Source organism: Pseudarthrobacter siccitolerans, assembly GCF_030823375.1.
Classification (GTDB): Bacteria; Actinomycetota; Actinomycetes; order Actinomycetales; family Micrococcaceae; genus Arthrobacter; species Arthrobacter siccitolerans_A.
On sequence record NZ_JAUSXB010000001.1, the window covers coordinates 1080932 to 1196274 of the forward strand.

Annotated in this window: 93 protein-coding genes, 2 tRNA genes, 1 pseudogene and 1 riboswitch (2 of these 97 running past the window's edge); of the genes and pseudogenes, 37 read left to right on the top strand and 59 right to left on the bottom strand. The window is 65.4% G+C overall.

Annotation, left to right across the window (positions count from 1 at the left end; translation table 11 throughout):
• Positions 1 to 538 carry the 3' portion of a DUF2142 domain-containing protein gene (locus QFZ36_RS05120; protein WP_306634432.1) on the top strand. It extends 1109 nt beyond the left edge of the window, so the window shows 538 of its 1647 coding nt (coding positions 1110-1647); its start codon lies off the left edge, out of view; its stop codon occupies positions 536 to 538.
• A gap of 399 nt (positions 539 to 937) precedes the next feature.
• Here the strand turns inward: QFZ36_RS05120 and QFZ36_RS20920 are convergent, their stop codons facing one another.
• From QFZ36_RS20920 to QFZ36_RS05130, 3 genes are all read right to left on the bottom strand, one after another.
• Positions 938 to 1192 (bottom strand): transposase, encoded by a 255-nt coding sequence (locus QFZ36_RS20920; protein WP_373427020.1) that lies wholly within the window; start codon positions 1190 to 1192, stop codon positions 938 to 940.
• Between the two features lie 672 nt (positions 1193 to 1864).
• Positions 1865 to 2092 (bottom strand): hypothetical protein, encoded by a 228-nt coding sequence (locus QFZ36_RS05125; RefSeq protein WP_306634434.1) that lies wholly within the window; start codon positions 2090 to 2092, stop codon positions 1865 to 1867.
• Positions 2093 to 2305: 213 nt separating this feature from the next.
• Positions 2306 to 2782 (bottom strand): GtrA family protein, encoded by a 477-nt coding sequence (locus tag QFZ36_RS05130; RefSeq protein ID WP_306634435.1) that lies wholly within the window; start codon positions 2780 to 2782, stop codon positions 2306 to 2308.
• A gap of 77 nt (positions 2783 to 2859) precedes the next feature.
• Between QFZ36_RS05130 and QFZ36_RS05135 the strand changes: the two genes are divergently transcribed.
• Positions 2860 to 4401: a DUF2142 domain-containing protein gene (locus QFZ36_RS05135; protein ID WP_306634437.1), complete on the top strand. Its 1542-nt coding sequence runs from the start codon at positions 2860 to 2862 to the stop codon at positions 4399 to 4401.
• 84 nt (positions 4402 to 4485) lie between these two features.
• Positions 4486 to 5381 (top strand): annotated as a pseudogene (locus QFZ36_RS05140) (IS982 family transposase).
• 79 nt (positions 5382 to 5460) lie between these two features.
• On the opposite strand, the gene QFZ36_RS05145 reads toward QFZ36_RS05140, so the two are convergent.
• Together QFZ36_RS05145 and glf are read right to left on the bottom strand one after the other, a co-directional pair.
• Positions 5461 to 7431 carry a glycosyltransferase gene (locus QFZ36_RS05145; protein ID WP_306634439.1) on the bottom strand — a complete coding sequence of 657 codons (1971 nt, stop codon included), beginning with the start codon at positions 7429 to 7431 and terminating at the stop codon, positions 5461 to 5463.
• Positions 7428 to 8615 (bottom strand): UDP-galactopyranose mutase, encoded by a 1188-nt coding sequence (gene glf / locus QFZ36_RS05150; RefSeq protein WP_306634441.1) that lies wholly within the window; start codon positions 8613 to 8615, stop codon positions 7428 to 7430. Before glf ends, QFZ36_RS05145 begins: the two co-directional genes overlap by 4 nt.
• Before the next feature lie 302 nt (positions 8616 to 8917).
• Here glf and QFZ36_RS05155 point away from each other — a divergent pair, with 302 nt between their 5' ends.
• Positions 8918 to 13060 carry an FtsK/SpoIIIE domain-containing protein gene (locus QFZ36_RS05155; protein ID WP_306634443.1) on the top strand — a complete coding sequence of 1381 codons (4143 nt, stop codon included), beginning with the start codon at positions 8918 to 8920 and terminating at the stop codon, positions 13058 to 13060.
• Here the strand turns inward: QFZ36_RS05155 and QFZ36_RS05160 are convergent.
• Positions 13017 to 13391, bottom strand: a complete 375-nt coding sequence (locus tag QFZ36_RS05160; RefSeq protein WP_306639111.1) for a hypothetical protein — start codon at positions 13389 to 13391, stop codon at positions 13017 to 13019. The two genes, QFZ36_RS05155 and QFZ36_RS05160, sit on opposite strands and share 44 nt — an antisense overlap.
• A 330-nt stretch (positions 13392 to 13721) precedes the next feature.
• Here QFZ36_RS05160 and QFZ36_RS05165 point away from each other — a divergent pair, with 330 nt between their 5' ends.
• Entirely contained in the window at positions 13722 to 13970 is a 249-nt protein-coding gene (locus tag QFZ36_RS05165; protein WP_015937605.1) for a WhiB family transcriptional regulator, read from the top strand.
• 98 nt (positions 13971 to 14068) lie between these two features.
• On the opposite strand, the gene QFZ36_RS05170 is transcribed toward QFZ36_RS05165, so the two are convergent.
• Genes QFZ36_RS05170 through QFZ36_RS05185 form a run of 4 tightly spaced genes read right to left on the bottom strand, consistent with a single transcriptional unit; the run spans position 14069 to position 22422 of the window.
• On the bottom strand, positions 14069 to 15535 hold the full coding sequence (locus tag QFZ36_RS05170; RefSeq protein WP_306634445.1) for a sensor histidine kinase: 1467 nt from the start codon (positions 15533 to 15535) through the stop codon (positions 14069 to 14071).
• Positions 15536 to 15563: 28 nt separating this feature from the next.
• The gene (locus QFZ36_RS05175; RefSeq protein ID WP_306634449.1) at positions 15564 to 20417 is read right to left on the bottom strand and encodes an NAD-glutamate dehydrogenase; all 4854 of its coding nucleotides are present in this window, start codon (positions 20415 to 20417) and stop codon (positions 15564 to 15566) included.
• A 56-nt stretch (positions 20418 to 20473) separates the two neighbouring features.
• Positions 20474 to 21781, bottom strand: a complete 1308-nt coding sequence (locus QFZ36_RS05180) for an AAA family ATPase (protein WP_306634451.1) — start codon at positions 21779 to 21781, stop codon at positions 20474 to 20476.
• Positions 21778 to 22422 (bottom strand): hypothetical protein, encoded by a 645-nt coding sequence (locus tag QFZ36_RS05185; protein ID WP_306634453.1) that lies wholly within the window; start codon positions 22420 to 22422, stop codon positions 21778 to 21780. The genes QFZ36_RS05180 and QFZ36_RS05185 overlap by 4 nt, the downstream gene beginning before the upstream one ends.
• Positions 22423 to 22576: 154 nt before the next feature.
• On the opposite strand from QFZ36_RS05185, the gene QFZ36_RS05190 reads away from it, so the two are divergent.
• Complete coding sequence (locus QFZ36_RS05190; protein WP_306634455.1) at positions 22577 to 22792, top strand: helix-turn-helix domain-containing protein; 216 nt, start codon at positions 22577 to 22579, stop codon at positions 22790 to 22792.
• Positions 22793 to 22838: 46 nt separating this feature from the next.
• Here QFZ36_RS05190 and QFZ36_RS05195 read toward each other — a convergent pair whose 3' ends face one another.
• Positions 22839 to 23405, bottom strand: coding sequence for a hypothetical protein (locus tag QFZ36_RS05195; protein WP_306634456.1), 567 nt, complete (start codon positions 23403 to 23405; stop codon positions 22839 to 22841).
• 141 nt (positions 23406 to 23546) lie between these two features.
• Here QFZ36_RS05195 and QFZ36_RS05200 point away from each other — a divergent pair, with 141 nt between their 5' ends.
• Positions 23547 to 24377 (top strand): LysM peptidoglycan-binding domain-containing protein, encoded by an 831-nt coding sequence (locus QFZ36_RS05200; RefSeq protein WP_306634458.1) that lies wholly within the window; start codon positions 23547 to 23549, stop codon positions 24375 to 24377.
• A gap of 61 nt (positions 24378 to 24438) precedes the next feature.
• Positions 24439 to 24930 (top strand): Rv3235 family protein, encoded by a 492-nt coding sequence (locus QFZ36_RS05205; RefSeq protein ID WP_306634460.1) that lies wholly within the window; start codon positions 24439 to 24441, stop codon positions 24928 to 24930.
• Positions 24931 to 25046: 116 nt separating this feature from the next.
• Here QFZ36_RS05205 and secA read toward each other — a convergent pair whose 3' ends face one another.
• The 7 genes from secA to mtrA all read right to left on the bottom strand — a co-directional run bounded on the left by secA (position 25047) and on the right by mtrA (position 35277).
• Positions 25047 to 27785 carry a preprotein translocase subunit SecA gene (gene secA, locus QFZ36_RS05210; RefSeq protein WP_306634462.1) on the bottom strand — a complete coding sequence of 913 codons (2739 nt, stop codon included), beginning with the start codon at positions 27783 to 27785 and terminating at the stop codon, positions 25047 to 25049.
• Positions 27786 to 27884: 99 nt separating this feature from the next.
• Positions 27885 to 29096: a winged helix-turn-helix domain-containing protein gene (locus QFZ36_RS05215; RefSeq protein WP_306634463.1), complete on the bottom strand. Its 1212-nt coding sequence runs from the start codon at positions 29094 to 29096 to the stop codon at positions 27885 to 27887.
• Positions 29097 to 29128: 32 nt separating this feature from the next.
• Positions 29129 to 29854 carry a ribosome hibernation-promoting factor, HPF/YfiA family gene (hpf, locus tag QFZ36_RS05220; RefSeq protein WP_306634465.1) on the bottom strand — a complete coding sequence of 242 codons (726 nt, stop codon included), beginning with the start codon at positions 29852 to 29854 and terminating at the stop codon, positions 29129 to 29131.
• Between the two features lie 144 nt (positions 29855 to 29998).
• Complete coding sequence (locus QFZ36_RS05225) at positions 29999 to 30922, bottom strand: ComF family protein (protein ID WP_306634467.1); 924 nt, start codon at positions 30920 to 30922, stop codon at positions 29999 to 30001.
• An 80-nt stretch (positions 30923 to 31002) separates the two neighbouring features.
• Positions 31003 to 32721: an LpqB family beta-propeller domain-containing protein gene (locus QFZ36_RS05230; RefSeq protein ID WP_306634469.1), complete on the bottom strand. Its 1719-nt coding sequence runs from the start codon at positions 32719 to 32721 to the stop codon at positions 31003 to 31005.
• Positions 32718 to 34448, bottom strand: coding sequence for an MtrAB system histidine kinase MtrB (gene mtrB / locus QFZ36_RS05235; RefSeq protein WP_373427070.1), 1731 nt, complete (start codon positions 34446 to 34448; stop codon positions 32718 to 32720). The genes QFZ36_RS05230 and mtrB overlap by 4 nt, the downstream gene beginning before the upstream one ends.
• 154 nt (positions 34449 to 34602) lie before the next feature.
• Positions 34603 to 35277, bottom strand: a complete 675-nt coding sequence (mtrA, locus tag QFZ36_RS05240) for an MtrAB system response regulator MtrA (protein ID WP_306634471.1) — start codon at positions 35275 to 35277, stop codon at positions 34603 to 34605.
• Between the two features lie 182 nt (positions 35278 to 35459).
• Between mtrA and QFZ36_RS05245 the strand changes: the two genes are divergently transcribed.
• From QFZ36_RS05245 to QFZ36_RS05270, 6 genes are read left to right on the top strand one after another with little or no spacing between them, the layout of a single operon-like run.
• Positions 35460 to 36740 carry a DUF7847 domain-containing protein gene (locus QFZ36_RS05245; RefSeq protein WP_306634472.1) on the top strand — a complete coding sequence of 427 codons (1281 nt, stop codon included), beginning with the start codon at positions 35460 to 35462 and terminating at the stop codon, positions 36738 to 36740.
• Positions 36730 to 37377: a DUF4129 domain-containing protein gene (locus tag QFZ36_RS05250; protein ID WP_306634473.1), complete on the top strand. Its 648-nt coding sequence runs from the start codon at positions 36730 to 36732 to the stop codon at positions 37375 to 37377. Before QFZ36_RS05245 ends, QFZ36_RS05250 begins: the two co-directional genes overlap by 11 nt.
• Positions 37374 to 38591, top strand: coding sequence for a DUF4350 domain-containing protein (locus tag QFZ36_RS05255; protein ID WP_306634474.1), 1218 nt, complete (start codon positions 37374 to 37376; stop codon positions 38589 to 38591). The genes QFZ36_RS05250 and QFZ36_RS05255 overlap by 4 nt, the downstream gene beginning before the upstream one ends.
• Positions 38588 to 39628 (top strand): AAA family ATPase, encoded by a 1041-nt coding sequence (locus QFZ36_RS05260; protein WP_306634475.1) that lies wholly within the window; start codon positions 38588 to 38590, stop codon positions 39626 to 39628. The genes QFZ36_RS05255 and QFZ36_RS05260 overlap by 4 nt, the downstream gene beginning before the upstream one ends.
• Positions 39628 to 40920: a DUF58 domain-containing protein gene (locus QFZ36_RS05265; RefSeq protein ID WP_306634477.1), complete on the top strand. Its 1293-nt coding sequence runs from the start codon at positions 39628 to 39630 to the stop codon at positions 40918 to 40920. The genes QFZ36_RS05260 and QFZ36_RS05265 overlap by 1 nt, the downstream gene beginning before the upstream one ends.
• A gap of 47 nt (positions 40921 to 40967) precedes the next feature.
• Positions 40968 to 41681, top strand: a complete 714-nt coding sequence (locus QFZ36_RS05270; RefSeq protein WP_306634479.1) for a DUF4166 domain-containing protein — start codon at positions 40968 to 40970, stop codon at positions 41679 to 41681.
• Positions 41682 to 41685: 4 nt separating this feature from the next.
• On the opposite strand, the gene QFZ36_RS05275 is transcribed toward QFZ36_RS05270, so the two are convergent.
• From QFZ36_RS05275 to QFZ36_RS05315, 9 genes are all read right to left on the bottom strand, one after another.
• Positions 41686 to 42690, bottom strand: a complete 1005-nt coding sequence (locus QFZ36_RS05275; RefSeq protein WP_373427071.1) for a hypothetical protein — start codon at positions 42688 to 42690, stop codon at positions 41686 to 41688.
• Between the two features lie 59 nt (positions 42691 to 42749).
• Positions 42750 to 43157, bottom strand: a complete 408-nt coding sequence (locus QFZ36_RS05280) for a chorismate mutase (RefSeq protein WP_306634482.1) — start codon at positions 43155 to 43157, stop codon at positions 42750 to 42752.
• A gap of 148 nt (positions 43158 to 43305) precedes the next feature.
• Positions 43306 to 45021 (bottom strand): ABC transporter ATP-binding protein, encoded by a 1716-nt coding sequence (locus tag QFZ36_RS05285; RefSeq protein ID WP_306634484.1) that lies wholly within the window; start codon positions 45019 to 45021, stop codon positions 43306 to 43308.
• Entirely contained in the window at positions 45018 to 46019 is a 1002-nt protein-coding gene (locus tag QFZ36_RS05290) for an ABC transporter permease (RefSeq protein WP_306634485.1), read from the bottom strand. Before QFZ36_RS05290 ends, QFZ36_RS05285 begins: the two co-directional genes overlap by 4 nt.
• Positions 46019 to 47101, bottom strand: a complete 1083-nt coding sequence (locus QFZ36_RS05295; protein ID WP_306634487.1) for an ABC transporter permease — start codon at positions 47099 to 47101, stop codon at positions 46019 to 46021. The genes QFZ36_RS05290 and QFZ36_RS05295 overlap by 1 nt, the downstream gene beginning before the upstream one ends.
• Before the next feature lie 96 nt (positions 47102 to 47197).
• On the bottom strand, positions 47198 to 48841 hold the full coding sequence (locus tag QFZ36_RS05300) for an ABC transporter substrate-binding protein (RefSeq protein ID WP_306634488.1): 1644 nt from the start codon (positions 48839 to 48841) through the stop codon (positions 47198 to 47200).
• A gap of 249 nt (positions 48842 to 49090) precedes the next feature.
• A complete protein-coding gene (gene mnmA / locus QFZ36_RS05305) occupies positions 49091 to 50200 on the bottom strand; it encodes a tRNA 2-thiouridine(34) synthase MnmA (RefSeq protein ID WP_373427072.1) in 1110 nt (369 codons plus the stop codon).
• A gap of 169 nt (positions 50201 to 50369) precedes the next feature.
• Positions 50370 to 51599, bottom strand: coding sequence for a cysteine desulfurase family protein (locus tag QFZ36_RS05310; protein WP_306634492.1), 1230 nt, complete (start codon positions 51597 to 51599; stop codon positions 50370 to 50372).
• A gap of 31 nt (positions 51600 to 51630) precedes the next feature.
• Positions 51631 to 52296 carry a helix-turn-helix transcriptional regulator gene (locus tag QFZ36_RS05315; protein ID WP_306634493.1) on the bottom strand — a complete coding sequence of 222 codons (666 nt, stop codon included), beginning with the start codon at positions 52294 to 52296 and terminating at the stop codon, positions 51631 to 51633.
• Positions 52297 to 52384: 88 nt separating this feature from the next.
• Here QFZ36_RS05315 and QFZ36_RS05320 point away from each other — a divergent pair, with 88 nt between their 5' ends.
• Positions 52385 to 52807 carry a hypothetical protein gene (locus QFZ36_RS05320; protein ID WP_306634495.1) on the top strand — a complete coding sequence of 141 codons (423 nt, stop codon included), beginning with the start codon at positions 52385 to 52387 and terminating at the stop codon, positions 52805 to 52807.
• On the opposite strand, the gene QFZ36_RS05325 is transcribed toward QFZ36_RS05320, so the two are convergent.
• A complete protein-coding gene (locus tag QFZ36_RS05325) occupies positions 52804 to 53502 on the bottom strand; it encodes a hypothetical protein (protein ID WP_306634497.1) in 699 nt (232 codons plus the stop codon). The genes QFZ36_RS05320 and QFZ36_RS05325 overlap by 4 nt on opposite strands.
• A 202-nt stretch (positions 53503 to 53704) precedes the next feature.
• Between QFZ36_RS05325 and QFZ36_RS05330 the strand changes: the two genes are divergently transcribed.
• The 4 genes from QFZ36_RS05330 to QFZ36_RS05345 all read left to right on the top strand — a co-directional run bounded on the left by QFZ36_RS05330 (position 53705) and on the right by QFZ36_RS05345 (position 56880).
• On the top strand, positions 53705 to 54646 hold the full coding sequence (locus QFZ36_RS05330; RefSeq protein WP_306634498.1) for a J domain-containing protein: 942 nt from the start codon (positions 53705 to 53707) through the stop codon (positions 54644 to 54646).
• A 22-nt stretch (positions 54647 to 54668) separates the two neighbouring features.
• The gene (locus QFZ36_RS05335) at positions 54669 to 55136 is read left to right on the top strand and encodes a tRNA (cytidine(34)-2'-O)-methyltransferase (protein ID WP_306634501.1); all 468 of its coding nucleotides are present in this window, start codon (positions 54669 to 54671) and stop codon (positions 55134 to 55136) included.
• A gap of 258 nt (positions 55137 to 55394) precedes the next feature.
• A complete protein-coding gene (gene sigK, locus QFZ36_RS05340; RefSeq protein ID WP_306634503.1) occupies positions 55395 to 55985 on the top strand; it encodes an ECF RNA polymerase sigma factor SigK in 591 nt (196 codons plus the stop codon).
• Position 55986: 1 nt separating this feature from the next.
• Entirely contained in the window at positions 55987 to 56880 is an 894-nt protein-coding gene (locus QFZ36_RS05345) for an anti-sigma factor (protein WP_306634505.1), read from the top strand.
• A gap of 96 nt (positions 56881 to 56976) precedes the next feature.
• Here the strand turns inward: QFZ36_RS05345 and QFZ36_RS05350 are convergent, their stop codons facing one another.
• The 4 genes from QFZ36_RS05350 to QFZ36_RS05365 all read right to left on the bottom strand — a co-directional run bounded on the left by QFZ36_RS05350 (position 56977) and on the right by QFZ36_RS05365 (position 61432).
• Positions 56977 to 57756, bottom strand: a complete 780-nt coding sequence (locus QFZ36_RS05350) for a PIG-L deacetylase family protein (protein WP_306634506.1) — start codon at positions 57754 to 57756, stop codon at positions 56977 to 56979.
• A gap of 3 nt (positions 57757 to 57759) precedes the next feature.
• On the bottom strand, positions 57760 to 58713 hold the full coding sequence (locus QFZ36_RS05355; RefSeq protein ID WP_306634508.1) for an electron transfer flavoprotein subunit alpha/FixB family protein: 954 nt from the start codon (positions 58711 to 58713) through the stop codon (positions 57760 to 57762).
• Positions 58714 to 58727: 14 nt separating this feature from the next.
• Positions 58728 to 59528: an electron transfer flavoprotein subunit beta/FixA family protein gene (locus QFZ36_RS05360; protein ID WP_306639114.1), complete on the bottom strand. Its 801-nt coding sequence runs from the start codon at positions 59526 to 59528 to the stop codon at positions 58728 to 58730.
• Positions 59529 to 59782: 254 nt separating this feature from the next.
• The gene (locus tag QFZ36_RS05365; RefSeq protein WP_306634510.1) at positions 59783 to 61432 is read right to left on the bottom strand and encodes a S1C family serine protease; all 1650 of its coding nucleotides are present in this window, start codon (positions 61430 to 61432) and stop codon (positions 59783 to 59785) included.
• A 285-nt stretch (positions 61433 to 61717) separates the two neighbouring features.
• Here QFZ36_RS05365 and QFZ36_RS05370 point away from each other — a divergent pair, with 285 nt between their 5' ends.
• From QFZ36_RS05370 to QFZ36_RS05380, 3 genes are all read left to right on the top strand, one after another.
• Positions 61718 to 63769 carry a TPM domain-containing protein gene (locus QFZ36_RS05370; RefSeq protein ID WP_306634512.1) on the top strand — a complete coding sequence of 684 codons (2052 nt, stop codon included), beginning with the start codon at positions 61718 to 61720 and terminating at the stop codon, positions 63767 to 63769.
• Positions 63770 to 63882: 113 nt separating this feature from the next.
• Positions 63883 to 64674: a PspA/IM30 family protein gene (locus QFZ36_RS05375; protein ID WP_306634513.1), complete on the top strand. Its 792-nt coding sequence runs from the start codon at positions 63883 to 63885 to the stop codon at positions 64672 to 64674.
• A gap of 94 nt (positions 64675 to 64768) precedes the next feature.
• On the top strand, positions 64769 to 66199 hold the full coding sequence (locus QFZ36_RS05380; protein WP_306634515.1) for a cryptochrome/photolyase family protein: 1431 nt from the start codon (positions 64769 to 64771) through the stop codon (positions 66197 to 66199).
• A gap of 55 nt (positions 66200 to 66254) precedes the next feature.
• Here QFZ36_RS05380 and QFZ36_RS05385 read toward each other — a convergent pair whose 3' ends face one another.
• The 5 genes from QFZ36_RS05385 to QFZ36_RS05405 form a co-directional block, all read right to left on the bottom strand.
• A complete protein-coding gene (locus tag QFZ36_RS05385) occupies positions 66255 to 67187 on the bottom strand; it encodes a cytochrome b/b6 domain-containing protein (RefSeq protein ID WP_306634516.1) in 933 nt (310 codons plus the stop codon).
• 139 nt (positions 67188 to 67326) lie between these two features.
• Positions 67327 to 67400: transfer RNA gene (locus QFZ36_RS05390), tRNA-Met, on the bottom strand.
• Positions 67401 to 67717: 317 nt separating this feature from the next.
• Positions 67718 to 67791: transfer RNA gene (locus tag QFZ36_RS05395), tRNA-Met, on the bottom strand.
• Positions 67792 to 67923: 132 nt separating this feature from the next.
• Positions 67924 to 70902, bottom strand: a complete 2979-nt coding sequence (locus QFZ36_RS05400; RefSeq protein ID WP_306639115.1) for a UPF0182 family membrane protein — start codon at positions 70900 to 70902, stop codon at positions 67924 to 67926.
• Positions 70903 to 71036: 134 nt separating this feature from the next.
• Positions 71037 to 72272 (bottom strand): YlbL family protein, encoded by a 1236-nt coding sequence (locus tag QFZ36_RS05405; protein ID WP_306634518.1) that lies wholly within the window; start codon positions 72270 to 72272, stop codon positions 71037 to 71039.
• Between the two features lie 136 nt (positions 72273 to 72408).
• Between QFZ36_RS05405 and QFZ36_RS05410 the strand changes: the two genes are divergently transcribed.
• Positions 72409 to 73884, top strand: coding sequence for a zinc-dependent metalloprotease (locus tag QFZ36_RS05410; RefSeq protein ID WP_306634519.1), 1476 nt, complete (start codon positions 72409 to 72411; stop codon positions 73882 to 73884).
• A 6-nt stretch (positions 73885 to 73890) separates the two neighbouring features.
• Here QFZ36_RS05410 and QFZ36_RS05415 read toward each other — a convergent pair whose 3' ends face one another.
• From QFZ36_RS05415 to nudC, 3 genes are read right to left on the bottom strand one after another with little or no spacing between them, the layout of a single operon-like run.
• Positions 73891 to 74547: a M48 family metallopeptidase gene (locus tag QFZ36_RS05415; protein WP_306634520.1), complete on the bottom strand. Its 657-nt coding sequence runs from the start codon at positions 74545 to 74547 to the stop codon at positions 73891 to 73893.
• Positions 74544 to 76676: an ATP-dependent DNA helicase UvrD2 gene (locus QFZ36_RS05420; protein ID WP_306634521.1), complete on the bottom strand. Its 2133-nt coding sequence runs from the start codon at positions 76674 to 76676 to the stop codon at positions 74544 to 74546. Before QFZ36_RS05420 ends, QFZ36_RS05415 begins: the two co-directional genes overlap by 4 nt.
• 57 nt (positions 76677 to 76733) lie before the next feature.
• A complete protein-coding gene (nudC, locus tag QFZ36_RS05425) occupies positions 76734 to 77756 on the bottom strand; it encodes an NAD(+) diphosphatase (protein ID WP_306634522.1) in 1023 nt (340 codons plus the stop codon).
• 152 nt (positions 77757 to 77908) lie between these two features.
• On the opposite strand from nudC, the gene QFZ36_RS05430 reads away from it, so the two are divergent.
• Complete coding sequence (locus QFZ36_RS05430; protein ID WP_306634523.1) at positions 77909 to 79183, top strand: macrolide 2'-phosphotransferase; 1275 nt, start codon at positions 77909 to 77911, stop codon at positions 79181 to 79183.
• Here the strand turns inward: QFZ36_RS05430 and QFZ36_RS05435 are convergent.
• The 3 genes from QFZ36_RS05435 to QFZ36_RS05445 all read right to left on the bottom strand — a co-directional run bounded on the left by QFZ36_RS05435 (position 79180) and on the right by QFZ36_RS05445 (position 86485).
• Positions 79180 to 82719 (bottom strand): ATP-dependent helicase, encoded by a 3540-nt coding sequence (locus QFZ36_RS05435; RefSeq protein ID WP_306634524.1) that lies wholly within the window; start codon positions 82717 to 82719, stop codon positions 79180 to 79182. The genes QFZ36_RS05430 and QFZ36_RS05435 overlap by 4 nt on opposite strands.
• Positions 82716 to 85964: an ATP-dependent helicase gene (locus tag QFZ36_RS05440; protein WP_373427073.1), complete on the bottom strand. Its 3249-nt coding sequence runs from the start codon at positions 85962 to 85964 to the stop codon at positions 82716 to 82718. Before QFZ36_RS05440 ends, QFZ36_RS05435 begins: the two co-directional genes overlap by 4 nt.
• Before the next feature lie 104 nt (positions 85965 to 86068).
• Positions 86069 to 86485: an MGMT family protein gene (locus tag QFZ36_RS05445; RefSeq protein WP_306634527.1), complete on the bottom strand. Its 417-nt coding sequence runs from the start codon at positions 86483 to 86485 to the stop codon at positions 86069 to 86071.
• Positions 86486 to 86548: 63 nt separating this feature from the next.
• Here QFZ36_RS05445 and QFZ36_RS05450 point away from each other — a divergent pair, with 63 nt between their 5' ends.
• From QFZ36_RS05450 to QFZ36_RS05465, 4 genes are all read left to right on the top strand, one after another.
• Positions 86549 to 87259, top strand: a complete 711-nt coding sequence (locus QFZ36_RS05450) for a 3'-5' exonuclease (protein WP_306634528.1) — start codon at positions 86549 to 86551, stop codon at positions 87257 to 87259.
• A 322-nt stretch (positions 87260 to 87581) separates the two neighbouring features.
• Complete coding sequence (locus QFZ36_RS05455) at positions 87582 to 88532, top strand: ABC transporter substrate-binding protein (protein ID WP_306634530.1); 951 nt, start codon at positions 87582 to 87584, stop codon at positions 88530 to 88532.
• 11 nt (positions 88533 to 88543) lie between these two features.
• Entirely contained in the window at positions 88544 to 89308 is a 765-nt protein-coding gene (locus QFZ36_RS05460) for an amino acid ABC transporter permease (RefSeq protein WP_306634531.1), read from the top strand.
• Positions 89305 to 90042: an amino acid ABC transporter ATP-binding protein gene (locus QFZ36_RS05465; RefSeq protein ID WP_306634532.1), complete on the top strand. Its 738-nt coding sequence runs from the start codon at positions 89305 to 89307 to the stop codon at positions 90040 to 90042. Before QFZ36_RS05460 ends, QFZ36_RS05465 begins: the two co-directional genes overlap by 4 nt.
• A gap of 95 nt (positions 90043 to 90137) precedes the next feature.
• On the opposite strand, the gene hemL is transcribed toward QFZ36_RS05465, so the two are convergent.
• The 10 genes from hemL to hemE form a co-directional block, all read right to left on the bottom strand.
• Positions 90138 to 91469: a glutamate-1-semialdehyde 2,1-aminomutase gene (gene hemL / locus QFZ36_RS05470; RefSeq protein ID WP_306634533.1), complete on the bottom strand. Its 1332-nt coding sequence runs from the start codon at positions 91467 to 91469 to the stop codon at positions 90138 to 90140.
• Positions 91470 to 91498: 29 nt separating this feature from the next.
• Complete coding sequence (locus tag QFZ36_RS05475) at positions 91499 to 92575, bottom strand: LLM class flavin-dependent oxidoreductase (protein ID WP_306634534.1); 1077 nt, start codon at positions 92573 to 92575, stop codon at positions 91499 to 91501.
• The gene (gene hemB / locus QFZ36_RS05480; RefSeq protein WP_306634537.1) at positions 92575 to 93555 is read right to left on the bottom strand and encodes a porphobilinogen synthase; all 981 of its coding nucleotides are present in this window, start codon (positions 93553 to 93555) and stop codon (positions 92575 to 92577) included. The genes QFZ36_RS05475 and hemB overlap by 1 nt, the downstream gene beginning before the upstream one ends.
• Positions 93556 to 93637: 82 nt before the next feature.
• Positions 93638 to 94531, bottom strand: a complete 894-nt coding sequence (locus tag QFZ36_RS05485; RefSeq protein WP_306634538.1) for a uroporphyrinogen-III synthase — start codon at positions 94529 to 94531, stop codon at positions 93638 to 93640.
• A gap of 60 nt (positions 94532 to 94591) precedes the next feature.
• Complete coding sequence (hemC, locus tag QFZ36_RS05490; protein ID WP_306634539.1) at positions 94592 to 95590, bottom strand: hydroxymethylbilane synthase; 999 nt, start codon at positions 95588 to 95590, stop codon at positions 94592 to 94594.
• Complete coding sequence (locus tag QFZ36_RS05495) at positions 95587 to 96855, bottom strand: ferrochelatase (protein WP_306634541.1); 1269 nt, start codon at positions 96853 to 96855, stop codon at positions 95587 to 95589. Before QFZ36_RS05495 ends, hemC begins: the two co-directional genes overlap by 4 nt.
• Positions 96852 to 97553, bottom strand: a complete 702-nt coding sequence (gene hemQ / locus QFZ36_RS05500) for a hydrogen peroxide-dependent heme synthase (protein ID WP_306634543.1) — start codon at positions 97551 to 97553, stop codon at positions 96852 to 96854. The genes QFZ36_RS05495 and hemQ overlap by 4 nt, the downstream gene beginning before the upstream one ends.
• A gap of 112 nt (positions 97554 to 97665) precedes the next feature.
• Positions 97666 to 98652: a hypothetical protein gene (locus QFZ36_RS05505; protein WP_306634545.1), complete on the bottom strand. Its 987-nt coding sequence runs from the start codon at positions 98650 to 98652 to the stop codon at positions 97666 to 97668.
• 105 nt (positions 98653 to 98757) lie between these two features.
• Complete coding sequence (gene hemG / locus QFZ36_RS05510; RefSeq protein WP_306634547.1) at positions 98758 to 100179, bottom strand: protoporphyrinogen oxidase; 1422 nt, start codon at positions 100177 to 100179, stop codon at positions 98758 to 98760.
• Positions 100180 to 100181: 2 nt separating this feature from the next.
• Positions 100182 to 101276: a uroporphyrinogen decarboxylase gene (hemE, locus tag QFZ36_RS05515; protein ID WP_306634549.1), complete on the bottom strand. Its 1095-nt coding sequence runs from the start codon at positions 101274 to 101276 to the stop codon at positions 100182 to 100184.
• 158 nt (positions 101277 to 101434) lie between these two features.
• Between hemE and QFZ36_RS05520 the strand changes: the two genes are divergently transcribed.
• The gene (locus QFZ36_RS05520; protein ID WP_306634551.1) at positions 101435 to 102754 is read left to right on the top strand and encodes a glutamyl-tRNA reductase; all 1320 of its coding nucleotides are present in this window, start codon (positions 101435 to 101437) and stop codon (positions 102752 to 102754) included.
• Between the two features lie 232 nt (positions 102755 to 102986).
• Here QFZ36_RS05520 and moeB read toward each other — a convergent pair whose 3' ends face one another.
• Positions 102987 to 104186, bottom strand: a complete 1200-nt coding sequence (gene moeB / locus QFZ36_RS05525; protein ID WP_306634553.1) for a molybdopterin-synthase adenylyltransferase MoeB — start codon at positions 104184 to 104186, stop codon at positions 102987 to 102989.
• Between the two features lie 84 nt (positions 104187 to 104270).
• Here moeB and QFZ36_RS05530 point away from each other — a divergent pair, with 84 nt between their 5' ends.
• The 3 genes from QFZ36_RS05530 to QFZ36_RS05540 are packed head-to-tail and all read left to right on the top strand — an operon-like array spanning position 104271 to position 105554.
• Positions 104271 to 104936 (top strand): TetR/AcrR family transcriptional regulator, encoded by a 666-nt coding sequence (locus QFZ36_RS05530; protein WP_306634554.1) that lies wholly within the window; start codon positions 104271 to 104273, stop codon positions 104934 to 104936.
• 51 nt (positions 104937 to 104987) lie between these two features.
• The gene (locus tag QFZ36_RS05535) at positions 104988 to 105212 is read left to right on the top strand and encodes a DUF3107 domain-containing protein (RefSeq protein ID WP_306634556.1); all 225 of its coding nucleotides are present in this window, start codon (positions 104988 to 104990) and stop codon (positions 105210 to 105212) included.
• Positions 105213 to 105251: 39 nt separating this feature from the next.
• Entirely contained in the window at positions 105252 to 105554 is a 303-nt protein-coding gene (locus QFZ36_RS05540; protein WP_306634557.1) for a hypothetical protein, read from the top strand.
• A 67-nt stretch (positions 105555 to 105621) separates the two neighbouring features.
• On the opposite strand, the gene QFZ36_RS05545 is transcribed toward QFZ36_RS05540, so the two are convergent.
• From QFZ36_RS05545 to QFZ36_RS05560, 4 genes are all read right to left on the bottom strand, one after another.
• On the bottom strand, positions 105622 to 105960 hold the full coding sequence (locus QFZ36_RS05545) for a 4a-hydroxytetrahydrobiopterin dehydratase (protein WP_306634559.1): 339 nt from the start codon (positions 105958 to 105960) through the stop codon (positions 105622 to 105624).
• A gap of 56 nt (positions 105961 to 106016) precedes the next feature.
• Positions 106017 to 106826, bottom strand: coding sequence for a thiazole synthase (locus QFZ36_RS05550; RefSeq protein ID WP_306634561.1), 810 nt, complete (start codon positions 106824 to 106826; stop codon positions 106017 to 106019).
• Positions 106827 to 106828: 2 nt separating this feature from the next.
• A complete protein-coding gene (thiS, locus tag QFZ36_RS05555) occupies positions 106829 to 107065 on the bottom strand; it encodes a sulfur carrier protein ThiS (protein ID WP_306634564.1) in 237 nt (78 codons plus the stop codon).
• Complete coding sequence (locus tag QFZ36_RS05560; RefSeq protein WP_373427021.1) at positions 107062 to 108441, bottom strand: FAD-dependent oxidoreductase; 1380 nt, start codon at positions 108439 to 108441, stop codon at positions 107062 to 107064. The genes thiS and QFZ36_RS05560 overlap by 4 nt, the downstream gene beginning before the upstream one ends.
• Positions 108436 to 108554, bottom strand: a riboswitch (TPP riboswitch). It overlaps the preceding gene by 6 nt.
• A 27-nt stretch (positions 108555 to 108581) precedes the next feature.
• Here QFZ36_RS05560 and thiE point away from each other — a divergent pair.
• From thiE to QFZ36_RS05580, 4 genes are all read left to right on the top strand, one after another.
• The gene (gene thiE / locus QFZ36_RS05565; RefSeq protein ID WP_306634566.1) at positions 108582 to 109319 is read left to right on the top strand and encodes a thiamine phosphate synthase; all 738 of its coding nucleotides are present in this window, start codon (positions 108582 to 108584) and stop codon (positions 109317 to 109319) included.
• An 84-nt stretch (positions 109320 to 109403) separates the two neighbouring features.
• Complete coding sequence (locus QFZ36_RS05570; protein ID WP_306634568.1) at positions 109404 to 110903, top strand: RNB domain-containing ribonuclease; 1500 nt, start codon at positions 109404 to 109406, stop codon at positions 110901 to 110903.
• A gap of 289 nt (positions 110904 to 111192) precedes the next feature.
• Positions 111193 to 112890: a DEAD/DEAH box helicase gene (locus tag QFZ36_RS05575; protein ID WP_306634570.1), complete on the top strand. Its 1698-nt coding sequence runs from the start codon at positions 111193 to 111195 to the stop codon at positions 112888 to 112890.
• A gap of 8 nt (positions 112891 to 112898) precedes the next feature.
• Positions 112899 to 113771: a DNA-methyltransferase gene (locus QFZ36_RS05580; protein ID WP_306634572.1), complete on the top strand. Its 873-nt coding sequence runs from the start codon at positions 112899 to 112901 to the stop codon at positions 113769 to 113771.
• 65 nt (positions 113772 to 113836) lie between these two features.
• Here the strand turns inward: QFZ36_RS05580 and QFZ36_RS05585 are convergent, their stop codons facing one another.
• Entirely contained in the window at positions 113837 to 114685 is an 849-nt protein-coding gene (locus QFZ36_RS05585; RefSeq protein ID WP_306634574.1) for a PHP domain-containing protein, read from the bottom strand.
• Positions 114686 to 114765: 80 nt separating this feature from the next.
• On the opposite strand from QFZ36_RS05585, the gene QFZ36_RS05590 reads away from it, so the two are divergent.
• Positions 114766 to 115343, top strand: the 5' end (the start) of a protein-coding gene (locus QFZ36_RS05590) for an aminopeptidase P family protein (protein WP_306634575.1). It continues 1003 nt past the right edge of the window; 578 of the gene's 1581 nt are visible here — the first part of the coding sequence; it begins with the start codon at positions 114766 to 114768; the stop codon falls past the right edge of the window.

Here is a 115343-nt window from a genome sequence, read left to right on the forward strand (position 1 = left end):
CCGCAGCTGGACTGGCTACTGGGTGGCATTGGTATTGTTGTATATCGTGCCGGCGCTGTTACAAACTGCACTGTGGCGCTCCATGGGATTCATCTGGCAAGGTCGATACACATTGCCGCTAGTCGTTGTCGTATTCATTACCGTTGGGCTTGGCCTCCGACGACTCCGTTTCGCGAATAGTGACCCAGCTGCAAATATAGCGCGCACGGTATTCTGGCTTATAGGCGGATGCCATACGCTGGCGTTCGTATATGTTCTTCGGCGCTACGTGGTGGGCATCAGCGAGTCCGCGAACTGGCAGACTTTGTTTTCGTCCCCGGATTGGCAACCACCCTTCGGCTGGCTGGTGTTGACCGTGCTCTACCTTGCCGCTACGGCTGCGGGCGTGGAGATATTGTTCCGTTACCTCTACCCTGGGCACAGCCTCTTTAGACGACGGAAGTCGCTGCCAGCCCTTGCCAGTGTCACCGTCGACCAGGTCGCGGCTCGGACTGCCGCCGAGCCGGTTGATTCGGACGTCCGCGCGAACACTGCCTGATTTGCCCATCACAAGTGGGCTGGACATGCGGAGAGGGCTTCCTCGTTTCAGGGTTGACGGTCCGCGCTCGCCGCCCTTGGCCGTGCAGGGTGAAACCCGGGGAGTACCACGGGCAAACGACGCCACAAGCAACTGCTTTTGCGCCGAATCCCCGGTGTGCAGACTGGTTTAGGGTCTCGGGCGACTTTGGGCCAACCAGATGCCTGTCGCCCTCTGGCCGCCACACTGAAACACGGCCCAGCTCCTCTAAGCCTCGCGAATCACTCGCTCATAGAAACGTAGTTGGCTGGCCCGCTGAAGGAATCGTTCTCGTCGGGCATTGCCGTCTCGGGACTACCTGAAGCAGCAAGCTGCACGGTCGGTGGACTTGTTATCTGGGCCTTCGGGTTAAGGCATGGTTCATCGATTTTGATCCGGTAGGGGCCGGTGACCGCTAGCTGCGAGCAGGCAGCTGATTCTGTGGTTGGGGAAGCTGCGGTAGCCACGGGCGATTCTGCGGGTAGTTTCGATGACTCCGTTGATTGCTCCTGTGGATCTATTCGAGGCGCCTTTCGTGTCGAAATAGGCCAAGATCGCGCTCTTCCATTGCTTGAGTGTGCGGCAAAGGAGGCGACTTCCGGGATCGGCATGTCGAGAACGAGGCGATGACTTCATTCACGAGGTCTCGGCCACGTTCCGCTCTAGCGTGGTAGATGTGGCGGAGCTTCTGGTAGCACTGCCAGGCGAGGGTGACTTCGTAGTCGGGGTCCCCAAGGTGAGTTTCGCGTCCAGCCGGGCGGATTGTTTGTCGGTGAGGCGTCGGCGCCGTGTCGATCTGCAGCGGCCTGCGGATGCCGTAGAGCGGATCTCCCTTGCGGCCGGTGGCACATCGCTGACACTGCTGAACCCTGCGGCGGACTTCATCGACCATGGCTGAACCTCGCTTGACGACGAAAGGCGTCCTGAACAGTGATGGCTTCGGGCAGTTCGTCGCGGATCGCGTTCGCGTACCCGGGGAAGGGATCCAGTGCCGCCGTTTTGATCCCGGCGTGACGATGTGCGACGAGACATCTCGTCGACGCCGAGCGCATTCACCCTGACACGCCGCCCGTGATGCCGATGCGTCTCGTGGCCTCTGCCTTGATGCGTCCCAGACATTGTGCCAGGAAACGCAGAACTGGTGCGCCAGGGCTGAGTCCGAGGTGTCGAGACGCTGCAGCGCCTCGGTCGCCCGCCCGACTGCCCTGGCGGTCGGTTTCCCCCGCGGTCCAGCCAGCGGATGCTCCTCACTGATGGTGTTTCCCCGGGCAGTCCGGGTCCCGCGCCACCATACCCGCTTGGCCCACATCAGCCGCACCGGCCTACCGAAACAGGCAATGTCATGACGCCGGGCCTGCCGGAGTCCGTGGCCGACCGCGGCGACTCCGGCACTCCGGCGAAGTCCCCGGTCTCGACGCCCAGAACCATGCCGGCCTCGGTTGCCGTGACGGAGCGAAGGTGGATGCCCTCGACAAGGAGGAGAGTATCGGCGCGCGTGCACCAGCGGCCACCGGAACAAGACCTAGAGTTATTCATGTCAGGGGTTTCTTTTGGGTATTGGTTTTGCTTGGTAGCTACCAATCCAAGAGGCCCTGACCTCTTTCCATCCGGCCCACGCCAGCAGCACGCCGCGCGGGCGCGCCTTAGACAGCTCTAACCATGGCCATCTGCGATGAGCCTGTTATCCGCTATCGCAAACGACTGCTGTTTTCGTTGAGGTACATCTTCGGGTTTGCCAAGACGGTCCAATTAAGACTTTCTGGAGCTTTCGCTGCTCTTGAAAATCCAGTGACGGTAAAGAAAATAGTTCCAGACCGTGGTCAGGATAGTTGAAGTCGCCTTGCCCACCATGTACGACCACCCCAACGTGTCAAAGCCTGTCACGATAACGTCGCTCACCAGAATGTTTACGACTACCAACAGGACATATTTCATCGCGCTAATGCCGCGGTTGTTGGTCGCCTGGAAGGTAAAAATGCGCTGGAGCAAGAAATTGAAGATAAGGCTGACGACAAAAGCAACTGGTGTTGCAATCCAGAGCTCGACCCCAAGAAACTCGTGGAGGAAGACAAGAAGGCCCAGATCCAAGGCAAAAGAGAGGCCCCCGACGACGAGGAACCTGACCACTGAAGATGCAACGATCCAGCGCACCCATGCCCGTGCCCGCGGGTAGTTAGGCTCCTCATCCTCGCGTGGTTCTGACGCACGCAACGGTGAACTCGGCATTTGTGGTGGTCCTCTCCCGGACGAAACGGAGAATCCCGACAATCAGCAGCCGACCTCCAAGTAAGGTTAAAACTATCATGCGAACTTCCCTACTCCTCAGGCCAGCACCCAGCCTCCAGGCTGTCCGTGTTCGTCCTGGACAGCTACGTGTCCTTTTCCTTGCCTGGCTTCTCATCGGCGCGGCCGGCACCATATGGTGTTTCGCATCGCCGTTGATGTCCATACCGGACGAGCCTGCCCACACAGTTAAGGCCGCTGCGGTCGCTCGCGGACAGCTAAGCGGAACCAGCTCCGGAATACAGGGGGAGCCTTTATCGGTCCAGGTGCCAGGTTTCATCGCACAACTTCACAGGTACAGTTGCTTCGCTCAGCATTCAGACATCACCCCTGCCTGTTCGCCGACCATCGACGCTTCAGACCGTGGTTGGACTACAGCAAAGACCTCCGCGGGTAACTACAACCCCGTTTACTACGGCATTGTAGGCATCGGCAGCCGTGGACTAAGTGGAGAGCCGGCCCTGTATGCGATGCGGCTTATTAGTACGTGGGTAACTGCCTTCTTCCTGGCATCCGTCGTAAGCGCGGCATCGTCGCTGCGTAGATTCCAGCTGCCAGTCATAGCTGTGGGGGTATCACTAACCCCCGCAGTCCTGTTTTTGGCCGGCTCCATAAATCCCAACGCCATCGAGATAGGCGCCACCGCCGCGCTTTTCATGAACTTGTGTGCCATCTTCGAGCAGTCAGCCGGCAAAATCAGAATTCACACCCTGAACGTGGCCACCGGCGCATTGTCCGGGATGCTACTTGCCAACACCCGGCCGTTGGCGCTTGTGTGGCTGTGCCTGGCGGCCCTGGCCGCACTACTCTGCTACGGATTCCCTGCTCTCCTCCGGGCCCTCAAGGATTGGCGGTTCGTCACAGCCCTCGGATCAGTTTTCCTGTCATGTCTCTTTGCCTTGTGGTGGATCGTTTCTGCGAAGAGTTTTGACAGCCTTCTGGCTGGCCCACCAATGCCAGGTGACCAGGCGGCACTGGCTATGCTGGACAAATCAATAGGATTCATGGTCGAGTACGTCGGGGTGCTGGGTTGGCTCGACACCATGCCGCCTGCGGGAACGCTTTACGCGTGGGTGCTTGGGTTCGGGGTTTTGCTTTTCCTGGCTTTTACAGCCCGCCCCGTTCGTGCACGATGGGTCATGTTACTGATGGTGATCGCAGTGATCGCGGTCCCGACGGTGTTGCAGGCATCCTCAAGCGAGAAACTTGGATGGATTTGGCAGGGCCGATACGCCCTAGCGATGGTGCTTACCATGCTTCTGGCTGCAGGTGTAGCGGCAAGATTCCGGCCATTCAGGATTACGCCTTGGCGGAAGTCTGCTATCCGATGGGGCGTTATACTCGGAGTCCTTGCCCACCTATACGTCTTCCTTGAAGGCCTCCGACGCTACACCGTAGGCATTCACGGTCTGTATATCAACTGGGGCGAGATGTTCGAGCCTCAGTGGCAACCGCCATTTTCCTGGCAAGGTCTAACAGTCGCATACGTTTTGGTCCTCTCGGTTGCGGGCGTCTGTCTTTACCGACTGCTGACGGTCAGAGGGACCCAGGCCGCCGCTTGAATACGGCCTCTGGATGAGTAATTCCTAATGCCCGGGACGGTGGGGAGGCTTTTAAAGTAAGGCGGAGAGTGTTAAACCCGGTATGTGAACCCCGAACTAAACACTCTCCTGACCACACTCTATGTCCTTCTCACCGACCGTGTCCGGCCTGATCTTGGCGTGTCCCGGGACCGGCGGCCCGGGCGCAAGCCCGGGCTATCCGGAGCTGCTCTGCCTGGCGGTGGCACAGCAACTGCTCGGATACTCCTCCGAAACCAGGTGGATCAGATATGCCCGGACGCACCTGACCGGGATGTTCCCCGGCATCCCGCAGCAATCCGGCTACAACAAACGCCTCCGGGCCGCCGGGACGCTGATCTCCGCGACCATCACGGCCCTGGCCAAGGACACCCCGTCCTGGCATGACGTACTTCGACTGGTCGATTCGTCCCCGCTGCCCTGCGGGATGTCACGGGAGACCGTCAAACGCAGCGATCTTGCCGGGCATGCCGGCTACGGCTATTGCGCGTCGCACTCGCGTTTTTCTGGGGCTTCCGCCTGTACCTGATCATTACCCCTGAAGGAATGCCGGTCATCTGGGGCCTGGCGAACCCGAAAGTCGGGGAACGCGAGGTCACCCAGGCCCTCCTGGAAAAGGACCATCATCTCGTCCGCGCCGGCCAGGTCATCTTGGGCGACAAAGGCTTCGCCGGCAAGGATTTTGAACGGTTCATCACCGAGGACCTCGGCGCCCACCTCATCAGACCCGACCGCAAGGACGAGAAGCCACGCTTCGGCAAACTCGGCGGCATCCAGCAATGGATCGAATCAGTCTTTGACGCCCTCAAAGGCCAACTCACCCTCGAAGAACACGGTGGGCGCACCTTGAAGGCGTCAAAGCACGCGTCGCTGCACGGCTCCTGGCCCTCGCCGCCGGCATCTGGCACAACTGGCTCACCGGCGCGCCCCGCAAACGCTCCCTGGTCGCCTACGACCACTAAATCCAATAGGACTTAATCATCTAGTGAGACGCGAAGTGCCTATGGCGCAAGGTACTTCGCGTCTCGAGGCCGCTAGGGTTCAGCGACCCAGTCCGAAGCTTCCGCGCCAAGCCTCCATTGAGACCAAATCCGGGAGTGCCGACCGGTAATCTTCGGCCAGCGCGTCCCAATTCTTATACAGCCCGGCGTGCTGAAGGGCCGATTCGCTCAGCATGGCCTTCAGCTTTTTAGGATCACGCTTGTACCATGAGGCGGCTGTCCCCTCGGCATTGGAAACCACGACGGAGTCGAACTGTGCCGTGCGGAACCAGCGGTTGTCCACGTGGGCAAGGTAAGCCTGTGGGCGCTCAAGCGAGGCAACGGATGGCTGCCTTAGCAGCTGCCGGGCCACCGTTGCCAGGCCCCACTTGACCATGTCCTTTTTGGCCGGCATCTGGCTGTCGGTCTGCCTCGAAAGTCCCGCCCCCAGGGAAGGCGCAGGGAAATCGTCTATGTCTTCATGCAGCTGTGCATCGGGAAAGGACTCCCGCAGCTTGTTGATGCTTGCCAGCTTGGAGGCAAGGGACGGGTGCAGATGGCTTGGACCTGTCATCAGGTCGGACCTCGCCGTCAGCCGGTTCTGCGCAGTGAAGTACTGAAGCGAAACGAGGTGTTTGACGTCTTCCTGGAAAGATTCCCGCAGCACGGAGCCGCCTTTTGGATGGGGGCTGTGCAGGAGGGCAGTTATCAGGCGGTTGCGGTTATGAAAATATGCCTGCCAGCCGACCAGGTCGTCTTTATCGATCCATGAGATGTGCCAGAGTGCCGCCCCAGGCAAGGACACAGTCCGATAACCGGCTGCGCGGGCCCTCAAACCGTATTCCGAGTCGTCCCATTTAATGAACAAGGGCAATGGAAGGCCAATGTCGCGTATGACAGACGTGGGAATGAGGCACATCCACCAGCCGTTGTAATCGACGTCGACGCGCCTGTGCAGCCATGGGGTCTGCCGGAGGTTCGACACACTGAAATCGTGCCGCATCTGCATGTCCTGATGCGGCTGGCTTGGGGAGAACCGCCGAGAATCAATCGTCTCGCCCATGGAATACAAAGTACTGCGGCTGTACAGGTCAAACATGTGTCCACCCACAATCGTGGGCTTCCGGCACCGGCCGGAGAAAGCCATCATGCGCAGGACGCTTTCGGGCTCCATCACAACGTCGTCATCCAGAAGCAAAACGTAGTCGCTGCCGTTTTCGACGGCTTCATACATTCCCCGGGCGAATCCTCCCGAACCACCGAGGTTCGCTTGGTTGATCACTCTAAGTTTGGGTCCGATGAGGGCCGCGACTTCCGCAAAGCCGGGTTGGTCGGCAACCTTTTGAGTGCCCTGATCAACGATCAACACTTCCCGGGCCGCTTCAAGCGCTTCCGGATGTTCTGCCAGAGCCCGGACGTTGGCAAGGCAGAAATCCGGTTTGTTCATTGTGGTGATCTGAATGGTCACTGATTCAAAGGGCCGCTCCGCCGGCGCCCCCTCCCAGCGGGCCTCACCAAGAATAAGGTCACCCCGGCTTGAGGCCAGATCGAACCAATACCATCCGCCGTCCCCAAACGGTTTGATGGAAAGGTTGAATTCAGTTCTTGCGTCGCCGTCAACCCGCGCACCATCAACACGTTGAATGGTGCCGCGCGCGTTTGATTTGTAGACGGTGATGGAACCGTGGCCGGAGGTCTCAACGACCAGGCGAACCTCACGGAGATGTGTCCATCTGCGCCAGTAACTTGCCGGGAACGCGTTGAAATAGGTCCCCAGCGAGATTTGCTCCCCTGAGCGCACCCTCATGGAAAAACGGGACAACAAGTCGTCGAAGTGGACCTCCCGTTGACTGGAGCCCACAAGATGCAGCTTTTCCTCTTCGCGTTTGGGATTCCGCGCAGACTCATCGCTTTCCCGGAAACGTATGCCTGCCGCCGGGCCGGGGTCCGCGTAGAGCGACATTGTGTCAACTCCGGACTCCGGCGGGAATATAACCCGCTGGAGTGTCGCCCAGCCCGGCGAGTCGCTCATGCGTCCACGCCTCCGCTTTCCAGCTTTACGCCGCTTTCGAAGTGCGGCCGGATCTTGTTGTCGAACATACTGAGGGCCGAGCCGATAGCCATGTGCATGTCCAGGTATTTGTAGGTTCCCAGCCGGCCACCGAACAGGACGTCGTTCTCCGCCGCCGCGAGGTCACGGTATTTGAGCAGCCGTTCCCGGTCCGCCGTCGCATTGACCGGGTAATAGGGCTCGTCACCCTTCTCGGCGAAACGCGAAAACTCACGCATAATGACGGTCTTTTCCGTCTGGTACTCGCGCTCCGGGTGGAAGTGGCGCGGCTCAATGACGCGGGTGTAGGGCACTTCGGCGTCGTTGTAGTTGACCACTGACGTGCCTTGGAAGTCACCCACGCTGAGGATTTCTTCTTCGAAGTCAATCGTTCGCCAAGAAAGGTCACCCTCGGCGTAGTCGAAGTACCGGTCCACCGGTCCCGTGTAGACCACCGGGATATTTCCGACAACCTTGTTCTTGCTGTATTCATGCGACTCGTCGAAGAAGTCAGTGTTCAGCCGCACCTCTATGTTGGGGTGCTCTGCCATCTTTTCGATCCAGGCCGTGTAGCCGTTGGTGGGCAGGCCTTCGTACTTGTCATTGAAGTAGCGGTTGTCGTAGTTGTAGCGCACGGGAAGCCGCGAGATGATGCCGGCGGGCAGGTCCTTAGGGTCCGTCTGCCACTGCTTGCCGGTGTAGTGCTTGATGAATGCCTCGTACAGGGGGCGGCCGATCAGCTGGATGCCCTTGTCATTGAGGTTCTGGGGATCAGTTCCTGCGAGTTCGCCCGCCTGCTCCTGGATGAGGTCCCTCGCCTCGCCGGGCGTGAGGTTGGCACGGAAGAACTGGTTGATGGTCGCCAGGTTGATCGGCAGGGAATAAACCTCGCCCTTGTGCACACCGTAGACCTTGTGCACGTAGTTGGTGAAGGTGGTGAACCTGTTGACGTACTCCCACACCCGCTCGTTGGAGGTGTGGAAAAGGTGGGCGCCGTACCGGTGGATCTCAATACCGGTCTGCTCTTCCTTTTCGCTGTAGGCATTGCCCCCGATGTGGTGGCGGCGGTCGATGACAACCACCTTCAAGCCGAGCTCAGTAGCGGCCTGTTCTGCGATTGTCAGGCCAAAAAAGCCGGACCCTACGATGACAAGGTCAGCGGTCACAAAATCTCCTGGTTTGAATGCGGGCAGCGCAATGGTGCGCATTGTCTGCTGCTCTAGCCTACCCGAGGCATCGCGGCGCACGTCTAATCGGGCCACAGCCCCTGCCCACCCAGAAGGTCCGTCTTTACGCCACAGCAAGGACAATTTTCGAGTCCTGCAGTTGTCGCCCGGCGGGGCGCCGGGGCCTGTTTGTCGCGATCTTGACCGAGCATCGCCGGGGATTTCCACATACGGAAACCCATCCGGGTACCGGGCCGGCCCACTGAGTAGCGTGAGTTCAAAGGCCGTGAGGATCTGTACCTATGAAATTCCATTGCACCCTCGTCCGCAGCACGGGATCCGGATTGCAGGAGCCACCCCTGGAACTCACCGTCCAGGCTCCAGAAGGCGCCGCCGGCTCCGACATCCAAATCCAACTGACGCGTCGGTTCGGGACCGGAGCCGTCTCAACCTGCGGCAAGGACCTGGGCTCTCTCAGTGTTGGTACGGCGCCGCTAGTTAACGGGGCAGTGCTGGTGGACGGGGCCTCCCATCCGGGAGCCAGAAAACTCCGACGGCGGGTTCCCACTGACGGTGCCCGCCTGGCCCTTGCAGTCCACAGCGGCGTCGGCGCCGGCACTGTGGTGCCCTTACACCGCGGCTCGTACACCATAGGCCGGAGCGGCACGCGCATAGTGATCCCCGACCCCGAACTCTCCAGGGAACACGCTCGCCTCGATGTCACCGAAACGGACATCATGATCATCGACGTTGACAGCGCCAACGGAATTATCGTCGACGGCGAGAGGGTAAGAAATGCCGCTATTTCCACGGACTCGGTCATCCGCTGCGGGAACACAACGATGTCGCTGGTGCTGATGGACATGCCGGAAAATGCACTCGCCAATGCCGGAATGTCGACGCAACAGCCCCTCATCGTCGCCGGCCGGGCGGAGACAGGCAACCGTGCCATGCTCATCCTCACGGCGGCCCTTCCGTTGCTGATTGGGGTAGGACTTGCCGTGGTCACGGGCATGTGGATGTTCCTCGCGTTTTCGGCCGCCTCGGCGGTATCCGTCCTTGTGCCCCTCGCCACCGGACGCAGCCAGCGCCGTGACCTTGCCAAAGCTGTTGCTGCCGCCGTGGCAGAAGACCGGAAACGACGACGGGGTGCGGGACCATCGCTGGCACGCCTGGTTCTGGCCGGTCGTCAGCAGCAAAGCAGCAAGAAGCAGGGCGGCCAAACGCAGGTTGCCCCGGCATCGTGCGCTGAAGGGGGCGGCGTTTGGCTGCGGCTCGGCGAGGCTCCACAACCGGCGAACGTGACGGTTGAGCCAGCTTCCTCGCCTGTTAGTGTTCCCACCGCGGGCATCGTCCCCGTAGTTTTGGATCCGGGAGTGCCCAAGACAACGTTTCGCGGACCAGGTGTCGTGGTTGACGGCCTGGTCCGTTCCCTCGTGATGCAGCTCGCAGGCTACCCCAGGGCCCGCGGCACCCACATCCTCCTGGTGGGCGCGTCCGGTCGGCTTCCTCTGGGCGCGCGGTACCTGCGGGGCGCCACACTCACCACTTCCCACGACGAGGCACGCCAGATTCTGGCCGAAGTCGTCGAGCCCAAACAACAGCACCAGGGTGTCCTTATCTTGCTGGGAGCTTCCAAGGCACAGGACGACGACGTCACGGCGGCTACGGCCGCAGGGCTTGGTTGGCAGGTCCTTCAGTTCCTCCCCGCCGGCGGAGGAAGTGACGGCACCTGGGAGGTGCAGCTTTCCGAGCGGACCTCCGCCCTTCGGAGCCCGGCAGGTGACGTTGATTTCGTCCCGGATCTGGCCCCGGAAGCAGTCTTCAATGATTTCTGCCGGAAGCTTGCAGGACAACCTGATCCGCCTGGCCCGGGACCCAAGGCTGTCCCCGCCTACTGCTCGCTTCAGGAACTGCTGCCGCTCTCTCCGGACAGCATCGCTGCCCGATGGCATGCGAGCGCCAATACACGGGCACTAAAAGTTCCACTCGGGGTCGGTACAACCGGAACGCGCAGCCTTGACCTCAACGCAGACGGCCCCCATCTGCTGGTTGCTGGCACCACGGGCTCCGGCAAGTCAGAACTGCTCCGCACCCTCACCCTGGCCTTGGCCCTCACCCATCCCCCGGATCGGGTGAACTTCCTTTTTGTTGATTTCAAGGGCGGGTCCGGGTTGGGCCCCTTGGCCGAACTGGTCCATTGCGTCGGCCTGCTGACCGACCTGTCCACCTACGAACTCGAACGGACCCTGGCCTCACTCAGGGCCGAGATCAGGCTGCGCGAGGAAGCACTGGCGGCCGCACAGGTGCCCGATCTCGCTGCCTACAGGTCTACTGCGGCTTCGCGCGGCTTCCCGCTCCCCCATCTGGTCATCGTCATCGATGAATTCAGGATGCTCGTTGATGATGCACCGGAGGCACTGCGCGAACTGATGCGTATCGCAGCGATCGGCCGTTCGCTGGGAATCCACCTGGTTATGGCCACTCAACGGCCGCAGGGATCCGTGACGGCGGACATCCGGGCCAATGTCACCTCCAGCATTGCCCTCAGGGTGCAATCCGACATGGAGTCCAGCGACATCATCAACACCAAAGACGCAGCCGGCATCAGCGTGGGCACACCCGGGCGGGCTTTCCTGGCGCGGGGCACCGAAGCGCCGCAGGAATTTCAGACAGCATCAATCGGGACGGCTCCTGACGGATCCTGCCAAGCAGGCGTTGTTACGGTGCTCTCCGCCGTCGAGTGGCTGGCATCGCAGGGAGCTGGGCGTACAGGCAGTGTCGGCGCCAGGAGAGAGTACAGGGCGAGGCAGCAGACACCTGCCCAGGCTGCCCACCCCTCGGTTGCGATGGTTCAGCACCTGTGGCACGAGCAGAAGGGACAGATGCCTCGCCGACCGGTGGCGGCTCCCCTGCCTTCGACCCTGCAGGCCCCGCACAACAAGGCATCACTGACCCCGCCGGGCAGCGGCGGAGGCACCGGATGGTTTACTGAACTCGGCCTGATGGATCGCCCGGAACAGCAAGAAGTCGCGCCCCTGGTCTGGAAGCCCGCCGAGCACAGCCATCTGGCTCTGGTGGGCGGCCCGTCTTCCGGCGCACCGCAGGCCCTTGAACTCGGTGTCGCCCGGTTGATTCTCGGCCCGGTGGAGGCACACGGTTACCTACTGGACGCAGGCGGCACTTTCCTTAGCCTGGCCAATTCGGGACACATCGGAGCGCACGTGGGGCCCCAAGAATTGAGGAGGGCTGTCCGTGTGCTGGAGCGACTGAAACAGGAAATGGCCCATCGGCTAAGCCAGGGTGGCACGAAGGGCGAGACCCCACTGATTCTCGCCATTTCCGGATGGGGATCATGGATATCCGCGTTGCGGGCAGGGCCCTTGGCCTGGGCCGAAGACCTCGTCCAGGACCTTGTCCGCGACGGCAGCCGGGCGGACATCGTGGTGATGATCGCGGGCGACAGGGAACTTGTCAGTTCCCGCACGTTCGCTTCGCTTCCGAACCGCCTCTACTTCCCCACCGGCTCCAATCCGGACAGCCGGATAGCCTGGCCCCGCATGCCGGCAACGCCCGAACTCAAGGGACGCGCCGTAGCCTTCGGCCCAGTCTCCGGCGGCGGCCCGGCCGTTTGCCAGCTCTACAATCCGGATCCCCAAACCTTCTGGAAGCCCGGCTTCGATGGAGAAAAGGCCCCGGAAAAACGTCCCTTCCGTGTCGAGCAACTTCCGGCGCTCGTGCCGGCGGCCGGGATCAGTTCGGCCGAAACAACCTCTGCGACATACCCCCTCGACTCTCCAGAGGAGACCAAAACGGCGGCTGGCACCAGCCCGTCAAGCAGCAGCAAGGCATACCGGCTCCTGCTTGGCATTGGCGGTGACGAGCTCGAGCCGGCATCCGTCAGGATTCCGGACGGAGACGTGCTCACAGTCCTGGGCGGACCCGGCTCAGGGAAAACGAACTTCCTGCAGGCGCTGCCGTTGATGAATCCGGCAGGCGGGCCATGGCTCCGTGCCGAGGGCGAAAGCGACCCCGATAACTTCTGGGAGCAAGAGTTGGCGGCGGCAGCGGCTGGCGGGATGCAACGAGGCACCGTGGCGCTGGTGGATGACGCCGATCTCCTCCCCGCCGAAACCCTGCAGCACCTCTCGGAATTAAATGCGTTGGGAGCCGCAGTGGTGGTAACGGCCAGTTACAGCCCGTTGCTCCTGCAGCGCGTGCCGCTGGTTATGAAGTCCCGCGCGTCGGGCAACGGAGTGCTGCTCGCACCCCGTTCACTGCCGGATGGCGACCTCTTTGGAATCAGGTTCGAAGTGGAGGCCAATCCCCCACCTGGTAGAGGCGTGCTGATCTCCCAAGGATCGGCACGAAGTATCCAGGTGGGCTTGGCCGCCGAGCCGGTCAGAGGGCCGGTGTCGAACTCCCCGTACGGGAGGCGAACCTGATGACCTTGTTCTGGAAGAGAAGCACAATCGCAGTGAAGGCCGGGACCAGCATCGCCAGCCCGGCCAGCGGGAGGCCTGCGCTCATAGTAGGAAAGCCGATGGTAAGGACGAACAGCTGCGCCACCAGGGCGGCGGCCCGGGTCCACCGGTATCCCCGGTAGAGAAAAAGTGAAACGGCGTACAGCCAGGCCGAGAATGCCAGCAGCAGTCCCAGCGTGAACACGGCCCCCCAGAACGAAAGAACCGGACTTCCTGACACAAGTTGATACCCGTACCACGCGGCTGCGGCCAACAGTGCAGTTGCCTCGGCGGCGACGATCACTGCCACCACGAGGACAGCGGGTGGACGCGCCCCGCCAGCCGGCTGCTCCGGCCCTGTCCCCCCCGCTGGAGTTTGGGGGTCGGCAGGGTTTTCCGGAGGTCTTGACACACTGGCACCCTACCGGACATAGTCGGACAGTGGTGAGGCCCAGTACCGCCACTGTGATGCATCGCTCAGCGTTCCGGGGATTTCAAGCCTTATTACCCCTTGTTTACACAGCGTTAACATGACAGGCTTGATTCAGATGACCAACGGGGCCCTGCCGGGCCCCTTTCCTTTGTAGCTACTAGTGAATAATTTCACAAAGGGCACTTCCCAGAAATGGAGCAACTGATCAGCATGGATTGGCGTAACCGCGCAGCGTGCCTCGAAAAGGACCCGGAACTGTTTTTCCCCGTTGGAAACACAGGCCCGGCGCTCCTGCAGATCGAGGAAGCCAAAAGCGTCTGCCGCCGGTGTCCGGTCGTGGACACCTGCCTGCAGTGGGCTCTTGAGTCGGGCCAGGATGCCGGTGTATGGGGCGGCATGAGCGAAGACGAGCGCCGCGCCCTGAAGCGCCGGGCAGCACGCGCCCGCCGGGCCTCCTGATCCCGCAAGGCACCGAACGGCTCGCTGAAGAGATTTAAAGCGAAGGCCCTGGCCGCAACCCGCAAGGGTTTGCCGCCAGGGCCTTTTGCTGTCTCCTGCTACCTGGCCGCCAGGCTCAGCCGGATCTGGACGGCAGTGCCGCCACCTTCACGCGGGAGCCACTGTATGCTCCCGCCAAGCTCGCTGGTCACCAGCGTGCGGACAATCTGCAGCCCGAGGCCCTCCACGTGGGGCGTCTCGGGAAGGCCCACACCGTCGTCGGCAATGGTCACGGTGAGCTCCTCGCCGTCGTCCCCTTCGGAGCGGTCAGCCAGGAGCCACACAGTTCCCGCCCGCCCCTCAAGGCCGTGCTCCACAGCGTTGGTGACGAGTTCATTGATGACGAGCGCCAGCGGAGTGGCGAAATCACTCGGCAGCTCTCCGAACAGGCCCGAACGCTCGGTCCGGACCTGCTGCGATGGCGAAGCAACTTCCGCCGAAAGCCGGAACTGCCGGCCGATCAGCTCGTCAAAATCCACGCTCTGCGTAAGGCCCTGCGACAGGGTTTCGTGAACCAGCGCAATGGTCGCCACCCGGCGCATCGCCTGCTCCAGCCCCTGTTTCGCCTCGTCGCTCACCATCCGGCGGGACTGCATCCGCAACAGCGCGGCAACGGTCTGCAGGTTGTTCTTGACCCGGTGGTGGATTTCGCGGATGGTCGCATCCTTGGTCACGAGCTCCATCTCGCGCCGCCGGAGTTCGGACACGTCGCGGCAGAGGACCAGCGCCCCGAAGCGCTGCTGCTCATCACGCAACGGGATGGCCCGGAGTGACAGGCTCACACCCCGGGACTCGATCTCGCTGCGCCACGGCATCCGGCCGGTGACCACCAGGGGCAGCGTTTCGTCCACCATCCGGCGGTCTTTCAGCAGGCTTGCCGTGACCTCGGCCAACGAGCGCCCCTCCAGCGATTCCCCGTCACCGAGGCGCCGGAAGGCGGAAACGCCGTTGGGGCTGGCGTACTGCACTATGCCCTCGGCGTCGAGCCTGATGAGCCCGTCCCCCACGCGGGGGGCGCCGCGGCGTGAACCGGTAGGCGAGGCGAAGTCCGGCCACAGCCCCAGGGTGCCCATCCGCAGCAGGTCATAGGCACACTGCCGGTACGTCAGCTCAAGCCGGGAAGGCATGCGCGAACTCGAAAGGTCCATATGCGTGGTGACAACGGCCAGGGTACGCCCGTTCCGGACCATGGGAACGGCCTCCACCCGAAGCGCCATGTCGCTGCTCCAGTTGGTTTCGCTGGAGCGCTCAATGGAGCGGCTGTCCCACGCCTTGTCCACCAGCGGCTGGAGGTCCGAGCGGATGGGGTCCCCCACGAAGTCCCCGTGGAACACGGTGTGCGTGGTGGAGGGCCTGACATGGGCCAGCGCCACATACCCGTGGTCCGGGTGGGGGAACCAGAGTGCCAGGTCGGCGAACGCCAGGTCCGCGACCATCTGCCAGTCCCCCACCAGGAGGTGCAGCCATTCGGCATCGCCCGGGCCGAAATCAGCGTGTTCCCTGATAGGGTCCGTAAAGATTGCCACTGCACCTCCATTTGCGACGCAGCACCAGCTAGCGTCGGACGATTGACCTCAAGAGCCTCAATGCTACCGACAGTGAGGCCATATCGTCGGCCTCGAGGGCATTCACCTCATCGAACATGCTCTTCGCCCGGCCCAACTGCTCCGCGTTCTGCGCTTCCCAGTCCTTGAGCCGCGCCTCTGGTGAATCGGCGGCAGCGGTGGCGTCCAGCACCGCCGTCGTCATGTCCGAAACTGTGGAGTACAGGTCATCGCGCAAGGCCGCACGGGCCAGCGCCTGCCACCGGTCCTGCCGCGGCAGGCTGCTGATCCGTTCCAGGAGTGAATCCGCGTGGAAGCGGTTGAAGACGGTGTAGTAGACCGCTGCGATCTCCTCCACCGGGTTCTTGCGAACCCGCGCGATCTTCGCGATGTCCAGCAGGACAAAGCTCTCGAACAGCTCCGCCCACCTCAGTGCCAGCCCTTCGGGCAGATCCCACTCGCGGGCCTTTTCAAGCCACCCGGCAACCCGGTCCCGGTCGTCGCCGCGCAGGTAGTCCAGCAGGCGGGCACGCATCGGGTCCACAAGGGGCTTGAATTCCTCCACAACGTCGGCAATCGGACGAGACACGCTTCCCTGCCCCAGCAACCACCGGACGGCCCGGTCAAGCAACCGCCGGATGTCCAGGTGGACGGTACTCCAGTGCTCGGTGGGGAACGACGCCGGCAGGCTGTTGAGCTCCTCGACCATGGCATCGAACTCGTAGACTTCGCGGAGGGCAACGAACGCTTTCGCCACAGCAACTTCGGAGGCCGATGTCTCTTCCATGGTCCGGAAGGCGAAGGTGATACCGCCGAGGTTGATCATGTCGTTGGCCACCACCGTGGCGATGATTTCGCGGCGCAGCGGATGGGTGTCCAGCTCCGCGTCAAAGCGGTCCCGCAGCTGCTGCGGGAAGTAGGCCCGCAGCGTCTTCCGGAACCACGGATCGTCTGCCAGGTCGCTGTCCCGCAGCGCGGTGGCCAGCTCGATCTTGGCGTAGGCGGCCAGCACGGACAGCTCCGGCGAGGTCAGGCCCTGGCCCTGCTGCAGCCGCTCCTGCAGCTCCGCCGTCGTTGGCAGCGCCTCAAGCTCCCGGTTCAGGTCGGCTTTCTTCTCCAGCCAGTCCATCAGCCGTTCGTAGCTCGGGCTCCACTCGGCCACGCGGGTACGGTCGTTCAGCAGCAGGATGTTCTGGTCGATGTTGTCCTCAAGGACCAGGCGGCCCACCTCGTCGGTCATCGACGCCAGGAAACCGGCCCGCTCTTCCGCGGACAGCTTCCCGGCAGCCACCATCCGGTCCACGAAGATCTTGATATTGACCTCGTGGTCCGAGCAGTCAACGCCGGCAGAGTTGTCGATGGCGTCGGTGTTGAGGATGACCCCCTGCAGCGCCGCCTCAATGCGGCCCCGCTGCGTCATGCCGAGGTTTCCGCCTTCGCCGACCACCTTGACGCGCAGGTCTTTGCCGTCAACGCGGATCGGATCATTGGCCTTGTCCCCCACCGAGGCGTTGGTCTCGGTGCTCGCCTTGACGTAGGTTCCGATGCCGCCGTTGTACAGCAGGTCGGCGGGGGCCAGCAGGATGGCGCGCAGGAGTTCCGGCGGGCTGAGTTCCGTGGTGTCCGCGGGAAGTCCCAGTGCCGCCCGCACCTGGGCCGACACCGGAATCGACTTGGCCTGGCGGGCGAACACGCCCCCGCCTTCACTGATCAGGGATTTGTTGTAGTCGTCCCACGAAGACCTGGACAGTTCGAACAACCGTTGCCGTTCCACGAACGAGGTCTCCTCGTCCGGGTTGGGGTCGAGGAAGATGTGGCGGTGGTCGAACGCCGCGATCAGCCGGATGTGGCGGGAAAGGAGCATGCCGTTGCCGAACACGTCGCCGGACATATCCCCCACACCCACCACGCTGAACGGCTGCGTCTGCGTGTCCAGGTCGAGCTCGCTGAAGTGCCGCTTCACTGATTCCCAGGCACCGCGGGCGGTGATGCCCATGGCCTTGTGGTCGTAGCCCACCGATCCGCCGGAGGCAAAGGCATCCCCCAGCCAGAACCCGTATTCTGCGGCCAGCCCGTTCGCGATGTCCGAGAAGGTTGCGGTTCCCTTGTCGGCCGCCACCACGAGGTAGGAATCGTCGTCGTCGTGCCTGACAACGTCCGACGGCGGCACGAGCCGCTCGCCGTCACCCTCCGTCAGCAGGTTGTCGGTGAGATCGAGCAGGCCGCGGATGAACGTTTTGTAGCTTTCGATGCCTTCAGCCATCCAGGCGGACCGGTCCACGGCAGGATCCGGGAGCTGCTTGGCAAAGAAGCCGCCCTTGGCCCCGGTGGGCACGATTACCGCGTTCTTTACCGTCTGCGCCTTCACCAGGCCAAGGACTTCCGTGCGGAAATCCTCACGCCGGTCGGACCAGCGCAGGCCGCCGCGGGCCACCTTGCCGAACCGGAGGTGGACGCCCTCGACCCTGGGGGCATAGACCCAGATCTCGAACATCGGGCGCGGGAACGGCAGCCCCTTGATCCGGGCAGGATCCAATTTGAAGCTCAGGTGCGGCTTGTACTGGTAGAAGTTGGTCCGGAGCGTGGATTCGATCAGGTTAAGGAAGGTCCGCAGGATCCGGTCGGCGTCCAGGGTGGCCACCTTTTCAATGGCCTCTTCCAGTGCTTCACGGACAGAAGCTTGGGCCTCAACCCGCTGGTCTGCGCTCAGCGAAGGATCGAAGCGCGCGGCGAAAAGCGCACTGAGGCCCCTTGTCACATCCGGGTTCGCGAGCAGGGTGTCCGCCATAAAACCGAAGGAGTTGGTGTTGCCCATCTGGCGCATGTACCGGGCGTAGGCGCGCAGCACCGTAATCTGCCGCCACTGCAGTCCCTCCCGCAGGACCAGCCGGTCAAAGGCGTCGGACTCTGCAGCGCCTGTCACCGCGGCACCGAAGGAATCGGCAAGCAGCTCATTAGTGGCCAACGGATCCACACCGGCGGGGTATTTCAGGCCGAGATCGTACAGGAAGAAGTCGCGGCGGTCCGCGGTCTCGATCTCGAAGGGGCGCTCGTCAAGCACCTCCAGGCCAAGGTTGTGGAAGAAGGGAAGGATCTGGCTCAGGCTCTTCGGCTCCAGCATGTAGAGCTTGACCCGGGCATCCTCCTCCAGCGTTGCCCCCGCCCCTTCGGGGAGGTAGACGTGCACGCCGGGGCGTTCCTGCTTTGCACCTGCCGTCCGTTCTGCGGCCGCACCGTATTTTTCGAAACGGGCGATGTCCTCGAGGGCGTCCTCAACTTCGTAATCCACCCGGTAGCCCGCCGGGAACGCTTCAGACCAGATGGCTGCCAGCTCCTTGGCGCCGGATACTTCCCCGCTTTCGCGCAGGACCTCGGCGATGCCCTCGCTCCAGGAGCGGGCGGCAAGCACCAGGCGCTTTTCCAGTTCCTCGGTGTTGACATGGCTGACGTCCGCGCCCTTGGGCAGGCGGATGCGGAAGAAGAGCCTGGCGAGGGCAGACTCTGTCATCCGCGCTTCGTAGTCAATGGATACCGCTTGGAAGGTTTCCCGCAGTTCCTGCTCAATGCGGAGCCGGACATTGGTGGTGTACCTGTCCCTGGGCAGGTAGACGACAGCGGACATAAAGCGGCCGTAGATGTCGGGCCGCAGGAAGAGCCGGGTTCGCCGGCGCTCCTGCAGTTTCTGGATGCCCAGGGCCGTCGCGGCGAGATCCGGGACCTCAATCTGGAAGAGTTCATCCCGGGGGTAGGTTTCCAGGATGCCGAGGAGGTCCTTGCCGGAGTGGGAGTCCGGCGGGAAGCCAGCGGTGTTCAGGACGGCATCGACTTTTTCCCGGACGATAGGAATGTTGCGGACCGAGCCGGTGTAGGCGCTGGTGGCGAAGAGGCCGATAAAGCGCTGCTCGCCGTTAACATTGCCTGCGGCGTCGAAACTCTTGACGCCGATGTAGTCGAGGTAAGCGGAGCGGTGGACGGTGGAGCGCGAGTTGGCCTTTGTGATGACAAGGGCACGCTTTTCGCGTGCTTTCTTCCTGCCGGTGTCAGTCAGGTGCTGGATGTGCGGTGAGTCCGCGGCGGCGCGCAACAGTCCGAGGCCGCTGTCTTCACGCAGTTCCAGGACGTCTTCCCCGTCCACGTTGACGAGGTCGTATTCGCGGTAGCCGAGAAAAGTGAAGTTGCCGTCGTCGAGCCAGTGCAGGAGGTCTTTCGCCTGGCGCAGCTCGGCGATCTGCGCCGGGTTGGCCACCTTGTCCAGGTTCTCAGCGATCTCCAGCGCCTTCTGGCGCATCTTCGGCCAGTCTTCAACCGCAGCCCGGACATCATTGAGCACCCGTTGCAGGCCTTCCAGGAGCGAGGCCTTGGCTTCGTCCGAGACGCGGTTGATCTCGACGGCGATCCACGACTCCATGTACGAGGCGTTTTCGCCCTGCGCTATCAGGTGGGAAAGGCTGGGCATGGCAGCAGTATCGCCGCTGGAGATGCCGATATGGGAGGGTACCTTGTTGACCTTCACCAAGGCGCCGGTTTCCCTGTTGCGGGCGGCAACAAACAGAGGGTGGACCACCAGCTTGATGGCCGCGTGCTGGCGGACCAGTTCTGCGTTGACGGAATCAACGAGGAAGGGCATGTCGTCAGTGACAACAAAGACCACGCTGCTGTCTTCCTCATCAGCAATGGAGATCTTCGCCTGGCCGGGGTTCCGGATGGAAGCAAGGTCCCGGTGCTTTTCCGCCCGGGCGGCCAGCACATCCCCGGGGTAGCCCCGGGCGTCCTCTTCGGCCAGGTGCTCATAGTAGTCCCCGAGAAAGCCTTCATGGCCTTCAATGGAAAGGGGCTGATCCTCCACGCTGGATCCAGACGACATCGACAAACGCCTCCATCACAAGTCTTGGCTGCATCGTCGCAGCTCTTACGGCGAGCCTAGTCTTTTAGTTTCCGCCTTGCTGTGGAAGAAAATACAGAGGTTTTCGATTTTTGCTGGGCGGGTGCACAAACGAGTTCGGCGATGGCCCGTCGAAGCGGAGAATCCGGTGCGGCCTCGAGCAGCAGTGAGCCTCCGAGCAGCGCCGCATCCGCCGCCGCTCCGTCATCCGGCAGGAAGGCTTTGATCTCGGAAGCCGGACCGTACCGCGCCCAGGCGTCCCGCAGTTGCCGCTCAGGACCCCGGCCCACGGATGAGGAGCGAACCTTATTCATCACGACGACGGGTGCGGCCTGCGGTACCGCAGCCTCAAGCTCCGCGAGGCCGCGTACAAGTCGCGGTACTCCTACAGGATCCGCGGCGCCGACGGCGTAGACGGTGTCCGCGAGCTCAAGCGAACGCAGGGTAGCCGCGTTCCGCCGGGGAGCCATGGTGTCAAAACTGAGTTCCTCGTCAGCTTCGAGGCAGAAGCCGGTGTCCACCACAACAACCTCGGCAATCTGCCTGGCACGCTCAAGCACCAAGGCCAAGGCCGATGCGCGCAGTTCGGTCCAGCGATCCGCCCGGGTGATCCCGGTAAGCACCCGGAAGGAACCCAGTTTTGTGGCAACAGGAGTGGCCACTTTCTTCAACGCCTTCGCATCCAGCAGGCCCTGGTCGGCGAGCCTGCAGGCCTGGGCGAGGCCAGCGGATTCGTCCATGAGGCCCAGCACCGCGGCGATGCTCGCCCCGTAGCTGTCGGCATCGACGAGGAGGACCGTCTTTCCTTCAGCGGCCAACTCACCGGCGATATTGGCTGCAAGGATTGTCCGGCCCGGTGATCCCGCTGGCCCCCAAACTGCGACGATTTGCCCGGGCCCAGGCTCGTCGGGCCTCGTCCCGGTATCCGCTTCAACGGTGGCGAGGGCCGCGCCGGGATCGGCCGGGGAGCTGCGGTGCGCTCCCCGCGGTCCGCCCCCGGTAAGGAGGGCCACCGCCTCGGCAATCCTGTCCGACAGCACCGCGGATTCCACCCCCGTCAAAGCTGAGGCCACTCCTATCCCACGCAGTCTCGCAGCTTCCTCAACGGAGTCGGTCAGGGCGATCACGGCCACGCCCACCGCGCCCAGCCGGTCAACGAGGGAGGCGGTGAGATCCTCGGATCCATCGGCTACCACCGCCGCCCGCGCGAGACCGCTTTGGCACGCTGCCAGCAGTTCTGTGAGTTCCGCGCATCTCCGCACCACTGTCACTGGTCCATGCAGGCGTTCGAGCCCGCCGACCAGGTCCTCGCGGCTCTGGCCGACGGTGACGACGGGAATGCTCATCGGGTTCCGCCCCCTGGGTTCCAGACCACGGAAATTTTCGCTTCGTTGGCCTGTGCGCCGAGCAGGGCGGGCATCCGGGTGTCTTCGACGAGCACCATCAGGACGGTGGTCCGGGACGACCCGAGGGCAGTGGTCCCTTCAGCGACCTCCGCTATCTCAGCACCGGGGAGAAGGAGTTTCGGTTCACTGAATCCATTCCGGGCGTCGGGCTGGGCCACCCAGACGTCTACCCTGGCGCCGGGAACCGCCTGGGCCGGCAGCGCCTCTTCAATGTTCAGGGCAACGGGCTTGCGGTCAAGTTCGTCCACTGAGCCGAGGCTGGCCCGCGGAACGAGTTGGTCCTTGCCGATCCTTTGCACGGCAACAACGCCTTCCGGCAACCCCGACTCGGCGGTAATGTACTGGGACTCGGTCTCACCCAGCCTGACCTTGGCGCGGATTACGTTCTCTGAAGTGAGTTTTTCGCCCACCGCGATGCCGTCCCGGGCAGCATAGACCTCTGTGGTCCGGTCCGCGCTGCCCACCAGGAAAACGACACCCGCCACTGAGGCCAGCACCAGGAGGACACCTACCAGCAGGCGGGGATCCTTCCAGGAAGGTTGTTTCAACCTGGCCGCCGTGGCAGATGACTCAGGAACCATTACCTTTTCTCCCCCCAATGTGCACCGGGTAACACGTTTTGCCCCGACTCCCCATTGTTGCGGCAGGGGCCTTGGAACAAAAGCCAAAAATACAAACAAGATCAAATTGTGGATAACGCCAGCAAAGTGCATCCAGCGGTGGCAAAATGGTTGCATGCCCAGGTTTCTTACGCTTGCAGACGTCGCGGAGCAGCTCCAGATCAATTCCCCGGCTGCCTACGCCCTGGTGCGGAGCGGCGAGCTCAAGGCTATCCAGGTGGGTGGGCGCGGCCAGTGGCGGGTCGAGGAAAAGATGCTTGAGCAGTACATCGAAGAACGCTATGCGGAGGCCAGCCGGATGATCCAGCAGTCCAAGTCGAAGTCTGTCTGACTCCTCCTTACGCCGCTTCCCGCCCGAACTGGCAGCTTCCTGGACCTCACCCGGCTGTCGGGAAGGACTGGATGGCCGCCAGGGCAGTGAATGGAATGGTGGCAACCTGGCTGACTTGATGGTTGCGCCGCACCTCACCGGGATTGAGGACGGCGAGGTCAAGATAGTCCTTCCCAACACGGTCAATCACCCCGGCCAACCGCACAGACCCCGAGGCGTTTCCCACCAGTACCGTGAGTTCCGCCCGGTCCCTGGCCATGCCGCGCAAGGCGTGGTTGAGCCCCAAACGCTTGCGGACTGAGGACGTTTCCGTGACCGAGATCCTGCCCAGTCCCACGTACCGTGTTGCGGCTGCATAAGGAATAAGGATTTGGTGCTGTTCCTCCTGCAGGACCAGGGCATCTCCGCCGGCATGCATCAGTGCGCCTGTAAACGACTCCCCCGACGCCAGGTAGACGGTGAGCCGGCAGCCGAACACCGCGCGCAGCCGGTCCGCGAGCTCCAGGCCGACCAACTCCGCCCTCGCCCGCTCGTTAATCTCCGCGTCCACGGCCAGCCGGTCCGCCTCGGTGAATTGGCTTTCCAGGTCATTGAAGAGTGCATCCCAGCGCATCCGGCCAGCGTAAAGCGCGATTACCGCCTGGTCAACGCACCCGACTTTTTCTCTCCAACGTCTGGACAAAGAAAGAGAGAACAGAGCAAACTGAGACTAGTTACGACAAACAACATCAAAGTGCATCAAAAGGGACAACTGATGGCAAAGAAAGCTGGATCGAATACTTGGACGGATGCCATCAGCGCTGTGGCCATCCTGCTGCTTGGTGTACTGCTCTTTGTTGTCGGCGCCGGTTTGCTTGAGCAATGGCAGAAGTCCGGGGTTGGTCGCCAGGGACTCCAGGCAGAGGACCTGCTGGCAGCAGCGGCAGCAGTCAGCGGAGCGCTCCTGGTTGGCTGGTGGTTTCTGTCCCTGCTTCTGGCCGGAGCCTCAACTGTTCTGGACCGGATGGGCAAAATTCGCGCCGCTGCTGCAACGCGCAGGCTGTCCCCGGCATTTATGCAGCGGCTTGTTCTTGCCGCCCTCTCGGTCCAACTGGTGGCGGGGCCAGCCGCGCATGCAGATACGGCGGGTCCGGGACCGGAGTGGGCCCCCACCCAACAGCGCGTATCAACCGCCCCGGCGGATCCTGGAACCGGCACCGGCTCAGCAGGTCCCGAAGATGGTGGAGATAGCACCGACCCGCGGATAGCCCATCAGCCGCTTGAGGAAGCCCTGAAGGACAACGCAGCCGCCCCGTCCACAGTTGAGCCGGGCTGGCAGCCTGCCGCCCCGGTGGTCAGTCCAGGGCTCCTGGTGGCTCCCGCGTCGCGCAGCGTCGATAGCGCCGGAATGGGAGCCGCATCCGTGACGGTCCTCTCCGGGGACACATTGTGGGACATCGCCGCATCGGCCATCGGGCCGGGAGCAACAGATATGGAGGTCGCTCTGGAGTGGCCGCGATGGTTCGAGGCCAACCGTGCCATCATCGGCCAGAATCCCGATGCGCTGCTTCCGGGGCAAATTCTTCAGCCGCCGTCCGCGAAATAACCACGGGCCGGGCTCGCAAGAATCCCGGCGCTAACTACCACCGCAAACTAAGGGGAAAGCAATGACTGCAGTGACACCGATCAGGGCCGGACAGCGACCTGGCAGGGCCGAGGATCCGCCGCCCCGGCATGGGGTGCCGGTTCCTGGCCGCGGCTTAGCGCCACTCGAAACGAGAACTCCTGCAGGTTTGCGGCCCGTTGATGAGCTGTCCGAGGTGCGTGCCATCACCCGCGGGACGGTTCAGGCCGCCATGGAAGTCCTGGCGGGAATCCGCCCGGTCCACCAACTGGCCCGCAGGCTTGATCCACGGTGCCTGTCGGCGCTGCAGCACCGCGCCTGCCTGATTCGACGCGAAGCGGCCCGGACCAACAATCCCACTCTGGCACGGCTGCACAGGAATTCCACTGTCCGCTCGGTCCGGGTTTGCGAGGTGGCTGATGGAATTTACGAGGCCAGTGCAGTAGTGATGGACGACGTCCGTGCCCGGGCCGTGGCCGTCCGACTGGAGCGGAGCAAGCAGGTATGGCGCGTCACTGAACTTGTCATTGGCTAAGGGACCCGCGTCCCTGGAGCGCTACCGGAACTGCCCCCAAACAGGAGCAGGGCCGGGAAATACATCCCGGCCCTGCTCCTTATTCTTACCTGTCCGCCGGCTTGATCAGCGTGCGGTCAGCGCTTCTTCTTCTTGGCAGGCCGCTTGGCAGCGTCCTGGGCCGCTGCCTTGGCCGGGTTACCCGAACGTCCCGAGGAGCGCGTTTCCACCCGGGTCTGCGTACCGCCGTCCTCGCGGGGAGCCGTGTACTGCAGCTGGGCAGGCTGCGCCGGTGCTTCCAGGCCGGCCGCCCGCACCTGCGGCTCAACGTGCTCTGTGTGCCCGCCCTGGTCGTCCGCAACAACCACGTCCTGGGCAGGAGTGACTTCCACTTCAAGGTTGAAGAGGAAACCAACGCTTTCCTCGCGGATGGCCTCCATCATGCTCTGGAACATGGCGAAGCCCTCACGCTGGTATTCAACGAGCGGGTCACGTTGGGCCATGGCGCGCAGGCCGATGCCCTCCTTGAGGTAGTCCATCTCATAAAGGTGTTCCTGCCATTTGCGCCCGATGACTGACAGGACTACCCGGCGCTCCAGCTCGCGCATGCTCTCGGAGCCGATCGCCTCTTCCCGGGACTGGTACACCAGACGGGCGTCGGACAGCAGCTCTTCCTTCAGCATCTCGACGGTGAGCCTGGACTTTCCACCGGCTTCCTCGATGATCTCTTCAGGTGTGACACTGACGGGGTAGAGCGTTTTGAGGTTGGTCCAGAGCTGGTGGAAGTCCCAGTCGTCGCCGTTGCCTTCCGCCGTGGCAGCGTCGATGAGCGCGGTGATGGTGTCCTCCACAAAGAACTGCACCTTTTCGTGCAGGTCGTCGCCCTCAAGGATCCGGCGGCGGTCGCTGTAGATGGCCTCGCGCTGGCGGTTGAGGACGTCGTCGTACTTCAGGACGTTCTTGCGCTGCTCGGCGTTGCGCCCCTCCACCTGGCCCTGCGCGGAAGCGATGGCGCGCGAGACAAGTTTGGATTCCAGCGCGACGTCGTCCGGCACTGAGCTGTTCATCAGGCGTTCCGCCGCGCCGGAGTTGAAGAGGCGCATGAGGTCGTCGGTAAGCGAAAGGTAGAACCGGGATTCGCCCGGGTCACCTTGACGGCCGGAACGGCCGCGGAGCTGGTTGTCGATGCGCCGGGATTCGTGCCGTTCGGTGCCCAGCACGTACAGGCCGCCCAAGTTCAGGACTTCCTCGTGTTCGTCCTTGACGGACTGCTTTGCACCTTCGAGGGCCTCAGGCCAGGCGGACTCGTACTCCTCCGAGTTCTCTTCCGGGTCGAGGCCGCGCTTTGCCAGCTCGGCCACGGCGGTGAATTCGGCATTGCCGCCGAGCATGATGTCGGTACCGCGGCCGGCCATGTTGGTTGCAACGGTGACGGCGCCCTTGCGGCCCGCCTGGGCCACAATGGCAGCTTCCCGTGCGTGGTTCTTCGCGTTCAGGACCTCGTGGCGGATGCCTTCCTTGGCGAGGAGCCGGGACAAGTATTCGCTTTTCTCGACGCTGGTGGTACCCACGAGCACCGGCTGGCCATTTTCGTGCCGCTCAGCGATGTCCTTGACGACGGCGTCGAACTTAACGGTCTCGTTCTTGAAAACCAGGTCCGCCTGGTCGATCCGCTGCATGTCACGGTTGGTGGGGATAGGCACCACTCCGAGTTTGTAGGTACCCATAAATTCCGCTGCCTCGGTCTCGGCAGTACCGGTCATGCCGGAGAGCTTGTGGTACATGCGGAAGTAGTTCTGCAGCGTCACCGTGGCCAGCGTCTGGTTCTCAGCCTTGATCTCAACGCCCTCTTTGGCCTCAATGGCCTGGTGCATGCCCTCGTTATAGCGGCGGCCGGCGAGGATACGTCCGGTGTGCTCGTCAACGATCAGGACCTCGCCGTCGAGGATGACGTAGTCCTTGTCCCGCTTGAAAAGTTCCTTGGCCTTGATGGCGTTGTTAAGGAACCCGATCAGGGGCGTGTTGGCCGATTCGTACAGGTTCTCGACTCCGAGGTAATCCTCAACCTTTTCGATGCCGCTTTCCAGGACACCGACGGTACGCTTCTTCTCGTCGACCTCGTAATCCTTCTCGGGCTGCAGCCGCAGGACCACCTTGGCGAATTCGCTGTACCAGCGGTTGGTGTCGCCCTGGGCCGGCCCGGAAATGATGAGCGGCGTACGTGCCTCGTCAATGAGGATGGAGTCCACTTCGTCAACGATGGCGAAGTTGTGCCCGCGCTGGACCAGTTCGGCCCTGTCCCAGGCCATGTTGTCGCGGAGGTAATCGAAACCGAATTCGTTGTTGGTGCCGTAAGTGATATCGGCGGCGTACTGCTCGCGCCGGACCGCGGGATCCTGGTTTGAAAGGATGCACCCGCTGGTAAGGCCAAGGAAACGGTACACCCGGCCCATGAGGTCGGACTGGTATTCAGCCAGGTAGTCATTCACCGTGACGACGTGGACACCCTTGCCGGTAAGCGCATTGAGGTAGGCAGGAGCAGTTGCCACCAGGGTCTTGCCTTCACCGGTCTTCATTTCTGCAATGTTGCCCAGGTGCAGCGCGGCGCCGCCCATCAACTGGACATCGAAATGGCGCATGCCCAGGGTGCGTGAAGACGCTTCCCGGACCGCGGCAAAGGCCTCCGGAAGCAGGTCGTCAAGCTTTTCGCCGTCCTGGTGGCGTTCGCGCAGCCGGTCCGTTTCCTCGCGCAGTTCGGCATCCGTGAAGGTCTTGAATGAATCTTCAAGGGCATTGATGGAATCGGCATAGTTCCGCAGTTGCCGGAGGGTTTTCTTGTCACCCGTGCGGAGAAGTTTTTCGATAAGTGATGCCACGTGAAGATGCTCCCAGTCGTTGCCGCCGAATTCTGGCGTTTTTAGTCTACGGGAGAGACACGGGACCGGTGCTTGTTTTCCCTCAGAGCGGACCGCGGGCTATCCGCAGGCCACAGCCCGGCCGAGTTCCCCGGCGAGATCGCCCTGCCGGCAGACCTCCACGCCGGGCAGTCCCAGCCAGTCCGCCATCAGTCGGAGCTCCGCGGCGAGTTCGACGGCGGTGTCCAGCGAGGCGCCAGGCTCGGCAAAGGCGGATCTGGCGAGCAGTGTCCCGCCTGCCCGGTCGGCCTTCAGGTCCACCCGTGCCACTATCCGGTCGCGCAGGAGGAAGGGAAGAACGTAATAGCCGTACCGCCGTTTGTGTTCCGGCGTGTAGATCTCGATCCGGTAGTGGAAGCCGAACAGTTCCTCGAGCCGGCGCCGTTCAAAGACCAGGGAGTCGAACGGGCTCAGCAGGGCCCGGCCCGTCGCACTCCGTGGCATCCTGGCCGCCGAGTGAAGGAAGACTTCACGGTTCCATCCCGTGACAGTCACTGGCTGCAGCCTGCCGGACTCCACCAGATGCTCCACTGACGCCGCCGCGGCTTTGACAGGAGTGCGGAAGTAGTCGGCGAAACACCTGACGGTGCCGATCCCGTGGGCTTCCGCGGCCGCATCAATCAGCCGATGCAGGGCCGGAACGGGGTCAGCTTGCGCCGGCTCCACAATTTGATGGTGGGGAAGCACCCGCGCGGTGAGCGTATACCGCCGCTCAAATTGCTCCGTCCTGGAGGCCGCCGAAACGAGGCCCTCTTCGAAGAGGTGCTCCAGTACCCTCTTGACCGCACTCCAGTTCCAGCCCCAGTTGGCGTTCTGCTTTTCCTCGACATGGCCGATCCTGTCCGCAATCTGGGCGGCAGTCAAAGGGCGTGCCGTCGCCAGCATGTCCAGGATCCGCGCGGAAATAGTGGCGCGGAGGGCGGGATCCATGCTGTGGGCCCCGACCCAGGAGCGTTTCTGCCACAGGCGAAGGTCGGAGAAGTGCTCGGGCCGGATGTAGCTGGCTTCATGCGCCCAGTACTCCATCATGCGCCGCGGGTGGGTGGCCGACATCCGCCGGAGGATACTGCGGTCGTAGTTGCCGAGCCTGGAGAAGAAAGGGAGGAAGTGGCTGCGGGCGAGGACGTTGACGGAATCGATCTGGACAAGCTGGAGCCGGGCAAAGGTCCGGCCCACCGTCCGTGATGACACGGGTCCGGCGGGCCGTCCTTTGTCGAGTCCTTGTGCTGCCAAAGCGATCCGCCGGGCCTGGTCCAGGCTCAGCGTGGCCACATCAGTCCTCTCAATGGATGGTGTTTACCACCCTAGGCGTTGGCTGCTGCGTCGTCAGAACGGTACGCGAGAATTTTTTCTTCAACCAAAGTGTCGCCCGGTTCGCATTCGTGGTCCAGGGTGATGACCCCGTAGGTCCAGCCGCGGCGCCGGTAGACGACAGACGGGGTATTCGTAGCCTTATCCACGAAAAGGTAGAAATCGTGGCCGACAAGTTCCATGTTGTCCACGGCATCGTCGAGCGAAAGCGAGGCGGCCGGGAAGACCTTGCGCCGGATCAGGACCGGAGAATTCCCGGCCGGGATGTCGTTATCGACATCATAGGGAGACTTTTCTGCGGGGGCCGGCGCAACGTCGTCGCGGTGGCTCGCCTCGGCATATATCGGTTCGTTGGCGCTGGCTGGTTCCAGCGTGGCGGTGGCTTCACGGACAGCTTTTGGGGTGTGGCGTCCGTGATGGACCTTCTTGCGGTCCTTGGCACGGCGGAGGCGCTCGAGGAGCTTGTTGTATGCGAGGTCGAATGCAGCGAACTTGTCAGCGGCGCTTGCTTCGGCACGGATCACCGGCCCCCTGCCCAGGACGGTCACTTCAACAGTCAGCTGGTCGCCGGTCTGCCGCGAGTTGGTCTCCTTTGAAACTTTTGCATCGACGCGCTGGACCTTGTCCCCCAGCGACTCAATTTTCGAGATCTTCTCCCCGGCATATTCGCGGAACCGGTCTGAAACTGTCAGATTTCGTCCGCTGATCATAAACTCCATGGTGCCCTCCAAATGACTTCGGTGACACGACGGCAGCACTTCGCTGGGCCGATCTGTTTGACAGTCAAGCCCCTTTCCGAGCCGCCATCGACAGGTACATTCTGTTCTTGGTACCCACCACCGACGTTAGTTCATAGCCATCGGTTATTCATCCTTTCCTGGTTTATTTTTTTCCAAGTCATGCCCCTCTCCCCGGGCTTCAGCGGATGCGGCGCCGGAGCCGGCAGAGTCCGGCGGGCGTGTCGCGGCGAGGACCACCGCGCCTGCCACGACGGCCCCCGCCAAGTGCAGCGCCCGGGCCGCTTCCGAGAGTGTCGCGCCTGTCGTGAGGACGTCGTCGACAATGACGCAGCGGTGGCCGGGCAGCCGTTTCCGGCCCCGCTGGTGGACACGCATGGACCCCCGCACCCGCCGGGCACGGCCGCCACGGTCCAGGCCTTTTTGGCCTCCGGGCAGCTGTAGAACGCCCGTTCCGCTCTTTTCCAGCACGTGCGCCACGCGAAGTTCCGGGAGCTGCCGCGACACCTTCCGCAAGAGCAGGTGGACCGGGCTGAAGCCACGCTTCAGGAACGCTGCGTTGCTGGTGGGCACGGGCACCAGGCAGATCCCCTCCGCGCCGTCCGTTGCTGCTCGAACGGCGCCGGCGAGCGCGCGGCCCAGGCTGTCCCCGAGCTGGTGTTGGCCGTGCCGTTTGAAAGAAAGGAGGGCCTGCGCCAGTTCCTCCCTGTACACGCCTGCGGCCACCACTGGCAACAGCACCGTCCCATCGACGTCCATCAGGGCAGGAGCTCCGCGCTCAGCCCGGAAGGGCTCGTGCGTCAGCCGGCGGATGTTGCGGTCGCAAGCGATGCACAGCGCACGGTCTTCGGCTCCGCAGCACACGCAGTCCACTGGAACAGCGAGCGCGAGGAGGTCCCCGGCTGCGCCCGCAGCCTGATCCACCAGGCGCAGCAAGGCGCTTTGGTGATCGGACCGGTGCCTGGCGGGCCGCTCCGCCGACGGGACGAGGTCCGGATCGACCCGGACGGTCCGGGGTAGCCTGCCCGGCGCCCTAAGTCTGTTGCTCACGGATCAAGCATCTGCCCGGCCGCCCCTGACGGACACGCCATCAAAGGCCTATGTGGACAGGACCGGAAAGAACACCCGGTTCAGCCCGGGAACGACGGATCGATAGGTCCCTTGATCTGCGGCGACCAGCCGTTGCCCAGCCGCTGGAAGACGCCCTCCCCGGACTGGGCGTAGATTTCCTCGGGACCGTTGCCGGCGCTGAGGGCCACGAGTCCCGGCCAGGGGGCCAGTTGCTGCGGCTGCCCCGACGTGAGCGAGAGCAACTCCGGGGTGACGTTCGAACCGGCGGCCCCCTTCATCACGGCAACGGTGGTATCGCTTACCCACACACCCTGGTCCGGTCCGCTTTCGGTGGCCAGCGTAACGGGTGGCGTGAGCTCGCGGGGAGTCCCGTCGCCGCCCCGGATGATGCCGGTTACCTGGACCCGGGTTTTACCGTTTTGCTCGGAAATCACCAGCGCCCGGACTCCCTCGCGGGAGATCCGGAAGTCCTTGACCGTCCGTCCTGCCAGCCAGGCCGGCGTCAGCGTGACCGCGGGTACGGTGGCTCCCTCCGCCACTCCTGTGGGCCGGAACGCAACAACTTCAGTTCCCCCCTCAGCCCCGGGTCCCGCCGACCACAGCCAGCCGTTAAGGCCGAAGGACGGCCGGGTCAGGGTGCTTCGTGTGGTCAGCGCACGTGCAGGTTGGCCGGGGTTGATGCTGTACAGGGTGGTGCGGCTGTCGTTGAGGAAGGCTGCCGTCTGCGATGCCGGGGATTCGGCGGGGAACCGCGGCGCGAGCGAGGACACCGGCTGCATGTCCGGCAGCGGCGAAATCCTGTTGTTCTCATACCGCACGAGCTCGTTGCCGCTCACCGCAATCTGGCGCGACGGCACACTCCTGTCCACTACCGGCGGCAGGACCGAGCCGTTGTCCTCCACCCGGACCAGGTCCTGGTTCGCGCGGAGTTCGACGTTGACCACGTCCGGCTGGCTGCGGAAGGTCAAAGTCAGCTGCATCTGCATTCGCAGCCGGTCTTCGGGCGAAGTATCCGTCAGTTCCTTGGCGGTCAGGTCCACCTGGGCCGCCCCGGAGACAACAGGAACCGACTCCCGGGCCAGCTTGATGCCCGAAGGAAAGGCGCTGGCCACGGCGCCCCGCAGGTACGGCGCGGGCCCTGCGAGCAGTGCACTGGTCATCGCCTTGACGGTCTTGTTCTTGATAAACCAGCGCACGTCCGGGACCGCATACGTAAACGTGGGGTCATAGAAGTAGATGGGGTACGCACCGTAGATCACCTTGAAGGTTTCTTCGGCGATGGCTGTTCCATCCGGCAGGGCCGAAATCCGCCATTGCCCGTCCACCTGGGTGACAGTGACGGGGATTTTTTCGATAGTCCCTTCCGGCGACTGGGTTGCTATCCCGTCGGCATCCACGGTGTAGGCGACGTCGAGCTCGTAGTTGTACACATTTTCGGCCTCGCCGGCCACTACCTTGGCTTCCCGGTAGACGAGGGCACGCTGGTCCGGCTTCCACGAAACGGACGAAGCCTGCGTCAGATACTGGCGCGCCACAGCGTAGTCGTCCTCGTAGCCGCTGCCGGCACGGTAGAAGTAATCGATGATCGTTTCCGGTGACGCCCCGGCCTGCGGCGCAGCCGGCAGGAATACCGGCGCACTGAGGTTGCCCGCGCTGCTCTCACTGCTTTTGCCCACCGGCCCGGACGTGGGAATCCGGGCGCAGCCCGCCAGCAGGGCCAGCAGAAGCACCAGCAATGAAGCCGCCAGCCTGGCCCGCGGTGTACTGCGGCCCGTCATGGGGTCTCCTTCGGGGCGGCCGCCGGAGCAAGCGGAGTGCCGGCCTCAAGGACCAACATGTTCCTGTTGTCTGTTTCGCCAGGAATGATGATGTCCTCCGGTTCCAGCTGCACGGGCGACTTGTCGATTTCTTCCCCCTGGCGCAGGGACAGGGTCAGCCGGAAGTTCGCACCGCTGCCCTTCTTGCCCCATGCCTGCAGCCACCCGTTGTGAAGTTTGGTGTCCTCCATCGCGATGGAGAGCCCGAGGCCACTGCCTCCGGTGGTGCGGGCACGGGCAGGATCTGCCCGCCAGAACCTGTCGAAGACCCGCGCGGCTTCGGCCGGCGCCATGCCAATGCCGTGGTCCCGGACTGCGATCCCGACGGCGGTCTGGCTGGCTGCCACGGTGACTGTCACCGGCTTCCCCTCTCCATGTTCCACAGCGTTGAGGATGAGGTTCCGCAGGATCCGGTCGATCCGTCGGGCATCCATCTCCACGATGACAGCACCGGCCGGTGCACTGAGCAGGATCTCGGAGCCGTACTCGGCGGCGACGGGCGCTGCGCCTTCGATCACGTGGGCCACCACCTGCAGGATGTCTTCCGGTTCGGCGTCGAGCATGGCAACGCCGGCATCGAAGCGGGAGATTTCCAGCAGGTCCGACAGGAGTGACTGGAACCGCTCCACCTGGTTGTACAGGAGTTCTGCGGAACGCTTGTTGATGGGGTCGAAATCATCCCGCGCGTCGTAGAGCACTTCGGCGGCCATCCGGACTGTGGTCAGCGGCGTCCGCAGTTCATGCGACACGTCGGAGACGAAGCGCTGCTGCATCTGGGACAGCGTAGCCAGCTGGGTGATCTGCTCCTGGAGGCTGGCGGCCATGTGGTTAAAGGAGGCACCGAGGCGGGCCACCTCGTCCTCACCCCGGACCACCATCCGCTCCTGCAGCTGGCCGGCGGCGAGTTTTTCGGAGACCATCGCGGCATGGCTCACGGGGCTGACCACATTGTGTGTGACGTACCAGGCGATGGCACCGATCATCAGGACCAGCACCGCTCCGCCGGCCCACAGTACGCTTTGAATTTCGTTGAGGGTCTGCTGGGCGGTGTTGAGGTCGTAGATCAGGTACAGCTCATAAACCGTGCCGTTGAACGTCACCTTGTTTCCGACGGCGATACCGGGACGGTCCTCGGTCCCTACCGGGATGACGGTTGAGGCCCAGTACTGGTCCTTGCCCGATTCCTGGACCGCCTTGCGCAATTCCGGCGGGATAACGCTGACCGTCAGCTGGTCAGAGGCCCGTGACTCCACCCAGCGGTTCCGCGGCTTCGTCTGTTCAGGCATGGCCTCAAAGACGTATCTCCGCTGGATCACCGAGCCGCGCCCCTCCACGGCGTTCAGAGTGTCGTACACCAGGGTGATGACACTGGACTGGTCGGTGACCTGGGCGCCGTCGAACGTGTCCTGCACCTGCTTGACGTTGTAGCGCGTCTCGGACTCCGCCTGGGTCAGCCGCTCCTGGAAGAGGTTGTTGGCGATCTGGTTCGAAAGATAGGCGCCCACCACGGCGAAAGACGTGACGGCCAGGAGCAGGGTAGTGAGGACTGTGCGGAACTGCAGCGACCGGCGCCACCGCTGCTGCAGTGCCCGTCCTATATAGCGGAGTGCCGGGAGGAACCTGCGGAACCCTGTCCACACCAGCCGGGCGACGCGCAGGCTGACAATCAGGGCACGGCGTTGCCAGATCCTGGCCCGGAAGGAAAGCCGCTGCAGGCCTGCAGTGCGGGCATCAGTATGTTCCGGGCCACTGTGGTGCTCCGGCCGGCGGGGCCCGCCTGCGGGATCCGGAGAACTTCCCGCGGTGGGCTCGTTTGCAGGTCCCCCGTGGGGAACTGCGGGGTCAGGCCCCTGCTTTGTAGCCGACACCACGCACCGTTAAGACAACTTCCGGGGCTTCCGGATCCTGCTCGATTTTGGACCGGAGGCGCTGGACATGGACATTGACCAGCCGCGTGTCGGCGGCGTGGCGGTAGCCCCAAACCTGCTCAAGGAGCAGTTCGCGGGTGAACACCTGCCACGGTTTGCGGGCAAGGGCCACCAGGAGATCGAACTCCAGGGGCGTCAGGGAAATCCGCTCGTTGCCCCGGCTCACCGTGTGACCGGCGACGTCGATGGTGATGTCGGCGATCTTCAGCGTTTCGGGGGCCTTCTGGTCGCCGGGACGCAGCCGGGCGCGCACGCGCGCCACGAGTTCGGCGGGTTTGAACGGCTTGGGCACGTAGTCGTCGGCGCCGGATTCAAGCCCGCGGACGACGTCGGAGGTGTCCGACTTGGCGGTCAGCATCACGATGGGCACGTCCGACTCCGCGCGGATCTGCCGGCATACCTCGATGCCATCCACTCCGGGAAGCATAAGGTCCAGCAGGACCAGGTCCGGCCTCGATGAACGGAAAATGTCGAGCGCCTTGGCGCCGTCGCCGCAGAAGACTGGTTCGAAGCCGTCATTGCGAAGAACAATTCCGATCATTTCGGCCAGCGCTTCGTCATCGTCTACCACCAGAATGCGTGCCTTCATAGTTATATATTCCCTTATGAGACAGGCTTTGTCCTGTTCAGGACGTTGCGGCATGGCGGAACGCTAGGTAGGCATGCGGCCGAACTATAGGCTGGGAGCATTGCCGGAGGTTCCCGGTGCCCACCGTTCCGTTGCGGCCGGGCCTGGCTTCAGAGGCACTGGTACAGCGGGAAGGAACACGGGTGTCAGAACAGGATCCGGGCGCGGAGCGGCCCCAGGGCCCGGGCGGGCAGCAGCCCCAGAGGGGCCAGCCGCCCGGGCCAGGCCAGCAACCTGCATGGGGTCAACAGCCACAGTGGGGCCAGCAGCCTGGATGGGGCCAGCAACCTGCATGGGGACAGCAGCAAGGGCAGCAGCCCTGGCGTTCACCCCAGCCTCCCTACCCGGGCTCCCCCTACGGCCAGCCCCGCTACGTGGCGCCGCCTAAACCGGGAATCGTCCCGCTTCGGCCCCTGATGTTCGGTGAGATCCTGGACGGCTCCTTCCAGACAATCCGGCGGAACGCCAAAGCCATGCTCGGCGCTTCCCTCCTCGCCCAGTCGTTCGCTGCGATCCTTGCCGCTGTGATCACGGTCGTGACGGCAACATCGATGGTCTCCATCGAAGCCTGGGCAGAAAGCGCCACCCCGGCTGACTTCGCCTCACTCGGCTTCGGATTCCTGGCCGCCGTCCTGCTGGTTGCAATCCTGACCCTCTTCATCTCGGCTGTCCTCCAGGGAGCCATGGTGGTGCCGGTGGCCCGATCCATCCTCAACCGCCCCACTGGATTCCGGCAGATGTGGATCCTGGCCCGTTCCCGGGCCTGGACGCTGGTCCGCCTGGCCGCGTTGATGATGCTGGCCGGCCTGCTCGCGTTCATACTGCCCGCAGGCGTGGCCGTCGCGGTGATCTCCACCATGGAACGTGCGGGGATCCTGCTCCTCATCCCCCTGATTCCCGCTGTTGTTGCCTTGCTCACCTGGATCTATATCAAGCTGATGGTGGCGCCGGCCGCCGTCGTCATCGAAGAGCTGGGGGCGCTTGAGGCCTTGCGACGATCGTGGTCGCTGACCCGCGCCAACTGGTGGCGGATCTTCGGGATCACCCTGGTGGTCAGCATCCTGGTGGGCATCATCGGGCAGGTGGTCATGATCCCGGTGAGCCTGCTGCCCACGTTCCTCTCCGGTTTCCTCTCACCGCACGCGGGCAGTGAGCAGGACATCACGGTGGCGGTTGCTGTAGGGGTGGCCACTGCCATCGTGGGTGCCCTGGTAGGGGCCGTGGGCTACGCCTTCCAGACGTCGGTGATGGCCTTGATCTACATGGATCTCCGGATGCGCAAGGACGGCCTGGACATCGCACTGCTCCGCCAGCTGGAAACCGGGGCGGATCCGGACGGCATACCGGGCCGCAGCATTGCTGCAACGGGGCCGGGAACGGTTCCCGGAACCGGCCAGGCCGGGGTTTGGCCGGATGTCCGCTGAGTCTCCTCTGCTGCCCACAGCGGAGGAAGCCCGCCGCTGGGCCGCAGAGGAACTGGCCAAATCCGAATACCGGGAAGCTGAGCCTGGCTGGCTCGACTCGCTGTGGCGCGGTTTCCTCGACTGGCTGCGGTCCCTGGACGGGCCACCGGGAAGCGATGCGCCGGTGCCGAGCCCTGTCATTGGGATTGTCATCGCCCTGGTCATTGCCGTTGCCGTAATCCTGGCCCGGCCCCGCCTGAACCCCAAAGCCCGGCAGGCAAAGGAAGTCTTCGAGCCGGACAGCGCACTCACTGCCCCCGGTTACCGGCAGCGCGCAGAAGCTGCTGCTGCGGCCGGGAAGTGGGGGGACGCCGTCGTCGACCGCTTCCGCGCACTGGTCCGTTCGGCCGAAGACCGCATCGTGCTGGAACCCCAGCCGGGCCGGACCGCGGACGAAGCCGCCCTGGCCCTGTCCCGGCCCTTCCCTGCGGAAGCAGCGAGCCTGGATGAAGCGGCCAGGACCTTCGACGCAGTCCGCTACGGAAACTGGGCGGCCGGCAGCCTTGACTATAAGGCCATGACAAGGCTCGACACCGATCTCGAGGCCCGCAAACCCTTACGGCACGATGCGGCGCAGGACGCGGCGGTGCTGCCATGACCGAAGCGGTTCAGGAAGTAGCAGTACCGGAAACCCGGGGAGGCAAAAACACCGGCGCGGACTCCCTGACTGCGGCTGGAGGAAAGCCGTTCCGCTGGCTCCGGCGGCACCGCGGCATGGCGGCCCTGGCGGCCGTGGTTGCCGCCGCGTTGGGCCTGGTCGTCTGGGGGCAACTGGCTCCCAAGGGGGACGGCCTTCCCCTGTCAGTCCACAACCCGGAGCCGGAGGGGGCACGGGCAGTCAGCGAGATCCTCGGCCGCCACGGCGTTAAGGTCACCGACGCCACAAGCTTTGAGGCAGCCATGGCCGGCTTGGCGGACAGCGACTCCCCCACCCTCCTGCTCTACGACAGGGACGGGTTCCTCGATGACGCCCGGCTGCTCGAGCTGGCAGACGCGGCCGGCCGGGTGGTGGTGATTGCGCCCAGGCTGCAGACTCTTGCCATGCTGGACAGCGGTATCAGGCAGGCAGGTGCGGTGCCCGAGTCATCGCCGGTATTGGAGCCCGGCTGTTCCCTGCCGGACGCCGCGGCTGCCGGCCAGGTCACCGGGGAGTCGGGCTTCGTGTACGAAGGCGGGACGTCCTGTTACCGGCCCGCCGGCTCCGCCGCCGGGCTGCTGGCCATCAGCGGCGATGGCCGCGTCACCGTACTGGGCAGTACCGCGGTGCTCAGCAACGAAGGACTCGACCAACTCGGCAACGCGGCCCTCGCGATCCGGACGCTCGGCAGCTCGGCGGACCTGATCTGGTACCTGCCGTCCGTTGCGGACATGGACACCACGGGTTCCCCCCAAACACTCGACGAGCTCGCACCGGACTGGTCGCGCTTCATTGGGCCCTGGCTTGCCCTGGTGGCACTGGCGGCCATCCTGTGGCGGGGCCGGCGGCATGGGCCGCTGGTCTTCGAGCCCCTGCCCGTGGTGGTCAAGGCAGTGGAAACAGCGGAGGGACGGGCCCGCCTGTATCAGGATGCGCACGCCATCGATCGGGCGCGGGACAACCTGCGGGCCGGGACACTGGTGCGGCTGGCAGCGAAACTCCGCCTTGGCCCGGCCGCCACCGCCGATGAAGCTGCGGAGGCGGTGGCCCGGTTTCTGGCCCGCCCCTCCCATGACATCAAGCAGCTCCTTGAAGAACATCCGCGCACCGAGGCACGGCTGGTGACCTGGGCGCGGGAACTGAACACCCTAGAGAAAGAGGTCAGTAGCCGATGAGCGAACAAGGCAGCGGCCCCCGGGTCCTTGATTCCACTGGACACGATTCCACTGGGCACAATTCGAACGGGCATGCGCCGGCTGGGCATGCTTCAGCCCGGCAGGCCCTCCTGGATGTGCGCCATGAGGTGGCCAAAGCAGTGGTGGGTCAGGACGCCACGGTCACGGGCATGCTGATCGCCCTGCTGTCGCAGGGGCATGTGCTGCTGGAAGGTGTGCCCGGAGTGGCCAAGACCCTGCTGGTGCGCTCATTGTCCGCCGCCCTGAGCCTGGACACCAAGAGGGTGCAGTTCACCCCCGACCTGATGCCGGGCGACGTCACCGGATCCCTGGTCTACGACTCGCACACCTCGGAATTCTCGTTCCGGGAGGGTCCCGTGTTCACCAATCTCCTGCTGGCCGACGAAATCAACCGCACACCGCCCAAGACGCAGGCATCACTGCTTGAGGCCATGGAGGAGCGGCAGGTCTCCGTGGACGGCACCTCCCGCCCGCTGCCCTCGCCGTTTCTCGTGGCCGCCACCCAGAACCCGGTGGAGTACGAGGGCACCTATCCGCTTCCCGAGGCACAGCTGGACCGGTTCCTGCTGAAGCTCACCATGCCGCTGCCGGAGCGCCACGACGAGATCGAGGTCATCCGGCGGCACGCCGCTGGCTTTGATCCCCGCGACCTGGCAGGCGCCGGCGTCCGGGCCGTGGCGGGCGCCGCCGATCTCGAGCGCGCGCGGCAGGCGGTGGCCACTGTGGCAGTGGAACCCGAGATCATCGCCTACATCGTGGACCTGGTGCGGGCCACCCGTTCGGCGCCGTCGTTCCAGCTTGGGGTTTCGCCCCGCGGTGCCACGGCCCTGCTGAACACGTCCCGTGCCTGGGCCTGGCTGTCGGGACGGAGCTTTGTCACCCCTGACGACGTCAAGGCCCTGGCGCTGCCCTGCCTGCGGCACCGGGTGACGTTGCAGCCGGAAGCACAGATGGACGGGGTCCGGGTGGATGACGTGCTGGGCAGCATCCTGGCTTCAGTTCCAGTGCCGCGCTGATGGCCATCTCCGGGCGTTTCGTGCTGCTGGTCCTGGTGGGCCTGGTACCGGTCCTGCTGCTGCCCGGCTGGGGTACATTCTTCCTCGTGGCCGGCGGCCTGGCGGCCCTGGCGGCCGTTGACCTGGTCCTGGCCGGTTCCCCGCGCCGGATCCGCATCGTGCGCCGGGAGCTTGGCAACGTGACTTTGCATGGGACCGCCGAGTCCGTACTCACCGTGACCAACGACGGCGGCCGGCGGCTGCGCGGAACGCTCCGCGATGCCTGGCAGCCCTCTGCAGGAGCCCGGCATCCGGTACAGGATCTTGACGTTCCGGCCGATGAAAGCCGCCGGGTAACCGTGCGCCTGCGGCCGATCCGGCGTGGAGACCTCAAGGCACCGCATATCACTGTGCGAAGCTTCGGACCGCTGCTGCTGGCGGCCCGCCAGCGGACCATCGACTGCCCCGGGCTGTTGCGGGTCCTCCCTCCCTTCCATTCCCGGCGGCACCTGCCCTCCAAGCTGCGGAAGCTCCGCGAACTGGACGGCAAGGCTGCAGTGCAGATCAGGGGTGCCGGCACGGAATTCGACTCCCTGCGTGACTACGTCCGCGGCGACGACGTCCGGTCCATCGACTGGCGTGCAACAGCACGGCGCTCCGCGGTGGTGGTGCGCACCTGGCGGCCGGAACGCGACCGCCGCGTTGTGATGCTCCTGGATACATCGCGGACATCCGCAGCGAGGATCGGCGACGAGCCACGGCTGGACACCGGCATGGAAGCCGCCCTGCTCCTGGGTGTCCTCGCCGAACGGGGCGGGGACAGGGTTGATTTCCTGGCGTTCGACCGGCGCACCCGGGCCAGGGCCGGATCAGCGGGTCAGGGCAACCTCCTGGGCCAACTGGTCCAGGCCATGGCGCCGCTGGAAGCCGAACTCATCGAACTGGACTGGCAGGCAATCCCGGCGCAGGTACGCGCCGTATCCGCGCACCGGTCCCTGGTGGTGCTGCTGACCTCACTGGACGGCGGCGCACCCGAGGAAGGCCTGATTCCCACCGCTGCACAACTGGCCCATCAGCATGTTGTGGTGGTGGCAGCGGTGCGGGACCCCCAGCTCGGCCTGATGCTGCAGGAGCGTGACAGTGCCGCCGGCGTCTTCCGGGCAGCCGCCGCCGAACGCTCGCTCCTGCAGCGGGCAGCAGTGACGGCAGAGCTTCGCCGGCAAGGTGTGGAGGTGGTGGACGCAGAGCCGCAGGAACTGCCGCCCCGGCTGGCCGACATGTACATCAGGCTCAAGGCGGCAGGTAGATTGTGAACGTCCGGCAAGCCCCCTGTCCGCCCGCGTCACGAGGAGGTTCCTCCATGAACATTCCCATATACCAGCAGGTCCTCGGACCGGACTACGGCCGGTTGCAGCCCGAACTGCAGGAGTACTTTTCGCTCGCCCCGGGCTCCGGCCAGTACGGTGTGGGCGAAGGGACCTTCGATGTGGTGGGCTGCCGGCAGGACTGGCTGCGTCCCCTGCTGCGGCTCACCGGCGGTGAGGAAGCCTTCTTTCCCGAGTACGGGGAGAACATCCCGTTCCGGATCGAGAACCACGCACACCAGGATCCCTTTGGCCGGTCCAGCCTGACGGCCCGCCGCGAAATCCGGTTTCCCGGGCGCACGCGGATCTTCCAGGACACCACCAGCGGGGCCCGCCGGAACGGGGCACACCAGCTGGTTGATTATGTTGGCCGGTACCGGCGCCTGGTGACGGACCTGAACCTGAGCGTCACGGCGGAGGGACGGCTTCGCGGGGTGTCGGAAGCCTCGAGGCTGTTTCTTGGCCGCCTCCGCATTCCGCTTCCCGCCGCACTGGATGCGAAAGCCTATGCGGAGCAGTGGTGGGACCCGGCCGAAGGAAGCAACGGCAGGCACCGCATCCAGGTCAAGGTGATCCAGCCCCAGATCGGCCTGGTCCTGGTCTATGCGGGCAGCTTTGACTACCGGCTGCGCCCCTACACCGGAGGAAGCTCCGCGCAGAGCTTCCTGCCGCGCTACGCCCAGCCGGACCGCTGGGAAAACCGGGTCTGACGTCCTAGCCCTGCGCCAGCTGGTTCAGCCCGTCCGCTACTTGGGTGAGCCGGCCAAGGACCGCCGTGGCTTGTCCCGGTGTACGGCCGGCGAGTCCCGACGAGGGCGTAACCCGCACGGTGCTTAGCCCCTCAGGGGACAGGCCCAGCTGCCGCCACGGGCGCCACACGGCGTCAACACAGCCAGGGACTTTGGGCAGCGACTCCCCTGCGGCATCCAACACACCGATCCAGAGCCGCTTGCCTGCCTCCGCCGCTCCCGCCAGCTGCTCCCACTGGCGGGAAGTCAAAGCCCTCAGCGGAACAGCAATACCGTCCGCTCCGGCGGCCAGGATCTGTTCGAACGGGGCCTCGACCTCGGGAACGGAGATCACGATCTCCGCGGCACCGGCCGCGCGCAAAGCGTCCAGCACCACCCGCCAGGATTCCCGCGCTTCGGAGGAGGGGACCGCCCGCAGGGTGCGGTAGCCGCTGGCGGTGGGGATCGTGCCGGCCAGTACTGCCGCGACATCGGGCTCATCGATCTGGGCCACCAGCCGGGCACCGGGAACGGCTGCCGCCACCCGGGAGAGGTAGCGGCCCACGCCGGCAGCGAGTGAGGCGGCAAGGTCCCGCCGGGCACCGTAGTCGATCAGGGCACGCTCGCCGTTGTGCAGGTGCAGGCCGGCCGCCAGGCTGAGCGGTCCCACCAGCTGCACTTTGAACTCGGCAGCGGGATTGTCCTCGGCACCGGCTACATCGGCGAGGATGTTGATGTCGGTGGCCAGGGCGGAGGCAGCGCGCCGGAAGTCCTTCCCGGGCCGGTCCACGAGGCGCCAACCGTAGGGCTGCACGTCAACGGCAAGTTCTTCCAGCATGGCGGCGGTGCGTCCCAGGGCGTCTGAGCCGACGCCCCGGTCCGGCAGTTCGGCAAGGAACGGAAGGTGCGGGCTGCCCAGCTCACCCCGGATAATTTTGGCTGCTTCCACCGGGTCTTCCCCCGGCCAGGGGCCCAGGCCGGTGGCCGTCACTTCCTGCGGCGGTGCCGCACCCGCGCCGGTTGCAGGGCCGGGTTCGTGCCGTTCGCCGGTCACGCGAGGGCTGATGCCTGGGGGTGCTGTCCCGAGGCTGCCTGGTGGTCTTCGGCGATTGCCTCGTGATGCCGGATGACCTCGCCGATGATGAAATTCAGGAACTTTTCCGCGAATGCGGGGTCAAGGTGTGCGTCTTCGGCCAGCTTGCGGAGCCTGGCGATCTGCGCCGCCTCGCGGCCGGGGTCGCCGGCGGGGAGCCGGTGGGCAGCCTTGAGGAAGCCCACTTTCTGGGTTGCCTTGAAGCGCTCGGCCAGGAGGTAGACCAGCGTGGCGTCGATGTTGTCGATGCTGGAACGGATGGACAGCAGTTCAGCCATCACCGACTGGTCCACCTGGCCGGCCAGGGAGCTGGCTGAGGGATCGTAGTCGTCGGAGCCAGGAGCGTGAAGGTTGTGCTGCGTCATGGTTCAAGTCTATGGGCAGCCGAAGGAATCAACCGGCTGTTAAGCGCCGGTGCCGGCATTGCGCCGGCACCGGCGCTGGCTTCGGGCCAGCCCCAAGGCCCGCTGCCCGCGTGGCGCAGCGGGCCTTGGCTCGTGGGCCAGTGGTCCGTCAGATACCGAGCAGTGCCCTGTTTTCTTCCCGCCGCCGCGCCTGTTCCTGGGGGTCGGGTACCGGCAGGGAGGCAATCAGCCGCCGCGTATAGTCGTGCTGCGGGTTTCCCATGACCTGGCTGCCGATGCCCTGTTCCACCAGCCTGCCCTTGTACAGCACGCCCACCCACTGGGACAGGATGTCCACCACTGCAAGGTCATGGCTGATGAACAGGCAGGCGAAGCCGAACTCCTGCTGGATGTCCCTGAACAGCTCCAGAACCTTCGCCTGCACCGAAACGTCCAGTGCCGACGTCGGCTCGTCAGCTATCAGCAGACGCGGATTAAGGCTCAGGGCCCGTGCCAATGAGGCCCGTTGGCGCTGCCCGCCGGACAGTTCGTGCGGGTAGCGTCTTGCGTACGACGCCGGCAGCTGGACTGACTCGAGGAGCTCACCAACGCGTTTGCGGGCCTGCGCCGGGCTCGGCTTGGTGTGAATCACCATGGGTTCGGCAATGCATTCTCCGATAGTCAGTTGCGGGTTGAAGGAGGCGGCGGGGTCCTGGAAGACGAAGCCGATGTCCTTGCGGAGCGGTTTGAAGGTCCGCTCCTTCAGGTTGAGCATTTCGTACCCCAGCACCCGGAGGCTGCCGCCCGTGGTCCTGTTCAGCCCGGCGATGGCCCGTCCGATGGTGGTCTTTCCGGACCCGGATTCCCCTACCAGGCCGAAGACCTCTCCCCGGGACACGGTGAAACTCACTCCGTCCACGGCCTTGAAGGCCGGTGTTCCCAGCCTGCCGGGATACTCGATGGTCAGGTTGTTGGCTTCCACGAGGATCTCCTCGTCCTGGTGGGCCCGGCTGGTCAGTCCCTCGGACGCAGAATTGTGCCCCAGGTGCGGCACCGCGGCGAGGAGCTTGCGCGTGTAGTCCTGCCGCGGTTCAGCAAACAGCCTCCGCGCCGGCGCTTCCTCCACCACGTCGCCCTGGTACATCACCACCACACGGTCGGCGAGGTCGGCCACCACGCCCATGTTGTGCGTGATCAGCACAATGGACGTGCCATACTTGTCGCGCAGGTCGCGGAGCAGCTCCAGGATCTCGGCCTGGACTGTGACATCCAGGGCGGTGGTGGGTTCGTCCGCCACGATCAGGCCGGGATTCAGTGCCAGTGCCGCTGCGATGACCACCCGCTGCTTCTGGCCGCCGGAGAACTGGTGGGGATAGTAGTTGACGCGGTGCTCGGGATCGGGGATGCCTACTTTGCGGAGCGCTTCGATGGCGCGGGATTTCGCTTCCTTGCCCGAAACCCTCTTTCCACCGCCGCTGCCCGCATGGGCCCGGATGCCTTCGGCGATCTGCCAGCCCACAGTGAACACCGGGTTCAGTGCCGTGGACGGTTCCTGGAACACCATGGCCACGTCGCGGCCGCGGATCTGGCGCAGCCGCGCGGCGCTGACGCTGATCACGTTGGCCCCGTTAATCAGCACTGTGCCCGAACTGGTGGCGGTCTCGGGAAGCAGGCCCAGGATGGTTTTGGCGGTGACCGTTTTGCCGGACCCCGACTCCCCCACGATCGCCAGCACTTCGCCCTTCCTGACTTCGAGGCTGACATCCTTCACTGCGTGGACATCACCTGAATCGGTAGCGAATGTGACCTTGAGGTGGTCGATGTCGAGAACGGGATGGCCGGCGCCGGCCCCTTGTCCCGGCGGTGGATCGATGTTGACGGTCATGAGTTCCTCACATCTGCTGCGATGGCCGCTGTAGCCACGGACGCCGCGGAGCTGCCGCCGGCGCGTTTGCGGCCACGGAGCCGCGGATCGTTCAGGTCGTTGATGCTCTCGCCCATCAGGGTCAGCCCCACCACCGTCAGCACAATGGCTAAGCCGGGGAACACGCCGGTCCACCAGATACCGGAGGATGCATCGGACAGTGCCTTGTTCAGGTCAAATCCCCATTCGGCTGCGGAGCTTGGCTCGATGCCAAAGCCCAGGAAGCCCAGGCCGGCAAGGGTGAGGATGGCCTCGGAGGCGTTGAGCGTGAAGATCAGAGGCAGGGTCCTGGTGGCGTTGGCGAAGATATGCCGGCCAATGATCCTTGCACTGGAGGCGCCAACAACCTGGGCTGATTCAACGAAGGGCTCGGCCTTAAGCCGAATTGTTTCAGCACGGATCACCCGGAAATACTGTGGGACAAACACTGCCGTGATCGCCAGCCCGCAGGCGAGGATTCCGCCCCAGAAACCGGACTGGCCCTTGTTGATGGCGATGGACATAACGATCGCCACAAGGAGCGTGGGGAATGCGTAAATGGCGTCTGCGATCACCACCAGGATCCGGTCCAGCCAGCCGCCAACATAGCCGCTGATGAGTCCGAGGAATACCCCGAGGAAGATGGACATCAACACGGCAGCCACCAGCACGGCCGCTGCTGTCTGCGATCCCCAGATCACGCGCGACAGGACGTCATAGCCGCCAACAGTTGTGCCCCAGGGATGCTTGCCGCCGGGTTCGGCTTGGGCCGGGAACGAGCCGGCGTCATCGGAAATCTGGGAGTATCCGTAGGGTGCCAGCAGCGGCGCAAATATTGCGGCCACCACAAAAATGACGCACAGCACGACGCCGATGAGTAGCATCGTGCGCTGCAAACCAACGCTTTGGCGGATGTGGGACGCGACCGGCAGCCGGTCAAGCAATGGCTTCTTGGGATGGGGCAGGGCTTCCGTCTTCATCAGTATCTCACCCGCGGATCGATCAGGGCGGCGGCAATATCCACCACGAAATTGGTGACCGCCACAATGACAGCCAGCAGCATCACTATGCCCTGGACGGCCACAAAGTCCCGCGCCGTGAGGTACTGCGCCAGTTGATACCCGAGGCCTTTCCATTCAAAAGTGGTCTCGGTCAGCACTGCGCCGCCGAGCATGAGCGCGATCTGCAAACCCATGACGGTGATGATGGGGATCAGGGCCGGCTTATAGGCGTGCTTGGTGACAAGCCGGTATTCGCTGACTCCGCGGGACCGGCCTGCCTCAACATAATCCTTGCCCAGGGTGCCGATCACGTTAGTGCGGACCAGGCGCAGGAAGACGCCGGCTGTGAGCAAACCCAGCGCGACGGCGGGCAGGACTGCGTGATGGACAATATCGCCAAACGCCGCCAGATCGCTGCTGCGCAGGGCGTCCAGCCAGTAGATGCCGGTGGGCGCTGCCAGCCTGCCCATTGCCAGTTCCGTTGTGGTGGAAGCGCGGCCCGCAACCGGGAACCAGCCCAGGCCCACGGAAAAAATCAGCTTCAGCAGCAGGCCCGCGAAGAAAACGGGGGTGGCATAGGAGAGGATCGCGAACAGCCGCAGGAAGGCGTCGGGAACCTTGTCGCGTTTGTGCGCGGCGAACATCCCCAGCGGAATTCCCACGAGCAGCGCCACCAATAAGGCGTTAACGCTCAGTTCCAGCGTGGCTGCGCCGAAAGTAGCCAGCATCTCAATGACGGGCCGCCCGTCTGAGATGGTCCTGCCAAAGTTGCCCGTGGCGATGTGGCCGAGGTACTCGATGTACTGAATGAAGAGGTTCCGGTCGTAGCCGGCCTGGTGAATCAGCGCGTCAATCTGCTCCTGGGGAAGGCGTCCGCCCTGGGCTGCAGTGATGGGATCGCCGGTGATCCGCATCAGAAAGAAAACCAGGGTGACGAGGATGAATATTGTCGGGAAAATGAGCAGGAAGCGGATCAGGATGTATCTCCCAAGGCCACCTCCCGCGGATTTTGATTTGGCTGGCGCAACCGTTGGCGGCGGCGTATCGATCATTGTGGCCATGCTGTCCCTGCTTGATATGGAAACGACGAGTCTGGGGGCCAACAGGTAGGAGGCAGGACCACTCGGGCCCCGCCTCCTACGCTGGTGTGTTGCTGATTACTTGGAAACGGTGCCCAGCCGGAACTTGAAGGATGCATCCAGCGTGGACTCCACGCCCTTCACGCTGGTCCCGGACACGGCAACCTGCGCGCCCTGCAGCAGAGGCAGCGTGGAGATGTCCTTGGCCAACTGGTTCTGGACGTCCTGGATGGTCTTCTCACGCTCTGATTTGTCGGCGGTGACAAGCTGCTTGGCGATCAGCGCTTCCACATCAGTGTTGGAGTAGTGGTTTTTAAAAAAACCGCCCTTCGGGAACATCGGCGTCAGGTAGTTGTCCGGGTCGCTGAAGTCCGGGAACCAGCCGAGCTGGAAGACCGGGTAGCTGTCCTTCTTGGACGCCGCGTTGTACGTGACCCACTCCGTGGACTGCAGATCCACAGTGAAGAGGCCACTCTTCTCCAGCTGGTCCTTGACCATGGCGTACTCGTCACCTGAGGACTTGCCGTAGTGGTCCGGGTTGTACTGCAGCTTGATATTCACGGGGCTGGTGATACCGGCGTCGGACATGGCTTTCTTGGCCTTGTCCAGGCTGGGCTTGCCCGAGCCGTCCCCGTAGGCCTGCTTGAAGGACTCGTTGGCACCCAGGAAACCCGAGGGGACGTTGGACCACATGGGCAGGTAGGTGCCCTTGTAGACCTGGTCCGAAATAGCTTGGCGGTCCACAAGGTTGGCTGCGGCCTGGCGGACTGCCAGCGCCTTCTTCGGATCTGCTTCCGGCGTCTTTGCGCCGAAGGGCATGGTGTCGAAGTTGAAGACGATGTAGCGCATCTCACCACCGGGCCCGATATTGACCTTGACGTTGGAGTCCTTTTTGAGGTCGTCGATGTCCGTAGCGCTGAGGCTGCGGTTGGCTACATCGATCTGTCCGCCCTTGACCTCCAACTTCATGTTGGTCTGGTCGGTGTAGTACTTGATGGTGGCCCCGCCGTTGGCCGGCTTGCCCAGGACACCTTGGTAATCGGGCCAGGCCGACAGGCTCACCAGCGTGTTCTTGCTGTAGGAATCAATGACGTACTGGCCGTAGAACGCCTTGGCTTTGACAATCTCCTCGTCGGCGAGAAGTTTGTCGGCCGGGAAGACCTCATCGTCCACAATCGGAGCTGCCGGGCTCTGCAGGATCTGCGCGAACGTTTGGTCATTTGGCTGTTTAAGCGTGAATACCACCGTGCCGGCATCAGGCGTGGCAATGGACTCGATGTTGGTCAGCAGTGATGCAGGACCGTTGGGATCGGCAATCTTGGTCTGGCGGTCGAACGAGAACTTTACGTCTTTGGAGTCCAGCACGTGTCCATTGGCCCATTTGAGGCCGGTCTTCATCTTGACCGTGAACTCGGTGGGTTTGGTGAAGGAGCCAGATTCCGCCAGGTCTGGCGCAGGTTCTGCGCCGCCGGGCTTGGAGTTCATCAGGAAGGAGTAGATCTGGTTCATCACCATGAAGGAGCCGTTGTCGTACGAGCCCGCGGGATCCAGTGCGGTGACCTTGTCGGTGGTGCCGTACGCAATGACGCTGCCGCTGCTTCCATTCCCCGATGCCGTGCTGCCACCGCCACCGCCGGACGGGCCCGTGCAGGCCGTCAGTGCGAGCGCGGAAATGCCTGCCAGCGCGATAGCGCCGTGCAGTGCCTTGATGCTCTTCGTCATCTGTGAACTTTCTGTTCGATGAGTACGTGTCCGCCAGCCACTGCTGGATACCTTTTGCCAAGCGGGAGCACGCTGTGCTGATGCCTCGATTCAATCAGAGAGTCAACCCTCACGGCGGCCCATTTAGTGAGTTGAGACACAAAATTTACCTTGCGGCCGTACAGCCCGCGGCTTGCAACCAGAAGGGGGCTCGAGGACAACAAAACGCCGCCCCGGCGGGGCCGGGACGGCGTTCAGGAAGCCGCGGGCCTAGATTGCGGCGCGCTGCAGGGAACGGGCGGCATCGATAGTGGCTTGGCCCAGGACGCGGCTGCCCTGGTAGAGGACAACTGTCTGCCCCGGTGCCACACCACGAAGGGGATCGGTCAGGCGGACCACCAGCTGGCCGTTGTCCGGTTCGCCGCGTTCCATCCGTGCCGTCGCGGGAACGGGATCCCCGTGCGCACGCACTTGCGCGTAGCAGTCGAAGTCCTGGCCGGTTTCCACCTCGGCGATGGGCAGACCCGCCCAGGACACCTTGATGCCCCGGATTTCATCAATTGCGAGCAGCGCCTCGGGGCCTACCACCACTTTGTTTTCCTTGGGCCGGATTTCCAGGACGAAGCGCGGCTTCCCGTCAGCAGCCGGCGTGCCCAGCTTCAGCCCGCGCCGCTGGCCCACAGTGAAAGCGTTGGCGCCGGGATGCTCCCCCACCTTGGCACCGGTTTCGTCCACGATGTCGCCGGTTGTCATGTCGATCTTTTCCGCGAGCCACCCGGCGGTATCACCGTCGGGGATGAAGCAGATGTCGTGGCTGTCAGGCTTGTTGGCCACGGACAGGCCGCGCCGCTCAGCTTCCGCACGAACTTCAGCCTTGGAGGGGGTGTCAGCAAGCGGGAACATGGAGTGCTTGAGCTGCTCGTGCGTCAGGACGCCCAGCACGTAGCTCTGGTCCTTGGCCCAGTCCGCGGCCCGGTGGAGTTCCCGGTTGCCGTCCGCGTCCTCGATGACCTTGGCGTAGTGCCCGGTGCAGACGGCATCGAAGCCCAGTGCGATGGCCTTTTCCAGCAACGCGGCGAACTTGATCCGCTCGTTGCAGCGCATGCACGGGTTGGGGGTGCGGCCGGCGGCGTATTCGTCGATGAAGTCCTGGACGACGTCTTCCTTGAAGCGTTCAGAGAAATCCCACACATAGTAAGGAATACCCAGGACGTCGCAGGCGCGCCAGGCGTCGCGCGAGTCTTCGATGGTGCAGCAGCCCCGGCTTCCAGTGCGCAGCGTACCGGGCATGCGCGACAGCGCCAGGTGGACGCCGACGACGTCGTGCCCCGCCTCGACGGCGCGGGCGGCGGCAACGGCGGAGTCAACGCCGCCGCTCATGGCTGCTAGAACTCGCATGGTGGCTTCCTGTTGGATGGTTCCGGCTCCTGGCCGGTGCTTGCTGCCAGTGCTGGCCGAATCTGCTGGCTGAAATTGCTGCCGGGGAGAAATTGACGCTCCGGAAACGATCTTCGCCTATCTATTCTACGGCCTGCCCGCAAGCACACTCTCAGCGGCCGCCCATACCCTGGCGGGCCACCGTGCCGGCGGTTTGAATGGAAGACTCATGGCCCGCCATTCCCGCCTGACGGGCCCTGGTATAGGCGTCCGGAAGGGCGGCCAGCAGCGCGTCCACGTCCTCACCGCTGGAGGAGTGCCCCAGGGTGAAGCGCTGGGCTCCGCGCGCTGTTTCCTCGTCCAGTCCCATAGCGAGCAGCACGTGGGAGGGCCGCGGGACGCCCGCGGTGCAGGCTGACCCCGTGGACGATTCCACTCCTGCGAGGTCCAGCAGGAAGAGCAGTGAGTCCCCCTCGCAGCCGGGGAAGGTGAAGTGTGCGTTGCCGGGCAGCCGGCCGTTCCCGGGTGCGCCACGCAGGACGGCTTCGGGCACCCGCTCCCGGACGCCGTCGATCAGCCGGTCGCGGAGGGCGGCTATCCGGGCAGATTCCGCGGCAAGGTTGGCAGTTGCATTCTCCGCGGCTGCAGCAAAAGCGGCGATCGAGGCGGTGTCCAGCGTGCCGGAGCGGACATCGCGCTCCTGCCCGCCGCCATGCTGGACCGGGGTGAGTTTGACCGACCTCCCCAGCAGCAGGGCACCCACTCCCACGGGTCCACCGATCTTGTGCCCGGAGATGGACATGGCGTCCAGGCCAGATGCCTTGAAGTCCACCGGCACGGAGCCGAAGGCCTGCACGGCGTCCGAGTGAACGGGAACGCCGGCCGCGTGGGCAAGTTCCACCACGCGGTGGATGGGCTGGATGGTCCCCACTTCGTTGTTGGCCCACATCACGGTGACCAACGCCACCGACTCCGGGTCACGGGCAAGTTCAGCTTCCAGGACGGCCAGATCCACCGCCCCGTCACTGTCCACCGGGAGCCAGGTGACGTCTGCACCTTCGTGCCGCTCCAGCCACTCCACTGTGTCCATCACTGCATGATGTTCGACGGCGGAACACAGGATGCGCCGCCGCGCCGGCTTTTCGCCCACGCGCGACCAGTACAGCCCCTTCACCGCGAGATTGTCCGATTCAGTGCCGCCGGACGTAAATATCACTTCTGAGGGGTGCGCACCGGCCGCTGCAGCAATGGCTTCGCGGGCGTCTTCCACTGCCCGGCGGGCGCGGCGGCCCGAGCCGTGAAGGGATGAGGGGTTGCCGGTGCGGGCAAGTTCACGCGTCAGGGCAGCCAGCGCTTCCGGAGAAAGAGGTGTGGTGGCAGCATGATCGAGGTAAACGGGCACCCTGCAATTCTAGCCGCCGTGCCCTGACCGGTCAGGTGGGCGGCGTGATCCTTGCGCAGCAGTGGCCGGGCACGTCGGCGGGCACCACCCTGCCGCCGGAGGCGTCCAGGCGGTCTGCCGCCCCCTGCAGGAACGCCCCGTTCATGGTGCACACCACCCCGGGATGTTTGTCCGAGAGACGGTGGAAAGGGCAATTGGGCAGGAGGAAACCGCCGTCACCGTCCGGTTGGGGCCGGTAGCCGGCCTGGGCCAGGAAGTCCTCGAGGGTCGCAGCCCCCTCTGCCATGGCCTCCCCCTTGCGGTACGACTCCGCCGGCAGCGTATCGTCAATAGGCTCCCCCCCAGTGGTGGATTTTTCGATGGCGGCGGCCATCAGTTCCCCCGCAAGATCGTAGTTCCGGTCCGGCACGGAGGCCCCGATTTCGTCGGCGACAGGACGGTACATCTTGGCTGGACGCCCCGAGCCGGGTCCCGTTTTCCCTGGCGGCTTGTGGAATTCGACCGCCAGCAGGCCGTCCTGCACCAGGCGGTCCAAGTGGAAGGAAACGGTGCTCCGGGGAATTCCGGCACGCTGCGCAACGTCGTCACGGCCCACTGCGCCGGGGGAAGACACCACGAGTTCAAAAAGCTGGCGGCGCTTTTCATCGCCGAGGGAGGCAAGCGCTGCCATGCGGTTCGCCCAGGGAAGTCTGGCCATTGCTCCACCAATCCAAAGTCAAGATGTATTGATTATAGACCCTCCTGGTTTCTAAAATGGGGGAACCTACTTTTAGAAGGAGTCAGTTGTGAAAACCACATCAGCACTGCGCGCCAACACCACCACCACGGAGCCTGCCCGGCAGGCATTCCTGTTGCTGCGGACTGTCTTCACCGTCGCGCCGATCCTCTTTGGGCTCGACAAGTTCACGAACATCCTGACGGACTGGACCATGTACCTCGCGCCCCAGGCCACGGCGCTGGTGCCCTTGCCTGCCCAGACCTTTATGTACGTGGTGGGCGTAGTGGAAGTCGTCGCGGGCATCGCAGTGGCGGTCCGGCCAAAGTTCGGATCACTCCTGGTGGCAGCGTGGCTGTGCGGAATCATCGTGAACCTCCTGTTGCTCGGAGCCTTCTTCGACGTGGCGCTGCGCGACTTCGGGCTGCTGGTTGGCGCCCTCGCGCTCAACAGGCTCGCCCAGCAGGCTGCTGCCCGGCCGTCGGGGATCTAGGCCGAAGGAGGCAGGACCGGCAGGAACCGCACAGCGTCCGCCCTGGCCGAGGCCAGGGCGGACGCATCCGGGCATGAAACAGAAACGTAGATTGACGATCCGGAGGTGGCGAAGAGCCTGGCAAGCACCGTAGCTGCCCTGCCCCCTGGCGCGGCAGCCTCTTCCAGGACCAGCACCTCCACCGCGTGGCCCGGAGTGGATTCGTCGCCGCCCCATCGCAGCGTGGCGGCCTTCAGGTACTCAGGGAGGATGGTGGGATCGAGGTACTGAAAGAGGGCAAGTGTTGACCCGCGGTCATCACCCTGTGCCAGCACCTCCTGGTTGGTACGGACCTTTGCGGCCACGAGGCACCCGTCCGCCTTGAGGTACTGGCTTTCGCCGGCCACATTGTCCTTGACCATTTTCCAGCCGGGGGCGTCCTTCAGCCCGTCGGAGATGCCTACCGGAACTCCGCGGGCGAGGTTGCCGCCGGACGCGAAGGGCAAGTCCTGCGCCGCCACTGCCGCAGCATCGTGGCCCGGCGTGATGGTGGGGGTGGCAAGTACTGAGGCTGTTTCCACAGGTTTAGGTGCGGAAGGGTCGGGAACGCCAACGCTGCAACCGGCGGTCAGCACGGAGGCGAGAACCGCTGCCGCCAGCGGCAACTGTCCTGGCCGGACCCTGCCGGCCCGTGCCGCCGTCGTCGGCTTTTCCATGTCCTCCCCCATTGTGTTCCCTGACCTGCCGTTCTTTGCCCGCTGCCCGGCAGTTATCTTTCACGAGTCTAAACTCCGCCTGATCCCGCCCCGGCCGGGAACCCGGAACGCCGGCACGGACGTTGTCAGATCAAGGGCCGATAAGCTGGCCAAACAGGGCTGCCCTCCGCGGACCGGCCGTTTCAACACGAAGGATGCGTGCTTGACCGAGAGCAACTCCCACTACCAGGTGCTTCGCGTGGCAGTCACCGCCACCGAGAAGGAAATCAAGGTGGCCTATCGCCGCGCCGCCCGCCTGGCCCACCCCGACCATGGCGGGGATCCTGCCGCATTCCGCCGGGTGACCAGCGCCTATGAAACCCTGATCGACCCGCAGCGGCGGAGAGCGTACGACCGCTCCTACGCCGCAGGCACCGCCGACAAAGCCGATGCCGAACCACACTTTGATGCACCGCCGGCGGGCAGCAGGGCTTCGGCCACCGTGCACAAGACCGGCGGCACCCGGAACGCCGCCGGCGACCCGCCTGTCTACGTCCCGCCTTACAGTTCGGGAGCGGACGGCGGCGTTCCCTTGATTCCGATGGCGCAGGCCAGCCAGCAGGTCCACGGCATGCCGCGAAAACGCGGCATTTTCGGGGCAGAAGCACGGATCCAACGCGAGATGCGGACAGTCCAGCTCCTGACCCGCCAGGTACTGCCGGCCATTCCGGCGGCGCGCTTGATCAACGGGCTCCAGTCGCCGGCGGACAACAGCCACATTGACCATGCGGTGCTGTCCGGATACCGGCTGGCGCTCATCGGCTCCATGCTGCTGCCCAAAGGAGCCTATGCCTGGGACGGCAGGACGCTGAACCACGGCGGCCGCTCCATTGCCCCGCCGCAGCTGGCGCACATAGTGCGAGCCATGCAGGAAGTCTTCCCGGAACTGAACGTCACGGGCTGGACCGTGGTCCAGAGCCCGCACGGCAACCTGCACGAGCCGGTGATCGACGACCACCGCCGGTCCTCCGGGGGGCTGGAGACCGTCCGGATCGTCAATGCGGCGGGAATGGTGCGGGGCGTCAAGGAGTTCCTGGCGTCCGGGCCGGCCCCCAATACGGTCAACGTGCCGGTACTGGCCCGGTTGCTGCGCGGCATGCACTGACCGGGTTGATTAGTATGGGATGGTGTTCCGCATCCTCTTCCACGAACCCGAAATCCCCGGCAATACCGGCAACGCCATCCGGCTGGCAGCCATCACCGGCGCTGAGCTGCACCTGGTGGAGCCCTTGGGGTTCGACTTCTCCGACGCGAAGCTCCGCCGCGCCGGGCTCGATTACCACGACCTCGCCGTCGTCACCGTGCACCGGACCATTGAGGATGCCTGGCAGCATCTTCAGCCTGAGCGTGTCTATGCTTTCACGTCGGACGGGACAGCAAGCTATACGGACATCGCCTACCAGCCCGGCGACGTGCTGATATTCGGGCGGGAATCCGTGGGGCTGCCCGCGGAACTGAAAACGGACCCCCACGTCACCGCAACCGTGCGGCTGCCCATGCTGCCGGCCCTGCGCTCGCTCAACCTGGCCAACGCCGCCTCCATCGCCGTTTACGAAGCGTGGCGCCAGCAGGGCTTCGCCGGCGCCCGGACCTAGGCCCGCCCAAGCCGGGAGATCCGGCACGCCTGGCTACCGGGCCGGATACGCCGAAACCAGCGCGGGGTTCTACAGCCGAAACATTCTTTAGCCTTGCCCCATCCGCGCGCCGGGCTGTGCCGAATCCCTCTTGAGAACAGTCCATCAGCGATCAAGGAGCGGCAGGTGACACTTCTTCGGGCAGATTCCAGGACCAGCCGGGGCATCTCCCGCGGCACCGCTGAGGATTCATCTCCTGGGCACTTATGCTTGGTAGTAATGGATACTCCCGATGCTCCCGCGGTCACAGACACGCCGGCAGAGCTCAGTCAACGGCTCGCAGTCCTCCTGAGGCAGATTTCCCAGGGCGACCGGGCAGCCTTTGCGGAGTTTTACCAACTGACGTCCCGCCGGGTTTATGGCATGGCGCGCAGGGTCCTGATCGATGCCGAACTCAGCGAGGACACCACCCAGGAGGTCTTCCTGCAGGTCTGGCAAAACGCGGGCCGTTTCGATCCCGCTGCCGGCAGCCCGCTGTCCTGGCTGATGACCATTTCCCACCGGCGCGCCGTGGACAGGGTCAGGTCCGCGCAGTCGGCCACGGACCGGGAAGCCCGTTACGGGGCGAGCACCCAGGACATCGACCATGACACCGTCTCCGACGAAGTGGGAAGCAGGCTCGAAGCCGAGGCCGTGGTCCGGTGCCTGGGAACACTGACTGAGACGCAACAGGAATCCGTCCGGCTGGCCTACTACGGCGGCCTGACGTACCGGGAAGTCGCCGAACAGCTGAACGCTGCAGTTCCCACCATAAAGTCCCGCATCCGCGACGGACTGATCCGCTTGAAGACCTGTTTGGGGGTGAGTTGACATGACAGAAATGAACCATGGACGGGAAGGCCGCTCAGGCGCCTTTGGCGATACCGTCGCCGCTGACCTGGCTTCCGGCCGCGCCCTCGACCTTGCCGAACTGTATGCCCTGGATGCAATAACGGACGAGGAACGCCGCTCCATCGAGGAGTACCTTGCAACGGCACCCGCAGCCGAACGCGCCTCATTTTTCGAACGCGTACGCCAGTCCAGGGAAACGCTCACCCGGACGTTCAGGGTGGAGGAGGAGCCACCAGCCGGTCTTTTCGACCGGATCGCTGCCCAACTGCCGGGCCAGTTACCGGCCCAACTGCCGTCACAAGCCCCCGGCCCCGAGCCGGCCGCGGCAGATCCTTCCCCCTCCTCGTTGCCGGCGCAAAAGGACCCGTTCCTGGACGGCCCCGGCGACGAGCTCGCCAAGGCCCGGCAGCGCCGGGAGGAACGGCGGCGTCCGGCCGGAACCCGCCGCTGGCTGGCGGGTATCGCGGCCGCGGCAGCGATCGCCCTGGGCGGTGTCGGCGTCGGATCCTATATTGCGGACCAGAACAACCCGCTGAACCAGGTGATCCGCGCCGATGACGTCCGCGAAGCCTCAGTACCGGTGGCCGCCGGCGGCACCGCCACGGTCCTGGTCTCATCCTCCAAGGACGCCCTGGTGGTCAAGATGAACGGTGTTCCGGCCCCGCCCGAAGGCAAGGTCTACCAGATGTGGCTGATCCCGAAGGACGGGTCGGCACCGGTCTCGCAGGGCCTGATGGACGCCGAGGCACTGTCCAAGCCTGCCGTGGTGGAGGGCATCGCCTCTGCCGCCTCGCTGGGGATCACGGTGGAGCCCGTTGGCGGATCCAAGTCACCCACGCTGCCCACCGTCGCCGCTGCTCCGCTCGGCGCATAGCCGCAGACGGCGCGCCGCGGACGGTCAGCATGGACCAAGGGACGCCCCGCGGTCTTCCGGAAGGAAGGCCGCGGGGCGTCGTCGTTGGCAGCCGGTTCAGAAACCGGCGATAGTTCCCGGCCCGTTGACCGCTACCACATGGAACGCTTCGGCACTGTGGCCCGCCGGCAGTCCGGCACGTTCCGCATTGACGTGCATGCCCCTGCGCACTGCTGCCTCCATGGCCTCCACGTCGGGATGCTGGCTGACGTGGACGTGGATGGCTTTCAGTTTGGCCTCCACGTGCCCTGTCACGTCAACAAAGTGGTTTTCCCGCTCGTCTGGCCCGGCGTAAAGCCAGAGCCAGGGAAGTTTGTACGCCGCCAGCCCGGCTTCGGCCAGTTCCGGGTAGGCGAACGGGTTTTCCAGCGCCGGGTAGACGGCCCGGGTCACGGCCTCCCCCACCGCCAAATGGTCCGGATGACTTTTCTGGATCCGGCGCCAGTTCCGTTCCGGATGCATAGCCAGTACGACGTCGGGACGCAGTTCGCGGATGAGCTTCACCACCCCGCGCATCACCTCATGTGAGGGCTCGAGGTAGCCGTCACGCTGATGGAGGTAGTGGATGTCCGATACTCCCACCAGCTCGGCGGCCCGGCGCTGCTCGGCGTCGCGCATGGCGATAATGTCCGCCCGGTGGGCCGGATCAAAGCCGCCAGCGTCGCCGTCGGTCATGATGCAGTAACTGACCTGGACACCGGCCGCGGTCCAGGCGGCAATAGTGCCGGCAGCGCCGAAGTCGATGTCGTCCGGGTGGGCCGCAAAACAGAGCACCCGTCCAATCCGGTCCCTGGCCGGATTGAACGGGCTCTGCGCCTGGCTGGCTGAGTCAGTCAATAATCAGCCTTTACGCTTCTTGATCTCTGCGGTGGCCTGCGGAAGGACGTCGAAGAGGTCCCCGACGATGCCGAAGTCCGCAATCTCGAAGACGGGTGACTCGGCGTCCTTGTTCACCGCTACGATGACCTTTGCGGTCTGCATGCCGGCCTTTTGCTGGATGGCGCCGGAAATGCCTGCGGAGATGTAGAGCTGGGGGGACACGGTTTTACCCGTCTGGCCCACCTGGGCATCGTGGCTGATCCAGCCGGCGTCGGTAGCTGCACGGGATGCTCCCACGGCCGCTCCGAGGGCATCAGCGAGCTCCTCGACGGGTCCGAAGTCGCCGCCCAAGCCGCGGCCGCCTGCCACCACGATGCGGGCGTCGGTGAGGTCCGGGCGGCCACTGGCCACCTTCTGCTCGCGGGCCGTGATCCGGGCGGCGGCAGCAGTGCTGCCGGCCGGAACCTCAACGGTAACGGTTTCCGGCGTACCGGCCGCGGCAGCCGGCTCGGGGGTCACATTGTTGGCCTTGACGGTCAACACCGAGACGGGGGTGCTGGCCTTGCAGGCGGTGTTGTAGGAACCGGCAAGGACGGACTTGTGCGCAGTCCCGTCAGCGTCCACGCCCACGACGTCGGTAATCACGCCGGCGTTGAGGCGGATGCCGAGCCGGGCCGCGATTTCCTTGCCCTCCGGTGAGTTGTCGAGCAGGACGATCGTGGCCCCGGCGCTCTGCGCAGCAGCCGCGAGGTACGCGGCCTTGGGCGCCACGAGGTAGTCGTCCAGGTCCTGCGCCGAGGGGCGGAAAACTGTGCTGACACCGTATTCAGCGAAGGCGGTGGACACGTCCCCGTGCAGTTCCCCGTTGAGTGCCACAACGCTCTCGCCGAAGGAACGGGCCAGGGTCAGCAGCTCGAGGCTGCTCTTCTTGAGCGCATTGCCGGGGTTGTCAATAAAAACAAGTACTTTTGCCATGTCGGTGATCCCTCTTAGAGCAGCTTCTGGGCGGCCAGGAAGTCAACCAGCTTGATGCCGGCGTCGCCTTCGTCGGTGATGATGGTGCCGGCGGTGCGCGGTGGCCGCTCCTCCGCACTGGCCACGGTGGTCCAGGAACCGGAGTGCCCCACCTGGGCGGCGTCCACTCCAATGTCGGCCAAGGACAGGGTGGTGATGCTCTTACGCTTGGCGGCGATGATGCCCTTGAAGTTGGGGTACCGGGGCTCGTTGATCTGGTCGGTCACGGACACCACAGCGGGCAGGGCGGCTTCCACCGTTTCCGAGGTTGTGTCCGCATCCCGGCGTGCCACGAGCCGCCCGCCGTCCACGTCGAGGGAAGAAGCGAACGTGACCTGGGGAAGGCCAAGGCGCTCGGCCAGCTGCGCGGGCACCAGGGAGGTTTCGCCGTCGGTAGAGGCCATGCCGGTGATGATCAGGTCCACCGGTCCGTCCTGGCCCAGGCGCTGGACAGCAGCAGCCAGCGCCAGTGAAGTAGCGGCGGCGTCGGAGCCTGCCAAAGCCTCATCCGTCAGGTGCACACCCTCGGTGGCGCCCATCTGCAGGGACTTCTTCACGGCGTTGACTGCGCCGGCAGGTCCCATGCTCAGGGCGATGACCTGGTTGCCTGCCTTGCTGCCGCCCCGCGCCTCGGCCAGCTGCAGTGCGGCCTCCAGCGCGTATTCGTCCAGCTCGGACAGGATGCTTTCGTCACGGTCCGTCGTGTAGCGCTCCCCGTTGAGGTGACGGTCGAACTGGGCGTCCGGTACATGCTTGACCAGGACGATGATCTTCAATGTCTTCTCCACTGTATCGACAGCAGCCTTCCATGCTTGTGGACAGCCAGCCGGGTAAGGTCATGGCCGCGGGATGCCCGGCGTACGGGTAGCTCCTAGCTAACCATATCGACGCCGGGCTCCGCCCTCTTCCATTACGCCAGTGTCAGCACTTTTACGACGGCGGCGGAGACCACGACGGCCGCGCCCCCGCCCAAGGTGGGGGCACCGCCGTCGAGCCTTCCTTAAGGTTTCTGCCGCAATGCGGCGGGCTGCTAGCTTGCGGTGCCGAGCGTGACGTCGAGGGTTTGTTCGGCGCCGTTGCGCAGGACGGTGATCCTGACGCTGGAGCCGGCGGACTGTTCCCGGACGGCAGCCGTCAGCTGCTCGGGTTCGCCGATGGCGAGGTCGTTGAATTTCGTGATCACGTCGCCTACTTTGATCCCTGCCTTCCCGGCCGCCGAGTTTGCTTCCACGGTGGCTACTTCCGCACCGACCGAGAATTCGGAGGCGGCGCTGGAGGCGGTCTTCTTCTTGACGCTGACGCCGAGCTGGGCGTGCGAGGCCTTACCGGTGTCGATGATTTCCTGGGCCACCCGCTTTGCGTGGTTGATGGGGATGCTGAAACCCACACCAATGTTGCCGCTGGATGAAGACGAGGAACCCGATCCGGCAGAGGCGATAGCCACGTTGACGCCGATGATCTCGCCGCTGCTGTTCACCAGGGCACCGCCGGAGTTGCCCGGGTTGATGGCGGCGTCGGTCTGGATGACGTTGATGGCAATTTCGCCCTGGCCGGTGGTCTGCTGGCTCTGGCCGCCGCCCGGCGGGGCGAACTGGAATCCGCCCTCGTCGTCACCCTCTGCGTTGTCGCCCTCTTCAGGGGCAGCGGCGGAGGCAACGCTGATGGTCCTGTTGAGCGTGGAGACGATACCGTCCGTGACGGTGCCGGTCAGGCCCAGCGGCGAACCGATGGCAATCGCGGTGTCCCCTACGTTGAGCTTCCCGGAGTCACCGAGGGTGGCAGGCGTGAGGCCCGAGGCGTTGTCCACTTTAATCACCGCAAGGTCGGACAACGGGTCGGTGCCCACCAGCTTGGCGGAGAGGACTCTTCCGTCGCTGGTCCGGACTTCAAGGGAGGCGTTGGCTGTCTGGCCATCCAGCGTGACCACGTGCGTGTTGGTGAGGATATGTCCCTGATCGTCGAGGACGATGCCGGAACCGGTGCCGCCGGAGCTGCCGCTGGTGGCGCTGATGGTCACCACGCTGGGCGAGGCCTTCACGGCAGCCGCGGTGATGGCGTTGACGTTGTCCTTATTATTGACGATGACCGTACCGGGCTGGCTGTTGCTGCTGGTGATGGCGGTGGAGCCTGCATTGTCGAACAGTTCGCCGGAGCCAACGGTGCCTACTGCCCCGCCCACCAGACCGGCGGCGAGGATACTGGCTACCAGGGTACCGACGCCGAACGATGCCTTCCTGCGCGGAGCGTCCTTGGGATTGTGGGCAAGGCCCACCGGGGCGCCAGCCGCTGCATGCTGAGCGTTGTTCTGGCCCTGGCCGTAATAGCCATAGTGGCCCTGTGGTTGGCCATTTCCCTGGGGCTGGCCGCCCTGCTCTTCGGAGGCGGACTGTCCGTAGAACGGCTGGTGCTGGGGATACGGCTGGCGCTGCGGGTAGGCCGGGCGCGCTCCGGGCAGTTCCTGCGTGGGGTTTTGCGGCTCGAGCCGTTCAGTAGGGTACTGATGCGGACCAGGTGCTTCACTGGCCGCCGCTGCCGCCCTGTTCGAGGCTCCCGCGCCGTCCGCATCGTGAACCTCAGGATTGTTCCCGGGCTGGGCGGACTGCTGCTGCTGCTGCCAGGGATCCTGCCGGCCCGGACCGCGGTTCTCAGGTGCGGCACCGGGGGTTTGGTTCTCAGTCATGGGACTTCCTTTCATCCTCGTCTGAATTAACTATGGACTCCCTCCCTGTATCAAGCTCGGATGTTTGCTGAGAGCTTGCTGAATCCCCTTTGGGGCGGTTTTCCTGCGCCTCGTAGCCGTTTCGCTGGTGGCATATTCAGCTCGATGGACGGCCTGTGGGGTGCACCATAGAATCAAGATGATTGCCACAGCGACCTGCGGCTTTACACATGCGTGGGGGCGCTGCTGCATTCTGAGACGACCGGTTCGTCCCGAATCGGTGTCAGGCGTGCTGAAGGGTTGCACATGCGGTCAAAGTTCAAACGTATTCTCGCCGTGATCGGCCTTGCCGGGCTGCTGGCGGTACCCGCCGGCGCGGCCTGGGCCGAGGATCCGGTCACCTTGGATCCCACAACGAAAATAGTGGATCCTTCGGGAGTATTGGGTTCGCAAAAGGCTGACGTACAGGAAGCCATCAAGAAGCTGGGGACGGACCACGCCACTGTGCTGCACGTCGTCATCGTCAAGAAATTCGAGAACCCCACCGATCGTGAAGCCTGGACGGACGCTGTCGCCCAAAAAGCCAGTCTCGGTTCCAATGCCCTGATTCTCGCGGTTGCCACCGATACCAGGCAGTACATCCTCAATAAGGGCGGCAGCAAGATCACCAACGCCCAGATCGAAAACATCAAGAGCAAAGCCATTGGGCCGCAGTTGGCCAACAACAACTACGCGCAGGCTGCAATCAACGCTGCAGGCGCGATCGGTGACGCAGCTGGCGGCGGCAGCGGCAACGTCCCCTCGGACGGGAGCGCCGGAGCCGCTGTTCTGGTGGGCACCGGCGTAGTCGCTGCAGGCGGCGCGGGTGCGTACCTGTACTTCCGCAACCGGCGGAAGAAGGCTGCCGCCGGCCAGTCGTCCAGCGCAAGCTACGGCCCGCAGGGCGGCCAGGTGGATCCGCTGGCGTCCCTCAGCGTGGAGGAGCTGCGCCGTAAGAGCGGTTCGCTCCTCATCGAGGCGGACGACGCCATCAAGTCCAGCGAACAGGAATTGATGTTCGCCCAGGCACAATACGGCGATTCGGCCGTCGGCAACTTCACCAAGGCTCTTGAGGAAGCCAAGGGCCACATGACGGAATCGTTCAAGCTGCAGCAGCAGCTGGACGACCACATCCCGGATACCGAGGAGCAGCAGCGCAGCTGGCTGGGAGAAATTATCCGCCGCTCGGAAGCCGCCCTGGCTTCGCTCCAGGAGCAGAAGGCAGACTTTGATTCCCTGCGCGAACTGGAGAAGAACGCGCCGCAGGCCCTGGCACGCGTCAACGCCGGCGCCCATGAAGCAGGCGCCAAGATCTCCAGCGCCGAACAGTCCCTCACCACGTTGCGCGCCAGGTACGCGGACAGTGCGCTTGCACAGGTCTCGGACAACATCCTCCAGGCCAAGGAGCGGCTGGCGTTCGTCCAGAACGCCTCAGCCACTGCTCAGCAGAAGCTCGGCGAGGGTGAAGCAAGTATGGCTGCAGTCGCAGTCCGGGCAGCAGAAGAAAGCCTGCACCAGACGAACGTACTCCTTGATGCCATTTCCAAGGTCTCGTCGAGCCTTGATGAGGCTCGCAACAGCCTTGAGGCTGCAGTGGTGGACACCTCCCAGGACCTCGCCCAGGCACGTGCCATGATCCAGTCCGGCGCGCATCCCGAGCTCGCAGGTCCCGTGGCTGGCGTGGAAGCCGCGCTTACGCAGGTGAAGGCAGAGATCCAGGGCGGAAAGATTGATCCCATCGCAACGCTGCAGCGGGTGGAAACCGCCCACCAGTCGCTGGACCAGTCCCTGAGTGGAATCCGGGACCAGCAGGAGCAGGCACGCCGGGCGCAGGCGTCGCTGCAGCAGACCATTATGTCGGCCCAGGCCCAAATCAGTGCCACTTCCGACTACATCACCGCACGCCGCGGCGGCGTGGGAACAGAGGCCCGCACCCGCCTGGCGGAGTCGCAGCGCAACCTGGATTACGCACTGTCCATCGCGCGCACAGACCCCGTTACAGCCCTGACCTACGCGCAGCAGGCCCACGCCCTCGCTGCCCAGGCAGCCCAACTGGCCCAGGCCGACGTCGACCACTTCGACGGCTACGCCAACCAGGGCTACGGCCGGGGTGGAATGTTCGGCGGCGGAGGCGGCGGCGGGCTCGGCGGCGCTATCCTCGGCGGCATCCTGATCAACTCCATCCTCAACGGCGGCGGTGGCGGAGGCTGGGGCGGTGGCGGCGGCAACGACGGCGGCGGTTGGGGCGGCGGTGACTTCGGCGGCGGAGACATGGGCGGTGGCTGGGGTGGGGACTCCGGCGGCGGCGGAGATTTCTAGTTCCGATAGACAACTCGCGGCCCGCAGGCCAAGGACCGGCCAGCGGAAAGATGCAACAACACAACTGTCACTGATTTCAGTGCTCACTACAGAGCAGGACGAAAGGTAAAACCATGGTTAAACAGTCCATTTTCGGCCGTATCGCACAGCTGGCAAAGGCGAACATCAACACCCTGCTGGACAACGCTGAGGATCCGCAGAAGATGCTGGACCAGATGGTCCGGGATTACACCAACAACATTGCCGAAGCGGAGTCCGCCGTTGCGCAGACCATCGGCAACCTCCGGATGCTCGAGGACGACTACAACGAGGACGTCAAGAACTCCCGTGACTGGGGCAATAAGGCCCTTGCCGCGTCACGCAAGGCCGACGAGTACCGCGGAAGCGGCAACGTTTCGGACGCCGAGAAGTTCGACAACCTGGCCAAGGTGGCCCTGCAGCGCCAGATTTCGGCCGAGAATGAGGCCAAGGGGGCAGAACCGGCCATCACGTCCCAGCGTGAAGTGGTGGACAAGCTGAAGACCGGCCTGGACCAGATGAAGGGCAAGCTGAACCAGCTGACCAGCAAGCGCAACGAGTTGGTCGCCCGCTCCAAGACCGCTGCAGCACAGTCCCAGGTCCACGATGCCATCAAGAGCATCGACATCATGGATCCCACCAGCGAGGTGGGGCGCTTCGAGGAAAAGATCCGCCGCGAGGAGGCCAAGGTCCGCGGGCAGCAGGAACTCACCGAGTCCAGCCTGGACGCGCAGTTCAACCAGCTGGAGGACCTCGGCGAGCAGGTGGAGATCGAGGCACGCCTCGCGGCACTGAAATCGGGCGGCACCGCAAAGCCTGCGATCGGCGCAGGCGGCAATGCAGGCGCTGAATCAACTGTGAACGAAGCCGATTTCGACAAGCTCTGACAGTCACCGGGGAACTTCCTCCCCGGGACCACAGATGAAAGGCCGGGGCCGTTGCCCCGGCCTTTCCGGTGCCGCCTGTGTGTAGCGTGGAGGGATGGCTTCCTTCGACGCAACATCCCTCGTCTGGCTGCGCGATGACCTTCGTCTGGACGACAACCCGGCGCTGTCTGAAGCGGCAGCGCTCGGCCTGCCGCTGACCGTCGTCTATGTTCTGGACGAGGAGTCTGCCGGCGTCCGGCCGCTCGGCGGAGCAACCCGATGGTGGCTGCATCATTCCCTTTCCGTGCTCGGAGCATCTCTGGAAGCGAACGGCTCACGCCTGCTCCTTCGCCGCGGACCGGCCGCGGATGTCATCAAGGGCCTCGCCACCGAAACCGCCGCGAAGCATCTGTTCTGGAACCGGCGTTACGCGCTGCCGGAGTGGACGTTGGATGCCGTAGTCAAGGAATGGGCCGGCAACAATGACGTCCAGGCTTCGAGCTATCAGGCAAATCTGCTGTTTGAACCGTGGACGGTCCGTACCGGGGCCGGCGGCCCCTACAAGGTCTATACGCCCTTCTGGCGGGCGTGCCTGGCCGGGGCTGATGTGCGCGACCCGCTGGAACCGCCCCGGCAGCTGCCACCGCCCGCCACTGCGACGGGAGGAGGGCTGCCAGCAGGCGAAGACCTGGAGAGCTGGAACCTCCTTCCGCACTCCCCCGACTGGAGCGGCGGCCTGGCTCAAACGTGGGAGCCGGGTGAGGAAGGCGCCAGGCACCGCCTCGATGACTTCCTGGACGGCCCCGCCGACGAGTACGGAACCGGCCGCAACGTGCCGGGGGTGGAAGGAACCAGCCGCCTGTCGCCGCACCTGCGCTTCGGCGAGATCAGTCCCTTCCGGGTGTGGCGGGAGATCCGCCGGCACTTCCCGCACCAGGTACCGGCCGACGTCGGGATCTTCCGGTCTGAGCTTGGCTGGCGGGAATTCTGCTGGAACCTGCTGTATACCAACCCGGAACTGGCCACCCGGAACTACCGGCCCGAGTTCGACCGGTTCGAGTGGCAGTCGCTCAACCGGAACGAGCTAAGGGCCTGGCAGCAGGGCCGCACGGGGTACCCGTTTGTCGACGCCGGCATGCGGCAGCTGTGGCAGACAGGCTGGATGCACAACCGGGTGCGCATGGCGGCGGCGTCCTTCCTGGTCAAGAATCTCCTGGCGGACTGGCGCATCGGCGAGGAGTGGTTCTGGGACACCCTCGTTGACGCGGATGCCGCCAGCAACCCGGCCAACTGGCAGTGGGTGGCGGGATCCGGAGCGGACGCCTCCCCCTACTACCGGATCTTCAACCCGGTGACGCAGAGCAGGAAGTTCGATTCAGCCGGCCGGTACCTGCGCAGGTTTGTTCCGGAACTCGCGGACCTCGACGCGAAGGCTATCCACGAACCGTGGAAAGCGGGGGACGTGCCCGGCTACCCGGTTCCGCTGGTGGGGTTGCCCGAGTCCCGCGAGCGGGCGCTCGAGGCCTACGCCAGGCTCAAGGACTGAACGGCCGCGACTCCCCGCAGGCGGGCCGCCGCAGCTGTCCTATAGCGGCTCTCCTTTAGCGGCTGACCTTGCCCATCAGGGACGCAATCGGCCGCAGGAAGATGGGGCGGGCCAGGAACCATGCGGCTGCCATGACCACTACGGAGGCGAGGAACACCCAGAAGCCGAACCAGCCGTCGTCGTCCCGTACGCCGTACATGTGGTTGAGGTTGCGCAGGGCACCGGTGGCAAGCACCAGGAAGACGTGCACCACAATAAAGGCCACAAAGTAGATCATCACCGGGAAGTGGATGGCGCGGGCCAGTTCAATCGGATAGGCCTTGTTGAGGCTGGCCGCCTTTTTGGGCCAGGCGGAGGACATGCGCAGGCCGGTGATGCAAGCCAGCGGCGCCGCGATGAAAACCGTGATGAAGTACGTGAGGAGCTGGAGGGCGTTGTAGTTAATCCAGCCGTTCTCCGTGGGCCAGTCCAGTGACGCGTACTGGAGGGCGGCCGAGAGCGCATTCGGGATAACGTCCCAGCTGGTGGGGACGATCCGCATCCACTGCCCCGTGGCGAACAGCAGGACGGCGAACACCAAACCGTTGAGGATCCACAGCGCGTCCAGCGTGAGGTGGAACCAGAGCTCGAGGCTGATCTTGGTGGGCGCGGTTTTGGTTTTAATCAGTCCCTTGTTGTTCCGGGTCCAGTGGCCGCTGGGGCGGGTGGTGGTGCGCACCTGCCAGCCGGTCCGGATGATGAGCAGCAGGAAGAATGCATTCAGGAAGTGCTGCCAGGCCAACCAGGCCGGGAACCCTTCCGGTGACCCAGCCGGAAGCTCAGAATGGCCCGGATTATCCGCGACGAAGGAAGCGACGGCGGGAAGCCCCACCAGCCACTTGGCGATCAGCACCACCAGGACCAGCGCCACGAGGACGGCGGGCACACCCCAATAGAGACGGGACCGCTTGCCCGCGGCAGTGCCGGGCTTCTTCGTGGGTGTGGACATCGAGCAACATTCCTCTCGAGAATGACGTGGTGCTCACGATCTGTGAGGCTCTGCGAAAGAGAATACTAGGAACTGGCAGCATTCTAGGAAAAAAGAAGACCCCGCCCGGCTTGTCTGCCGGTCGGGGTCTTCACATAAGTTGCGGGGACAGGATTTGAACCTGTGACCTCTGGGTTATGAGCCCAGCGAGCTACCGAACTGCTCCACCCCGCGTCGCAGAATCAACACTACCCTATTTCGGCGGCAGGTTTTTCCACCCGCCGTTTTCCGGGGTTCTTGCCACCCTGGCCTCCCCCGGGAACGCCCCTTCATCTACCGCAGCTTTCCCCGGAACGCCCGTCACTTCCCGAGGGGGTTCGACGGCGGTGCTGCCGCTCCGTGTGCAGGAGGGTTCTCCGCCGGAGGCGCGAAAGGTGATAGCGCGTTGCGGGACTTGATGCAGAAGGTGATGGAGCGTCTCCCACCACCGGGGTCGCGTGCTTAAACCAAAAGGTCCGGACACTGTTTCCAGTATCCGGACCTTTCTCCAGTTGCGGGGACAGGATTTGAACCTGTGACCTCTGGGTTATGAGCCCAGCGAGCTACCGAACTGCTCCACCCCGCGTCGCAAGAACAACTCTACCGGGAGGTGAACAGCAGGCCAAATCGGGAGGGCGTGATCTCCGTCTCGCCAGCCCGGCACCCGCTCGGGATGGAACGGGTGCCGGCTGCCGCCGTCGTGATTAGACAGCGCGCATCAGCTGCTCGGCGAGGGCGAAGGCGTGGCCTCGGTGGTTGCCGAGGACGCCGGAGCCGGGGTGGCCTCGGGAGCCGCCACCGGGATCTTCGCCTCCGCTTGAACCGCCTTATCCAGAGCTGCCGAAAGCCGCTTCTGCGCCTCGCCGTAGGCGGCGAAATCGCCGCCGGCCAGTGCTGCCTGGCCGGCCTTGATCGCGGCGTTGGCCTCGTCCAGGGCCGCCTTCAGTTCAGCTTTGGCGTCCGCTCCTGCCGGGGTGGAAGGTGCACCCGGCTGAGCAGGCGTCTGGCCATTGTTGTCCGAGTCGCCGGCTGCGGCGCCGGAATCTCCGCCGAAGAGCTGTTTCAGGGCCTCGTCCAGGGTTGGGGCAAAACCTACCTTGTCCCCGAAGGCCACCAGGACGCGCTGCAAGGTGGGGTAGGACGTCTCACCGGTGGACTTCAAGTAGACCGGCTGGACGTAGAGGATGCCGCCGCCGACAGGAAGCGTCAGCAAGTTGCCGTTGAGCACGTCAGAGGCGCCCTGGCGGAGCAGGTTGAGGGCCTGGGACACGGTGGGATCAGAGTTGAACTTATTCTGTGCCTGGCCGGGTCCGGGGACCTGGATCTCCGGCGGGATCTGCAGCAGCCTCAGCTTGCCGTAACTGTCGGCTTTGACGCCCGCCTGGTTGCCGGCGTCCGAGTCTGCAGCCAGGAACCCGTAAAGGACGTTGCGGGCGTTTCCGTTGACGATCTGCGGTATGTACGAGGACGTCAGCTGGAAGGCAGGCCGCTCCTGGTCCGGCATCTGCAGCGACATGTAGAACGGCGGCTGCTTAACGTCCGTGTCCACGGTGGGATCCGCCGGCACGCTCCAGGCATCATTGGTCTTGTAGAAGCTGGAGGGGTCCGTGACGTGGTATTGGCCGAGGAGCTGGCGCTGGACTTTGAACAGGTCCTCGGGGTACCGGACGTGGCTCATAACGTCGCCGGACATTTCCGAGAACGGCTTCAGCGATGAGGGGAACACCTTCTGCCAGGACTTCAGCAGCGGGTCCTGGTCATCCCAGGCGTACAGGGTGACCGAACCGTCGTAGGCATCCACCGTGGCTTTGACCGAGTTCCGGATGTAGTTGACCGTGCTGTTGGGCAGGGCCACGGCGCGTCCCGAGGTGGTCTGGGTGTCCGCGGTGGCGTTGGAAAGCTGTTCCTGCTGTGAGTAGGGGTAGTACTGGCTGGTGGTGTAGCCGTCCACGATCCACTTCACGCGCCCGTCCACCACGGCCGGGTAGGCGTTGCCGTCCACTGTCAGGTAGGGGGCAACCTTCTCCACGCGCTCACGGGGGCTGCGGTCGTACAGGATCTGGGACTCCGGGTTGACGCCGTCAGAGAGCAGCAGGTCCGAGGACTGGAACTTAATGGAGTACAGCACCCGGTTGAAGAAAGTTCCAACGTTGGGTCCGCCGTTGCCTTCGAAGGTGTACTGGGTCTCCCCCTCGCCTTCGCGGCCGGAGGGCCTGTCCTGCTCGCGGGCAGGGGCACCATCCGGTGCGCCCACGATGGAGTACTCCGGCGAGGACTCGCCGAAGTAGATGCGCGGCTGGTACGTCGAATCATTGCCCAGCACGCCCGTTGACGGAATGCCCGACTGCAGGAAGTCCGGCTTTCCGTCCACCGTGAACTTGTTGCCCTTGGCTGCCACCACACCGTAACCGTGGGTGTACACCACATGTTGGTTCAGCCAGCCCTGCTGGTTGGTGACCACGTTGGTGGGATTCAGCTCACGGACAGCGATCACGGTGTCCTGGATCTTGCCGTCCACTTCGTAGCGGTCCACGTTAAGGGCTTCCGGGAACTGGTAATACGGCCGGTACTGTTCCAGCTGCGAGAACGCGTCCGAGATCAGGTTGGGATCCAGCAGGCGGATGTTTGCCGTGGTCTGGGCGTCCGGGGCGAGGGCACCGGTGCTGGCGGTGTTGGTGGCGTCATAGCGGTTCACCTGGATGGCATCGAGTCCATAGGCTTTGCGCGTGTTGTCGATGTTGCGCTGGATGAATTCCTTTTCCAGCGTCTCTTCCGACGGGCGCACCTGGAACTGCTGGATCACCCAGGGGTAGACACCGCCCGCCAGGATGGACGTGATGACCAGCATCGCGGTTCCGATGACCGGCAGGCGCCAGCGGCCGATGACCGCCGCCACGATGAACAGGATGGCAACCAGCGCGGCTGCCACGGCCAGGATGGCCTTGGTAGGGATGACGGCGTTGACGTCGGTGTAGAGCGCTCCGGCCCAGCGGCCGCCGTTACTTTGCACCGCAGAGTATCGGTCAAGCCAGAAGTTGATGCCCAGGAGAACCAGGAAGGCAGCGCCCGTGACGGCGATGTGGATCTGGGCGGCACGGCTGGTGAAGACGCCCCGCTCCATCAGCCTGATGCTGCCGTAGAGGTAATGGGTGAGGATTCCGGCGATTCCGGCAATGACCACCACGCTGATCAGGAACCCGGTGATGAAACCGAGGAACGGCAGGGTCATCAGGTAGAAGCTGATGTCCAGGTGGAATTGCGGGTCCTGTTCGCCGAAGGGCTCCTGGTTGAAGAAGAGGAGGACCTTCTGCCACTGGCTGGCGGCGGCGCTGCCGGCGAAGAGTCCGAAGAGGACCGGCAGGCCCACCATCACCACGCGGCGGACGGGTTCCAGCTGTGCCTGGTAACGGTTGAGGTTGTCCCGGATCTCAGAGTCCGGCGCGTACACCGGACGGGACTGGTATGCGATGCGGATGGCGAAGAAGACCGCCAGGAACATCAGGGCGAATCCGCCGGCGAAGATTCCGATCCTGGCCAGGTTCTCGGTGACGAACACTTCGATGAAGCCGAGCTGGCGGTACCAGAGGACATCGGTCCAGACGTTAGCGAAGAAGATGAAGCCCACAACCACCAGGGCAACAACGATCAGGGTGGGCGTCAGCGCGCCGCGCCTTGAAGGGGGTTTACCTGTGGACATGGTGCTGGCGGGTCGGGACAAACTCGGTACCTCATAGCTGGTCGGTCAGATGATTCGAAGCGTGCGTGCGAGCGACGTCCTTACCGGTCAAACGCTGGTTCAGCCGTCATAATTGCCACGAGTGGCGGTAGAGCTTAGTTCCTGCACAGTCTAGTTGGTTGTACACACGCCGGGAGGCCGGACGTGTCCTGGCCGGAGCCGGCAAGTTCGACGGCGTCCCTCGCCTCTGCGAGGTTCTCAACCTTGACCACCTGCAGGCCGTCCGGAACATGCCCCACCACTTCCCCGCAGTTCGCAGCGGGGGCAAGGAACAGTGTGGCTCCCCCGGCGCGTGCCCCCTGCATCTTCTGCCCGATGCCGCCGATGGGTCCGACAGTGCCGTCCGGGGAGATGGTTCCCGTCCCGGCAAAGTGCTTTCCGCCGGTGAGGTCACCCGGGGTGACGGTGTCGATAATGCCGAGCGAGAACATGAGTCCGGCGCTGGGGCCGACCACCTTGTCCAAGGCAATCTGCACGTGGAAGGGGAAGGTGAACCGGTACTTGAGCATCACGCCAAGGATGAACCGGCCCGCCCCGTTGTCCTTGGGAGCGATCTCCGTTGAAACCATCTGGCCGTCCCGTTCCACCACCACGGTGGCGGGAGCACCTTTTCCTGCCGCCAGTTCTCCCTGAATCACGCTGAGGGAGGTGATCTCCTTGCCGTTGATCGTCCTCAGGATGTCCCCCGGCTCGATCTTCCCGGCGGCGGCGGAACTGTCTGACAAGCCTGCAGCCTGCAGCTGCTGCCCAAACGGAATGTCCAGTTCCTTCAAAGCTGAAGCCACCGCGTTTTCCTGGGAAGTGGCCATGGCTTCCGTGCCCTGCTCATTGGCCTCCTCCTTGGTGGTACCAGCAGGGTAGATCAGCTCTTCCGGGTACACCGCTTTCGAACGGTCAAGCCACGCAGAGAAAGCCCCCAGGATGCTTACGGGCCCGCTGGGGCCGCCGTCGACGTAGACGGTGGTCAGATCAAGGTTTCCCGCCGCCGGATACGTTTCCTGGCCGGTGACGCTGATGACCGGGCTTCCCTGGCTCTGGCCCAGGGTGTTGAAGGTGGGGCCGGGCGATTCAATGACATAGGGCACCGGCAGGGTGCCCGCCGCGATTCCCAGCCCAAGGGCAGCCATGCCGGCCACCATCATGGCGGAGACCTTGGGACTTCGGCGGCCTGGTTCGGTGAGTCCCGTTTCCGTTGGCGGAGCCCATGGGCCGGCTGGCGCGCTGACGGGTTCACGGCCGGCGCCAGGCTCTACTGTTTCCTCAGGCCAGGGGCGGGACTGGAGCTCGGCAGCGTGGTCCTCTGAAGGGTGGCTGCCACGGGTTGTAGTCACTGAACCAACACTACGCGGTGCCCGGCTGCTCCAGTTCTTTGCCTACAGCGAACGGTAACGAAGTGCGGCAGACAGCCGACCGGGACCGGGGTAGCGTGAAGGTTGAGCACCAGTCACACCGACGATCGGCGGGATCATGACCTCCAACCCACTTAATCCGTCTAACGGCGACGATACCCCCAAGGACCCGTTGACCGAGATGCTGCAAAACCTGATGGGCGGCAAGGGGATGGAGAATTTCGACCCGGCCGAACTCGCCAAGGCAGCCGGCCTTCCCAACGACCCGAATCTGCTGGCCCAGATGTTCTCCCAGGTGCAGGCCATGATGAGCGCACCGTCCGAGGGGCCAGTGAACTGGCAGCTTGCCCACGAGAACGCCCGACGCGTTGCAGCGGCGAGTGCCGATCCGTCGGTTACCTCGCAGCAGTCCCGCGAAGTGGACGAGGCCCTGCGGCTCGCCGAACTGTGGCTCGATCCCGTCACAGACCTTCCCGCTACGGGCCTGATCGGCCGGGCATGGTCCCGTGCGGAATGGGTCGAGGCCACGCTGGGCACCTGGAAGCGGCTCACCGAGCCGGTGGCGAACAGCATCGCCAATGCGCTGTCCTCTGCCATGACCGAGCAGATGCCCGAAGAGATGAAGTCGATGATGGGCGGGGCCTCGTCCATGCTCCAGAACATGGGCGGTGCCATCTTCGGCATGCAGCTGGGACAAGCCATCGGCGCCCTTTCCCAGGACGTGGTCAGTTCCACCGACATCGGCGTACCCCTGGCCGACCTTGAAATGGCCCTGCTGCCCGTCAACATCACCGCCTTCGGGGAAGGGCTCTCCTTGCCCGAAAACGACATCCGGCTCTTCCTCGCCGTCCGGGAAGCTGCCCACGCAAGGCTGTTCGTGCAGGTCCCGTGGCTGCGCGGCCACCTGCTGGGCGCCATCGAGGCCTACGCCCGTGGCATCCACATCGACACCTCCCGCATTGAAGAGCTGGCCCGGGACCTGGACCCCAGCAATCCCGAGGGCATCCAGGAAGCCCTGTCGCAGGGCGTGTTTATGCCCCAGCGGACTCCTGCGCAGGACCAGGCACTGGAGAAACTCGAGACGGCGCTGGCCCTCGTGGAAGGCTGGGTGGACGAGCTCACGGCCGCGGCCACGGAGAAGCTGCTGCCCTCCGCCGGCGCGCTGCGGGAAACAGTGCGGCGCCGCCGGGCCACTGGCGGGCCCGCGGAGCACGCCTTCGCTGCCCTGGTGGGGCTCGAGCTTCGCCCCCGCCGCCTGCGGGACGCCGCAACCCTCTGGGCCACCTTGAAGGAAGAGCGCGGCATCGAGGGCCGCGACGCGATCTGGCACCACCCCGATCTCCTGCCCACCGCCGAGGACCTGGACGATCCAAAGGGTTTCAGCGGACGCCGCAAGCTGGCCGAGGCAAGTGACAGCGAAGTGGACGACGCCCTGCAGAAGCTCCTGAGCGGCGGGTTTGACGAGTCCCCGTCGGCCGGGACGGAAGAGGCCGACGGCGGGACGGCCGGCGGCGGGACGGCCGGCGGCGGCCAGGCTGACGGAAACCAGAGCCAGGACGACCAGAAGGGCGAGGACGGCGGGCCGAAAAGCTAAGCCGGCCTAGTCGGCGTCGCCGGGCCAGCTTTCGCCGTGCCAGTTTTCGTCGGGCCAGTTTTCGTCGGGCCAGGGTTCCTGCCCTGGCCGGGCGGTGTGCGGCACATCGGGTGCTCCGGCGTCCTTGAGACCGCGCGCCATGGCGAAGGACACACCTTCCAGGAAGGCCTTCGCGCGCGCCGTCTCGGGGTAGGCCTCAAGCAGCTTCCAGAAGGCAGCGTTGTGCCCTGCCACCAGGAGGTGAGCCAGCTCGTGCAGCAGCACGTAGTCGATGACCCACTGGGGCATGGGACGAAGCTTGTCAGAGAGGCGAATGGTGCCTTCGGCCGGGGTGGCCGAACCCCAGCGCGAGTTCTGGTTACTGACCCAGCGAACTGACGCAGGCCTCGAACGCCCGCCGAGGTACCGTTCGGACAGCTGGGCGGCGTGGGCGGCCAGGGCGGCGTCAGAGGCTGGCCGCTTCCGGCCGGAAGCGGTGCGGCGTTCCCCCTGCTTGTGCAGCTTGGCGAGCATCCGCTGGACCCATTCCTTTTCCTGGGCGGCGGTGAACCGTGCCGGGATGGCCACCACGGCCGTCCCGTTCTCCCAGAAAGCGGCAACGGTCCGTGTTCGGCGGGCGGAGCGGCGGACCTCGACGGGAGCGCCGTCCGCTGTGGTGATCATAGCGAGGTGCTTTCCAGCAGGACCCGGAGGACGTCTTCGCCGTAGCGTTCCAGCTTGGACGGTCCCACTCCGGCAAGCGCGGCAAGTTCCTCCAGTGAGGAAGGCTTGGCCTCGGCAATCGCTGTAAGCGTGGCGTCGGTGAACACCACAAAGGCAGGAACGTCGGCGGACAGGGCGGTCTCACGGCGCCACGTCCTGAGGGCCTCGAAAGTCTGTTCCTCATAGCTCGGCGGGCAGGAGTTGCAGCGCCCCACCTTGCGCTCCGCTCCCGTGCCGAGCATGCTCCCGCAAACCCTGCACACCGCCGGCGCAGCGGCCTTGCGGCGCGGCGCGGGCCCTTTACCGCGGGCGCTTGAGCTGGCCACCGAATCAGGGCGCAGCCCGTCCAGGAACCTGGACGGCTTGCGGTTGGCCCGGCCGCCCGGGGTCCGGGCCGTGGACCAGGAGAGTGAGAGGTGTTCGCGGGCACGGGTGATGCCTACGTACAGGAGCCGCCGTTCTTCATCGACGGATTCGGGCGAGTCTGCGAAGGAGATGGGCATCAACCCTTCGCTGAGCCCCACCAGGAACACCGCATCCCACTCCAGGCCTTTGGCCGCGTGCAGGGACGCCAGGGTGACGCCCTGCACCGTAGGCGCGTGCTGGGCCAGGGACCGCTCCTGAAGTTCGTTCACGAATTCAGCCAGGCCAAACTCCGGGCCGCGCGACTGGACGAGTTCGTCGGCCAGGGCCACCAGCGCCGCCAGGGATTCCCAGCGTTCGCGCAGTGCGCCGCCGTTGTGGGGTGGTGCGTCGGTGTAACCAAGGGAAGCCACGATGTCGCGCACAAGCTGGCCAAGGGGTTCCGGCGATTCCGCCGAGACTGCCCGGGTGGCGGCGCGCAGCTGAAGGATGGCGTCGCGGACCTCCTTGCGGGCAAAGAACCGCTCTCCCCCGCGCAGCTGATAGCCGATGCCTGCGGCGGCAAGGGCCTGTTCGTAGGCTTCGGACTGGCCGTTGGTGCGGAAGAGGACGGCCACCTCGCTGGCCGGTGTGCCGGCATCGAGCAGTGCTTTGATCTTTTGCGCCACGGTGGCAGCTTCCGCTTCATCGTCCGAGCACTCGGTGAACTGCGGAACGGGCCCGCCGGGGCGCTGCGCCACCAGCTGCAGCGGTGCGGCCCAGGCGGCGTCAGCAACGGGACCGCCGCTGCGCCTGCCGGCCAGGAGATCGTTGGCGAGCTTCACCACTTGGGGCGTGGAGCGGTAGTCCCTGACCAGCTTCACCACGTTGGCCTGCGGGTAGCGGGCTTTGAACTCCAGGAGGTGCTTCGGGGAGGCGCCGGTAAACGAGTAGATGGTCTGGCTGGCATCTCCGACGACGCACAGCTCGTCCCGGCCGCCCAGCCACAGTTCAAGGAGCCGCTGCTGCAGCGGGGAGACGTCCTGGTACTCGTCCACCACAAAGTGCCGGTACTGCTCGCGGACGGTGGCAGCCACCTTCTCGTCCTCCTGCAGGATGCCCACCGTAATCAGCAGGACGTCCTCGAAGTCGATGACGTTGCGGTCCGTCTTGACGTCTTCGTAGGACTGGAAGACCCTGGCCACCGCCGTGAGGTCGAAGCCGCCGGGCGTTCCCCGGTCCTGCGCGTTCTCGAGGTAGTTGGCAGGGGTCAGCATGGACACTTTGGCCCATTCGATTTCGGAAGCAAGATCGCGGATGGACGCCCTGTCCGTGCTCAACCGCAGCCGCCGGGCAGCTTCGGCGATCATCTGGGCCTTGTGGTCCAGCAGGTTGGGCAGCGTCCCGCCCACCGCCTGCGGCCAGAAGAACTGCAGTTGGCGCAGCGCCGCGGCATGGAAGGTGCGGGCCTGGACGTTGCCGGCCCCGAGGTCACGCAGCCGGCTCCGCATCTCAGCCGCCGCCCGGGCCGTGAAGGTCACGGCCAGCAGGCGCTGGGGTGTGTAGACCCCCGAATGGACTCCGTAGGCGATGCGGTGGGTGATGGCGCGGGTCTTGCCGGTGCCGGCACCCGCAAGGACGCACAGGGGCCCGTTGAGGGTGCTGGCCACCTCGCGCTGCTCGGCGTCCAGGCCGCCAAGGATACGGTCCTCCAGGGATGCTGCGCCGTCAAAATTCTGTGTAGTCACTTTGCTGCTTTTTCGTCTCGACTACCGCGTGCTGGAGTCTGATGGATAAGTAAAGCTTCAGGCCCCTGCCCGGTCCTGAATCCGTCCGCCGAACCAGTGCTCTATCAGGGAACGGGCGATCGACAACCGGCTGGAGATGGTGATCTCGCCGGCGCTCACGGCTTCCTGGAGTTCCTCCCGGCTGAACCAGCGGGCCCTGGTGACCTCCACGCCGTCGGGCGTTGCCTCGGCGTCTTCGGTGACAGCGGTAAATCCAAGCATAAGGGAGGCCGGGAAAGGCCACGACTGCGAGCCAAGGTACTGGCAGGCAGTTACCCTGACCCCTACTTCCTCATAAATTTCCCGGACTACGGCCTGTTCCAGGGACTCCCCCGGTTCCACAAATCCGGCGAGGGTGGAGTAGTTCTTTGCATCACGCGCCCCGCCGCCGCCCAGGAGCAGGCGGCCGTCCGGACCTACGACGGTGACGATGATGGCGGGGTCGGTGCGCGGGTAGTGTTCAGAGGAATCTGCCGGGCAGCGCCGCACCCAGCCCCCGGCTTCAATGTCCGTGGGCGATCCGCAGCGCGGGCAGTGCGTATGGGAGTCGTGCCAGTTGGCGATGGCGCTGGCTTCGACGAAAAGTGCTGTATGCGTGGGGGTGAGCCCGGCGGCAACCTCCCGGAACCCGGCCCAGACAGCATCCCCCGGAATGCCGGCCGTCCCGGGCTCCACCGCCTCCGGCAGCACGAACAGCAGCAGCTCGGTGCCAGGGGGGAGGTCCGAATCCGGCAGGGCGGAGCCCAGGTAGACCGTCAGCCGGGGCGCTGCATCCGCAGCGGCAAGGGCGGCGTGCAGTTCGCGGGCTTTTGACAGGTACAGGCCGCCGTTGTGGATCAGCCCCTGCCGGCCGGAGAGGAGAACCGCCATGGTGTCCGCCCCGGCGAGCAACTCCTCCACCATTCCCGGCTTCGCCCGTGCCACGGAACCGCGGTCAACCAGCGCGGGCGGCACCGGGAGGACCGTCTCCATCAGGTGGTTCGCCGGCAGCCGGACAGCGTTGCCCTGGTGGACCGGTGTTACAGACTCCGCATGGCTCATGTGTCCACCGTACTGACTGGGACCGACAAATTGATATTTGGCGGGCGCGCCAGCCGCTTCCGGCTGCCTGTCCTCCCCTGTTTTGGACTCTATTCGAAGACTCGCCGACCTCGGACCGGTATCTTGGACTGCACGCAATCTACCGTGGAACAGTGAGAAGAAAACCGATAGAACTGGCAGCCGTTGCAACCGCGGCAGTCCCGGGGCTGACCCCGACGGCCGTTAGCTCTGCCCCGGATGATCCGGCCGACTTCGACTCCGCGCTGCTACTCGATTCCGAGGGCAAGCGCTGGCGCGTCCGCTCACCCCGTCACGCCGAAGCCAGCGCGCGGCTGGAAACGGAATTTCTTGTGCTGCGGGCCTTCGCCCCTGCCATCCGCGCCGAGCTTCCGTTCCTCATGCCCACCGTGGCGGGCAGTGTACGCCTGGGGACCCTCAGCACGTTTGTGTACTCGCACCTCGCCGGAAGCACCCGCAGCGTTGAGGAGCTCACAGCCGGCCCGGATGTCCTGGCCCGCGAAATCGGTGTAGCCCTCGCCGCCATCCACGACCTTCCGAGGTCGCTCGTCAGCAACGCCGACCTGCCCAGCTACACACCCAACGAGTTCCGGCAGCGCCGGCTCAACGAGCTGGACCAGGCGGCCACCACCGGAAAGATCCCGCCTGCCCTGCTGCTGCGCTGGGAACACGCCTTGGAAGACGTGTCGCTGTGGCGCTTCAACCCCAGTGTGGTGCACGGCGACCTGCACGAGGACAACCTCCTGGTGGAGGGCCAGCGGGTCACCGCGGTGACCGGGTGGACTGACTTGAGGATCGGGGATCCGGCTGACGATTTCGCCTGGCTTGTTGCCTCCAATGAGCAGGATTTTGTGGATGCGGTCCTGGATGCCTACACGGCCAGCCGCAGGGACACCCCTGACAACCACCTCCTGCGCCGGGCGGCACTGTCCGCCGAATTCGCCCTGGCCCAGTACCTGGTGAAGGGAATCGCCTCGGAGGACAGCGGCATGATCGCCGAAGCGGAAGAGATGCTTGCCACGCTCGATCGGGACGTTAAGGAGTACGGCGGGCAGCCGATCAGCGTGGAACCCCAGCCGGCAACGGTTGCCGGGGATCCCGGAAATGTGCCTGTGGTCAGGGCGGCCGACGCCGGCGCCACGCCTTCAGTCGCGTCCGTCACGGTGGTGCCGGTGCCCGTCCCGGCCCCGGTCCAGCCTGCGGTCCTTGTGACGCCAATCCCGGCTGAGCCCGCGGCCGGCCCCGGGACTGACGGCTCAATTGGGGACGGCGAGGCTGCAACAGGCAGTAGCCATGATCAGGGCCAGTCCAACCCAGGCACGGGAGCCGGGGAGTTCGGAGGGCCGGACGATACGTCCACCGCCGCGATCTCCATCATCGACCCCGCAAAGAGCCAGGCCAGTTCCTAGGAACTAAGGGCAGCACCCACAATCCCCTCCAGCTCCTGGGCGGTTCCGAGATCGTGGGGGCGCACCACCTCATTGTCCGCGACGTAGAAGAAGGCTGCCCGCACCTCCTCCAGCGGGACGTCCTTCAGCCGCGCCCAAGCCAGCCGGTACGCGGCGAGCTGCACGGCTTTCGTTTTCAGCGCGGCGGCGGAGGGGCGGCGGCCCGTCTTCCAGTCCACCAGGTCCCACCGGCCGTCGGCGTCCAGGAAGACAGCGTCGATACGCCCACGGACAACAACATCCCCCACGCGGGTCTCCACCGGTACTTCGACGAATGCCGGTGACCGGTGGGCCCACGGGGACGCCTTGAAGGTAGCCACCATGGCATCCAGGTCATACGCGGCATCGATGTGGTCATCGGAACCCGGAGCTTCATCAAGGTCAAGCATTCCCGCTGCACCGAAATATTCCTCCACCCATGCGTGGAAAGCGGTTCCCTTCCGTGCTGACATGCCTGGTTCCCGGGGCACTGGCCTGCGGAGCCTTCCAAGCACTGCGGAGGGGTCCTCCCGCAGCTCCACCAGGGTGGACGCCGAGATGTGGCCCGGAAGGTGCACATCGGGGCCGGCGGACCTTCGAGACCGGCGCTCCAGCAACAGCGCCGCCTCCCGTGCCCATCCCCGGGCCACGCCGCTTAGAAGCTTGCCGTCGGCCGGTTCCCCGCCGGGAGCTCCTGCCCCCGCAAGGGCCGGCATGGATTCCTGTCCTTGGTTTTCCAGCACCGCAAGTACTTTGCCTGCGGCGGCCTCCATGGCGTCCCGCCGCCCTTTGGAGAGGCGGAGGCGATACCCGGTCCGCGGATTCACCGGCCCCTCGAGGGGATCGTAGGGCCAGCTGGCAACTTCTGCTTCCAGGGTGAGCGGGCTCGACTCCGGAAGGGACGCTTCATCCTGCGACGCCGGATGGACTATGGCTGCCTGCGGCTGTCCGTCCGCCACTTTAGCCAGCGGCTCGAGCTCGGCGAGGAACGGCGACATGTCCGCACGTCCCGCCCGGGAACCCACCCATGCTGCGCTTGATACCCACAGCACGTGCTTGGCCCTGGTGTAGGCGACGTAGGCGAGGCGGCGTTCCTCCGATTCCCCGTGGGCCTGGACTGCACCCTTGAAGTCCTTCTCTGCGTCCAGCCAGCCTTTCTGGTCCGGCTGGTCGAGGTCCCACTGGGGAAGGTCCGCCCGGTCACCACGGAGCGGCCAGGGCAGGGCCGCGGACCCGCTGCTCCAGCGGGAGTCGCGGTCGCTGGGGAAGGCCCCCGCATTCAGCCCGGGTACAAAAACAACGTCCCATTCCAGGCCCTTGGATGCATGGACTGTGAGGAGCTGCACGGCTTCCCGGTTAATGTCGGCAGCCGGCGCTTCCAGGCCGTTTTCCTCCGCGGCCGCAGCTTCCAGCCAGGACAGGAAGGCCAGAATGTCCACCCGTTGGGAGGTCCGCAGGAATCCTGCGGCGGCGTCCTGGAAGGCATCCAGGTTGCGCCGGGCCTGGTGGATGCTGATGCCTGGCCGGGCCGCCACCTCGATGTCCAGCAGCATGGCCCGTTCCACTTCACCCAGCAGGGTGGTGAGGTCATCGCCGAGGTAGCCCCGGAGCTGCCGCAACTCGGCTGACAGGCCGGCAAGCCTGCTGCGGGCCGCGGCGCTGAGCGACCGGCCGTGAGCAGACGTCCAACCTTCCCGGGGCAGCCAGTCCAGGGCTTCCACCAGGCTGGCACCGTCCGTGAGGTCCCCCTCAAGGGCGGTCTCAGTGCCTTCATCCGGCTGCCCGTCAACGGGCCGCTCGTCGCCCGCCCGCTCGTCACGACTCCGGTCTAAGGCTTGTCCGCGCCGCCGTGCCAGGTGGCTTGACCAGTCGCGCAGGGCCATCAGGTCTGCCGGACCAATGCGCCAACGGGCACCGGCCAGGAGCCGCATCAGCGCGTCGGACCGGCCGGGGTCTGCGAGGACACGCAGGGTGGCCACGAGGTCAACGATCTCCGGGGTGTCCAGGAGTCCGCCAAGCCCCACGATTTCATACGGGATGCCCCTCGCCTCGAACTGGCGCCGGACAGTTTCCATCTGCGCACGGCGCCGGCACAGGACAGCGAGGGCAGGCGGCACAGGGCTACCGTCCGGTTTCAGCTCAAAATCGGTCACCCGGTATTTGAGGACGTCATCCGCCAGCGCGGCCGCTTCGTCAACATCGGTACCGAACCGACCCAGGACCACCGTGCCGTCGACGGCGTACGGGCTGGGCTGGAGAGGCGGAACGTCCGCTGCTGCTGCCCCGCCTCCGCCTTGCGTGCTGCTTCCGCCGGCCGGTCCGCGCCCTGCGGCTGACTTGCCCAGGGACTCGGACATCACGTTTGCCGCCGCCAGGATGGACCGCCCGTTCCGCCAAGCCGTTGTCAGGTAGGACGTAGGCGCCGGAGCCCAGTTCCCGGGTGAATCCGCTGGTCCGGTGCGCACGGGGAACTCGCGGACGAAGTGGAAGAGCTGCCCCGCGGACGCGCCGCGGAACCCGTAGATGGACTGGTTCGGGTCCCCTACCGCAGTCACTGCATGCCCGCCGCCAAAGAGCCGCGAGAACAGCACCAGCTGGGCGTACGAGGTGTCCTGGAATTCGTCGAGCAGCACCACTTTGTAGCGTTGCCGCTCCATCTGCGTGGCCAGCGGAACCTCCTGCGCCACCTTGGCAGCGAGCGCCACCAGGTCCCCGAAGTCCAAGGCTCCCCGGGCCCGCTTGGCAGCCGCATAGCGGCCCACCATGTCTGCCACGCTGGCCCGGGTGCGCAGCATCCCGGCAAGCTCGGCCGCCGCCTGCGGAGGGTTCTTCTTCTTGTCCGCCATGTACGGCAGGGACTCAAACTCCGAAAGCCGCGCCATCAGCCAGGCTTCCACGTCCTCGGGTTCCTGGAGGTGCTCCGCGCATTCCCCTGCGAGCTGGATAACCGCCTTGACCAGGGTGGATTTCGCTGCGCGGAAGTGGGTGTATTCGCCGTCGTAGGCTTCCACCACTTCACTGGCCAGCTGCCAGGCCTGCGCGCCGCCGAGGAGTACCACGTCCCGTTCCACGCCGAGCCGGAGCCCGTAGTCGGACACGATGCCGCTGGCGAACGAGTGGTAGGTGGACACTTTGGGTTCAAGCGAATCGCTGGAGACCGGTTGCTCCGGGAACAACTGGCGCCCGCCATCCTGACCGGCCAGCCGTTGCAGGGACGCCAGCTTCGCCCGTATCCGGGAGGCCAGTTCGCCCGCCGCCTTCCGCGTAAACGTCACCCCGAGGACTTCTTCCGGCCGCACCCAGCCGTTGGCAACGAGCCAGACCACGCGGTCAGCCATGGTGGCTGTTTTGCCTGAACCGGCACCGGCGATGACCAGCCGGGGCGTCAATGGCGAGCTGATGATGGCGGACTGCTCCGGAGTGGGGATGTTCTTCTCGCCCAGCAGCCCGGAAAGCTCCTCCGGTGTGAACCGCGGTTCGGGCACACCCGGCCTGTCCACGTTTGAATCCGGGCTCATTCCGTGACCTGCCTTCCCCGCACGCACAAAGGACATACTTCGGGCAGCCGGCAGCCATGACCGCCGTGGCTCCCCTTGGAGGGGTCATGCCTCGCTTCGAATACGCTGCCGCCCATTACGGCAGCGGCCTCCGTCACCATGTCCATGGCCCAGTTCTCCTGCGGATCAAGTGGTTCCTGCTGCTGGATGCCCGGACCCTTGGCCCCCGTCCCCAGCTGGGCGAGCACGGACCCACCCGGGATAGTGGGGGTGTTGTCCTCCCCCGTGTCGAAGCCACCTGCGAGTACTGCTGTCTGGTACGCACCGAGCTGCGGATGCGCGGACAGTTCCGCTTTGCCCGGCTGGCGTTTGCCTGTTTTGAGATCCACGATCACCAGCCGGCCTTCACGGTCGATTTCCAGGCGGTCCACCTGGCCGCGAAGGACCGCTGCGCGGGCCTGGCCATCATCAACAGCGACATCCGGGAGGGCCACATCGAAGTCCTGTTCGACGCCCAGCAGGCTCCTGCCCTCACTGCGCATAACCAGCACGTATTGGGCAAGCTTGCGCACCATAGCCTCAGCGCGCTGGTAGTCCATCCGGCCTTCCCAGTTGTCCTTCATGCCCAGGGCAGGCCAGCGGCGCACCAGTTCGGCGACATACTCTGCCCCGGACGCCTCCGGAAGCTCCTGTGCGATCGCGTGCACCAGTGTGCCCAGGCTTCTGGCGAAATCGGTGGCCGCTTCACCGCCTGCTGCCTGGACGAACCAGTCAAGCGGTGATTTCTGGACCGTCTCCACCTTCGACGGCGATACAAACACGGTTCCGCCCGGGGGGACCACGGCTGCGGAGGATGTCAGCGGCGGAAGTGCCCACCAGCTGTCCGGATGTGCCCCGGCCGCGGGCGGCGCCGCAGCCGCGAGCCTGGCAAGAACCTTCACCGCTTCGTCCGCCTCAGCCTCGTGTTTTCCGTCCAGCTGGGCGTACTGCCGGAGTTCGGCCACGAGTGCGCGCAGGGTCATGGGACGTTCCACCGGTGTGAAATTTCTGCCTTCCTGGCCCGGGTCCAGCGGTGCCGCATAGTCCAGGAAGGAGGACGGCTGATCGTCCTCGGAGGAGACGGCGGTGCAAACCAGGAGTTCGCGGGCACGTGACACGGCCGTGGAGAAGCTGCGCAGTTCGTCGTAGCGGATGTCCCGGAGCCGGCTGAGCGGGTCCCGCTGGAGCGCATAGTCGACTCCGTGCTCCACCGCGTCGGCATACAGGGTGCTGCCCAGAAGTTCACCACGGAGCCGGGTGTTGGGCCACACGCCTTCCTGGAGACCGGCCACCAGGACCACCGGCCATTCGCGGCCGGCTGCGCTGGCGGGCGTCATCAGTTCGACGGCGTCGTCCACTTGGGCCCTGGCCGCCAGCGTGTCCATGGGGAGCTCCTGGTTCAACAGGTATTCCAGGAACTGCTCCGGCCCGGCGCCGGGGACCTGGTCGACGTAGCGCTCCGCCGTGTGGAAGAGCGCCATCATGGCGTCAAGGTCGCGGTCGGCGCGTGCTCCGTGCGGTCCACCGGCGAGCGCTGTTTCTGTCCAGGCAGCAGCGAGGCCGGTGGAGTTCCAGAGCGCCCACAGCACTGTCTCGGCGTTGGCACCGGGTTCGGCGGCGGCCTGCCGCCCGGCCTGGATCATGCGTGCAGTGCGGCGTGCGGCCCGGCCCTCCATGCCAAGGGTGGACAGGGCGCCCGGCTCCAGGAGGGCTTCGACCAGCAAGGTGTCGCTGGCGCGTCCCCCTCCGCCCAGCAGCTCCTCGCGCCGCAGCGATTGCCGCAGCCGGCGCAGCTCGATGGACGTGGCACCGCCGATACGCGACGTCAGAAGGGAGACAGCGGTTTCCGGGGTGAGCAGGCCGGGATCAACGGCGACGGCGAACGCATCGAGCAGGGGCCGTACAGCTATTTCGTCGCGGACGGCGGACTCCGCTACCGGCACACGGACGGGAATCCCCTGGCCGGACAGATACCGTTGCAGTTCGCTGACCTGGGCCCCGTTTCGCACTATCACTGCCATCTCGGCCAGGTCCCGGCCGTGGTTGATGTGCTGGTCAAGGATCCGCTGGGCAACATAACGGAGTTCGTGCACGGCGGACGGTACGAGGTGGGCTTCCACCGCTCCCTGAGGCTTATCCCCCAGCGGCTCGAGCTGCCTGGCCAGCTGCCCGCCGGCGCGCTGGGATATGCGGCCGGCAACGCCCAGCCACGCTTCCGTTAGCCCGGGGGCGTGGCGGTGGGCATACCGGAGGGGACGTTCCAGGACAGGCGCGTCCGGTGAGAGCAGCCCCGGAAGTTCAGCCACCAGGTCCGGCCGGGCCCCCCGGAACCCCTGGACCACCGTGTCCGGCGAGGACGCAACGTAGCAGTCCTTCCGGCGGGCTATGTCCGCCAGGAGCTCGAAGACGGCGGGGCTGGCCTCCTGGACGTCGTCCACCACGATCAGCTGCAGGCGCGCACGTTCCGCAGCAAGGAAATCCGGGGAATCCTGGAACACCTGGCGGGCGGCGGTGATGATGCCCGCAGGATCAAAGGCCTCAGGCATCCGCAGGTCAAGGACGTCGCGGTACTCCGCGTACAGAGCCGCGGCGGCCGTCCAGTCCGGCCTGCCGCACTGCCGGCCAAGGTCTGCGAGGTCTCCGGCGGTCAGGCCGGATTCGATGACGCGGTCGAAGAGCTGCCGCACCTCGTGGCGGAATCCGCGCGTCTCCAGCGCCCCGGCAAGATCCTCCGGCCAGGGCAATTCGAGTCCCGGCAGGCGGTGGCCTTCGAGGAGTTCTTTGATGATGAGGTCCTGCTCCGGTCCGGAGAGGAGCCGGGGCGGCCTGGCGAGGGGCAGCACACCCTCGGCTTTGGCCCGGCGGATCACATCGAAGGCGTAGGACGCCCAGGTCCGGGCGGGCGTAGTGCTGAGGCTTCTGTCCAGCCGGGCCGTGAACCGGTCCCGCAAGGAATCGGCAGCGAGCCTGCTGGGGGCCAGGATCAGCATCCGTTCCGGGTCCAGGCCGTCACGGAAAACCCGGGTGACGGCAGCTTCGATGAGGACAGTGGTTTTGCCCGTTCCGGGCGCGCCCGGCAGCAGGACAGGCCCGGACCCCTGCGCGACGTCAACGGCTGCCTGTTGATCCGGCGTCAGTGCCGGGGCGTCGGCGTTGAGGTGCCGCGGCGGCAGCAACCTGAGCCCCGCAAGGCCTGGCGCACCTTGGTGCCCTGCCTCGCGGGGCAAAGTGCCGTCGTCGTGCCTTGCTCCGGGCAAGGCATCAAAGCCGGCGCCAGGATCTTCCTGCTCGCGGTACTCATCAAGTGGACCTGTAAAAGGAACTGTTACTGTCACGCCGACATTCCATCATCAGCCACCGACAATTGCCGGAGCCCGCGCGCCAGCTCCGCCGCAATCGTGTCGATGTGCTCAAAGTCTCCATCCCCCGGCACCCACCGGGCGGCCGCCAGGTCCACGCGCCAGGAGCCCTCCCCCGTCCGCAGGTACGCCTCATGGGAGCCAAGGAGGGCGGTTCCCTCCTCGCGGTAGTGACGGAGAGCTTCCGCTTCATGCCCCTCGGGTGCGTGTCCGCTCGCCTTGAGGATCCGCCACCAGGGAACGCCGCTGCCATAGTGGCTCATGACCGAGCCAACCTGCCTGGGCCCGCCCGATCCCAGGAGTTCGGCGACGTCACCGTAGGAGACTGCGGATCCTGCCGGAACCAGCCCCACGATGGCCAGTACCGCCTCCACATACTCAATCCGCATCGATCCAATGTAGCCGCAGTGGCGCTCCCGGGAATTGTCGGTGGCCCCAGCTAGCGTTGAACCATGAGCACCTGGAACACCCTTCCCCGCGCAGCCTTCGACCTCGAAACCACAGGCCGCAATTCGCGTGCGGCCCGTATTGTCACCGCATCAGTCACAGTGGTGGACCACAAGGGCGACGTCATCACGGAGCACGAGTGGCTGGCGGACCCCGGCGTTGAAATTCCCACCGAAGCCAGCGACGTCCACGGCATCACCACGGAACAAGCCAGGCGTGAGGGCCGGCCTGCCCACGAGGTGACGCAGGAGCTCGCGGCCGTGCTGCAGGGCCTGTTCGACGAGGGCGTTCCCGTCATCGCCTTCAACGCCAGCTACGACTTCACGGTGCTCGCAGCCGAATCGGCCCGCTACGGGGTGCCCCAACTTACCCGGTTTCCGGTCCTGGACCCTTACATCATGAACAAGCAGGTGGACCGCTACCGCAAGGGCAAGCGCACCCTGACGGCCTTGTGCGACGAGTACGGTGTGGTGTTGGATAACGCCCACACGTCTGCCGCCGATGCCTTGGCCACCCTGCGGGTCCTGGACGCCATGGCCGGCAAGTTTCCCAAACTCAGCATGCCGGCCAGCCAACTGCACCAACTGCAGGTGGACTGGGCCGTGAGCCAGGCCGCTGATTTCCAGGACTATCTCCGCAAAACCAAGCCCGCAGCCGTCATCGAGGGCGACTGGCCGGTGCTTCCGCCGCAGGACGCCAGCACCGGAGGCTTCTAGCCGGGCCAGCCAATTTCCTCGGGAGATATCAGTCACATCGCTTAATAAGTGGGCTGATTTTTTGAGGGCTTGATTCGATAAGTCGGCAACAGGTCAGCGTCCTGGCCCGCCGATGGGACGGTTTCTCCGAAGTTAATTCGGAAGAATTGAGACCAGGAGCTTGGATCTTCACCTAACAGGTGCAAAAGTGCGAAGTGAGACAATAAAGTTTTGCGGTCACCCCTGCCCTGGCCTTGCTTGACCAGCACCGGGCAGGTGCCAGGCGCCACCAGCGCAGCCTTGCGGCCCGGTTGACTTATGACTCAATGAAAGTGACAACCTGATGAAAATCAAAGCGATGAAGTGGCTGACTACCGCTCCCGTGGCAATCGCCCTGGCGGTTTCCCTGGCAGCGTGCGGCTCAGGATCCGCCCAGCCCAGCGGCACCCCCACGGACGCCCTCGCCGGCAGCGACCAGCAGACGCTGGACAAATACACCACCGCCGATGTCACCCCGATCGACAAGATCGACAAGACGAAGCTTGGCCTCATCACCGAGGGCACGCTGCGCGTCGGTACGCTCTCTGACGCCCCGCCGAACATCTTTATTGACCCGTCCGGCAAGTTCACGGGCTACGACAACGAACTGCTCCGCGCAATCGGCGACAAGCTGGGCCTGAAGGTCGAGTTCGCTTCGACCGACTTCTCCGCCCTGCTGTCCCAGGTGGCGAACAAGCAGTTCGACGTCGGATCCTCCTCGATCTCCACCACGGATGCCCGTCGCAAGACGGTCGGCTTCACCAACGGCTATGACTTCGGCTACATGGCTGTGGTGACCAAGAACGATGCCAAGGTTGCCGGCTTCGCCGACCTCAAGGAAGGCGTCCGCATCGGCGTGGTCCAGGGCACCGTCCAGGACGACTACGTCACCAACACCCTGAAGCTGGAGCCGGTCCGCTTCCCGGACTACAACACCGTTTACGGCAATGTGAAGAACGGCCAGATCGACGCCTGGGTTGCCCCCTCCCAGCAGGCCACCGGCCAGGTCAAGGAAGGCGACAACACCAAGATCGCCGAGAAGGTTGTCAACACCCAGAACTTCACCGCCTACGCAGTGAACAAGGATAACCAGGCCCTCATCGACGCGCTCAACGCAGGGCTGGACGCAGTCATCGCGGACGGCACCTGGACCAGCCTCACCTCCGAGTGGTACAAGGACCGCCCCACGGTGGCAGAGCAGACCCCGCAGGGCTGGAAGCCGGGCAGCAAGGCCGTCCAGATCCCCGCCAAGTAACCCGGCGTTCCATGGATATCCTCAAGCAGCTGGCTGACACCTTCCTTGACTGGGAGGCAATGGGCGAAGTCATCCCAAAGATGTTCGCCGTCGGACTACCAAACACGCTCGTTCTGGCGGTCATCTCGGGCATCATCGGGACCTTGCTCGGGATGGCGCTTGCCCTGATGGGGATTTCCCGGAACGCAGCGGCGCGATGGATTGCACGCATCTACACGGACGTCCTGCGCGGACTTCCGCCTGTGCTGACCATCCTGGTCATCGGATTCGGTTTTGGACCCATCATCCGCGAACTGACAGGTTCCACCAGCCCTTACCCCATGGCGATTGCCGCTCTGACCCTGATGTCGGGAGCCTACATCGGCGAAATTTTCCGCTCAGGGATCCAGAGTGTGGACAAGGGTCAACTTGAGGCGTCCCGTGCCTTGGGGTTCGGCTACGGCGCGTCCATGCGCCTCGTGGTCGTTCCCCAGGGCATCCGCCGGGTGCTTCCGGCCCTGGTGAACCAGTTCATCGCGCTGATCAAGGAATCATCCCTGGTCTTTCTCCTGGGCCTGCTGGCCACGGAGCGCGAAATCTTCCAGATCGGCAAGGATGCGGCGGCGACCAGCGGCAACCTGTCACCGTACGTGGCTGCGGCGATCTTCTATCTGGTACTCACCATCCCGCTGACGCACTTCGTGAACTACATCGACCACCGGCTGCGCACCGGCAAGCCGGAAAAGAAGGAACCGGATGAGCTGGCAGCACCTATCGGCAAGGGGGCACAGGCATGACGGACTTCGCTTCCGGAACACTGACCGGCAAGAACCTGCACCTCTCGTTCGGGCACAACCATGTCCTCCGCGGCATTGACCTGCATGTGGAGAAGGGCAGCACGGCGTCGGTGATCGGCCCTTCCGGCTCAGGCAAGTCCACACTCCTTCGGGTGATGAACCGGCTGATCGAGCCTGACCAGGGGGACATTCTCCTGGACGGCCGTTCAGTCCTGAAGGACAACCCGGATGAGCTCAGGCAGCGCATTGGGATGGTATTCCAGCAGTTCAACCTGTTCCCGCACAAGACGGTGGCGGAGAACGTCTCCCTGGCGCTGCAGAAGCTGCGGAAGCTTTCCAAGGACCAGGCCCGCGCCGAGGCGCTGGAGCAGCTGGACCTGGTGGGACTGAAGCACAAGGCCGATTCGCGCCCGGCGAACCTGTCCGGCGGCCAGCAGCAACGCGTGGCTATCGCCCGTGCGCTGGCCATGAAGCCGGAAGTGATGTTCTTTGACGAGGCCACCTCTGCGCTGGACCCCGAGCTGGTGAAGGGCGTCCTGGCGCTGATGACCGACCTCGCCAAGGGTGGCATGACCATGGTGGTGGTAACCCACGAAATGGGCTTCTCCCGCAACGTCTCGGACACTGTGACGTTTATGGACGCCGGCGTGGTGGTGGAGTCCGGCCCACCCGAGCAGATCTTCAGCGCACCGGAAACGGAGCGCCTCAGGGGCTTCCTCTCGGACGTCCTCTAGCTCGTCTCAAGCACAAAAAGAATCCCCGGTTGCGCACTGCAACCGGGGATTTCTTGTATGTCCTGGACGGCCGACGGCGGGACTAGCCTCCGGGACTAACCTTGTGCGGCTGCTGCCGCCTTGGCTGCCGCCGGAAGGGCGTCGAAGATGCGGTTCATGGCGGCGTCGTCGTGCGCGGCGGACAGGAACCAGGCCTCGAAGACCGACGGCGGCAGGTAGACCCCGGATTCCAGCATGGAGTGGAAGAACGGCGCGTAGCGGAAGGCTTCCTGGGCCTGGGCGTCGGCATAGTTGTGCACGCCGTGCGCGGAGGTCCCGAAAGCCACCGAAAAGAGGTTGCCTGCGAACTGGATGGAGTGGTCCACGCCGGCTGCGTCGAGGGCAGTGGACAAGGCAGAGGAGAGTTCCAGCGAGCGAACGTCGATAAAGGAGTAGACGTCCCGGGTGGCATGCGTCAACGTAGCCACACCGGCAGCCATCGCCACCGGATTTCCGGACAGTGTCCCTGCCTGGTACACCGGACCCATGGGGGCGAGGTAATCCATCACGTCGGCACGTCCGCCGAGGGCCGCCGTCGGCATTCCTCCGCCGATGACCTTGCCGAAGGTGAGCAGGTCCGGTGTCCACGGCTCGGCGGCGTCCGGCGCACCGCCGGTGAGGCCCCAGTAGCCGGAGTAGCCGGTGCGGAACCCGGTGAGGACCTCGTCCACGATGAGCAGCGCCCCATGCTCGCGGGTGATCCGGGACAGGCCCAGGTTGAAGCCTTCCCCGGGTGTCACCACGCCCATGTTGGCCGGCGCCGCCTCGGTGATGACGGCGGCGATGTTGGGGCCGTGGGTGGCGAACGCTTCCTTGACGGCGGCGAGGTCGTTGTACGGCAGCACCAGGGTTTCGGCGGTGGTGGCCTCGGTGACCCCGGCGGAGCCGGGCAGAGCGAGCGTTGCCACGCCCGAGCCCGCAGACGCCAGGAGGCTGTCCAGATGCCCGTGGTAGCAGCCGGCGAACTTGATGATGAGGTTGCGGCCGGTGAATCCGCGGGCCAGCCGGACAGCTGTCATGGTGGCTTCGGTTCCGGTGGAGACCATGCGGAGGCGTTCGACGGCGGGCACGCGTTCCTTGACGATTTCGGCCAGGTTGGCTTCGTCCGGGGTGGACGCCCCGAAGGAGAGGCCCCGGTCCACGGCGGCGTGAACGGCTTCCAGCACGGCGGGGTGCGCATGGCCGAGCAGCGCAGGACCCCAGGAGCAGACCAGGTCAACGTATTCCTTGCCGTCGGCGTCCGTCAGGTACGGGCCCTGGGCGGAAACCATAAAACGCGGCGTTCCGCCCACGGATCCGAAGGCCCGCACCGGAGAGTTGACCCCGCCCGGCATCAGCTGGCGGGCGCGGTCGAAAAGTGCCTCATTGCGAGGATTGCTGGAAGTCATGGTTCCTATTCTCTCAGGTAGCGCGCCGCTCATGAGGTGGCCAGCAGTTCCGCCACGCGGGGCGCCACCGCTGTACCCAGCAGCTCGATGGAGCGCATCATCGCCGAGTGCGGCAGCGGGCCATTGCTGTATTTAAGGTCGAAGCGGTCCACACCCAGGTTCTGCTTGAGCTGGACAATTTTTTGCGCGACGGTTTCCGGCGATCCGACATAGAGGGCACCCTCCGGAGCGCACAGAGCCTCAAACTCTCCCCGTCCGGCAGGTCCCCAGCCGCGCTCGGCTCCCAGCTTGTTCCGCAGCTTCAGCCAGTGCGGGAAGAGTTCCTCCCGGGCCTGCTCGTCGGTTTCGGCCACGTGGCCCGGTGAATGCGTGGCCACCTGCTGCATGGGGTGGCCATACTTGCCCATGGCTTCCCGGTACAGGTCCACCAGCGGGCGGAAGCCGCGCGGCTGCCCGCCGATGATCGCGAAAATGATCGGATAACCGTATTGCGCGCAGCGGAGCACGGATTCAGGCGTCCCGCCGACGCCGATCCAGGTGGGCAGCAGGTGGTGTTCCAGGGGCGGGTACACGCTCAGGCCGGCGAGGGCTGGCCTGGTGCGGCCTTCCCAGTGCACCGGCTTCTGCGCCCGCACCTTGTCGAACAGTTCGAGCTTCTCTTCGAACAGCACCTCATAGTCGGCAAGGTCCAACCCGAACAGCGGGAACGATTCAATGAACGAGCCGCGGCCCAGCATCACCTCGGCCCGGCCGTTGGAGAGGGCGTCCACCGTGGAGAACCGCTGGAACACCCGGATGGGATCGTCAGAGCTGAGCACCGTAACGGCCGAGCCGAGGCGGATCCGGGTGGTGCGGGCGGCGGCCGCGGCCAGGAAAACCTCGGGCGCGGACACCGCATAGTCTTTGCGGTGGTGCTCCCCCACACCAAAGGCGTGAAGCCCGACGGCGTCCGCGAGTTCCGCCTGCTCCAGCAGGTTGCGCAGCACCTTGGCATGCGGCTGCGGGCTTCCGTCGGCGTTCTCACCAATGTCGCCGAAGGTGTTCAGGCCCAGCAGGATCCGCTGCGGGCCCACCGGCGCGGTGGGAACCGGCGGCACTTCAGTCATCAGGACTCCTTCAGCCAGCCGGCCAGCTCGGCCGCCCAGTAGGTCAGCACCATGTGGGCCCCGGCGCGCCGGATGCCCAGCACCGATTCGGTGATGGCGGCGCGGCGGTCGATCCAGCCGTTGGCGGCGGCGGCCTCAATCATCGCGTACTCCCCCGAGATCTGGTATGCCGCCACCGGGACCGGACTCATCGCCGCCACATCCGCAACGATGTCAAGGTAGCTCATGGCGGGCTTCACCATCACCACGTCCGCTCCCTCGGCGAGGTCCAGTTCCACCTCGCGGAGGGCTTCCGTCCGGTTGCCGGCGTCCATCTGGTAGGTTCGCCTGTCACCCTTGAGCTGCGAGTCCACCGCTTCACGGAACGGGCCGTAGAAGGCTGACGCGTATTTGGCGGCATAGGCAACCACCGAGGTGTTGGTGTGCCCGGCCTGGTCCAGAGCTGACCGGATGGCGGCGACCTGGCCGTCCATCATTCCGGAGGGGCCCAGCATGTGGGCACCGGCGTCGGCCTGCGCCACTGCCATTTGTGCGTAGATCTCAACGGTGCGGTCGTTGTCCACGTAGCCGTCGGCGTCCAGCACGCCGCAGTGCCCGTGGTCCGTGAACTCGTCCAGGCACACGTCGCTCATGATGACCAGGTCATCGCCGACCTCTGCCCGGACATCCCGGATGGCCTTGTTCAGGACTCCCTCAGGGTCCAGCGAGGCTGTCCCCTCCGCGTCCCGCGTCTCGGGGATGCCGAACAGCATGATGCCGCCGAGGCCCAGCTCAACGGCTTCCGCCGCGGCCCGTTTCAAGGTATCAGTGGTGTGCTGGACAACGCCGGGCATCGACGTGATGGGGTTCGGCTCGGCCAGGCCTTCGCGGATGAAGGCCGGAAGGATCAGCTCGGCAGGCGCCAGCCGGGTTTCAGCGGTCAACCGGCGCATGGCGGGGGTGGTGCGCAGGCGGCGGGGGCGTTGGCTCGGAAATGTCATGTTCGACGTCCTTCACGTTGTCTGTGGAATGTGTTCGTACCCGCTGGGGTGGCCCGGAATCTGGCGGCGGCGTCCCGGCCCGTCACCCTGGGGCGGCGAGCGCCGCTTCGACGGCGGCTACCAGCCCTTGCGGCGTCGGCTCGGCGGCGATTGCCGCCACGGGAAGGCCGAGGGCGGCGGCCTGTTCCGCCGTCGACCGCCCAATCGCCACCAGCCGGCAGCCGTGCAGCGGTGAGAGCGCATGGATCCTCCGCACAGCACTGGGCGAGGCGGCGACCACCGCGTGGATCTGTCCGGCGGCGATTTCCGCATTGGCGGCTTCCGGCGTCAGGAGTGAATAGGACGGCGGCACCTGGCCGGGTCCCGCATCCTCCGCCGGGATGGCGAGCCTCCGCTCCGGTGCCGCCGGGTAGCCGACGGTCCGGTAGGCGGTGACGGCTGTGACGAGGCTGCCTGCCGCCGTCAGCCCTTCAGCGAGGAGTGCCGGCGCAATGTCTGCCTGGGGCAGCAGGACCTTCCCGGCACCGGCGGGCCACACCTCGAGGAGGCCCGCGGCCGACTGTTCGTCCCCGGGCGTCAGCTCCACCGGCAGGCCGGCGGATTCCAGGAGCCCCCGGGAGGCCGGTCCGACGGCGGCGATCCGGGTGCCGGCCGGGATCCACTGCCGCAGGCTGAGCCCGCGCTCGGCGGCTTTGGCCAGGAGCACATGGACCGTGGTGGCGCTGGTGATGACCAGCCAGTCGTAGGCGCCGGCACCGAGCGCGTCGCAGGCCACGTCCAGTGAATGCTGGTCGGCGGCGCGCTCGAAGTCGATCAGGGGCAGGAGCAGCGGCTGCGCCCCCGCCTCCTTGAGCGCGGCGACAAGTGGCAGGGAGCGTTCCGGGCTCCGGGTAATCAGTACCCGGACTCCGTTCAAGGGCCCGGTGCCAGGCTTATTGCCGGGCCCGGTCCCGCCGGCGGCAGCGCTTGCCGGCATGCTCAACCGTCCCCTGACAGGGGATTGCGGGCGGGGCGGGAAAGCAGTCCCATGGCGGGATCAGGAAGCCTGCAGGTCTGCGATATCGGCGGCACCTGCGGCCAGGAGGACCTCGGCAAGTTCGATGCCCAGCAGGGTGGCGCCGACTTCCGTCAGGCCGTCCGTTGCCCGTTTGTCCCGGACCGATGCGGTGCCGTCCACGGCGCACACCACGGCTTCGAGGTGGAGCATGCTGCCCTTCCGGTAGGCGTAGGCGCCCACGGGTGCGGCGCAGCCGGCCTCGAGCCGGGCCAGCAGTGCCCGCTCGGCCGTGACGGCCAGCCGGGTGTCCGGATCATCAAGGGCGGCAAGTGCCTGGGCCAGGACTCCCCTGGAGCCTTCTGTGGAGCCCGGCCGCGGCGGAGCGTCCGCGGTGCGGCATTCAATGGCGAGCGAGCCCTGGCCGGCGGCGGGAAGCATCACCTCCGTCTCGAGGAACTCGCTGACCGCGTCCAGCCGGCCGATGCGTTCCAGCCCGGCCGCGGCCAGGACCACGGCATCGAGGTCGCAGGTCTTCCCCGGGACTGCCTCGTCCGTGGCGTTGCCCGGCAGCCCCGGCACCCGGCCCAGCCGGGTGTCCACGTTCCCTCGGATGTCCACGATCTCCAGGTCCGGCCTTGCGGTGCGGAGCTGCGCGGCGCGGCGCGGGGAACCGGTCCCTACCGTCGCGCCGGACGGGAGGTCGGCGAGCTTGAGCCCGTCGCGAGCGCAGAGCACATCGCGGACGTCCACGCGCCGCGGGGTGGCCGCCAGGCTGAGCCCTACTGCGGGGCCGGTGGGCAGGTCCTTGAGCGAATGGATTGCCACGTCACACTCGCTGCGCAGCAGCGCATCGCGCAGGGCGGCGACGAAGACGCCCGTGCCGCCCATTTGCGACAAGGAACCGGTGAGGACGTCGCCGTCGGTCCTGATGTGGACGAGCTCCACCGGGAAGCCTCCGACGGCGGCGAGCTGGTCAGCTGTCTGCTGCGTCTGGGTGAGCGCGAGCTTACTGGCGCGCGTTCCGATGCGCACCGTCACTGTTTCGCTGCTCCCCCGGCCACGCCGGATGCTGCTTCACCCGGGTAGGGGTCGTGGCCCGCGCCCAGGGTGGTGTCCGCCCCGGCAATGGTGGGCTTTTCACCGCGGAAGTTCGCGCAGCAACCCGGCCGGCAAACGTCGTACCAGGGGCCAAGGGCGGTCACGGCGGGGCGGTCGCTGATGTTGTTGGCAACGGTACGTTCGGAAATCAGGTCCACGAGGCCGTTGACGAACTTGCGGTGAGTACCGGGAGTGGGCACCCGGGTGGCGGCAAGTCCTAGGTTGGCGCAGGTTTCCAGCGCTTCGGTGTCCAGGTCCCAGACCACTTCCATGTGGTCGCTGACGAACCCGAGCGGCACAATAACAATGCCCTTCACGCCCTGGCCGGCCAGCTCCTCGATGGCGTCGTTGATGTCCGGTTCGAGCCACGGCACGTGCGGGGCACCGGAGCGGGACTGGTAGACCAGTGACCAGGGGGCGGTGAGGCCCGATTCCTCTTCGACGCGCTGGATGACGGCGGACGCCGTGGCGAGGTGCTGGGCCACGTAGGCGGAGCCCTCCTCGAATTCACGGGGTTCCCCCTCGGAGCGGCCCGCCGCCTCAGCGTCCCTGGTGGGGATGGAGTGCGTGGCGAAGAGGATCTGGACCGGGGCGTCAGGGGTGCCCGCAGCGGCAAGCTGCTCCCGGACGGTGGCCAGGCCGGCGCTGGTGCCTTCGATGAAGGGTTCCACGAAGCCGGGGTGGTCGAAGTACTGGCGCACCTTGTCCACCTCAAGACGGCCGTCCAGGCCGGTCTCCGTCAGGGCCATGCCGATGTCCTCGCGGTACTGGCGGCAGCTGGAGTAACAGGAGTAGGCGCTGGTGGTGACCATCAGGAGGCGGCGGTGCCCGGCGTCGTACGCGTCCTGCAGGGTCTGCGGGATGTACGGTGCCCAGTTGCGGTTGCCCCACAGCACGGGAAGGTCGATGCCGCGTGCTGACAGCTCCGCCTCGAGGGCCGCCTTGAGCTCACGGTTCTGCTGGTTAATGGGGCTGATGCCGCCGTTGGCCCGGTAGTGGTGTGACACTTCCTCGAGCCGCTCGTCCGGGATGCCGCGGCCGCGGGTGACGTTGCGGAGGAACGGGATGACGTCCTCCTGGCCTTCGGGGCCGCCGAAGGAGGCCAGCAGCACGGCGTCGTAGTTCTTCGGCGCCATCCTTCCCGCCTCGGTGATGGGGTTGACGGCGGTGACTTCGGCCGGGTCCCGGGCTTCGAGCGGGCTCATGCCAGCACCTCGGCGACCTCTGCGGCGGAAATCCGGCGGCCTGTGTAAAACGGGATTTCCTCGCGGACGTGGTTGCGTGCCTCGGTGGCGCGCAGGTGCCGCATGAGGTCCACCAGGTCCACCAGCTCGGGTGCTTCCAGGCCCAGGATCCATTCCCAGTCGCCCAGCGCGAAGGAGGAAACGGTGTTGGAGATGACCTGCGGGAAGTCGCGGCCCAACAGCCCGTGGTCACGGAGCATCTTGCCGCGCTCGGCATCGGGCAGGATGTACCACTCGTAGGAACGGACGAACGGGTAGACGCAAAGCCACTCGGCCGGTGCGACGCCCCGGGAGTAGGCAGGAGTATGGTTCTTGGCGAACTCCGCCTCGCGGTGCACGCCCATGGCCGACCAGACAATCTCGGTTCCGGCGAAGAGGGTGCTGCGGCGGATGTCCCGGATTGCCTGCTGCAGGCCTTCAGGTTTGGGCCCGTGGAGCCACACCATCACGTCAGCGTCTGCCCGCATCGCTGAGACGTCGTAGCTGCCGCGGTGTGTCACGCCGGCCTGGGTAAGCCGTTCCAGCAGGGCCTCGAAATCAGCGGCGGCATCAGCGCTGCGGATCAGGGTTTCGGAACGCTTGAAAACCGTCCAAAGGGTGAAAAACTGCTCAACTGATTCTTCGGTTTTAGTGACAGATTCGGCAGAAGTGTGGCTCATGGTTACAAGTTTGCCCCTTCGTACCGGCCAAGTCGAAACCAGCGAGTTCTACAGAGCGTAGAAGTGGTCAAAGTCACAGCGCGTCCGCTATCCCGCCAGCCCTGCGGCGGTCCTAGGGATTCCGCAAGCGGAAAAAGACCAGCCCCGCGGCCCCTGCCACTCCCACCAGCCCCGAGCCCAGCCACAGCAAGGCGCTCTTCGGCTCCGGCTGCGCATTCAACTCCGCGCTGCTCCGCACGCTGCTGGCTTGAGTGCCTGCGCTGTAGGAAGGGCTCCAGCCCGCGTCGGACTGGGGTACTGCATAGTTCGACGCATTGGCCGCCTGCCCGGCGGACGCTGCCGCGCTGGATGCAGCCCCTGCGGTTGCTTCGGTTCCGGATTGGCCTTTGCCCGTGCCTGGTAGGTCCACGGGACTGGGTCCGCCGGGGCTGGGCTCCGCGGCCGGGCCGCCCGCCGGACCCGCCGGCGTTTCCTGCGCGCCAGGGGCTTGCACGTCAGGGGCACCAGCGGCCGCAGTCCCTGCCGCCGGGCTTCCCGCGGACGCCTTGCCCGGGGCGGACGCCGCGGGATCCGGAGAGGTGGCCGGCGACGTGGGGGCGGAGCCCGCAGGAGCGGACGTCGCAGGGCGCGTCGCCGTCGGGGCGCTGGAAGTCGGAGCGCTGGAAGTCGGAACTGGCGAAGGCGCGGCTGTGGGTGCAGGCGCCGGTGTGGAGCGGGGCGCCTGGGTGACGGCAATGGCCGGCAGAAGGGCGGAAGGGACTACGGAAGCAGAGACAGAAGCAGTGGCGGTCGGGGTGGCCCCGGCCTGACGGTTACTGCCGGCGTTGGGGTTCTTGCCCAGGTTCTTGCCGGGCGCATCCTCGCGTGCCCGGGCGGACTGGCCCGCCAACTGGGCCACCACCGGGAGGGAGGCGGTGTCCACGGCGGGGGCCGCCGGGTCTCCGGGGTCTGCCGTTCCTTCCGCGGCTTGGGACGCCGGGACGCCTGTGGATAGAACCAGTACCGCTCCGATTGCCGCGGCTGCAGCGCCACGCCGGATTCCCCCATGGATACCAGTCCGGGACATTGAAAGCTCGGACTTGTTTTGAAGCATAGTCATCGACCCTAGCCATTTTGCTAGGCGAAGTGAAAGCCGAAGAAGCCTGGAGTGGCGGCCCCGAGAAGGCCTGTTCGCTGGCAGCACGGTTCTGACCAGTAAAGACGTTCAGCCGGCCAGCTTCCGGATCTGCTCCTGTGTGTCGGACACCACTGCGGCGAGTCCGTTGCCGGCCACCCAGCCGCCCACCAGGGCCAGTCCCCCGGCAGCGTCGCACGCTTCCCGGATTGCGGTCACCCGGGCACGGTGCCCGACGGCGGCAAACGGCAAGGAGCCAGGCCAGCGGACAACGTCCCAGTCCACAACGTCCTGCCAGCTGATGCCAACATCCAGCAGTGCCGAGGCATCGGCCAGCGCCGCGGCCAGGAGTTCGTCGTCGTTATCAAGCCCGGCGGGTTGGCTGCCCGCACCTTCGATACGTCCGTACGAGAGCCGGAGGACATGCCGCCCGGGGCCTGCGGCTTCCGCCAGCCAGTCCCATTTGCCCGTCGCGTGGGTCAGGGCCTTGGCCCGGATGCCGGGGGTTTGCGGGGCCACGAGGATGCCGGTGCCGCGCGGGCGGCGGTCCAGGCCCGGCTTGTCCAGAACCAGGGTGACAAGCATCACGTCGGGCCCGGAGCCCGGTGTCTTGCCCGCGATCGCGGGAACGGCTGCCTCCAGCAGCCCGACGGCGGCCGGGCCATCCACGGCAACTACCAGCAGGCCGGCGTCGTACGTTTGTCCGGACGTGCCAACGCGCCATCCTTCGGAAGTCCGGGACACCGACGCGGCGCGCGTGGCGGAGACGAGCGTAACGCCCCGGCCGCGAAGCTCGCTGACCAGTGCATCCACCAGTGTGTGCATGCCGCCTTCCAGGCCGGCGACGGCGGATCCTGCCTTGGCGGGTCCGGCACTGCTGCGCCGTTGGGCTGCTACGGCGGCGGCAAGCGAGCCATGCTTGCGGAGTCCGGCGCGGAGTCCCGGCGCCACCATGTCGACGTCGAGAAGCGCGGGGTCGGCCGAGTGCACGCCTCCTACCACCGGCTCCACCAGTCGGCCGAGCACGCGCCGGCCCATCCTTGCCTTGACCAGGGCGGCCACGCTGACAACGTCCGCGGCCGCCCCTACGGATGCCGGAAGGACCCTGTCCAGCGATGCCCGCAGGGAGCCAAGCAGGCCCAGGGAGCGGCGGACTTCGGGGTCCCAAGGGTTCGCCGGGATGCCCAGGACACCGGTTTTGGGAAGTTCGCGCGGACCGTCCGGGAGCTGCACCCACGCGCCGCCGGGCCGGGGCTGGACGATCCTGCCGGAAAGGCCCAGGTCGCGGGCAAGGGCGGCGACGGCATCGGAACGGGTGGCGAAGGATTCGGCCCCGCTGTCCAGGGTGAGGCCGGCCACCACGTGGCTGCCTATGCAACCGCCCCACTCCCGGCCCGCTTCCAGGACGGTGACCCCGTGTCCGGAAGCCGCGAGTTCCCGGGCGGAAAGGAGCCCCGAGATCCCCCCGCCCAGCACCAGGGCTGACGCGGTCCCGGCCGGGTTGGTGTCCACGTTTACTCCGGGGAGATGGAGTGGATGAGCTCGACAACCCGGGTCAGCACGGCCGGGTCGGTTTCCGGGGGGACGCCGTGCCCGAGGTTAAGGACGTGGCCCGGCGCCGCAGCGCCGGCCCTGATGACGTCGCGGACGTGGCGCTCGAGGATCTCCCACGGGGCCGACAGCAGGGCGGGGTCGATGTTGCCCTGCAGCGGAACGGTGCCGCCCAGCCGGCGGTTGGCTTCATCCAGCGGAAGGCGGTAGTCAACACCCACCACGTCCACGCCCACATCGCGCATGGCCACCAGGAGCTCGAAGGTACCGGTGCCGAAGTGGATGAGCGGCGCGCCCAGGTGCCGCACGTGGTCAAGGGCGCGGGCGGACGCCGGTGCCACATACCTGCTGTAGTCGGCCAGACCCAGGGAACCTGCCCAGGAGTCGAAGAGCTGCCCTGCGGAGGCGCCGGCCTCCAGCTGGGCCTGCAGGAACATCCCGGAGGCGTCGGCGGCCCAGTTGGCCAACGCGCTCCAGGTTTCGGGGTCCGCGTGCATCATGGTCCGCGGGCCGAGGTGGTCGCGGGAGGGCTTGCCCTCAACCATGTAGGCCGCCAGCGTAAAGGGGGCACCGGCGAAGCCGATCAGGGGTGTTTTCCCGAGTTCATCCACCGTGAGGCGCACAGCCTCGCGGATGGGTTCCAGCGCCTCCCACGACAGCTGCGGCAGGGCGGCAACATCCGCCGCTGTCCGGACGGGCTTGTCCAGGACCGGGCCCACGCCCGGCACGATGTCCACGCCCACCCCCGCCAGCTTTAGGGGAATAACGATGTCCGAAAAGAAGATGCCGGCGTCCACGTCATGCCGCCGGACGGGCTGGAGCGTGATCTCCGAAGCGAGTTCCGGCCGGAGGCAGGAGTCCAGCATGGCGATGCCTTCGCGGACCTTAAGGTATTCGGGAAGGGAACGCCCGGCCTGCCGCATGAACCAGACGGGGCGGCGGGATGGCTTGCCGCCCCGGTAGGCCGTGATCAGCGGCGAGTCAGCGGTGCGGCCATCCACGAGCGGATGGTCTGCAGCGAGGGCGCCGGCAGCGGACATGGCAGGGCTGGAAGTCATGCCTTTGATTGTGCCCAAAAACGGCAGTAAAAGATAACGACAGGCTGTCATGCTGGGGGGCCCCTGCCTGCCAGTGTCAGGAATCACAGCTCCCCGCAGCTCATCCCGCGCCGGACAGTTGTTCTACCGGGAAACGAAAAAGCTATGATTGACCTGCTGTGGTTCTTTTTTCATTGGTGGCGTCACACGCCGATATCGATCTTGAGACCGTTGCTCAGTTGAGCAACGGTGCTTCGGGGATCGCCACATCCGCCCTCTCGGAGTCGCCGGCAGTGACGGGTGCGGTTGTCCTTGCCACTTGCAACCGGTACGAAATCTACGGCGAGGCTCCCCATCCGGACGATGTTGAGGCTGCCCGCGCCGCCCTGGTTGCCCAGATCAGCGAAGCCAGCGGACTGGGCGAACCGCTCGTCTCCCGCTCCTTCAGCACCCGCACCGGCCCCGAAGTCACTCAGCACCTGTTCGCCGTCAGCGCCGGACTGGACTCGGCCGTCGTCGGGGAACGCGAGATTGCAGGCCAGGTACGCCGGGCACTCATTACCGCCCAGCACGAAGGCACCGCCAGCTCCGGCCTCGTCAGGCTGTTCCAGGCCGCGTCCAAAACGGCCAAGGACGTGGGCGCCCAGACCGCCCTCGGCTCCAGGGGCCTGTCCATCGTCTCCGTCGCCCTGGACCTTGCCACGGATCTTTCCGAGAACGCTGACTGGTCCACGAAAAAGGTGGTGGTCTTCGGCACCGGCGCCTACGCCGGCGCCACCATGGCGCTGCTGCGTGAACGCGGCTGCACCGATATTTCCGTCTTCTCCTCCTCCGGCCGCGCCGAAGGCTTCGTGGCCACCCGCGGCGGCTCAGCCCTGGATGCCGACTCACTCCGCCCGGCCGTGGCTGCCGCGGACGTGATGATCGGGTGCAGCGGTTCGGACACCCGCGTTGAGGCCGACGAACTGGCACTGGTCCGCGCGGATTCGCCCCAGCCGCTGATCGCCATCGACCTGGCCCTCACCCACGATTTTGATCCCGGCGTCGGGGAGCTGGACGGCGTAGAGCTGTTGACCCTGGAGTCCGTGCGCCTCGCTGCACCCCAGGAACAGGCCGAGTCCCTGTCCCAGGCCAGCGGAATCGTCAGCGGCGCTGCCACGGCGTTCGAACAGGAGCGCGAGGCCCGGTCCGTGGACTCCGCGATTGTTGCCCTGCGGCGGCACACCATGAATGTCCTGGACGCTGAGATGGAGAAAGTCCGTGCCCGCCACGGCTGCACCGCTGCTGCCGAGGAAGTGGAGTTCGCGCTCCGCCGCATGGTCAAGCAACTGCTGCACGTCCCCACGGTCCGCGCCCGCGAACTGGCCGCGAACGGCCAGCAGGACGAATATGTGGCCGCCCTGGAGGCCCTCTACGGCATCACCGTGGAACAGCCTGCCGCCCGCGCGGTCCCCGAGGCGGAGTGCCCGGTGGACCACAAGGGCCTTGAGACCGCCTGACCCGCAACAAACCCGCCAGCGCCCCATCAGCTCCTGCGGCCCATCCCGGAACGCGCCATCAGCTCCCGCAGTCTTCCCGGCAACGCGCCATCACTTTCTACAAAGAAGTGATGGGGCGTTGGTCCAAAGGGTGCGAAAGGTGATGGCGCGTCCTTCAGGTCGGCGCCAAAAGTGAGAGGGCGTTGGTCGAATACGGGCGAAACGTGATGGCGCGTTCGAGTGGGGTTCCGGCCTAGTAGACGGGTTTGTGGGGTTCCACCTCGCGCACCCAGGCGAGAATTCCGCCGTCGAGATGGCTGACCCGCTGGTAGCCTGCCTTCTGCGCCGCGGCCAGCACGTTGGCCGATCGGGTCCCGGCCTTGCAGTGGAACACGATGTCCCGGTCCTGCGGGAGTTCATTCCACGCCTCGCCGGCGAGGATCCGGCCCTGCGGGATCAGCGTTGCCCCGTCAATCCGGACGATGTCGTACTCCCCCGATTCCCGGACATCCACCAGTTCAAAGTCTTTCAGTCCCGCCTTCCGTGAGGCGAGCATGGTGGCCAGCTGGGTTGCCGTGACGGTGTGTTCCGTGTCCGATGGTGCCGCCGGGGCTATGCCGCAGAAGGCCTCGTAGTCCGTCAGCTCCGTAATCGGCGCCGCCGCCGGGTCCTTCGAAACGCGGATCTCGCGCCAGCTTCCGCCCAGGGCGTCAAACAGTGCCACGCGCCCCAGCAGTGAACGTCCGACGCCGGTGATCAGCTTGACTGCCTCCGTCACCATCAGCGATCCCACGGCGGCGCAGAGCATGCCGAACACTCCGCCCTCGCCGCATGAGGGCACAGAACCGGCGGGCGGCGCTTCAGGGTAGAGGTCGCGGTAGGTGGGCCCATGCTTTTCCCAGAAGACGCTGACCTGGCCGTCGAACCGGAAGATGGAGCCCCAGACGTAGGGCTTGCCCAGGATGGCGGCGGCGTCGTTCACCAGGTAGCGGGTGGCGAAGTTGTCGGCCCCGTCCAGGATCAGGTCGTAGCCGGCGAACAGCTCCAGGGCGTTGGAGGCGTCCAGCCGGACGTTGTGCAGCCGGACTTCCACCAGCGGGTTGAGGGCAGCGATCGCGTCCCGCGCCGACTCGATCTTCGGCCGGCCCACATCTGCGACCCCGTGGATGACCTGGCGCTGCAGGTTGCTGAGGTCAACAACGTCGTCGTCAATAATGCCCAGCGTTCCCACGCCCGCGGCAGCGAGGTACAGCAGCGCCGGCGATCCCAGCCCGCCTGCACCGATGACCAGCACCTTCGCATTCTTGAGCCGCCGCTGCCCCAGGGCGCCGATCTCGGGAATGATGAGGTGCCGCGAGTAGCGTTCCACCTCTGCCGGAGTGAGCTCACCTGCCGGTTCAACCAGCGGATCCAGTGAAACTGTTGAAACATTTGCGGTGGATGTCGAAGCCATACTTCAATGTATGCCCCGGGATACCACCCGGTCATATTACCCCGAAGTAGAGTGGGGGTAACTGCAAGGGAAAGAAGGACAACTGTGGTCCATGAAGCACGGGCTGGGCGCCCGTCCGCAGCCGAACCGCAAACCGCCTCACGCCCCGCCGGGCAACGCTCCGCCCGGCTTCCCAGGGACGAAAGACGCGCACAACTCCTTTCCGCAGCGCAGGAAGTTTTTGTTGCCAACGGCTACCACGGCGCGGCCATGGACGAGATCGCCGAGACCGCCCACGTCAGCAAGCCCGTCCTTTACCAACACTTTCCTTCGAAGCGGGAGCTGTACCTGGCCCTGCTCGAAAGCCATCTGGCCTCCCTGACCGAGCTGATGCTGGGGGCGCTGAACTCCACCACGGACAACGACGAACGGGTGCAGGCCGTGATGAGGGCCTATTTCCAGTTCATCGCCAACGATGACCAGGCCCACCGGCTGGTGTTCGAGTCAGACCTCATCAATGATCCGGATGTCAGCTCACGGCTGGAAACCTTCAACCGGACCTTCGCCGATGCCATTGCCCGCGTCATCGCAGAAGACACCAAGCTTCCGCACCTGGAGGCAGAGCTGCTGGGGCGCGGCCTTGCCGGCATGGCCCACGTCAGTGCCCGGTACTGGCTGGAAACGGACGGCAATCTGGACCTCGATGTGGCCAGTGACCTCATCTACCGTTTAGCTTGGCGCGGAATCTCTCGCTTCCCCAAAGAGTCCTAGACTACAAATAAGACATAACCCGAGAAACGTGAACTGGCTGGGAGGCCCCCTGTGGAGATTAAGATCGGCGTTCAGAACGTTGGCCGCGAAATTGTGCTGGAGTCAAATGATGATGCAGACTCGGTGGCCAAGGTGGTCCAGGAAGCCATCAGCAACGGCGGCGACCTGCGCCTGAAGGATGACAAGGGACGCCTGATCATTGTTCCCGGTAAGGCACTGGCCTACGTGGAAATCGGTGCTGAAGAAGTCCGCCGCGTAGGGTTCGGCCAGTTCTAGCCCGCACCTTCTAACAAGGCGAGTATTCAGAGGAGGGCCATGCTTTCGTTGACCATCGTGGTGCTGGTAACAGCTGCCGCAGGTTTCATCGTCTGGGCCAACGACAAACGCCACACAAAATACGGCGTTGGCGTGCCGGCCGGAGTTGCCGTGGGTGTGGGCGCGTTGAGCTGGATCATCCTGGTGACCGCTGGCTTTGGTTACCGGCCAGGGCTGACCTGGATGCCGTGGGTCCTCCCTATGGTGATCGGATCAGCGGCGGCCGTGGCGGCCGTCATCTACCTGGGCCGCACCCGCGCCAAACGGGATCTGGAACGGCTTACTGCGGCGCTGAAGCTCTAGCCTCAAGAACTCACGCAAGTACCCGTGACCACTGCCGCCGGCAGTGGTCACGGGCGTTTAAGCCGGGCTAGGCGCCGGCGGGATGCTTGGCCGGCTCCGCAACGGCATGGACCGCCGCAGCCGCTTCACTCACGGCCTCCGCCGCCCCCACGTCGCGGGCGGTGACCTCTCCCCCGGCATCATGCGACGTGTAGCGGAGGAACACCCTGTTGTACCGCCAGTCCAGGTCCGGGTGGTGGTTTTGTTCCTCGGCGAGGCGCCCGACGGCGGCAACCAGCTTGAGTGCAGCAGCCGACGTGGGCATCTTGTACACCGTTACGAGGGCGCCCTCGTGGTAGCGCCAGTGCGGCAGGACGGCCAGGGCGTCCTCGAGCCGTTCGGGGGTAAGCACGTCTGTGGCGGCCATGGCTGCTCCTCTTCCGTCGGGCGCTGGCTTGGGCTGCCGCCGGTAACCCGGAAGGCCTACAGGAACTCTGCCCGGCCTTCCATGGCCGACGACGCCAGTGCATGTTCGCGGCGCGGTATCCGGCCGGCCGCTTTCGCCAGCCTACCGGCGATGACTGCGTGTTTGAAGGCCTCCCCCATCAGGGCAGGATTCTGTGCCCGGGTGACCGCCGTGGCGAGCAGGACGGCATCGCAGCCCAGCTCCATGGCCAGGGCGGCGTCCGAGGCGGTGCCGATTCCAGCGTCGAGGACCACAGGGACCGAGGCCCGGGACACAATCAGTTCAATGTTGTGCGGGTTCAGGATGCCCAGGCCCGTACCGATGGGCGCCCCGAGCGGCATCACTGCAGTGGCCCCGAGGTTCTCGAGCCGGAGGGCCAGGACAGGATCGTCGTTGGTGTAGGCGAACACCTTGAAGCCCCTGTTGACGAGCTGTTCGGTGGCATCCACCAGTTCGACGGCGTCCGGCAGGAGGGTCTGTTCGTCCGCGATGACTTCCAGTTTCACCCAGTCGGTTTCCAGCGCCTCACGGGCCAGCTCGGCTGTCAGCACGGCGTCCCGGGCGGTGAAGCAGCCTGCCGTGTTGGGCAGCACCCGGATGCCGTGGTCCACCAGCAGCTGGAACAGCGAGCCCGTCTCCGCGGGAGAGTAGCGGCGCATGGCCACCGTGGTCAGGCCCGTGCCGGAGGCCAGGAGCGCTGCGCCCAGGCCGTCGAGGCTGGGCGCGCCGCCCGTGCCCATAATGAGCCTGGATTCCAGTTCCACTCCGTCGATGACCAGCGGATCCTGCAGCACGGAGGGGGCTGCAGCGGTAGTGGTTTCGCTCATGGTCAGCCTCCCTGCACAGCCGTGACGAGTTCAACCTCGTCGCCGTCCGCGAGCGCGGTGGCGAACCACTGGCTGCGCGGTACTACCTGGGCGTTGTGTGCCACGGCCACGCCGAGTTTTTGCCCGTCCGTGGCCTGGCCGTCTGCACCGAGGGGCCGGCCGGTGACCTGGCTGACGAGCAGCGTGATGGAAGCACCGTCCGGCACGGGGTGCAGCGTTCCGTTCAAGGTGATGTTCATACTGTTTCCTTTGTCTGCGGTTGGTGGCTCAGGCGGCCTGTTGGGAGGGGGGTGGTTGCGGCGCGGGCGGTTGCGGCGCCGGCAAAGCGGGCGGGGTTGAAGGGCGCCCAGCGGGGGTCCTCGCGGCCGTCCAGGAGGTCCCGGCAGATGGCGGCGGCGGCCGGCGCCAGGTGGACGCCGTGGCGGAAGAACCCGGTGGCGATGATGAGGCCGCGAACGTGTTTGCCAGCCTGGCCCGCGCCGTCCGGGGCGGGTACCCGGCCCAGCAGCGGTGCGTTGTCCGGCGTTCCGGGGCGTGCCCGGGCGGTGCACTCCAGGAGTTCAAGTTCGGCGACGGCGGGAAGCAGCACCTGCGCGTCGCGGAGGAGCTGGTAGACGCCGCCGGCGGAAACTGCGCCGGCGGCGGACGGTGCGTCTTCGCGCTGCGTTGCCCCGATCACCACGGTGCCGTCCCGGCGCGGAACGATATACACCGGAACGCCATGCACCAGCCCCCGGACGGTGGACGTCACCAGCGGCCGCAGATGCGGGGGCACTGCGAGCCGCAGGATGTCCCCATAGACGGGCCGCAGCGGAAGGTGCAGGCCCTCGGGCAGGGACTCCAGTTCTGCAGCGTGCAGCCCGTTCGCCACGACCGTTTCGCCGGCAAGCACGGTTCCCCCGCCGGCAAGCTGAACGCCCGCAACCGCGCCGTCCTGCCACAGCAGCGCTTGTGCCTTCTCCGGCACTGCATAGCCGTCGACGGCGCCGGCTGCTGCCGTGCCGCTTCCTCCAATCCCGCTGACGGGACCTTCGTTGCGGGTTCCGTTCCCGCTGCCGGAGTCAGCGAGGCCGCGGCGGAGGCAGTCCACCAGCAGCCGCGGGTCCACCTGGTGGTCTGCCGGGGTGTCCAGTGCGCAGGCGATGGCCGGGCTAAGCAGCGCTTCCCGTTTGCGGGCTTCGCGGACGGTGAGGGGTTCCACGGTGAGTCCGTTGGCCTGCTGCACGGCGCGCAGGTCCATCAGCGCACGGCGGTCGGCGGCGTCGGCGCCCACGGCGAGGGTCGGCGTCGTGATGTATCCCGGATCAGCACCTGATGCGACGCGGAGGCCGGCAACAAATGCGGGCCAGCGGGCCGAAGCGTCCAGCATCAGTTCGAGGAGGTCCTCCTCCTGGTAGTGCAGCTCGCTGACGGGGGCCAGCATTCCGGCGGCAGCCCAGCTGGCCCCGGAGCCCGGTGCGTCATCGATGAGCACCACGGAACGTCCCGAGCGTTTCGCCTCCCAGGCGATGCCGTGGCCGATGACTCCGCCGCCGATTACGGCGACATCGGCGCGGATGGCGCCGGCAGGCGCAGATAGCTGTTCCGCTGCGCCGGGCTTGGATGGTGCGCCCAAGTGTGTCTCCTTCCCTACGCCGGTACTAGCCGGATCAGGTCAAGCGGTCGGCTCTGACGCCCTCTCAGCCCGGCGCTTTGTGACAGCTGCCGCAGGCTCCCGCAGTACGAGGCAAGTGTAGAGGAACTAGGCTTGCCCCCATGAATGTGTCCCACACTCCTGCCGCCGCAACCGATGTCCTCAGCACTACCAAGATCAGCAATGGCCTCAGCACGGCGCGCCTGTACCTCTGCACGGATGCCCGGAAGGACCGCGGCGATTTCGGGCAGTTCGTGGATGCCGCGTTTGCCGGCGGAGTGGACATCATCCAGCTCCGGGACAAATCCATCGAGGCCGCCGAGGAGCTGGAGCTCCTGGCCGTCCTGAAGGAAACCGCGGAGCGGCATGGCAGGCTGTGGGCTGTCAACGACCGGGCGGACATCGCGGTGCTGTCCGGGGCACCGGTGTTCCACATTGGCCAGAAGGACCTGCCCCTGGCCGCCGCCCGCACCCTGCTCAACGGCAACGCGGCCATCGGCCTGTCAAGCCACGCTCCCGCGCAAGTGGACGCCGCCCTCGCCGCGGCCGCCGGTCCGGCGGGGCTGGACTACTTCTGCGTTGGCCCGGTGTGGGCAACCCCCACCAAGCCGGGACGGAGCGCCGTGGGGCTTGAGCTGGTGAAGTACGCTGCCGGGGCTGCGCGCGCGTCGGCGCAGGAAGGACAGGCCGACGGCGGTGTCCCCTGGTTTGCCATCGGCGGTATCGACCACGGCAACGTGGAGCAAGTGGTGGAAGCGGGCGCCCGGCGGATCGTGGTGGTCCGCGCCATCACGGAAGCCGACGATCCGGCAGCCGCCGCCGCTTCACTCCTTGCCGCCCTGGACGCCCCCGCTACCTGAGGCTCCTGACGCAGCGTTTCGCACTGGTCCGCTCCCGGCCAGGATGCCTGCATTATGGCGGGAATTCGAGTTAGGCTGATTTTCGTGTCACACCATCGGCTGGCTCCCAACGTCCACGAGCACAAAAACGCGCTCGAGGCGGCACTTGGTGCGCTGCGCGCCGAGCTGGAGCTGCCCGGCCCGTACCCGGACGAGGCCGTGGCGGACGCCAAAGCAGCCGTGGAAGCCCTGCAGCTTCCCGCCTACGACCTGACCGCCGTCGAGTTCGTCACTATCGATCCTGCGTCCTCCACCGACCTGGACCAGGCTTTGTTCATAGAGCCCGACGCCGACGGGTACCACGTGCTTTACGCCATCGCGGATGTGCCGGCGTTCGTGACGCCCGGCGGACCTTTGGACGCGGAAACACGCCGCCGCGGGCAGACGTTCTATGCCCCGGACGGACGGATCCCGCTGCATCCGGAAATCATCAGTGAGCAGGCCGGCAGCCTCCTTCCTGACCAGGACTGCTCTGCGTTCGTCTGGGATTTCCGGCTCGACGGTGCCGCCGAGGTCACGTCTGCCGCCGTCCGGCGGGCACGTATCCGCAGCCGGGCCAAGCTCAGCTACAAGGGCGCGCAGGCCCAACTCGACGCCGGGACCGCCCCGCCGGTGCTGCGGCTCCTCAAAGAGGTGGGGCTCAAGCGTGTGGAGCTGGAGCGGGCCCGCGGGGGCGCCAGCCTGAACATGCCCGATCAGGAGATCGTCCAGCTGCCCGACGGCGGCTACCGGATTGACGCCGCTCCCCAGCTTCCCGTGGAGGACTGGAACGCGCAGATCTCGTTGCTGACGGGAATGACGGCCGCCCGCCTCATGCTCACGGGTAAGGTGGGCATCCTGCGCACCATGCCGTCCCCGGACGAGCGCTCCCTGAACCATTTCCGGCTGCAGACCGAAGCCCTGGGCAAGCCCTGGGACGGCGAAGTCAACTACGGGGAATACCTGCGGAGCCTGGACCCCACCGATCCCCGCCAGCTGTCCATCATGCACTCCGCCGGCATGCTGTTCCGCGGCGCCGCCTACACAGCCTTTGACGGTTCCGTGCCGGAAGAGGCCGTCCAGTCTGCCATCGGTGCCGCCTACGCGCACACCACTGCTCCGTTGCGACGCCTGGTTGACCGCTTTGTCCTGGTCATCTGCGAGGCCTTGAGCAACGGCGGGAAGGTGCCGGGCTGGGCGCGGGAAGCGCTGCCAACCCTGCCGGAGATCATGGCCGGTTCGGACCAGCTGGCGTCGCGGATGGAGCGGATGGCCCTGGACACGGTGGAGGCTGCGCTGCTGGTCAACCACGTGGGCCAGGAGTTCGAAGCGATTGTGATTTCCGGGTCGAAGCCGCAAAAAGAAAACGGCAAAAACGGCAACGGCAACGGCAACGGGACCGGGAAGAACGGCAACGGCAACGGCGGTTCAGGGATCATCCAGATCAGGGACCCCGCCGTGACCGCCCGCTGTGCCGGTGAACTGGAGCCCGGAACCAAGGTCCGGGTGCGCCTTCTTTCGTCGGATATCGCAACACGCGAAGTCCATTTCGAGCTGGTGCAGTAGCGGCGGCAAAGTTCCCTGGAAGAGCCAAAGCCGGTATTTGGGCTCCCTGCGGCTAGACTGAAGGTGTAGAAATGGATGCCCGGTCGTTGATTTCCTTGATTTGAAACCAACAAGCCCGCCCCTACGCGATCTTGAGATTTACCCGTTGGTCACCAGTGCCAGCATTTAGATAGCCCGCGATCGGCTTCCACTGGAATTGCTTGTGCGCCCGAGCGTGCTCCGGAACCGCCTGACGGCAGGCCCGTTGAGCAGGCAGCGCCAATGCCCAAATGAATAAGGAAACTCCCCAGTGAGTGAATTGCATACCCACCAGCTTCTGACCGACGAGTCCGGCACCGAGACCATCGAGCCGGAAGAGACCATCATCTCGGACGAGAAGCCCCACGAGATTGCGGAAAAATCCTTCGCGGACTACAACGTGCGCGCCGACATCGTGGAATCCCTGGCCGACGCCGGAATCACCCACCCTTTCCCCATCCAGGCCATGACCCTGCCGGTGGCGCTGTCCGGCCATGACATCATCGGCCAGGCCAAGACCGGCACCGGCAAGACCCTTGGATTCGGCATCCCCGCCCTCCAGCGGGTAGTGGGCCAGGACGATCCCGGCTACGAAAAGCTCGCGGTCCCCGGCGCGCCGCAGGCCCTGGTCATCGTCCCCACCCGCGAACTCGCGGTGCAGGTGGCCAATGACCTGCAAACCGCCTCCCGCAAGCGGAACGCCCGCATCGCGACCATCTATGGCGGCCGCGCGTATGAGCCCCAGGTGGAAGCCCTGAAGAATGGCGTGGAGGTTGTGGTGGGCACCCCGGGCCGCCTCATCGACCTCTTCAAGCAGAAGCACCTGAGCCTGAAGAACGTCAAGATCGTCATCCTGGACGAAGCGGACGAGATGCTTGACCTGGGCTTCCTGCCGGACGTCGAAACCCTCATCGCCGCGACGCCGGCGGTGCGCCAGACCCTGCTGTTCTCCGCCACCATGCCCGGTCCCGTCATCGCCATGGCCCGCCGCTACATGACGCAGCCCACCCACATCCGCGCAGCGGATCCGGAGGATGAAGGCCTGACCAAGCGCGATATCCGCCAGCTGATCTACCGCGCCCACAGCATGGACAAGATCGAGGTGGTGGCCCGCATCCTCCAGGCCAGGGGCCGCGGACGCACCATCATCTTCACCAAGACCAAGCGCACCGCCGCCAAGGTGGCCGAGGAGCTGGTGGACCGCGGGTTCGCTGCCGCCGCCATCCATGGCGACCTGGGCCAGGGCGCCCGTGAGCAGGCTCTCCGGGCCTTCCGCAACAACAAGGTGGACGTCCTCGTGGCAACCGACGTCGCTGCCCGCGGCATCGACGTCGAGGACGTCACCCACGTCATCAACTACCAGTGCGTGGAAGACGAGAAGATCTACCTGCACCGCGTAGGCCGCACCGGCCGCGCCGGCAACAAGGGCACTGCCGTCACCTTCGTGGACTGGGACGACATGCCGCGCTGGGGCCTGATCAACAAGGCGTTGGGCCTGAGCGTGCCTGAACCCATTGAAACGTACTCGTCCTCGCCGCACCTCTACGAGGACCTGGACATCCCCGAGGGAACCAAGGGCCGTTTGCCGCGCGACAAGCGCACCCTTGCCGGGGTTGACGCCGAGGTCCTTGAAGACCTGGGCGAGACCGGCAAGAAAAACACCCGCAGCGGCCGCGACGGCGGACGTCCCCGTGAACGGGACAACCGCGAACGGGACAACCGTGGCCGCGAAGGCCGGGGCGGAAACCGCGAAGGCGGACGCACCGGGGGCGACACAAGCCGCTCCGGTGAGCGCCGCCGTCGTACGTCCGACGCAGCCGAAAACCCTGCCGCTGCCAGCGAAACCCCGGCAACGACCGACACGGAACAGCCCTCGCGTACACGGCGCCCCCGCACACGGACCCGCCGCCGCAACGGCGAGGTAGTGGCCGGCGAAAATACCGCGCAGCCTGGCAGCACCGAGGCCTAATACCCTTCATGACTGACACCGTCTGGGCGCCGGACGGCAGCAGCCTGGTGGTTCACGCGGACAACGCGGAGTTCCTCCCCTCGCTGCCGGACGGCGCCTTCACACTCATATACGTGGATCCGCCGTTTAATACCGGCCGGCCCCAGCAGCGCCAGCAGACCACCATGGTGGCCAACGCGGAGGGCACAGGGGACCGCTTCGGATTCAAAGGGCGCTCCTACGACACCATCAAGGGCGCACTGCACCGCTACGACGACGCTTTCAGCGACTACTGGTCCTTCCTTGAGCCGCGGCTCGTTGAGGCGTGGCGCCTGCTGGCCGAAGACGGAACGCTGTACCTGCACCTGGACTACCGCGAGGTGCACTATGCCAAGGTGATGCTGGATGCGATCTTCGGCCGCGAGTGCTTTTTGAACGAGATCATCTGGGCCTACGACTACGGGGCCCGGGCCAAGAACCGCTGGCCCACCAAGCACGACAACATCCTCGTGTACGTCAAAAACCCGGCGAAATACCACTTCGACAGCGCAGAGGTGGACCGGGAACCCTACATGGCGCCCGGGCTTGTCACCCCTGCCAAACGCGAACTGGGCAAGCTGCCCACGGACGTCTGGTGGCACACCATCGTCTCCCCCACGGGCAAGGAAAAAACCGGCTACCCAACGCAGAAGCCGGAGGGGCTGGTCCGCCGGGTCGTGGCAGCCTCCAGCCGGCCCGGCGACTGGTGCCTGGACTTCTTCGCCGGTTCAGGAACGCTGGGGGCCGTCTCCGCGAAGCTCGGCCGGAAGTTTGTGTGCGTGGACCAGAACCAGCCTGCGATCGACATTATGGCCAAGCGTTTGGGTGCGCACGCCGAGTTCACGTCCTTCCCGCCTAGCTAGGTACCGCCAAGTCTCGTTTTGAGGGTTCAAAACGCCTGGTTGGCGCTACCTGGTCGGGGGCGGGGTCAGGGGCGGACGACGGCGGTCCCGGTCCCGAGTTCCTCAATCCGGGCCAGGACCTCAGGGGCGGTCATGTTTTCGCCAAGCAGGTTTGGTTTGCCGGTCCCGTGATAGTCGGAGGACCCGGTGATCAGCAGGTCATGCTTGGCGGCGAGGCGGCGCAGGAACCCGCGGCCTTCCTCCGGGTTGTCGCGGTGGTTGATCTCCAGGCCGGCCAGCCCGGCGTCGATCATCTCCTGGTAGACCCGCTCGCCCACGATCCGGCCACGGGACGACGCCACCGGGTGGGCGAACACGGGGACGCCGCCGGCAGCGCGGACCAGTTCGACGGCGGTGGCCGGGTCCGGCGCGTAATGCTGGATGAAGTAGCGGGACCGCGAGGTGAGGATGGAGGCAAATGCCTCTGAGCGGTCCTCCACCACGCCGGCGGCCACGAGTGCGTCGGCGATGTGGGGGCGGCCCAGCGTGGCTCCGGGCGCCACATGGTGGATGACGTCGTCCCAAGTCAGTGGGTAGTCCTCCGCCAGCAGGCTGACCATTCGCTCGGCACGGGTGTGCCGGGCATCCTTGGCCTTGGTGATTTCCTCCAGCAGCCCCGCATGTTCGGGGTCATGCAGGTAGCTCAGGAGGTGGACGCTGATCCCCTGCTCGGTCCGGCAGGAAACCTCCATGCCGGGCACCAGGGCAACACCGTGCTCTACTGCAGCAGCGGCGGCCTCCGCCCAGCCCGCCGTGGAGTCATGGTCGGTCAGTGCCACCACGTCCAGCCCTGCACGCGCGGCGGATGCCATCACGTCGGCAGGTTTTTCCGTGCCGTCGGAAACGTTGGAGTGGGCATGCAGGTCAATCCTCACCTCCCCAGCCTAGTAGACAGCGCCTCACCTGTTCATGCAGGTATTCGCACAAGCCTTCATGCTGGTGAGACGATGGTGCCGTGAACGATGCCGATAACACCCCCGATTCTGCTTCCCAGCCCCTGGACGAGCGCGTCAACAACCGCTCCCAGCGGCCCAGTTCCGACGCCTTCAAGGCCTTTATGGCCAGCAACTGGGCGCCGTCCAGCCAGGAACTCCCGGCCCGCGACGCGGTGGCCACTTACGCCGCGACCCGGCGCAAGGCCATCTCCGACCAGTTCAAAGGCGAACGCCTGGTCATCCCGGCCGGACCCTTGAAAGTCCGCTCCAACGACTGCGATTACCGCTTCCGCCCCCACTCAGGCTTTGCCCACCTCACCGGTCTGGGCCTTGACCATGAGCCGGACGCCGTCCTGATCCTCGAGCCTGTTGGGGAAGGAAAGGGCGACGACGGCGCGAACCACCGTGCCACGCTGTACTTCCGCCCCCTGGCCGGGCGCGATACCGAACAGTTCTATGCCGATTCGCGATCCGGCGAGTTCTGGATCGGGGCGCGCCCCACGCTGGCCGAGTTCGAGGCCCGCCTGGGCCTGGCCACGGCCCACATCGACCAGCTCGAAGCTGCCATCACCAAGGATGTGGGTGCCCCCGAGATCGG

Excerpts from the sequence above, each read along its gene's own strand:
- QFZ36_RS20920 (WP_373427020.1), bottom strand. The coding sequence starts at position 1,192 with ATGAAGTCATCGCCTCGTTCTCGACATGCCGATCCCGGAAGTCGCCTC.
- QFZ36_RS05125 (WP_306634434.1), bottom strand. The coding sequence starts at position 2,092 with ATGAATAACTCTAGGTCTTGTTCCGGTGGCCGCTGGTGCACGCGCGCC.
- QFZ36_RS05130 (WP_306634435.1), bottom strand. The coding sequence starts at position 2,782 with ATGCCGAGTTCACCGTTGCGTGCGTCAGAACCACGCGAGGATGAGGAG.
- QFZ36_RS05135 (WP_306634437.1), top strand. The coding sequence starts at position 2,860 with ATGCGAACTTCCCTACTCCTCAGGCCAGCACCCAGCCTCCAGGCTGTC.
- QFZ36_RS05145 (WP_306634439.1), bottom strand. The coding sequence starts at position 7,431 with ATGAGCGACTCGCCGGGCTGGGCGACACTCCAGCGGGTTATATTCCCG.
- QFZ36_RS05155 (WP_306634443.1), top strand. The coding sequence starts at position 8,918 with ATGAAATTCCATTGCACCCTCGTCCGCAGCACGGGATCCGGATTGCAG.
- QFZ36_RS05165 (WP_015937605.1), top strand. The coding sequence starts at position 13,722 with ATGGATTGGCGTAACCGCGCAGCGTGCCTCGAAAAGGACCCGGAACTG.
- QFZ36_RS05175 (WP_306634449.1), bottom strand. The coding sequence starts at position 20,417 with ATGTCGTCTGGATCCAGCGTGGAGGATCAGCCCCTTTCCATTGAAGGC.
- QFZ36_RS05180 (WP_306634451.1), bottom strand. The coding sequence starts at position 21,781 with ATGAGCATTCCCGTCGTCACCGTCGGCCAGAGCCGCGAGGACCTGGTC.
- QFZ36_RS05185 (WP_306634453.1), bottom strand. The coding sequence starts at position 22,422 with ATGGTTCCTGAGTCATCTGCCACGGCGGCCAGGTTGAAACAACCTTCC.
- QFZ36_RS05190 (WP_306634455.1), top strand. The coding sequence starts at position 22,577 with ATGCCCAGGTTTCTTACGCTTGCAGACGTCGCGGAGCAGCTCCAGATC.
- QFZ36_RS05195 (WP_306634456.1), bottom strand. The coding sequence starts at position 23,405 with ATGCGCTGGGATGCACTCTTCAATGACCTGGAAAGCCAATTCACCGAG.
- QFZ36_RS05200 (WP_306634458.1), top strand. The coding sequence starts at position 23,547 with ATGGCAAAGAAAGCTGGATCGAATACTTGGACGGATGCCATCAGCGCT.
- QFZ36_RS05205 (WP_306634460.1), top strand. The coding sequence starts at position 24,439 with ATGACTGCAGTGACACCGATCAGGGCCGGACAGCGACCTGGCAGGGCC.
- hpf (WP_306634465.1), bottom strand. The coding sequence starts at position 29,854 with ATGGAGTTTATGATCAGCGGACGAAATCTGACAGTTTCAGACCGGTTC.
- QFZ36_RS05230 (WP_306634469.1), bottom strand. The coding sequence starts at position 32,721 with ATGACGGGCCGCAGTACACCGCGGGCCAGGCTGGCGGCTTCATTGCTG.
- mtrA (WP_306634471.1), bottom strand. The coding sequence starts at position 35,277 with ATGAAGGCACGCATTCTGGTGGTAGACGATGACGAAGCGCTGGCCGAA.
- QFZ36_RS05250 (WP_306634473.1), top strand. The coding sequence starts at position 36,730 with ATGTCCGCTGAGTCTCCTCTGCTGCCCACAGCGGAGGAAGCCCGCCGC.
- QFZ36_RS05255 (WP_306634474.1), top strand. The coding sequence starts at position 37,374 with ATGACCGAAGCGGTTCAGGAAGTAGCAGTACCGGAAACCCGGGGAGGC.
- QFZ36_RS05260 (WP_306634475.1), top strand. The coding sequence starts at position 38,588 with ATGAGCGAACAAGGCAGCGGCCCCCGGGTCCTTGATTCCACTGGACAC.
- QFZ36_RS05265 (WP_306634477.1), top strand. The coding sequence starts at position 39,628 with ATGGCCATCTCCGGGCGTTTCGTGCTGCTGGTCCTGGTGGGCCTGGTA.
- QFZ36_RS05270 (WP_306634479.1), top strand. The coding sequence starts at position 40,968 with ATGAACATTCCCATATACCAGCAGGTCCTCGGACCGGACTACGGCCGG.
- QFZ36_RS05280 (WP_306634482.1), bottom strand. The coding sequence starts at position 43,157 with ATGACGCAGCACAACCTTCACGCTCCTGGCTCCGACGACTACGATCCC.
- QFZ36_RS05285 (WP_306634484.1), bottom strand. The coding sequence starts at position 45,021 with ATGACCGTCAACATCGATCCACCGCCGGGACAAGGGGCCGGCGCCGGC.
- QFZ36_RS05290 (WP_306634485.1), bottom strand. The coding sequence starts at position 46,019 with ATGAAGACGGAAGCCCTGCCCCATCCCAAGAAGCCATTGCTTGACCGG.
- QFZ36_RS05295 (WP_306634487.1), bottom strand. The coding sequence starts at position 47,101 with ATGGCCACAATGATCGATACGCCGCCGCCAACGGTTGCGCCAGCCAAA.
- QFZ36_RS05300 (WP_306634488.1), bottom strand. The coding sequence starts at position 48,841 with ATGACGAAGAGCATCAAGGCACTGCACGGCGCTATCGCGCTGGCAGGC.
- mnmA (WP_373427072.1), bottom strand. The coding sequence starts at position 50,200 with ATGAGCGGCGGCGTTGACTCCGCCGTTGCCGCCGCCCGCGCCGTCGAG.
- QFZ36_RS05315 (WP_306634493.1), bottom strand. The coding sequence starts at position 52,296 with ATGGCCAGACTTCCCTGGGCGAACCGCATGGCAGCGCTTGCCTCCCTC.
- QFZ36_RS05325 (WP_306634497.1), bottom strand. The coding sequence starts at position 53,502 with ATGGAAAAGCCGACGACGGCGGCACGGGCCGGCAGGGTCCGGCCAGGA.
- sigK (WP_306634503.1), top strand. The coding sequence starts at position 55,395 with ATGGATACTCCCGATGCTCCCGCGGTCACAGACACGCCGGCAGAGCTC.
- QFZ36_RS05345 (WP_306634505.1), top strand. The coding sequence starts at position 55,987 with ATGACAGAAATGAACCATGGACGGGAAGGCCGCTCAGGCGCCTTTGGC.
- QFZ36_RS05355 (WP_306634508.1), bottom strand. The coding sequence starts at position 58,713 with ATGGCAAAAGTACTTGTTTTTATTGACAACCCCGGCAATGCGCTCAAG.
- QFZ36_RS05365 (WP_306634510.1), bottom strand. The coding sequence starts at position 61,432 with ATGACTGAGAACCAAACCCCCGGTGCCGCACCTGAGAACCGCGGTCCG.
- QFZ36_RS05370 (WP_306634512.1), top strand. The coding sequence starts at position 61,718 with ATGCGGTCAAAGTTCAAACGTATTCTCGCCGTGATCGGCCTTGCCGGG.
- QFZ36_RS05375 (WP_306634513.1), top strand. The coding sequence starts at position 63,883 with ATGGTTAAACAGTCCATTTTCGGCCGTATCGCACAGCTGGCAAAGGCG.
- QFZ36_RS05380 (WP_306634515.1), top strand. The coding sequence starts at position 64,769 with ATGGCTTCCTTCGACGCAACATCCCTCGTCTGGCTGCGCGATGACCTT.
- QFZ36_RS05385 (WP_306634516.1), bottom strand. The coding sequence starts at position 67,187 with ATGTCCACACCCACGAAGAAGCCCGGCACTGCCGCGGGCAAGCGGTCC.
- QFZ36_RS05400 (WP_306639115.1), bottom strand. The coding sequence starts at position 70,902 with ATGTCCACAGGTAAACCCCCTTCAAGGCGCGGCGCGCTGACGCCCACC.
- QFZ36_RS05410 (WP_306634519.1), top strand. The coding sequence starts at position 72,409 with ATGACCTCCAACCCACTTAATCCGTCTAACGGCGACGATACCCCCAAG.
- QFZ36_RS05415 (WP_306634520.1), bottom strand. The coding sequence starts at position 74,547 with ATGATCACCACAGCGGACGGCGCTCCCGTCGAGGTCCGCCGCTCCGCC.
- nudC (WP_306634522.1), bottom strand. The coding sequence starts at position 77,756 with ATGAGCCATGCGGAGTCTGTAACACCGGTCCACCAGGGCAACGCTGTC.
- QFZ36_RS05435 (WP_306634524.1), bottom strand. The coding sequence starts at position 82,719 with ATGAGCCCGGATTCAAACGTGGACAGGCCGGGTGTGCCCGAACCGCGG.
- QFZ36_RS05445 (WP_306634527.1), bottom strand. The coding sequence starts at position 86,485 with ATGCGGATTGAGTATGTGGAGGCGGTACTGGCCATCGTGGGGCTGGTT.
- QFZ36_RS05450 (WP_306634528.1), top strand. The coding sequence starts at position 86,549 with ATGAGCACCTGGAACACCCTTCCCCGCGCAGCCTTCGACCTCGAAACC.
- QFZ36_RS05455 (WP_306634530.1), top strand. The coding sequence starts at position 87,582 with ATGAAAATCAAAGCGATGAAGTGGCTGACTACCGCTCCCGTGGCAATC.
- QFZ36_RS05460 (WP_306634531.1), top strand. The coding sequence starts at position 88,544 with ATGGATATCCTCAAGCAGCTGGCTGACACCTTCCTTGACTGGGAGGCA.
- QFZ36_RS05465 (WP_306634532.1), top strand. The coding sequence starts at position 89,305 with ATGACGGACTTCGCTTCCGGAACACTGACCGGCAAGAACCTGCACCTC.
- hemL (WP_306634533.1), bottom strand. The coding sequence starts at position 91,469 with ATGACTTCCAGCAATCCTCGCAATGAGGCACTTTTCGACCGCGCCCGC.
- QFZ36_RS05475 (WP_306634534.1), bottom strand. The coding sequence starts at position 92,575 with ATGACTGAAGTGCCGCCGGTTCCCACCGCGCCGGTGGGCCCGCAGCGG.
- hemB (WP_306634537.1), bottom strand. The coding sequence starts at position 93,555 with ATGACATTTCCGAGCCAACGCCCCCGCCGCCTGCGCACCACCCCCGCC.
- QFZ36_RS05485 (WP_306634538.1), bottom strand. The coding sequence starts at position 94,531 with ATGCCGGCAAGCGCTGCCGCCGGCGGGACCGGGCCCGGCAATAAGCCT.
- QFZ36_RS05495 (WP_306634541.1), bottom strand. The coding sequence starts at position 96,855 with ATGAGCCCGCTCGAAGCCCGGGACCCGGCCGAAGTCACCGCCGTCAAC.
- hemQ (WP_306634543.1), bottom strand. The coding sequence starts at position 97,553 with ATGAGCCACACTTCTGCCGAATCTGTCACTAAAACCGAAGAATCAGTT.
- QFZ36_RS05505 (WP_306634545.1), bottom strand. The coding sequence starts at position 98,652 with ATGACTATGCTTCAAAACAAGTCCGAGCTTTCAATGTCCCGGACTGGT.
- hemE (WP_306634549.1), bottom strand. The coding sequence starts at position 101,276 with ATGACTTCCAGCCCTGCCATGTCCGCTGCCGGCGCCCTCGCTGCAGAC.
- moeB (WP_306634553.1), bottom strand. The coding sequence starts at position 104,186 with ATGGCTTCGACATCCACCGCAAATGTTTCAACAGTTTCACTGGATCCG.
- QFZ36_RS05540 (WP_306634557.1), top strand. The coding sequence starts at position 105,252 with ATGCTTTCGTTGACCATCGTGGTGCTGGTAACAGCTGCCGCAGGTTTC.
- QFZ36_RS05545 (WP_306634559.1), bottom strand. The coding sequence starts at position 105,960 with ATGGCCGCCACAGACGTGCTTACCCCCGAACGGCTCGAGGACGCCCTG.
- QFZ36_RS05550 (WP_306634561.1), bottom strand. The coding sequence starts at position 106,826 with ATGAGCGAAACCACTACCGCTGCAGCCCCCTCCGTGCTGCAGGATCCG.
- thiS (WP_306634564.1), bottom strand. The coding sequence starts at position 107,065 with ATGAACATCACCTTGAACGGAACGCTGCACCCCGTGCCGGACGGTGCT.
- thiE (WP_306634566.1), top strand. The coding sequence starts at position 108,582 with ATGAATGTGTCCCACACTCCTGCCGCCGCAACCGATGTCCTCAGCACT.
- QFZ36_RS05580 (WP_306634572.1), top strand. The coding sequence starts at position 112,899 with ATGACTGACACCGTCTGGGCGCCGGACGGCAGCAGCCTGGTGGTTCAC.